The 115343-nt window shown below is 61.2% G+C and carries 95 protein-coding genes and 1 pseudogene (2 of these 96 running past the window's edge); 58 read left to right on the top strand and 38 right to left on the bottom strand.

The window, feature by feature from the left end:
• The 3 genes from QF092_RS17145 to QF092_RS17135 form a co-directional block, all read right to left on the bottom strand.
• On the bottom strand, positions 1 to 327 hold the 5' portion of the coding sequence (locus QF092_RS17145; protein WP_281465827.1) for a hypothetical protein. The gene continues 84 nt to the left of window position 1, outside the view; the window shows 327 of its 411 coding nt (coding positions 1–327); the start codon lies at positions 325 to 327; its stop codon lies off the left edge, out of view.
• A gap of 110 nt (positions 328 to 437) precedes the next feature.
• Positions 438 to 1664 (bottom strand): helix-turn-helix transcriptional regulator, encoded by a 1227-nt coding sequence (locus QF092_RS17140; RefSeq protein ID WP_281465824.1) that lies wholly within the window; start codon positions 1662 to 1664, stop codon positions 438 to 440.
• 182 nt (positions 1665 to 1846) lie between these two features.
• Positions 1847 to 3631: an autotransporter outer membrane beta-barrel domain-containing protein gene (locus QF092_RS17135; protein WP_281465822.1), complete on the bottom strand. Its 1785-nt coding sequence runs from the start codon at positions 3629 to 3631 to the stop codon at positions 1847 to 1849.
• Positions 3632 to 3933: 302 nt separating this feature from the next.
• Here QF092_RS17135 and QF092_RS17130 point away from each other — a divergent pair, with 302 nt between their 5' ends.
• Positions 3934 to 5082 carry an Acg family FMN-binding oxidoreductase gene (locus QF092_RS17130; protein WP_281465820.1) on the top strand — a complete coding sequence of 383 codons (1149 nt, stop codon included), beginning with the start codon at positions 3934 to 3936 and terminating at the stop codon, positions 5080 to 5082.
• Positions 5075 to 5524, top strand: a complete 450-nt coding sequence (locus QF092_RS17125; RefSeq protein WP_281465818.1) for a MarR family winged helix-turn-helix transcriptional regulator — start codon at positions 5075 to 5077, stop codon at positions 5522 to 5524. The genes QF092_RS17130 and QF092_RS17125 overlap by 8 nt, the downstream gene beginning before the upstream one ends.
• A 155-nt stretch (positions 5525 to 5679) precedes the next feature.
• Here the strand turns inward: QF092_RS17125 and QF092_RS17120 are convergent, their stop codons facing one another.
• On the bottom strand, positions 5680 to 5859 hold the full coding sequence (locus QF092_RS17120; protein WP_281465816.1) for a hypothetical protein: 180 nt from the start codon (positions 5857 to 5859) through the stop codon (positions 5680 to 5682).
• A 75-nt stretch (positions 5860 to 5934) separates the two neighbouring features.
• Positions 5935 to 12720: a peroxidase family protein gene (locus QF092_RS17115; protein ID WP_281465814.1), complete on the bottom strand. Its 6786-nt coding sequence runs from the start codon at positions 12718 to 12720 to the stop codon at positions 5935 to 5937.
• A 586-nt stretch (positions 12721 to 13306) separates the two neighbouring features.
• On the opposite strand from QF092_RS17115, the gene QF092_RS17110 reads away from it, so the two are divergent.
• Both QF092_RS17110 and QF092_RS17105 read left to right on the top strand, forming a co-directional pair.
• A complete protein-coding gene (locus tag QF092_RS17110) occupies positions 13307 to 13939 on the top strand; it encodes a response regulator transcription factor (protein ID WP_281465812.1) in 633 nt (210 codons plus the stop codon).
• A gap of 365 nt (positions 13940 to 14304) precedes the next feature.
• Positions 14305 to 15486 (top strand): hypothetical protein, encoded by a 1182-nt coding sequence (locus QF092_RS17105; RefSeq protein ID WP_281465810.1) that lies wholly within the window; start codon positions 14305 to 14307, stop codon positions 15484 to 15486.
• Positions 15487 to 15571: 85 nt separating this feature from the next.
• Here QF092_RS17105 and QF092_RS17100 read toward each other — a convergent pair whose 3' ends face one another.
• Complete coding sequence (locus tag QF092_RS17100; RefSeq protein ID WP_281465808.1) at positions 15572 to 16192, bottom strand: class I SAM-dependent DNA methyltransferase; 621 nt, start codon at positions 16190 to 16192, stop codon at positions 15572 to 15574.
• Positions 16193 to 16267: 75 nt separating this feature from the next.
• Between QF092_RS17100 and QF092_RS17095 the strand changes: the two genes are divergently transcribed.
• Together QF092_RS17095 and QF092_RS17090 are read left to right on the top strand one after the other, a co-directional pair.
• Complete coding sequence (locus tag QF092_RS17095) at positions 16268 to 17170, top strand: phosphotransferase (protein WP_281465806.1); 903 nt, start codon at positions 16268 to 16270, stop codon at positions 17168 to 17170.
• A 534-nt stretch (positions 17171 to 17704) separates the two neighbouring features.
• Positions 17705 to 18394 carry a VPLPA-CTERM sorting domain-containing protein gene (locus QF092_RS17090; protein ID WP_281465804.1) on the top strand — a complete coding sequence of 230 codons (690 nt, stop codon included), beginning with the start codon at positions 17705 to 17707 and terminating at the stop codon, positions 18392 to 18394.
• Here the strand turns inward: QF092_RS17090 and QF092_RS17085 are convergent, their stop codons facing one another.
• Together QF092_RS17085 and QF092_RS17080 are read right to left on the bottom strand one after the other, a co-directional pair.
• Positions 18395 to 19210 carry a CpsD/CapB family tyrosine-protein kinase gene (locus QF092_RS17085; protein ID WP_281465802.1) on the bottom strand — a complete coding sequence of 272 codons (816 nt, stop codon included), beginning with the start codon at positions 19208 to 19210 and terminating at the stop codon, positions 18395 to 18397.
• Positions 19211 to 19221: 11 nt separating this feature from the next.
• Complete coding sequence (locus QF092_RS17080; RefSeq protein WP_281465800.1) at positions 19222 to 20628, bottom strand: GumC family protein; 1407 nt, start codon at positions 20626 to 20628, stop codon at positions 19222 to 19224.
• 494 nt (positions 20629 to 21122) lie between these two features.
• Between QF092_RS17080 and QF092_RS17075 the strand changes: the two genes are divergently transcribed.
• The 3 genes from QF092_RS17075 (at position 21123) to QF092_RS17065 (ending at position 26492) form a co-directional block, all read left to right on the top strand.
• Positions 21123 to 21827, top strand: coding sequence for a sugar transferase (locus QF092_RS17075; protein WP_281465798.1), 705 nt, complete (start codon positions 21123 to 21125; stop codon positions 21825 to 21827).
• 52 nt (positions 21828 to 21879) lie between these two features.
• Entirely contained in the window at positions 21880 to 24495 is a 2616-nt protein-coding gene (locus QF092_RS17070) for a tetratricopeptide repeat protein (protein ID WP_281465797.1), read from the top strand.
• A 68-nt stretch (positions 24496 to 24563) separates the two neighbouring features.
• A complete protein-coding gene (locus QF092_RS17065; protein ID WP_281465795.1) occupies positions 24564 to 26492 on the top strand; it encodes a calcium-binding protein in 1929 nt (642 codons plus the stop codon).
• Here the strand turns inward: QF092_RS17065 and QF092_RS17060 are convergent.
• Complete coding sequence (locus QF092_RS17060; RefSeq protein WP_281465793.1) at positions 26489 to 27286, bottom strand: WecB/TagA/CpsF family glycosyltransferase; 798 nt, start codon at positions 27284 to 27286, stop codon at positions 26489 to 26491. The genes QF092_RS17065 and QF092_RS17060 overlap by 4 nt on opposite strands.
• A 119-nt stretch (positions 27287 to 27405) precedes the next feature.
• Between QF092_RS17060 and QF092_RS17055 the strand changes: the two genes are divergently transcribed.
• Positions 27406 to 28263, top strand: a complete 858-nt coding sequence (locus QF092_RS17055; protein WP_281465791.1) for a glycosyltransferase family 2 protein — start codon at positions 27406 to 27408, stop codon at positions 28261 to 28263.
• A 28-nt stretch (positions 28264 to 28291) separates the two neighbouring features.
• Positions 28292 to 29521 carry a glycosyltransferase family 4 protein gene (locus QF092_RS17050; protein ID WP_420026548.1) on the top strand — a complete coding sequence of 410 codons (1230 nt, stop codon included), beginning with the start codon at positions 28292 to 28294 and terminating at the stop codon, positions 29519 to 29521.
• On the opposite strand, the gene QF092_RS17045 is transcribed toward QF092_RS17050, so the two are convergent.
• Positions 29508 to 31091, bottom strand: a complete 1584-nt coding sequence (locus tag QF092_RS17045; RefSeq protein WP_281465787.1) for a hypothetical protein — start codon at positions 31089 to 31091, stop codon at positions 29508 to 29510. The two genes, QF092_RS17050 and QF092_RS17045, sit on opposite strands and share 14 nt — an antisense overlap.
• An 87-nt stretch (positions 31092 to 31178) precedes the next feature.
• On the opposite strand from QF092_RS17045, the gene QF092_RS17040 reads away from it, so the two are divergent.
• Genes QF092_RS17040 through QF092_RS17025 form a run of 4 tightly spaced genes read left to right on the top strand, consistent with a single transcriptional unit; the run spans position 31179 to position 35041 of the window.
• Positions 31179 to 32192, top strand: a complete 1014-nt coding sequence (locus QF092_RS17040; RefSeq protein WP_420026477.1) for a glycosyltransferase — start codon at positions 31179 to 31181, stop codon at positions 32190 to 32192.
• A complete protein-coding gene (locus QF092_RS17035) occupies positions 32185 to 32733 on the top strand; it encodes an LbetaH domain-containing protein (RefSeq protein WP_281465782.1) in 549 nt (182 codons plus the stop codon). Before QF092_RS17040 ends, QF092_RS17035 begins: the two co-directional genes overlap by 8 nt.
• Positions 32730 to 33707 (top strand): glycosyltransferase family 2 protein, encoded by a 978-nt coding sequence (locus tag QF092_RS17030; RefSeq protein WP_281465780.1) that lies wholly within the window; start codon positions 32730 to 32732, stop codon positions 33705 to 33707. Before QF092_RS17035 ends, QF092_RS17030 begins: the two co-directional genes overlap by 4 nt.
• Positions 33704 to 35041, top strand: a complete 1338-nt coding sequence (locus QF092_RS17025) for an oligosaccharide flippase family protein (protein WP_420026476.1) — start codon at positions 33704 to 33706, stop codon at positions 35039 to 35041. Before QF092_RS17030 ends, QF092_RS17025 begins: the two co-directional genes overlap by 4 nt.
• 44 nt (positions 35042 to 35085) lie before the next feature.
• Here the strand turns inward: QF092_RS17025 and QF092_RS17020 are convergent, their stop codons facing one another.
• From QF092_RS17020 to QF092_RS17010, 3 genes are all read right to left on the bottom strand, one after another.
• Complete coding sequence (locus tag QF092_RS17020) at positions 35086 to 35793, bottom strand: class I SAM-dependent methyltransferase (protein WP_281465776.1); 708 nt, start codon at positions 35791 to 35793, stop codon at positions 35086 to 35088.
• Between the two features lie 3 nt (positions 35794 to 35796).
• The gene (locus tag QF092_RS17015; protein WP_281465774.1) at positions 35797 to 36549 is read right to left on the bottom strand and encodes a hypothetical protein; all 753 of its coding nucleotides are present in this window, start codon (positions 36547 to 36549) and stop codon (positions 35797 to 35799) included.
• Between the two features lie 259 nt (positions 36550 to 36808).
• Entirely contained in the window at positions 36809 to 37396 is a 588-nt protein-coding gene (locus QF092_RS17010; protein ID WP_281465772.1) for a VPLPA-CTERM sorting domain-containing protein, read from the bottom strand.
• Between the two features lie 842 nt (positions 37397 to 38238).
• Between QF092_RS17010 and QF092_RS17005 the strand changes: the two genes are divergently transcribed.
• From QF092_RS17005 to QF092_RS16970, 8 genes are all read left to right on the top strand, one after another.
• Positions 38239 to 39309 carry a glycosyltransferase family 4 protein gene (locus QF092_RS17005; protein ID WP_281465769.1) on the top strand — a complete coding sequence of 357 codons (1071 nt, stop codon included), beginning with the start codon at positions 38239 to 38241 and terminating at the stop codon, positions 39307 to 39309.
• A complete protein-coding gene (locus QF092_RS17000; protein WP_281465767.1) occupies positions 39306 to 40427 on the top strand; it encodes a glycosyltransferase family 4 protein in 1122 nt (373 codons plus the stop codon). The genes QF092_RS17005 and QF092_RS17000 overlap by 4 nt, the downstream gene beginning before the upstream one ends.
• Before the next feature lie 40 nt (positions 40428 to 40467).
• Positions 40468 to 41370: a glycosyltransferase family protein gene (locus QF092_RS16995; RefSeq protein ID WP_281465765.1), complete on the top strand. Its 903-nt coding sequence runs from the start codon at positions 40468 to 40470 to the stop codon at positions 41368 to 41370.
• A 163-nt stretch (positions 41371 to 41533) separates the two neighbouring features.
• Positions 41534 to 41917, top strand: coding sequence for a serine O-acetyltransferase (locus tag QF092_RS16990; protein WP_281465763.1), 384 nt, complete (start codon positions 41534 to 41536; stop codon positions 41915 to 41917).
• 196 nt (positions 41918 to 42113) lie between these two features.
• Complete coding sequence (gene xrtD / locus QF092_RS16985) at positions 42114 to 43682, top strand: VPLPA-CTERM-specific exosortase XrtD (protein ID WP_281465762.1); 1569 nt, start codon at positions 42114 to 42116, stop codon at positions 43680 to 43682.
• A gap of 8 nt (positions 43683 to 43690) precedes the next feature.
• The gene (locus tag QF092_RS16980) at positions 43691 to 44953 is read left to right on the top strand and encodes a glycosyltransferase family 4 protein (RefSeq protein WP_281465760.1); all 1263 of its coding nucleotides are present in this window, start codon (positions 43691 to 43693) and stop codon (positions 44951 to 44953) included.
• A 97-nt stretch (positions 44954 to 45050) separates the two neighbouring features.
• The gene (locus QF092_RS16975) at positions 45051 to 45677 is read left to right on the top strand and encodes a hypothetical protein (protein WP_281465758.1); all 627 of its coding nucleotides are present in this window, start codon (positions 45051 to 45053) and stop codon (positions 45675 to 45677) included.
• A gap of 57 nt (positions 45678 to 45734) precedes the next feature.
• Positions 45735 to 46730 (top strand): sulfotransferase domain-containing protein, encoded by a 996-nt coding sequence (locus tag QF092_RS16970; RefSeq protein ID WP_281465756.1) that lies wholly within the window; start codon positions 45735 to 45737, stop codon positions 46728 to 46730.
• 99 nt (positions 46731 to 46829) lie between these two features.
• On the opposite strand, the gene QF092_RS16965 is transcribed toward QF092_RS16970, so the two are convergent.
• The gene (locus tag QF092_RS16965) at positions 46830 to 47627 is read right to left on the bottom strand and encodes a 2OG-Fe(II) oxygenase (RefSeq protein WP_281465754.1); all 798 of its coding nucleotides are present in this window, start codon (positions 47625 to 47627) and stop codon (positions 46830 to 46832) included.
• Between the two features lie 396 nt (positions 47628 to 48023).
• Positions 48024 to 48321, bottom strand: a pseudogene (locus QF092_RS16960) (transposase); the annotation flags it as partial.
• Between the two features lie 356 nt (positions 48322 to 48677).
• Between QF092_RS16960 and QF092_RS16955 the strand changes: the two are divergent.
• Positions 48678 to 48995, top strand: coding sequence for a hypothetical protein (locus QF092_RS16955; protein ID WP_281465752.1), 318 nt, complete (start codon positions 48678 to 48680; stop codon positions 48993 to 48995).
• A 118-nt stretch (positions 48996 to 49113) separates the two neighbouring features.
• On the opposite strand, the gene QF092_RS16950 is transcribed toward QF092_RS16955, so the two are convergent.
• The 3 genes from QF092_RS16950 to QF092_RS16940 all read right to left on the bottom strand — a co-directional run bounded on the left by QF092_RS16950 (position 49114) and on the right by QF092_RS16940 (position 51428).
• Positions 49114 to 49803: a hypothetical protein gene (locus QF092_RS16950; RefSeq protein ID WP_281465750.1), complete on the bottom strand. Its 690-nt coding sequence runs from the start codon at positions 49801 to 49803 to the stop codon at positions 49114 to 49116.
• 20 nt (positions 49804 to 49823) lie between these two features.
• Positions 49824 to 50945: an ERF family protein gene (locus QF092_RS16945; RefSeq protein ID WP_281465748.1), complete on the bottom strand. Its 1122-nt coding sequence runs from the start codon at positions 50943 to 50945 to the stop codon at positions 49824 to 49826.
• A 291-nt stretch (positions 50946 to 51236) separates the two neighbouring features.
• The gene (locus QF092_RS16940) at positions 51237 to 51428 is read right to left on the bottom strand and encodes a hypothetical protein (RefSeq protein ID WP_281465747.1); all 192 of its coding nucleotides are present in this window, start codon (positions 51426 to 51428) and stop codon (positions 51237 to 51239) included.
• 902 nt (positions 51429 to 52330) lie between these two features.
• Here QF092_RS16940 and QF092_RS16935 point away from each other — a divergent pair.
• The 3 genes from QF092_RS16935 to QF092_RS16925 are packed head-to-tail and all read left to right on the top strand — an operon-like array spanning position 52331 to position 53990.
• On the top strand, positions 52331 to 52918 hold the full coding sequence (locus QF092_RS16935; RefSeq protein ID WP_281465745.1) for a hypothetical protein: 588 nt from the start codon (positions 52331 to 52333) through the stop codon (positions 52916 to 52918).
• 35 nt (positions 52919 to 52953) lie between these two features.
• A complete protein-coding gene (locus tag QF092_RS16930; protein WP_281465743.1) occupies positions 52954 to 53355 on the top strand; it encodes a hypothetical protein in 402 nt (133 codons plus the stop codon).
• A 2-nt stretch (positions 53356 to 53357) separates the two neighbouring features.
• Complete coding sequence (locus QF092_RS16925; protein ID WP_281465741.1) at positions 53358 to 53990, top strand: hypothetical protein; 633 nt, start codon at positions 53358 to 53360, stop codon at positions 53988 to 53990.
• A 91-nt stretch (positions 53991 to 54081) separates the two neighbouring features.
• On the opposite strand, the gene QF092_RS16920 is transcribed toward QF092_RS16925, so the two are convergent.
• Both QF092_RS16920 and QF092_RS16915 read right to left on the bottom strand, forming a co-directional pair.
• On the bottom strand, positions 54082 to 54312 hold the full coding sequence (locus QF092_RS16920; RefSeq protein ID WP_281465739.1) for a glycosyltransferase: 231 nt from the start codon (positions 54310 to 54312) through the stop codon (positions 54082 to 54084).
• A gap of 285 nt (positions 54313 to 54597) precedes the next feature.
• A complete protein-coding gene (locus QF092_RS16915; RefSeq protein ID WP_281465737.1) occupies positions 54598 to 55500 on the bottom strand; it encodes an ExeA family protein in 903 nt (300 codons plus the stop codon).
• Between the two features lie 223 nt (positions 55501 to 55723).
• Here QF092_RS16915 and QF092_RS16910 point away from each other — a divergent pair, with 223 nt between their 5' ends.
• The 4 genes from QF092_RS16910 to QF092_RS16895 all read left to right on the top strand — a co-directional run bounded on the left by QF092_RS16910 (position 55724) and on the right by QF092_RS16895 (position 58936).
• On the top strand, positions 55724 to 56623 hold the full coding sequence (locus tag QF092_RS16910) for a LysR family transcriptional regulator (RefSeq protein ID WP_281465735.1): 900 nt from the start codon (positions 55724 to 55726) through the stop codon (positions 56621 to 56623).
• Positions 56624 to 56741: 118 nt separating this feature from the next.
• Complete coding sequence (locus QF092_RS16905; protein WP_281465733.1) at positions 56742 to 57158, top strand: DoxX family protein; 417 nt, start codon at positions 56742 to 56744, stop codon at positions 57156 to 57158.
• A 24-nt stretch (positions 57159 to 57182) separates the two neighbouring features.
• Positions 57183 to 57992, top strand: a complete 810-nt coding sequence (locus tag QF092_RS16900) for a VOC family protein (protein ID WP_281465731.1) — start codon at positions 57183 to 57185, stop codon at positions 57990 to 57992.
• Positions 57992 to 58936, top strand: coding sequence for a glutathione S-transferase family protein (locus QF092_RS16895; RefSeq protein WP_281465729.1), 945 nt, complete (start codon positions 57992 to 57994; stop codon positions 58934 to 58936). The genes QF092_RS16900 and QF092_RS16895 overlap by 1 nt, the downstream gene beginning before the upstream one ends.
• A gap of 6 nt (positions 58937 to 58942) precedes the next feature.
• Here QF092_RS16895 and QF092_RS16890 read toward each other — a convergent pair whose 3' ends face one another.
• Positions 58943 to 59707 (bottom strand): DeoR/GlpR family DNA-binding transcription regulator, encoded by a 765-nt coding sequence (locus QF092_RS16890; protein ID WP_281465727.1) that lies wholly within the window; start codon positions 59705 to 59707, stop codon positions 58943 to 58945.
• A 277-nt stretch (positions 59708 to 59984) separates the two neighbouring features.
• Between QF092_RS16890 and glpD the strand changes: the two genes are divergently transcribed.
• The 11 genes from glpD to QF092_RS16835 all read left to right on the top strand — a co-directional run bounded on the left by glpD (position 59985) and on the right by QF092_RS16835 (position 71620).
• Positions 59985 to 61580, top strand: a complete 1596-nt coding sequence (gene glpD / locus QF092_RS16885) for a glycerol-3-phosphate dehydrogenase (RefSeq protein ID WP_281465725.1) — start codon at positions 59985 to 59987, stop codon at positions 61578 to 61580.
• A 10-nt stretch (positions 61581 to 61590) separates the two neighbouring features.
• Positions 61591 to 62679, top strand: coding sequence for an ABC transporter ATP-binding protein (locus QF092_RS16880; RefSeq protein WP_281465723.1), 1089 nt, complete (start codon positions 61591 to 61593; stop codon positions 62677 to 62679).
• Between the two features lie 3 nt (positions 62680 to 62682).
• On the top strand, positions 62683 to 63765 hold the full coding sequence (locus tag QF092_RS16875) for an ABC transporter ATP-binding protein (RefSeq protein WP_281465721.1): 1083 nt from the start codon (positions 62683 to 62685) through the stop codon (positions 63763 to 63765).
• Positions 63765 to 64637, top strand: a complete 873-nt coding sequence (locus tag QF092_RS16870) for a carbohydrate ABC transporter permease (RefSeq protein ID WP_281465720.1) — start codon at positions 63765 to 63767, stop codon at positions 64635 to 64637. The genes QF092_RS16875 and QF092_RS16870 overlap by 1 nt, the downstream gene beginning before the upstream one ends.
• A gap of 1 nt (position 64638) precedes the next feature.
• Positions 64639 to 65442, top strand: coding sequence for a carbohydrate ABC transporter permease (locus QF092_RS16865; RefSeq protein ID WP_281465718.1), 804 nt, complete (start codon positions 64639 to 64641; stop codon positions 65440 to 65442).
• The gene (locus tag QF092_RS16860) at positions 65442 to 65843 is read left to right on the top strand and encodes a DUF2160 domain-containing protein (protein WP_281465716.1); all 402 of its coding nucleotides are present in this window, start codon (positions 65442 to 65444) and stop codon (positions 65841 to 65843) included. The genes QF092_RS16865 and QF092_RS16860 overlap by 1 nt, the downstream gene beginning before the upstream one ends.
• 91 nt (positions 65844 to 65934) lie before the next feature.
• Positions 65935 to 67662 (top strand): ABC transporter substrate-binding protein, encoded by a 1728-nt coding sequence (locus QF092_RS16855; RefSeq protein ID WP_281465714.1) that lies wholly within the window; start codon positions 65935 to 65937, stop codon positions 67660 to 67662.
• A gap of 117 nt (positions 67663 to 67779) precedes the next feature.
• Positions 67780 to 69264 carry a glycerol kinase GlpK gene (gene glpK / locus QF092_RS16850; protein WP_281465712.1) on the top strand — a complete coding sequence of 495 codons (1485 nt, stop codon included), beginning with the start codon at positions 67780 to 67782 and terminating at the stop codon, positions 69262 to 69264.
• A gap of 77 nt (positions 69265 to 69341) precedes the next feature.
• Positions 69342 to 70481, top strand: a complete 1140-nt coding sequence (locus QF092_RS16845; RefSeq protein WP_281465710.1) for an iron-containing alcohol dehydrogenase — start codon at positions 69342 to 69344, stop codon at positions 70479 to 70481.
• Between the two features lie 81 nt (positions 70482 to 70562).
• The gene (locus QF092_RS16840; RefSeq protein ID WP_281465708.1) at positions 70563 to 71114 is read left to right on the top strand and encodes a hypothetical protein; all 552 of its coding nucleotides are present in this window, start codon (positions 70563 to 70565) and stop codon (positions 71112 to 71114) included.
• The gene (locus QF092_RS16835; protein WP_281465706.1) at positions 71102 to 71620 is read left to right on the top strand and encodes a lipocalin family protein; all 519 of its coding nucleotides are present in this window, start codon (positions 71102 to 71104) and stop codon (positions 71618 to 71620) included. The genes QF092_RS16840 and QF092_RS16835 overlap by 13 nt, the downstream gene beginning before the upstream one ends.
• Before the next feature lie 214 nt (positions 71621 to 71834).
• Here QF092_RS16835 and QF092_RS16830 read toward each other — a convergent pair whose 3' ends face one another.
• Positions 71835 to 72692 carry a helix-turn-helix domain-containing protein gene (locus tag QF092_RS16830; RefSeq protein ID WP_281465704.1) on the bottom strand — a complete coding sequence of 286 codons (858 nt, stop codon included), beginning with the start codon at positions 72690 to 72692 and terminating at the stop codon, positions 71835 to 71837.
• Positions 72693 to 72802: 110 nt separating this feature from the next.
• On the opposite strand from QF092_RS16830, the gene QF092_RS16825 reads away from it, so the two are divergent.
• From QF092_RS16825 to QF092_RS16805, 5 genes are all read left to right on the top strand, one after another.
• Entirely contained in the window at positions 72803 to 73708 is a 906-nt protein-coding gene (locus QF092_RS16825; RefSeq protein ID WP_281465702.1) for a fatty acid desaturase, read from the top strand.
• 85 nt (positions 73709 to 73793) lie between these two features.
• On the top strand, positions 73794 to 74366 hold the full coding sequence (locus QF092_RS16820) for a YceI family protein (RefSeq protein WP_281465700.1): 573 nt from the start codon (positions 73794 to 73796) through the stop codon (positions 74364 to 74366).
• Positions 74366 to 74908: a cytochrome b gene (locus QF092_RS16815; protein WP_281465697.1), complete on the top strand. Its 543-nt coding sequence runs from the start codon at positions 74366 to 74368 to the stop codon at positions 74906 to 74908. Before QF092_RS16820 ends, QF092_RS16815 begins: the two co-directional genes overlap by 1 nt.
• Before the next feature lie 94 nt (positions 74909 to 75002).
• Positions 75003 to 76721: a methionine--tRNA ligase gene (metG, locus tag QF092_RS16810; protein WP_281465696.1), complete on the top strand. Its 1719-nt coding sequence runs from the start codon at positions 75003 to 75005 to the stop codon at positions 76719 to 76721.
• A gap of 161 nt (positions 76722 to 76882) precedes the next feature.
• Complete coding sequence (locus QF092_RS16805) at positions 76883 to 77875, top strand: aldo/keto reductase (protein WP_281465694.1); 993 nt, start codon at positions 76883 to 76885, stop codon at positions 77873 to 77875.
• A gap of 129 nt (positions 77876 to 78004) precedes the next feature.
• Here the strand turns inward: QF092_RS16805 and ilvD are convergent, their stop codons facing one another.
• Together ilvD and QF092_RS16795 are read right to left on the bottom strand one after the other, a co-directional pair.
• On the bottom strand, positions 78005 to 79846 hold the full coding sequence (gene ilvD / locus QF092_RS16800; RefSeq protein WP_281465691.1) for a dihydroxy-acid dehydratase: 1842 nt from the start codon (positions 79844 to 79846) through the stop codon (positions 78005 to 78007).
• 71 nt (positions 79847 to 79917) lie between these two features.
• Complete coding sequence (locus QF092_RS16795) at positions 79918 to 81054, bottom strand: fumarylacetoacetate hydrolase family protein (RefSeq protein ID WP_281465689.1); 1137 nt, start codon at positions 81052 to 81054, stop codon at positions 79918 to 79920.
• 123 nt (positions 81055 to 81177) lie between these two features.
• On the opposite strand from QF092_RS16795, the gene QF092_RS16790 reads away from it, so the two are divergent.
• Together QF092_RS16790 and QF092_RS16785 are read left to right on the top strand one after the other, a co-directional pair.
• The gene (locus QF092_RS16790; protein ID WP_281465687.1) at positions 81178 to 81780 is read left to right on the top strand and encodes a hypothetical protein; all 603 of its coding nucleotides are present in this window, start codon (positions 81178 to 81180) and stop codon (positions 81778 to 81780) included.
• A gap of 151 nt (positions 81781 to 81931) precedes the next feature.
• Positions 81932 to 82522 carry a hypothetical protein gene (locus QF092_RS16785; RefSeq protein ID WP_281465685.1) on the top strand — a complete coding sequence of 197 codons (591 nt, stop codon included), beginning with the start codon at positions 81932 to 81934 and terminating at the stop codon, positions 82520 to 82522.
• A 3-nt stretch (positions 82523 to 82525) separates the two neighbouring features.
• On the opposite strand, the gene QF092_RS16780 is transcribed toward QF092_RS16785, so the two are convergent.
• The 7 genes from QF092_RS16780 to QF092_RS16750 all read right to left on the bottom strand — a co-directional run bounded on the left by QF092_RS16780 (position 82526) and on the right by QF092_RS16750 (position 87057).
• Positions 82526 to 83215, bottom strand: a complete 690-nt coding sequence (locus QF092_RS16780) for a class II aldolase/adducin family protein (RefSeq protein WP_281465683.1) — start codon at positions 83213 to 83215, stop codon at positions 82526 to 82528.
• The gene (locus tag QF092_RS16775) at positions 83212 to 84618 is read right to left on the bottom strand and encodes an FGGY family carbohydrate kinase (RefSeq protein WP_281465681.1); all 1407 of its coding nucleotides are present in this window, start codon (positions 84616 to 84618) and stop codon (positions 83212 to 83214) included. The genes QF092_RS16780 and QF092_RS16775 overlap by 4 nt, the downstream gene beginning before the upstream one ends.
• A gap of 3 nt (positions 84619 to 84621) precedes the next feature.
• Positions 84622 to 85263, bottom strand: a complete 642-nt coding sequence (locus tag QF092_RS16770) for a nucleoside/nucleotide kinase family protein (protein WP_281465679.1) — start codon at positions 85261 to 85263, stop codon at positions 84622 to 84624.
• A gap of 8 nt (positions 85264 to 85271) precedes the next feature.
• The gene (locus QF092_RS16765) at positions 85272 to 86120 is read right to left on the bottom strand and encodes a sugar phosphate isomerase/epimerase family protein (RefSeq protein ID WP_281465677.1); all 849 of its coding nucleotides are present in this window, start codon (positions 86118 to 86120) and stop codon (positions 85272 to 85274) included.
• 134 nt (positions 86121 to 86254) lie between these two features.
• Entirely contained in the window at positions 86255 to 86566 is a 312-nt protein-coding gene (locus QF092_RS16760; protein WP_281465675.1) for a hypothetical protein, read from the bottom strand.
• Entirely contained in the window at positions 86563 to 86763 is a 201-nt protein-coding gene (locus tag QF092_RS16755) for a hypothetical protein (protein WP_281465673.1), read from the bottom strand. The genes QF092_RS16760 and QF092_RS16755 overlap by 4 nt, the downstream gene beginning before the upstream one ends.
• Before the next feature lie 75 nt (positions 86764 to 86838).
• The gene (locus QF092_RS16750; protein ID WP_281465672.1) at positions 86839 to 87057 is read right to left on the bottom strand and encodes a type 1 periplasmic-binding domain-containing protein; all 219 of its coding nucleotides are present in this window, start codon (positions 87055 to 87057) and stop codon (positions 86839 to 86841) included.
• A 219-nt stretch (positions 87058 to 87276) separates the two neighbouring features.
• Between QF092_RS16750 and QF092_RS16745 the strand changes: the two genes are divergently transcribed.
• Positions 87277 to 87621: a type 1 periplasmic-binding domain-containing protein gene (locus QF092_RS16745; RefSeq protein WP_281465670.1), complete on the top strand. Its 345-nt coding sequence runs from the start codon at positions 87277 to 87279 to the stop codon at positions 87619 to 87621.
• A gap of 248 nt (positions 87622 to 87869) precedes the next feature.
• Here QF092_RS16745 and QF092_RS16740 read toward each other — a convergent pair whose 3' ends face one another.
• Positions 87870 to 88337 (bottom strand): PepSY domain-containing protein, encoded by a 468-nt coding sequence (locus QF092_RS16740; protein WP_281465668.1) that lies wholly within the window; start codon positions 88335 to 88337, stop codon positions 87870 to 87872.
• A 131-nt stretch (positions 88338 to 88468) separates the two neighbouring features.
• On the opposite strand from QF092_RS16740, the gene QF092_RS16735 reads away from it, so the two are divergent.
• The 4 genes from QF092_RS16735 (at position 88469) to QF092_RS16720 (ending at position 91904) form a co-directional block, all read left to right on the top strand.
• The gene (locus tag QF092_RS16735) at positions 88469 to 88882 is read left to right on the top strand and encodes a PepSY domain-containing protein (RefSeq protein WP_281465666.1); all 414 of its coding nucleotides are present in this window, start codon (positions 88469 to 88471) and stop codon (positions 88880 to 88882) included.
• Positions 88882 to 89544, top strand: a complete 663-nt coding sequence (locus QF092_RS16730) for a response regulator transcription factor (RefSeq protein ID WP_281465664.1) — start codon at positions 88882 to 88884, stop codon at positions 89542 to 89544. Before QF092_RS16735 ends, QF092_RS16730 begins: the two co-directional genes overlap by 1 nt.
• Entirely contained in the window at positions 89541 to 90890 is a 1350-nt protein-coding gene (locus tag QF092_RS16725) for a sensor histidine kinase (RefSeq protein WP_281465662.1), read from the top strand. Before QF092_RS16730 ends, QF092_RS16725 begins: the two co-directional genes overlap by 4 nt.
• A gap of 105 nt (positions 90891 to 90995) precedes the next feature.
• Complete coding sequence (locus QF092_RS16720) at positions 90996 to 91904, top strand: cation diffusion facilitator family transporter (protein WP_281465660.1); 909 nt, start codon at positions 90996 to 90998, stop codon at positions 91902 to 91904.
• 74 nt (positions 91905 to 91978) lie between these two features.
• On the opposite strand, the gene QF092_RS16715 is transcribed toward QF092_RS16720, so the two are convergent.
• The 3 genes from QF092_RS16715 to QF092_RS16705 form a co-directional block, all read right to left on the bottom strand.
• Positions 91979 to 92158 carry a hypothetical protein gene (locus QF092_RS16715; RefSeq protein ID WP_281465659.1) on the bottom strand — a complete coding sequence of 60 codons (180 nt, stop codon included), beginning with the start codon at positions 92156 to 92158 and terminating at the stop codon, positions 91979 to 91981.
• A 77-nt stretch (positions 92159 to 92235) separates the two neighbouring features.
• Positions 92236 to 99294 carry a peroxidase family protein gene (locus tag QF092_RS16710; RefSeq protein ID WP_281465657.1) on the bottom strand — a complete coding sequence of 2353 codons (7059 nt, stop codon included), beginning with the start codon at positions 99292 to 99294 and terminating at the stop codon, positions 92236 to 92238.
• 465 nt (positions 99295 to 99759) lie between these two features.
• Positions 99760 to 101067, bottom strand: coding sequence for a capsule biosynthesis protein (locus QF092_RS16705; protein ID WP_281465655.1), 1308 nt, complete (start codon positions 101065 to 101067; stop codon positions 99760 to 99762).
• Positions 101068 to 101147: 80 nt separating this feature from the next.
• On the opposite strand from QF092_RS16705, the gene QF092_RS16700 reads away from it, so the two are divergent.
• A complete protein-coding gene (locus tag QF092_RS16700; protein ID WP_281465653.1) occupies positions 101148 to 101981 on the top strand; it encodes a class I SAM-dependent methyltransferase in 834 nt (277 codons plus the stop codon).
• 21 nt (positions 101982 to 102002) lie between these two features.
• Here the strand turns inward: QF092_RS16700 and QF092_RS16695 are convergent, their stop codons facing one another.
• The 3 genes from QF092_RS16695 to QF092_RS16685 form a co-directional block, all read right to left on the bottom strand.
• Positions 102003 to 103823 carry a glycosyltransferase gene (locus QF092_RS16695; RefSeq protein WP_281465652.1) on the bottom strand — a complete coding sequence of 607 codons (1821 nt, stop codon included), beginning with the start codon at positions 103821 to 103823 and terminating at the stop codon, positions 102003 to 102005.
• Positions 103824 to 103885: 62 nt separating this feature from the next.
• On the bottom strand, positions 103886 to 105226 hold the full coding sequence (locus QF092_RS16690; protein ID WP_281465650.1) for an aminotransferase class I/II-fold pyridoxal phosphate-dependent enzyme: 1341 nt from the start codon (positions 105224 to 105226) through the stop codon (positions 103886 to 103888).
• Entirely contained in the window at positions 105223 to 112533 is a 7311-nt protein-coding gene (locus tag QF092_RS16685) for a type I polyketide synthase (RefSeq protein ID WP_281465648.1), read from the bottom strand. The genes QF092_RS16690 and QF092_RS16685 overlap by 4 nt, the downstream gene beginning before the upstream one ends.
• Before the next feature lie 204 nt (positions 112534 to 112737).
• On the opposite strand from QF092_RS16685, the gene QF092_RS16680 reads away from it, so the two are divergent.
• The 3 genes in view from QF092_RS16680 to QF092_RS16670 are tightly spaced (each overlapping or abutting the next) and all read left to right on the top strand, a layout consistent with a single transcriptional unit that may run on beyond the window.
• Complete coding sequence (locus QF092_RS16680) at positions 112738 to 113568, top strand: ABC transporter permease (protein WP_281465646.1); 831 nt, start codon at positions 112738 to 112740, stop codon at positions 113566 to 113568.
• Positions 113565 to 114218 carry an ABC transporter ATP-binding protein gene (locus QF092_RS16675; protein WP_281465644.1) on the top strand — a complete coding sequence of 218 codons (654 nt, stop codon included), beginning with the start codon at positions 113565 to 113567 and terminating at the stop codon, positions 114216 to 114218. Before QF092_RS16680 ends, QF092_RS16675 begins: the two co-directional genes overlap by 4 nt.
• Positions 114211 to 115343, top strand: partial view of a KpsE/RkpR family capsule polysaccharide export protein gene (locus QF092_RS16670; RefSeq protein ID WP_281465641.1) — the 5' portion only. The gene runs 319 nt beyond the window's last position; only the first 1133 of its 1452 coding nucleotides appear in the window; the start codon lies at positions 114211 to 114213; the stop codon falls past the right edge of the window. Before QF092_RS16675 ends, QF092_RS16670 begins: the two co-directional genes overlap by 8 nt.

Raw genomic sequence — 115343 nt, 5'->3', positions numbered from 1 at the left:
ACTCCAACAGGCCTGACCATCTCCCCAGTTTTCACACCATTTGTCACCCTCGACATACCACTCTGCGTCATATTTACTTCCTTCATGCACGCCCTTAATTTTCCCCCGTTTTGAACCTTTGCCATAGGCTTGTGCCCAGCGGCTCCCGTCATTGGATCGCCCTTGGATTGTTTTTCCTGGGATAGTGCTAATCAGCTCGGCCTGGCTCATGAATTCCTGTGCGGTACTTGGCGCGGGAATGGAGAATTGGGCCGCAATTGCCACCACTACGATGGTGAGATGCGCCGGTTTTTTCCAAGCAGTTATCGAAAGCGTCGTTGCGAACATGCTGAGTGCTCCAAGATTTGAATAGCTCTTGGATCAATCGTTGCAGCGGTTTTAATTTCGCGCATCCCCCTGATTGGGGACGGGTATCCGCATCAGGTTCGATCGGCAGGTCAGATCTTACCCGCTGGGCGCGTAGCCATGGCGAGACGTACGATATCAATGCGGGATGCACAGGCAAGCTTTGCCAAGGCAGATTTCACCTGATCGGTCACGGTTTGGACTGAGGTGCCACGGTGCTCGGCGATCTCTTGTGTTGCTTTTCCGGTAACGATCAACTGACAAATATCCAATTCGGCTTGAGAAAGTATCCCCAGCGCGCCAACGCCCTCAACATTCACCCGGTCAGAGGCATCTGGGTCAATAACGAGCAGGAGTGTCAGGGGCTCATCGGTGATACCAATTTCCTCACTGCGTAGGGGTATAGCGCGCGCAATGAGAGGCAAGCGCTCGGAATGGCGACGTAGTCGACAGATCGTTGAACGTGCAGAAGCATCAATAGAATGAGTCGATCGAATGGCTGTCGCAAGGTGTTCCCGGTCCGCAGGCAACGTTGCCCGAACAAAATCGCCCACAACCGCAAGCCCATCGCGCTCGGCTGCCATGGATTTAAATTCAGCGTTTGAAACAACGATTTGCCCGGACGGGCGACATATCGCGGCCCCAAAATCAAACTTGTCGAAGGCAACCGCGAGAGCTTTGCCCAATCCGATCAGTCCATCCAACACGCGTCTTGCTTCGATCGCCTTTCCGAGAACCGGTAAGATCAACGATGCATCCTGCCTAAGCTGCGGATCAATATCAGCGAAAGGTATAGGCATGTGCATGGCGGCAACATCTGACCATGGCCCGACATCATTTAGTCGCATCACACTTCTTGAACGCGCCCCGGAAACAGCAAGCACCGCGTCTCGGAAAGGGTTTTCAGGCATGAATCGATCATGCTCAACGTCATAGGCTTGGTACTCACCAAAGAGGATGCCCGCCGGAAAGGCTGCAAATCTGGAATAACCCTGCCGTTCAACTTCAGGAATTCGCCCCTCCATATGAGCTTGAACTAGGTGCATACCATCCTCAATAGCCCGCGAGCCACGAAAGATCGGGGCGGTGAATCTATTGAAGTCAAACTCAAACACCATGAAAGCATTCGCGCCGAAGGCAGCGCAGAATGTTTCGCATAAATCATCCCAGAGATCTGGCCTGTGGATGACATCAACGGCAAGTCCGAGAGCTTTGACTCTTGCAGCATGTCTTGTGTTTATCATCCGAGCGACCACCCTGATGGGAACGATAAATTTACAATCATTAATGATAGTCCAATATTCAGCGAAGCCGTACAAGAAGCTTTACGGCCTTCAATCTTGCAAAGTTGCGCTTCGTGCTTGGATGCTGATTGCTAAATTTACAAAACGGGTTGGCGGTCGAGGGCCATTTATGCCTCAAAGCAGCGCGGACGGAAACTGATCTTTGTTGCCGAAGAGAGACGTATGTCGATAGAGGATGACTATGTTCAAGCGTTCTGTCATACAGCCAAGCGGCCTCCCACAACTTGCGGCTCAGCTTGGCATTCACATTCTCGTTTTGAGTGTCTGAAAGCAAATAGGCTGAATAGGGCTCCCAGAACAAGTACAAGCGTGGGCGGCAGCGGGACGGGCGCGATAGCTTCAGCTCTCACTTGTAGAAACTGCCCCGCGCTGTTGTCCGATCTTTCCAGAAAAAGACTACTCGCCCCCAAGCCTTTCACCACGATATTGGCGTTGGAGAGGAACGTATCCGATACGGACGCAGAACTTAGGAACTCCCAGGTCTGCCCAGCAATTGGTCGGTAACCGTCTAGGAAAGAGAGGACGATTTCGAAGGGCCCGCTCGCAGACACCGTTCCCAAGGTGATGATCCGATCAAAGATCGTATCGCTCAAGAACTCAAGTTCGAGAACTGATCCTGAACCCAGCTCAAGGTTACCGTCGATTGTAAGCCAACCCGGCGACAGGCCGGGGGAAACGAGCCCCGTTCTTTGAACGTAGACATTACCCACAATCATTCCGCCATCACCCATCAAAATTCCGCCGGAGTCGATGGTAAGCGAGGGTGTGGTAACTACAGCACCGTCGCTTACCGATAGAATTCCTCGTGTAGAGCCGTTGTCGCAGCATTTTCCGACAAGAATATCGGTGTCTGTTGAAAGACTTGAGCCAAGACCGCTGATCGTAACGACTCCCATACTGCTGTCGGAACCGTTAGGGCTTGGATCACCAATGTCCATGACAGCATTCGGTCCACTCAATAATACTGAGCTACCGCTAAGAATGGACAAAGAACCATTTGAACCCGGGTTCGACCCTACAGCAATCCTTGAGTAGACTTGTCCATCGACCACAACGCTCGAACCGCCCTCTATTGTCATCGATCCCGTACCGTCACTCCCGATTTCAAGAATTGCTTCGTTCGCGCCGGCCATGGTGAGTGAAGACCCATTGTTCAGACTGGCACCTGCGAGGCCACCATTTCCAACTTTAAGACTCACATCATCACCGGTAAGCGACACGGAGGCATCGTTCAAAGACAGAGTTCCCAGAGCGTTCGGCTTACCGAGATTCAACATGACGTTATTTCCCGACGCGGAAACACTCATTGTTGACTCGATCAAGTTGATTGAGCCGGTTGAAGGTCCGTCCTTCCCAACGTCAATGATTATGTCGTTTTGACCGTCAATTGGCACACCGCTACCGATAATGTTAATTGCGGAGCCATTAACTGCGTTTAGGCTGCCCATAGCTCCACCACCAACTGAACCAATTTCAAAGTACGCGGATGAACCGCTGAGAACATCGAGGGTCCCGGATTTCAGATTCAGTGTACCTGTGCCACTGGCCCCCAAAAAGACCTGTGTCCCAAGCGCCCCCGGTGCGATGCTCGCTTCCTGAATAAGCAGTCGAGCGCCACTTTCTATGTTGACGATGCCGGTGCCAGCGTCAAAGAAATCACCGCCGATCTCCGCTCTTGCGCCCGTCCCATTTCCTATCGCGCGAACTTCCGTTCCGGAACCAGTGATGAGCAGATCACCGGTTGATCCATCGCCGACATCGATCTTCGGCCCTCCCGTCGAGTCGAGATTAGCCCCTGGCAGCAGAGTGATAATCGTGCCGCCGTTGACCTCCGCAGACCCAGGCGCCCCTAGCCCGGCTCCTAGAATAGCACCTTCACTCCCAACGGGAATGATGCCCGCATCACCAAGGAAAACGGTAGCCGCGTTCACGCTCGCGCTGCCAACCACGATTGCAGAAAAAGACAGAACCAATAGCCGCATGACGACTCCCCCCAAATCGGAAGCGATGGTCCCAATGCAGCCGATCGTTCGTCATCCCCCCGTTGGGGGATGCGAGCGTCATTCCTTGGCGCACCCGCCTCGTCTGCATTTCATGATCGGACTTTCCAAATAGGGCAAAACCTTCTCACCGCGTTCTTTCCACTCTCGCAACTCAGCACTTTCCGCCATCAGACTGATCCTCAGCGCAGTTCTCAAGGCAGAGTCTCATCCGAGCAAACATATCTCTTGATTTGGTTCCTCAACGAACCAATATAGTTCTCCATCGAACAATAGAGCTGGCAATGACACTTACAAGACGCAAGATGATCCACCTGATGGGGGGCGGGGCCATCCTCGCCGCAGGCGCTGGCTTCGGCTTTGCCGCGACGCGCAACCCGCAAACGGCATACCTGCCTTGGGAAATGGCCGGTCGCTACGACGATCCGCGCATGCGGGCGCTATCTTGGGCGCTCTTGGCCCCGAACCCGCATAATCGCCAGCCTTGGCTCGCCGATCTGTCGGAACAAGGCGTGATCACCCTTTATGCCGATCTCGAACGGATGCTGCCGCATACAGACCCGCTCCACCGGCAGATCACCATCGGCTTGGGCTGCCTTCTGGAACTCCTCCGCATGGCCGCCGCCGACGACGGCCACCGCGCCGAGACAACCCTTTTCCCGCAAGGAAGCAGCCCCACCGCCCTCGACACCCGCCCCATCGCCCGGATCACCCTTACCGCCGACCCTTCCGTGGCGCGCGACCCGCTCTTTGCGCTCGTGCCCCAGCGGCGCTCGAACAAGGAACCCTTTGATCTCACCCGCCCCATCGCGCCCGAACTGCTCCCCGAAATCGCCAAAGCCGTCCAGAACGGCGCAGCCTTCGGCGGCACGGTTGACACGGCCGAGGTTCTTGACTTGCGCGCCCTGACGCACGAGGCGCTGCGGATCGAGGTGGAAACGCCCCACACCTTTCAAGAAAGCGTCGATCTCTTCCGCATCGGCCATCGCGAGGTGGACGCAAACCCCGATGGCATCGATTTCTCAGGTCCCCTCTTCGAAACGCTGCGCCTGACCGGGCAATTCAGCCGCGAAAGTGCCGCCGATCCGACCAGTTTCGCCTTCCAATCCGGGCTGGACGCCGTTTTCGCCAATACCGATACCGCGATGGGCCATGTCTGGCTGGTGACCAAGGACAACAGCCGCGACACCCAGATCGCAACAGGCGCAGATTGGCTGCGCGTCAATCTTGCGGCCACCGCGCGGGGCCTTGGCTTTCAACCCCTCAGCCAGGCCTTGCAGGAATACCCCGAAATGGCCGCCCTCTACGCCCAAGTGCATGAACGCCTTGCACCCGACGGGGGCACGGTTCAAATGCTGGCGCGCATCGGCTATGGTCCCACCGTAGGCACCAGCCCGCGCTGGCCCTTGGAAAGCAGGATCATCCATGCCTGAAAGCGTCATGTCCGAATATTTCCGTCTTTTCAACGAGATCGGGATCATCGGGCAGTTGTCGCGCAACCTGTTGGAGGCCCGGCTTCCGCCGGGCTTCGTCATGGCGCAGTTTTCCGTGCTGAACCATCTGGTGCGGGTGGGGGATGGCCGCACACCCCTCGCCATCGCGCAGGCCTTTCAGGTTCCCAAGAACTCCATGACCCACTCCCTGACCGTGCTGGAAGGTGCCGGGCTGATCGAAATGCGCAAAAACCCGCAGGATGGCCGGTCAAAGCTCGTCTATATCACCGCAGCAGGCCGGAAATTCCGCCAAGACGCCATTGATGCCTTTGCCCCGGATGTCGCCCGCATCGCCGCAGCCTTTCCGCCAGAACAAGTGGCACGGCTGCTTCCCGATCTGGAAATGCTCCGCAAATTCCTGGATGCCGACCGCGATCGGTGACGCTGCGCCCTGACAGAGCCCGACAAGCCTGCATCCTTCCTTGCGCTGGCGTTTTCCTCGCTAAATGAAAGGAAAAGCCAAGCACCAGACCTGAAAGGGTGATCCGGGCTTGGCTTTGCTGATTACTGGGTTTCGGGCCGACCCGCCCGTTCACGTCATTGAACGGTTTGACCCGTGCGCAACTCCAGCAGCGCCACGAATTTCTCGCGGAAGTCCGGGCGGCCTGAAAGGATCGTCATCACCTCATTGGCGCCCCAATCCGTCACATCCACTTGCCCCTTCTGGGCCCACTCTTCGATCAGGTTCTGCAGTTCAGTCAGTTCTCTGTCATACATTTTATTCCATCCCAAAACTGTGGGACACGTTGCAAAGAAACCCCCGGCCAGCCTCCCAGCCGGGGGTCATTGTCATCAGAAGTTGAAGGACGAGCTGTCGAGGTTATGCGCCCCGCGCAGCGTGATCGAGAAGTCGGCATCCGCGTCACCGTCGGTGAACCCGTCGATGATCGTGTCGACACCATCCACTGTCTCTACTTCGCGGATCACAAGGCTGCCGGCCGCCGTCGTGCCCTGCTCGGCCAGCGTGAAGGCCTGGTTGCCGTTCATGCCCACCATCGCATCGATCCCCGACAGGTCGATCTTGTCGCCCGGACGGAAGTCCGTGATCACGTCGCCATCCGCCGTGCCGGCCGAGACGAAGACGAAGACATCATCACCATCCCCGCCCGTCAGCACGTTGATCGACAAGGAGGCCTGGATCACGTCATTGCCCATCCCGCCGGTCGCGTTCTCGATCCCGACAAGGTGATCGGTCACACCGCCGATGCGCGCCGTCCCGATGGCCGTATAGGCCCCCAGATCGATCACCGCATCCTCGGTCAGGGCCGAGAGGTCGAGCGTATCGATCCCCGCGCCGCCAAACAGCATGTCCGCCCCGTCGCCCGACGCCGCGAGGAAGACATCATCCCCTTCGCCGCCCAGAAGAACGTCACGGCCCGCGCCGCCTTCGATCACGTCACCACCGCTGCCGCCGACCGCAACATCATTGCCGCCATTGCCAAGGATGATATCCGACCCGCCCTTGCCAAGGAGGGCATCGCCCTCTTCGCCACCGACAATCACGTCATCGCCCGCATCGCCGACCATGACACCAGCCGTTGCACCCGGCATCAGCACCACACCTTCGACAACCGGCATACCGCCGCCCGTCCCAGTGCCCGTGCCAGAACCCGATCCAGTGCCCGAACCAGACCCGGTGCCCGACCCCGAACCAGCGCCCGGATTGTCGTCATCGGCATCCTCGGCCTCGTCATGCGATGCATCACCCGAAGACGGAACCAGCGTCGGACGTTCAGTCCCCGAAGGCGTGAAGGTCACGGAATGGGTGCCATTCGACATCGTCACCGTACCATCGGCGTTTTCCTCTTCAGTATAGCTGGCGGGATCGACGCCTGCCGGCACCTCGATCACGTCCTGCGCCCGCAGGGTGCCGATGACAGTGTCATTACCCCCGCCGGAGCGGAACAGGATGCGGTGCGCGGATTGGATACCGCTGACATCCACTTCCTCATCACCGGCCGTCCCGTTGATCGTGATCGTGTTGAAGGACAGGTTCGTCGGGTTAAAGTCGCCCATGATGATGACATTGTCCCCGAAGGCACCGTCACCACCGGTATTCACGACGATCTCCTCGATCTCGCTCAGTCGGGCCACCACCGTCTCAGGCCCGTTGGTCAGCTGCCGAACCTGACGCGAGACGATGATCTCTTCGCCCGCCGCCGCCGTACGTCCGGGGGCAGAGGCGATCCATTCCGCCGCCGTGTAGATGCGGAACGTCTCGGATGCGCCGTTGCCGTTCACGACGAAGGTATCACCCAGCGCCGTTTCCGTGCCGCCGTCGATGCGATCGACGCCATTCCCCACATTCCAGATGATGGTGTCATCGCCGTCACCTGCGTTGATGATATCCGCACCGCCACCGCCGGTGATGACATCTGCGCCTGCATCGCCGTTCAGGACATCTGCCCCACCATTGCCGTTCAGGACATCATCGCCGGCACCGCCATTGATGGTATCTGCCCCGGCAAGGCCAGAGATCAGGTCAGCCCCAGCTGTGCCGTCAATCAGGTCGGCCCCAGCGGTGCCGGTGATCTGATCGCCAACCACATCCGTCGCGGCCGAATAGACCGTCTCGAGCGTGCCGATGCCATCGGTGAAGCTCACCTCAAGCCGCAAGAGCGTGCCAACCTGCGCCTGCGTGGGCAGGAAGGTGGCCGCCGTTGCCCCGGCGATGTTGGTCCAGGTGGTGCCGCCATCGGTCGAGGACTGCCACTGAAGCGCGAAGGCACCGAGCCCGTTTTCATCCGCAATCGATGTCAGATCGGCCGTCAGCGCCTGGCCTTCCGTCGGCGTCAGATCGCTGATCACAGGCGCACCTGTGGCTGCGACCGGCTCCGGCGGGTTCCCGCCTTCATCCGCGTTGGAGTAGACGGTTTCGATTGCGCCGTCTGCGTCTTTGAAGCGTGCGACGGCGCGGATGGCGAGGCCTTCTTCGGCGGCGGAGACGGTGTAGGTTGCACCTCTGACCGGCGTGAACTCGTCCGCGACGATGCGCAGAATATCGGTGAAGACACCGCTTCCTGGCGCCGTTTCGACCTGCCAAGTGTATTCGACGGCCTCTTCCGCCACGACACCACCCACGTTGTCGGCATCGGTGACCGCGGCCACGGAGGCCGCCAGAACCTGACCGGCCACCCCGACGGGCTGACCATTGGCCGCCGCCACGCCATTGGTCTGAACCGTGACACGGCCTTCGGCGATGGCGTTCTCATGCTGGGCGATCTTGATCGTGCCATCGGCAAAGAGGACGCGCTCGATGTTCTTCAGCCGGTCCACGCCATCCGTGCCACCCACCCGCGTGTCGGTGACCGAGATCCAGCCATCGCCATCGGTGTCGGTCGCAACCCCTGTCAGGGCGTTGTAGCCCTCGATCGTGTAATCGGCGAGGTTGCCCGAGTACTCGGCAATATCGACATCAGCGGCCACGACACCGTCCACGACGGCCCGACCGTCGATGATTTCCCGAACGATGCTCAGTTCGCGCGGCTTGATCTCGCCGGTGAAGAGCTTCTCCTGGATCTCGCCCATGCCGGACACGAAGTAGGGTGCGATAGGCTCGCCTTCGGGCGTCAGTCCTTCGGGGGATACCTTGATCTTGACGTTGATGAAGCGGTCGCCATCGATCAGATCATCGCCGCCCCGGCCTTCGATGATGTCGCCACCACCGCCGCCGAGAATGATGTTGCCCGCGCTGAAGCGGATCTCGCCATCCTCGTTCACACCCGACAGGAAGGCATCCAGACCCTCGATCAGGCCCACGTTCTGATCTAGCAGCGCTTGGTCGATCGCGAAGGCGGTATCGTCATCGCCGCGCAGGATGTCGGCCTGCTTCGACCCGGACAGCGCCTCGGTCTGCGAATAGCGGTCCAGCACGGTTGCAGGCGAAGCCGCCACCGCCGGCGGGGCAAAGAGCCGGTTCAGCATATCCGCATGCACACCATCGGGCGTGTTGGCATGGCTGGCCCAGTCAAAGCCCAGCTGGCCGAAGAACTTGTTCGTGCCGCTGCCGCTCACCATGATGTCGTCGCCGGTTTCGGCGTCGAAGTCATCATTGCCATTCCCGCCGATCAGAACGTCATGGCCCACGATCGGGCTGTCGACGCTGCGCTTGATCGGCAGACCCTGGACGAGGTCACCGTTGTCGCCCAAGAGAAGGTTGTTGGCACCACCGGCTTCCAGCCAGTCATTGCCTTCGCCCCCCATGATCATGCCGCCGCCGACGCTGCCGCGGCCAAAGTCATTGTCCTGACCCAGCAGCATCTCGTCAAAGTCCGGGCCGCCCCAGACAAAGTCGCTGCCCGTGTCGGTGATGATCAGGTTGAAGCCCTGACCGGCATTGACCACGTCATCGCCCGCGCCCGACCGGACCTCGTCATCGCCGAACTCGTCGGTGATGATGTCGTCACCGTCGCCGCCGAAGAAGAAGTCGTTGCCTTCGCCGCCTTCCAGGCGGTCATTGCCCGCGTCACCCCAGAAGGTGTCGTCGCCCTTGCCGCCGATCAGGATGTCATTGCCATCCGTGCCGCCCATGACCACATGCTCGGCCCCGGTGAAGCGGACATAGTCGCTGATGCCGTCGCCATCGGTGTCGCGGCGGATGACCTTGGGCTGGATCGCCTGCAGGATGGGATCGCCCCCCCCCGTCGGGTCAAGCCGCGCATTGTCGCCAAGACCAGCGTTGAACTGCTTGGAGATGTCAGCCTCGATGTAGAAGTCGGGGGTCGAGAAGACATCGCCCGGCAGGTGCGTGGCATCCGTGTTGCGGTGGATCATGTCAGAGAACTTGTTGTTCTCCAGCTGCGCCGTCAGGTTCAGGTTCGCCAGACGGTTCAGATAGTAGAACCGGTCCGCATCCTGCAGCGCTTCAAGCTGCACTTCGAAGACGAAGTTGAAGGTCGATCCCAGCATACCGCCGAAGATCATCTTCTTCTCGGCCAGACCGCCGACCCAGAAGTCGACAAGGTTCAGACCGCCCAGCGTGCTGCCTTCCACGCTCGCGGCATAAGCGCCCGTCGCATTCAGGAAGTCCAGACGGTCGTCGGGCTCACCGTCGCCGCCCAGAACCAGAAGCGTGGCCGCATCCCGCTTTGCTTCCACGGTCGGTGCGTTGACGATGGTCTCATGGGTGCCATAGGCCGCGATGAAGTTGATGATCGAGACCGGGTTCTTCAGGTTCAGCGCGAAGTCGAACCAGCTTTCATAGGGCTTGATCTGGCTGTCGCCCGACCCGGCGAAGAACTGCGCCCGCGCCTCGTTCAAGGAGGGCACGCCGGTTTCCCGGCCGCGCGCGATGTTGATCGCCGCAAGGTCGAGCGGCAGGCCCACAAGGTTGTTGCGCAGCGCCTCGGTCACGAACTCGTCGATCTCGTTGCCGCGCTGACGCGTCATGCCACGGGCCAAGGCGCCCGCCGCCGCTTCGGCATCGATCCCGCTCGTGGCAAACTCCACCGGGTTCAGGAAGGCCGAGATCAGGTCGATGTGATCGGCCTCATAGTTCGCGTCATAGCGATCCACGCCCTCGTTCAGCATCGAATGGCCAAAGCGATAGACGGTATGGGCAAACTCGCCCAGGATCGCCGGGTCCAGCACGCCGTCATAGTTCACGAAGACGTTCACGAAGGGCTGCACCTTGCGGGCGAACTCTTCGAAGACAAGGTGCTGATACTGCATCTCGGTCACGAACTTCGCCGACTGGAACAGACGCGCGCCATTCCAGGCCAGCGTCTCGATCGTCGCTGTCGCCAGATCGGCCGCCACATCAAACGGGGCCGCCAGCCATTCGTTCAGGAAGTCCGTCGCGGCAAGGATGTCGCCGCCGTCCGCAAGGATCGCCTTTGCGTTGTTCAGCAGGATGGTCTGCATCGACTCGACCTGGCGGTTGTGTTCGGAGTGGAACACATGGTGCACCGCGGTCAGGGCGATGTTCTCATTCGCGCGGCCATCGCCGGCGATGTAGTGACGGTCCAGCAGTTCATTGTCATAGGTGCCCGCCGGCTGAAGATCCGTCGCCACGCTGACGGTGCTATCGCCGTCCGGTGCCTTTTGGACCAGCCCGAGCGGGCCGGGACCATCCGGGTCGAAGAAGCCCGGGGTCGCGTTGTGGGCGATGTCGTCAAGGAAGGCCACGCCCGCCGAGACGGCGCCGATCGTGTTGACCGGGGCGGCAATGCTGCCCTCCATCAGCACCTGCTGATCCCCCACCACCTTCACGATCTGCGGAAAGCCGTTCGCACCGGGGATGAAGTTGCCATAGGGGTCGGTCGCCAGCAGTGGCACGGAATGAACGTTCAGGTCATTCAACTCGATGCCAAGGATGTTCAGCGCCTGCGCCTTCACATCGCCCCAAGTGGCCATACCACCACCCGATTCATGGTTGCCGTTCAGCAGATTGCCCGTCGGAACCGGCTTGCCATCGACCAGCACATATTCCCGCAGGAACACCTGATGCGACGGATGCGACGTATAGGTCTGGTTCTGATCGACGAAGGGGGTGACCTTGTTCACCGGCTCGCCATTCTCGGTCAGCGTGGACCGCGTCACCACCATGAAGTTGGTGTTCGACCCGGGGACATAAAGCGGATCATCGGGCTGCAGCGGGATATAGACCGTCCCGAAGCCGCCCTTCTCAACCAGATCAAGGCCGTGGTCGAAGAACTGGCCAAAGATCGTCATCCACGAGTTGAAGGGGGCCGAAAGCCCCTCATCCGGTGCCACGTTCGGCACGACAACCGTCAGCTTCGCCAGATCTTCCGAGGGGCTGGCCTCATAGGTCAGACCCGCATTGTCCAGCGCGGTCAGGACTGCCGTCTTATGACCGGCTGCGACGGCCGCATCCTCGGCCGCGAGCGCCTCAGCTTCGGCCGCGAGCGCCGCAGCTGCGGCGGCAAGGTCCACCTCTCCAGCCTCAAGATGCGCCTGCTCGGCCGCAAGGTGCGCCGCCTGGTCCGCAAGATGCGCCTTTTCGGCTGCAGCCGCCGCCTTATAGGCTTGGAACATGTCCTGAATGACGATGGCATCGCCATAGGGGTCCTCGCTGCCCGCAACCTGGAAGGCCGCAATCAGCACTGCAGGGTTGTTCATCGTCTGGTCATTGATCAGGTTCGAGATGATCCGCGGATCGGCATCCACCACATCGCCCGCCTGGATCGCCCGCGGCCCCAACGTCAGATCGCTCGGAAAGCGCTGCGCATAGTCATTGTTCGACAGATAGGTCGCCGGCAGGTCGCTCCCGTCCGGGCCAAGGCCGTTGTTCAGCGGGATATAGCCGGGCGGAATGCCGGGGAAGCCAAAATCAACCGGACCAGTGGGCCCCATGATCGGCGGGCCAAAGGCCATCCCGTCATCACCCTCTGCAACCCAAGTCGGCGTCGTCGCACGCGGAAACTCCTGACCCGCCGCCCCATAGGTGCTCTGATCGGCCGCAAGGTTGTTGTTGCTCCCATCAACACGCCGCAAACCCCACGGAAGCTCAGACGTCGGCAAATACGTCCCAAGGATCTCCTCACCCCGCGCATCCGCCTCAGCAATCTTGATCTGCTGAAGGATGAACTCAAGGTCGTTCATGTTGACCGTAACCATGGCTTACGCCTCCATTATGAATTGCGCCAAAGCCGGAAGCGCCCTGCGAACCGGAATGAGTTACATTCGCAAGAAGGGAACACGCCAACAAACGGCGGGGGTCCAATGATCTGGTGGGCAGCAGTCCAATGATTCATCAGACCAAGGTTAGAATCGCAAAAGGGGGCTGATCCGTCAGGAGAGGCCTCCTCGAAACCGACAAACCCCTTCCCGATGCGCAGGATCAGGCCGTCAAACGCCTTTATCCGTATTTCCTTTGCCCATTACTGGATGGGGCATTGATCGTGGGGCTGGCTGTCGCTCCAAAGACGCCTCCAGTTCTGAAGAGCGTCCAATATCCATTCATGGCAAGGGGTTGCTCAATTCCCGGACTGATCCTGAACGGCCACAGCATCCCATCCCCCTAACTTTGGTCTGATACCGGCTCAGACCGCCGACGCAACATTGCTTGGACCATCGCGGTTTGCAGGCTCTTCCCAAACTTGCGAATGTAAATCATTCTTGTCCGCATCGCGGGAAGATGGCTTTGTAACGCTAAGAGAAGGCTGCGCCGGTTTCCTATGCTGGCAAGGAATGAGAGATCGAGATGCCCAGATTCGTGCTCATCGATGACCACCCGATCGTCCTCTCCGGTCTGACTGCCATCTTTCGCACGCAGCCCCGATATGAAGTGGTGGCAACAGGTGCGACCGCCGAACAGGCGCTGCACCTCGTCTCCGCGACGCAATGCGATATCCTGGTCGCCGACCTTCATCTTTTGGGGGACCGGTTCGAAACCATCCCGCGCCTCCGCAAGCTGCGCCCGGATCTGAAGATCATGATCTTCACCGAAATCGCCTGCCCGTCCAACTGCCTTGAGGTGATGAAGGCGGGTGCCAATGCCTATATCCTGAAGGACACGTCAACCGACGACTTCCCCACCGTGATCGAGATGGTCTTGTCTGGGAATGACTACATCTCTCCCGAACTGTCGCCTGCCATAAGCCAGACGAAAGAGACACGGCAACAACGGCAGGAGCAGCTTGCCTCTATAGCGCTCAGCTTGCGCGAAACTCAGGTGGCGGACGCGCTGTTGAACGGGGCGTCCAACAAGGAAATCGCAGTCAAGCTGAACCTCTCCTACAAGACCGTCAAATTCTACATGAACCAGATCATGCGGAAGTTCGAAGTTCGAAACAGGGTCGAAGTCGTTCTCGAATTGCAGCGTTTGAAGAACTAGGCGTAACTGCGCCACCCCGAGCACTTACCCAACTTACTGTAAAGCCGAGGCATCCTTCCCCACTCCAGCAGATAAGGGAAATGTTGCTCGCAATTAGGGTTTCTCGTAGCCCCTTCGCCTATGTCGCAAAAGATCTTGGGCGCTTGCAATCCAGAGACAGCCCCTAAGTTTGCAACTATTCACCGCTTCTATCACAACTCAATGTTGCTTCGAGACGACAAGAAGACGCCCGCCATGGGGCTTGGCCTCGCCAAGGGGCTGGTATACGATCAGGATCTGTTTTCTGCATGATTGTAGGGCTTGGAGATCGCAAAAATCAGTTGCCCTGCTGTACCAAATTATGCGGCGACGAGGAGCTTTAGGGCATGAATGAGAAATTGATGATCATTAAAGAGTTTCGGACAAGAAAGAACGAAGACGGCACGCGAAGGGCTTCGTGCCTAATCCAGAATGATGGGCACGACACGGAAATCTGGTTCGAGGTGTCCGGCCTTCCCCAGAATAAGGAGATTGAATCCGCGGATGCATTTTTTGCACCGTGCCTTCTTCTTGCCCTTAAGTTCAATTCACAAGTTGTATTCGAAGTTCCCATCTCTAAGTGCATGGCATATCAGGCAGCTGATCTAGCTTATGTTTTTGGGACTCAGTTAGGATTGAATCGCAGATTAAAAGTTGAAGCTCCCCACCCGATAGCCGTTCATCGGCGAGCCAATGGTGCGATAACTGGTTTTTCGGCAGGCGTCGATAGCTGGTTCTCCCTGAAACAGAATTTCATCGAGTGCAATCTTCCCGGAAAGAAATTAACGCATTTGCTGGTGAACGATGTTGGGGCAAATTCAGGAAAAAAGAAAAAGCAACAGGTGCTCAGGCAAGCGCATGTGATCGCAAAAGAATTTAAATTGGGAATGATAAGTGTAAACAGCAACATGAGTGAGGTTCTGCAAATGGACTTTCAGAAAACTCACACTGCGCGTAATACCTCCGTCGCACATCTACTAACGTCAATTTCTGGCATGTTCTATTATTCTTCAACAGACACGTATGATGATTCTGGCGTATTTCCTACCTATGACATGGCATACGCAGATACGATAATCCTCCCACTACTTTCGACCGATGCCATTACACTTCGGTCCACCGGTTCGGCTTACAGCAGAGCCGAGAAGACGCGAGAAATTCTTGATATTCCGCAGATTGGAGAGCGTCTTGACGTATGTGTTCATCATGGGCACGCTGGAACAAAGATAAATTGCGGTGTATGTTGGAAGTGTTGCAGAACAGAGTTGACCCTTGAAGCATTTGGCGCCCTTGATAAATTCGAACCGGTGTTTGATTTGGAGGCCTACGGCAGACGACGCAGTCGTTACATTCAAGAAATCTCCGCGAGCCGCAAGCCAACGGAGCGCGAAGCGTTTGACCTTGCGCGTCAGGCAGGTCTTGCTGGTCCCGCCTTGTTTCATCAGGCACAGTGGACGGGAATAAGAGCTGTGCGTCGGTTGAAATCGGTCGTGAAGAGCGCGCTGCCTCGAGGGCAGCAGCGGAGATAGCGCCCGGTCGATGCCGCAGCTTCGCTATGCGCGAAGGCTTATGCAATCTCTCCGTCAATATTTCTGTTAGTGGCTGGCGTTCCCCCTACCCCCGCCGCAACACCACCGCCAAGGACGGCACCGTCCCCGCCTCTCCGGGCATCGACACATAAGGCTCGGTCCGTTCCACCACCGCGACGCCCGCCATCCCTTCCAGCGCAGCGCCAAAACCCGCCTCCCAAAGCGTCGTCTTCACAGTCAGCACAATCGGGCCCCCTGCCGCCGTGATCCGCACCAGTTCCGGCACCCCCTTGATCCCCACATGCCCCGTGGTGAAAACCCCGGTCGAGATCACGCCCGCAAAGGCCCCATCCGCGAAGGGCAAGGTCTGTCCCAGCGCAAGTTGATGCAGCCGCGCATAGACCCCCTTGGCACGCGCCACGGCCAGCATCCCCTCGGACAGGTCCAACCCTTCCACCGGGCCAAATCCCATGATCCCAAGCCAATCGCCCAGCAATCCCGTCCCGCAGCCCGCATCCAGCACCGGCCCCGCCCCCCGCGGCAGATGCCGCGCCAGAAGGGCCAAACCGATCGCCGGATGGCGATACCCGGCCTTCGCCATCTCAGTATCATAGGTCGCGGCCCATCCGTCATAAAGGGCCGCCACCTCCTCTGGTGCCTTGGCCTCATAGACTGCGCCCAGATGCCCGTCATGCTGCCCCGCCATGCCGCCAACTCTCCACTTTGCGCTGGGTCCAGATTGGGCCAGACTGCCCGCCAAGGCAACGCCAACGGGGGACACATGACCGACGACATCGCCGCCATCGCCGCCACCATCCCCGCCCTCGCGGGCTTCACCGGCACGCCCAACCGCCTGGGTGGGCTGACAAACCGCGTCTGGCATCTGGGCGACCACATCCTCCGCATCCCCGGCGAAGGCACTGCCGAATATATCGACCGCAACAATGAAGCCGTCGCCGCCCGCGCCGCCGCCCGCGCCGGGATCGCGCCCGATGTGATCCATGCCGATCCCGCGACCGGCCTGATGGTCACCCGTTTCATTGCAGATACCGTTACCATGACGCCCGACCTGTTCCGCAGCCGGGCTGGCAGCCCCGCCCGCGCGGCCCGCGCCTTCCGCCAGTTGCACGACAGCGGTGAGGTTTTCCCCGCCCGCTTCGACCTCTTCGCCATGATCGACGATTACCGCACCCTACTCGCCACCAAATCCGCCACCCTGCCCGAAGGCTATGACGACGCCTTGGCCGAGGCGCAGCAGGTCCGCGCCGCGCTTACCGCAAATCCCCTGCCCCTTGCCCCCTGCCATTGCGATCCCCTTTGCGAAAACTTCCTCGACACCGGCACCCGCATGTGGATCGTCGATTGGGAATATTCCGGGATGAATGATCCGACGTGGGATCTGGGTGATCTTTCCGTCGAGGCGGGCTTCGACGCAGCGCAGGATGCCGAGCTTCTGCAGGCTTATTTCGAAGGCCCACCCCATCCTGCCGATCATGGCCGCATGGTGATCTACAAGGCGATGTGCGATCTGCTCTGGACGCTCTGGGGCCTCATCCAGCACGCGAATGGCAATCCGGCGGATGATTTCATGGCCTATGCGACGGGACGCTTCGACCGCTGCCGGGCACTGATGCGTGACCCGGCTTTCGCAGGTCATCTCGCCGCGATCCGGGCCGGACGATAGGGCACAACGCAGGATTGTTGCAGTTTCGCCAAAGCCGGGCCAAAACGCGCCCAATCCAGCGTTCCAGGCAGAAAGATGTTCCCTATCCCTAAGGATGTGGCATTAATACTCATGATCGAGGCATGGGGTGCTTCGCGCATTCGGGTGGCACGGACTGATGCCTCTCCCGGCGACATGACTTTGGAACTCCCGGGCTCGTCGCATCATCGCGACGGACCGAGGGTCGGAACCCATCGCAATCTGGGGGCGCCTTGGCGTCCCCTTTCTTTTTGCGACAACAGAAAATTTTGTGAGACTGATTCGCAAGAGCGGGCCCACATCGCCCCAAAACCTTGTCGCGTAGGTCGGAACAATCAGACCGGAACAGCGCCTATTGTTTCCAAATGTGCAACAATATTTCAGTTTTTCCTATACTTAGGTCTGAAGCTGACCTGCCTACCGCCGAACGGCTTGGTGCGAATCCAATTGTGGCATAATCATGGCATTAACAGATGTTGATTCCGGCACCCCGCCGCTGCCACGATAGGTGTTCCCATGCTCCGCCTCGCCGCGCTTGGTCTTGCGTGTTCTATCGGCTTTGCCACGCCGACAATGGCCGTACCCGTGACCTTCGTTCTGAACAGGGACGCCCCTTCATCGATTGATTTCAACTGCGTTCCTTCTGCCTCTGATGGCAGTTGCGGCCTAAAAGCGCCAACCTTCTCGTTCCAGAACGGGGCAAACATCGTCGCTGATCCCGACAGCACATTCAAATTCCTGCGGTTCAAAGCGAAGCGGAATGTCGACAGCGATGACAGCAATGATGACGATGACTCGGAAGACGAGAATGAGGACGACGACATCCTCTCCGGCACCTTCACAACCACGGTGAAGCTTTTCATGCAGGCAGGCGGCTCGGACTTGATCAGCTTGATGTCAACCGGAACTGGCTCTTACACCACCCAAGACGGGGCCATCCGTAACTTCTCCCTCATCTGGTCGCCGATCGCCAATTTCACCGTCGATGGGGTGGGGGCGTTCTCAGCTGCATTCGAAAACATCGACCTCGCAGCCGCCACTGGTTTCCGCAGTGAGGACGATGACGAATGGGAAGATAAGTGGAAAAAGGGCATTAAGGTCAGCGCCACGATCACCCCGGTCCCCCTCCCCGCAGGTGCATGGCTCCTGCTCTCCGGGCTGGTAGTTCTCGGCGCGGCGCGCATGCGCCGCGGCGCGAAGGCCTGATCAATAGCCGTAGCCGTAGCCGTATTCCGGTCCGCTATAGCGGCACTTGTTCAGAACCACGCCCATCATGTTCGTCCGCGCCGCAATCTCGCGTTCGCAGCTGTCGATCTGTCCCACCGTGGACACCTCAGCCGCCACCACCAGCAGCGCGCAATCCACATGCACAAGGAAAGCCAGCGCATCATCCGTCACCAGAAGGGGCGGCAGATCGAAGATCATCATATCCGGCTGATATTCTTCCTCGATCGCGGCCAGGATCTCTGGCACCATCCCACCATGCAGCGTCTCTGCCGGGTTCCGCGCCGCCTCAAACGTGCTCGACAGCGCGAAATTCTCCCCATAGCGCAGGGCATTCGCGGCAAAGTGCTGCTCACCCGTCAACACCCGCGCGAAACTGTGCTTCTGTTTCAGGCGCAACATCTTGGCCCAAGACGGCCGCCGCAGGTCAGCCTCGCATAGGATTGTCCGGCGATCCTTCTGCCGCGACAAAGAAAACCCAAGGTTCAAGGAAACCGTGCTCTTCCCGCAGCCAGCAGTGGGCGAGGTAATTGCGACCCGCTTCCAGCCATTCGTCTTCATCTGATGCAGCACCTTGGTGCGCACCACGTCGAAGGCCGGGCCATCCCGCCCGCCGGTCATCGAAACCAGTCGCGCCGCCTCGAACACGCCGCGCTCCGGTTGATAAACCGGTAAGGCCGACCAAGAGTCCGTATCCGCACTGCCGCCCGCTGCAGGCAAGGCCCGCACCGCAGCATCGGCCCCCCCGCCCTGCCGCGCCTCCCTCGCCCGCGCAATCGCCGCCTGCAATCGTTCCATCCCCGCCCCCGTCACAAATTCATCCACAAAGGCAGACGCGCCTTGAGCTTATCCACCAGCAAATCCAACGGCATGACCTGCGTATGCACGAGCCACAGCGCAAGACCCACCACCCCCACGAAAGCCACGATTAGCAAAAAGACAATCGCGCGGTTCCGCCGCTTTTCTTGGATTGTCGTCACATAGGGCAGTACTGCGATCGGTGCGATACCCAATCCCGTCACCAGATCGGCAGGTCGGCGGATGGCACCCCATAGAAACTCCAGCACCGCCACCAAGCCAAGGCCAGCGGCAATACCGGCACCAACGCTTGCGACCACAAGCTTCGGACGGTTCGGCTTTTCTGGCTGGTCCGGGGCCACTGCCTGATCAATAACCGTGATCCGCTGCCCTTTTGATAGGGCCTCGATCGTCTCCCCCGTCTCGGCCTTCGCCCGGTTCACAACCGCTTGGTCGTACTGCGCCCGGGCACTGGCATAGTCCCGTTCCAACGCCTCCAAAAGAATGGCATTTCCGGGTGTCTTCGAAATGGTCGTGGTCAACTCGGCAGCTTGCGCCTGAAGTTTCGACAATTCGTCATCAACCAGCGAAAGCTGTGAATTCAGGTCCTCGCTGCGAATATCGCGCGTTGTCACCCGACCACTTCCCGCATCACCACCATCGGAGGATGCCGATGCCCCCCCGCGCAACCGCGTCAGTCGGTCGATCTGTTCAAACAAAACGGTGCGCTGACGCTCCAGATCCGCAAGCCGCACCTCTATCCGCGCCAGTTCCTGCCGCCGGAATTCTAGACTTTCCGGCAAAGCCGAAAGGTTTTGCTCCTTGAAGGCAAGGATGGCAGCAGAGCGATCAGCCAACACCTGCTCCAGCCGCTCCACCTCCTGCTGGAAAAATTCCAAGGTCTGACGCGCAACCACGGTCCGCATCGACACATCTTCCTGCAAAATCCGGGTCACAAGCTCGTTTGCAACAGCCGCTGCCATCTGCGCCGTCTCGGCGTCAAAGCTCACGCTCACCAGCGTCGCCTGCACCGCCCCGCGTTGCCCACCTTGCTGTGTGGTGTTGATCGCGATCCTGCCGCGCATGTCAGCGACAATCTGGCCCGCCGTTAGGGCTTCTTGCCCAGCTGCTTGCCGTCCATCATAGACACGAAGGCGATTGGCTATGTCGAGAAGGTTCTCACGTGCAAGCATCCGCTGCTGGATGATCTGCAACTGCTCGCTCGCCTGCGTCTGCACCGTGGATTGGGCCATTGCGTCAGGGATCTGTTCTGATTCAACCACAAGCAATGCCTTCGCCACAAAGACAGGCGGAAGAACCCGCGCGACAATCACGCCCGCGGCCGAGCACAAGAGGACGACAAGCAGAAACCAATGCGCGCGTCTAAGAAAACGCGAAAAGTAGAACCGGATATCCATTGTCTGGAATGCTCACCCTGCCATCGCCACCACCTGTCCGATGTGCCCCCAACAAGGCCTCCGTACAGTTGACCTCATAACTGCCCTGTCACACCGACGCTGGCAACACTTATGAACGTTTCCGTGGGCAGCTCGGCCAAACCCACGCGGCACTTGCCCTGCCGTGCATCTCAAAGGAGCAAATCAATCCAGAGTTGCGCGAAGCGAATCACCAATCACCTCAGATTGATGACGATTCCTGCAAACCAAGCCTGCATCCATCGCCGAAACGGAAACAATCCCCATCGCAATCTGCCTACACGAGCTGAATTTTCAGACTTTTGGCCCGGAAAAATCGGTCCGAAGCCCGATCGTGGTTAAAAGATGTTACTAACGCGGCATAAGTTAGTAATTGTTAAGACGCTGTCTGCCCATGCTTCCTGAGTCGTAAGAGACAGGGGTCCTAGTGCGGCGCCAGCGCGATTTGCAGATCAATGTTTATGGACCCGTATCCCATGACCGCCCCTTTCGATCCCTCGCGTGCAGGTTCGGCTCATCCGGTTGAGCTGTCGACGGATCGGGGGAACACCTATGGTCAGCTTCGAACACATCGCGGTCTCTACCGCAGCTTTGGCAAACGACTTCTCGACATCCTTTTCGTCATCGCTATCCTCCCGGCCGTCCTCCCCGTGATCCTCCTTCTTGCCGCACTGGTCGCTTTGGACGGTGGAAAGCCCTTCTACTCACAAGCGCGCGTTGGCAGGGGCGGCACGACGTACCGGATGTGGAAACTTCGCACGATGGTCCCAGATGCCGATGTAAAGTTGCAAGATTACCTGGCCGACAACGCCTCCGCCCGCGCAGAATGGAACCACACGCAGAAACTTCGCCGTGACCCGCGCGTCACGCGCATGGGACGGTTTCTGCGCAAGACCTCCCTCGATGAACTGCCGCAAATCTGGAACGTGATTGTTGGTGAAATGAGCATCGTGGGTCCCCGTCCCATGATGCCCGATCAGCGCCATCTCTATCTTGGCCGCGAATATTACGACCTCCGCCCCGGCATTACCGGCCTTTGGCAGGTGTCCTGCCGGAATGCATCAGGCTTCAGCGACCGCGCTCAATTCGACGCGACCTACCATCGCACTGTCAGCTTGGCCGTTGATGCCAAGCTCATCCTCGCCACAGTGTGGGTTGTCCTTCTCGGCACGGGTCACTGAGTACCAATGATTAATGCAAGACATTAATCACTGTTATTGGTAAGAGTTGAACATGTCGACTGACCGCCATCGCTCCAGTGAAATCGCCTTGTTGACCACACGCAGACTGCGGCATCGATCGACCCTGTCGGCGCTAGTGTTGGCTGCAACGCTCGGCCTCTCTGCCTGCCAAAGCTCTGAAGAAAAGGCCGAGGATCATTTCGCTTCGGCGAGGACCCTTGCCGAAGCTGGCGACGTCGATCGGGCCGTGGTCGAATTGCGCAACGTCTTTGAATTCGCTCCTGAACACCGCGACGCCCGGATTTTCTTCGCCGAACTCCTCTATGACAAAGGCGATCTCGCCGGCGCATATGGTCAGTACCAACTTCTCGTAGACCAACACCCCGATGCCTTCGACGGGTTCATCCAACTTGCCGAGATTGCGCTCAGCCAGAACGACTGGGATCGGTTCGAGGCCAACACGCGTGCAGCCGAACGGCTGCAACCCGACAGTCCGGTTGTCAAAGCCCTGACTCTGGCGCTCGACTACCGAAAAGCGACGGAAGACAAGAATGACGCTGGCCGCTCCCGAATAGCCGAGAAAGCGGTGGAACAGCGCAAGCAGCTTGCGGACAACCCCGCCTTGCGGCGCATCCTCATCGATCAGATCAGCCTTGGAGAAAACCCCCTCGACGCGCTGCCCTTGCTAGACGAAGCGCTTGCAGTGCAGCCGATCGATTACGGTTTGCAGGAACTCAAGCTGCGCCTGCTGATCGAAAAAGATGACAAGGATGCAGCGACTGCGCAGATGCGCAACATGATTGCGCTGTTTCCGACTGCGCAAAATCTGCCCCCAATGCTCCTGCAATGGTATCTGCAGCAAGAGGATGTGGATAGCGCCGAAGCGTTCCTCGCCGAACGCGCCAATGCCGCAGACGGCACGGTGGAAAACAACATCGCACTGATCGAATTCCAGCAAAGGTTCCGTGACGCGGATAAAGCTCGCGCCACCCTTGATGCCCTGATCATCGCCAATGAAGGAAAGCCCGATGCGGATCTCTATACGTCGCTGCGCGCCTCACTCCGCTTCGATCAAGGCGAGAGGGCTGAAGCCATCGCCGAACTGGAAGGCATTCTCGCAAGCGCTACTGCCTCTGATCAGACAAGACGCATCAAGACCCTGCTGGCACAGATGCTTAACGCAAATGGCGACAGTGCGCGCTCACGAATACTCATCGACGAGGTTCTTACAGAAGACCCCGGTCAGGTCGAGGCTTTGATAAATCGCGCGGCATGGCGCATCGCCGATGACCGCGCGGCAGATGCGATCATCGACCTTCGTGCCGCATTGGGCCAAAGCCCCAATGACCCGCGCCTCCTCGCGCTCGTCGCCGATGCCTATCTGCGCGATGGCAGCCGCGATCTGGCTGCCGACAGCCTGGCGCAGGCGGCACAGGCGTCGGGAAGCGCACCGGACTACGCTCTGCGCTACGCGGCCTTCCTTCGCGAAGATGGGCGCGACACCCTTGCGAAGACTGTCCTCTTCGACTCGTGGCGGAACAATCGCGCGCATCCCGGCCTTCTTGATGCGCTTGCTTCTCTTGCCGTGTCTTCCGAAGACTGGGCATTGGCTGCAGAACTCTCGGCGACCATGCGCAACCTCGAAAACGATGCCTATGCCGCAGCCGCCGACCAATTGGACAGTGCCATTCTCATCGGACAGAACCGATTGGATGAAGGCCTCTCGTTGCTTGAAGCAAGGGCCGCGAACAGTCCCGCAGATACGCGATGGATATCGCTCATCGTGCAGACGCAGATCCGGCGCGAAAAAACCGAAGATGCGCGTCGCTTCCTCGATGACGCACTTGCACGGCTTCCCGAAGATCGTGATCTGCAGCACCAATCCGCGGCGCTTGACGTCCTTCTAAGCCGCAATGTCGAGGCGATCACGCAGTATCGTAAACTGCTTGCCGAAGACCCGACGGATGACCTTGCTGTAAGGAGCCTCTACTCCCTGCTCCAACTCGCAGGGGAGCCGCAAGAGGCTGAGGCTGTCTTGGCAGCCGGTCTCGCCACCAACCCGGCATCGGCCGATCTGCGCTGGGTCAAGGCCTCAGCCTTGCAGCAGCAAGGCGACTATACCGGGGCCATTGCCATCTACGAAGACCTCTACGCCGAGAACAGCTTCAACGTTATCGTGGCCAACAATCTGGCAAGCCTCTTGACCACCATGCGGCAGGACCCTGAAACCGTCGCCCGCGCCTACAACATCGCAAGACGCCTGCGCGGCACATCCGTGCCCGCTTTCCAGGATACATTCGGCCGCATCGCCCATCTGCAAGGCGAAACGCTCGAAGCACTTCCCTATCTTGAGGCGGCGGCTTCTGGCCTGCCCCAAGACGGCTCGGTTCAGTTTCACCTTGGCGAAGTCTACGCCGCCCTTGGCAGGGTGGACGAGGCGCGCGAACGCCTTTCCGCCGCCATTGCCTTGGCTGGCAACGCCTCCCCCCCTTGGCGCAGCGCCGCGGAGGCAGCACTTGATACCCTAGACAGCCCCCAAGCAAACGGAACCCCGCTTGCCGAGCAGCCAACCGCAGGCGACAAAACGCCCGAGGACGATAGCCTGCCCGCACCAGCCGCGCAGCCCGCGGAAAACGCTCCAGCGGCAGCTCCCAGCGCAAACCCGTGACGCGCTGGGCTCTTCTCCTCTGTGTCGCTTGCCTTTTGGGCGGCGCAAAGATTGCCCCCGCACAGACCGTGCCCCCGCTTCTACCGCCTGAAGGTCTGACTGATCCAACCCTTGCCCTCGGGCTTTCGGGCCTCGCGGATTGGGGCAGCGCCCGTCCCTTCATCGACCAGATGCTGACCGCACGCCCGTGGTTCGGTGCCGCCGAAGGCGATTGGGAAACGATGAAACATGCGGACCTGGTGGCAGGCGGCTATGTTGATGAAGACGGCTGGGTCACGCGCCTGCCACCAGGCATAAAGGTGATCCGCACGATCTGGGCCTATGGCAAATCCACCGCCCGTGAACGCGCCGGAACCTACATCCTCACCTATGAAGGCGAAGGCCGCGTCCGCCTTGGTGGCGATGCGCGTAAAATCGACGGCCGCCCGGGCCGCATCGTTTTCTCGACAGAGGGTGGCACCTTTTGGCTTGATCTTTTCGACCTTGACCCGCGGGGCATTGGCCGACCAATCCGCAACATTTCCATTGTGCAGGACAAGCATCAGGCGCTTCACGAGGCCGGGGTCATCTTTCGCCCAGAATGGATCGACTCGATTAAGGACTCCCGCCTCATTCGTTTCATGGACTGGGCCGCCACCAACGGGTCCAGAGTGGTGCCGGGTGAGGTCCCCCTAATTGATGCCCGTGGTCTTTGGCGCATGAAGGGGCGCGGCGCGCCCGTTTCCCTGATGGTGGAACTGGCAAACCAGATCGGGGCCGACCCTTGGTTCTGCATGCCCCATATGGCCGACGATGCCTATGTCCGCGCCTTTGCCGAATACGTTTACACCAACCTGAACCCCGATATTGTCGCCCATGTGGAATATTCCAACGAAGTCTGGAACGAGGCTTTCTCGCAAGGTCGCTGGGTGCGGGAACAGGCCGCCGCCACATGGGGCGTTCCCTATGGTCACGAAGGCGGCCTTGCCTTCATAGCGCGCGAGGCGACACGCGACGCGCTGATCTGGGAAGATGTCTACGGCACCGACGCCACCCTGCGCCTGAACAATGTGCTTGCCACTCAAGCCTTGAATACTTGGGCGACTGGGCTGCTCTTAACGCCCAACGCTTGGATAGGGGCAGAATCAGAAACCTACCTGCCCGCCGGCGCCGTCTTCGACTCCCTTGCCGTGACCACCTATTTCGGAGCCAGAATCATGGCAAGTGAGTCTACGCGTTCCGAACTCGTCTCACGGGTCAAGGACGACCCAATCGCCGCCCGCAAATGGCTGATCGAACAGATTTCCAATCCTGCAAATCCCGACACGCCGGGCAGCAATCGTCGTAACTTAGAGGAACAGAAGGCCCTCGCAACCACCCACGGCCTCGCCCTTGTCGCCTATGAAGGCGGGCAACATGTGCACCACTCCTTTGCAGTGCCCGGCTTGACCGATGCCGATATTCAGGCCGTCACCAAGTTCATGATCGACTTCGTGCGCGGCCCGGAAATGGCCAAGATCACCGAAGAAAACTGGAACATCTGGAAGGAAATCGGCGACGGCCCCTATATGCATTTTGGCGACAGTGGTGCCGGCGGCCGATCGGGTAGCTTTTCGCTCGTGGATGCGCCGGGCATATCCAATCCGACCGCCGATCTCCTACACCAACTCAACCAAAGCACCCCGTCTTGGTGGGGTGATCCGGGTGGCACGCGCTACCAGCAAGGCCGACGCATCGATGGCAATGAACGCGACAACGCCCTTTCTGGAACCATCCGCGGCGATGTCATCTTGGCAGGTGCGGGCGACGATCTTCTAAATCCCGGACCGGGGCTCGACCACCTTCACGGCGGGGACGGCACGGACACCGTCATCCTGCCCGATCCGGCCAAGAGCATCACCTTTGAATTCGACGGCCCACGCACCATCGCCCGTGGCCCATCCGGCCGATGGCACCTCTTCTCGGTCGAACGGATTCGCTTTCCGGACGGCACCGAAATCGACACACCGACGCCCTAGACGCCCCTTCGTTCGGCCCACGCTGCCCGAACCAGTTTTGGCAACGTCCCGGCACAGGCCGCATAGCGCCCCGCCAGCCGTGCCGGATCACTCATCATCCGCCAGAACCACTCCATCGCGACCATCCTAACCCAGACGGGCGCGCGCTTCTGCGCCCCGGCCAGAAAATCAAGCCCCGCGCCGATTGAAAGGAACCCCAACTCCGGCAGTCGAACCCGACCCAACGCCGCCAATCGCTCCTGCTTGGGAGCTCCCAACGCCAACAGGACTAGCCGCACTCCACTTCCGGCCATCTGCGTAAGCACCGCCTCCGCGTCCGCGCCTTCGGGATCAAAACCCATTGGCGGCGCGATCTTCGCCACCACGCGAAGGCCCGGATGGGCCGCCTCAAGCCGCGCCGAAGCCAAGTCCAGCACCGTCGAAGTAGACCCGATAAACCCCACAGGCACGCCCAACCGCGCCGCAACCGCCATCACCGGTCCGATCAGATCGGACCCCGGCACCAGGTCAACCCGTCGCCCAGCAAGACGGCAAAGCCAGACGATCGGATTGCCATCCGCCACGACATGGGTTTGTTGTGCATAGGCTGTCCGAAAGGCCGGATCGCGCCCCAGCTTCACTATATGATCGAGGTTCAGCGTGGCCACCGCAAACCCGTTGTGGGCGCGCAGCCTTGCCTCCATCTCATCCAGCAAGGTCGCGCGCGATGCTGTAGTAATCCCAATCTCGCCCGGTGCCGGCATCCGAAAGACGACATGTCTTTGTCCGACCGTTCCGCCCGCCGCCACAGTCACCGCCCCAAATCCTTTCGCCACAGAACCTCGCGCCCGGAAAGCCCTGTTGCCACATGGCGGTTAACCTAGTTTAACATGACCACCAACGAAACCCCGTATCGGATGCCCGAGTTGCCTGCATGACCGATCCATTTTCCGATACGGAAGAACCCTTTACCATCATCATCCCTGCCAACAACGAAGCCGCGTGGATCACCGCTTGCCTAGATGCGCTGCTCGATCAGACACCGGATGCAGGAACCATGCTCGTGATCGTATCAGCCAACGCCTGCCGCGACGATACGGTCGCGCTGGCCCAGAGTCGCAGTGACGCCTTCACCGCCCGTGGCAGCCGCCTTGCCGTGATCGACAACGAAATCCCAGGCAAACCTGCCGCCCTCAATCGTGCCGATGCGCTCGCTCCGCAGGGTCCCCGCGCCTATCTGGATGCGGACGTCGCCTGTGCGCCAACCATGATTGCTGCCCTTCGCCACGCCCTCACCCCCGGCGAAGCGCGCTTTGCCACGGGTCGCCTGACAGTTGCGCCAGCCCGCAGCACCATCACACGTCGATACGGTCGTCTCTGGAAGTCGCTCCCTTTCAACGCCCCAGGCGCTGCACCCGGCGCAGGCCTCTTCGCGGTAAATGCTGCGGGCCGCGCGCGGTGGCATACCTTCCCCGACCTCATTTCAGATGACAGCTTCGTTCGTCTCCACTTCACCCCAGACGAAAGGATCGAAGTGGCCGAACCCTATCTCTGGCCCCTTCCCGAAGGCTTTGCCAACCTCGTTCGCGTCCGCCGCAGGCAGGATGCGGGCCTCGCGGAACTGCGCCAGAGAAAACCCGAACTCTTCCGCCCAGAGCAGGAAACCGCTGCGGCACCCGGCCTGATTTTCAAACTTCTCCTGCGTCAGCCACTAGATCTCGCCGTCTATATGGCCGTCCGGATCGCCGCCCACCTCCGCCCCGCGACCGGAGGTTTCACCCGTGGCCGTTGATCCCCGCCCCCCGCCGATAGAAGGCAAAATCACCGATCCGGGTCCGATCGCTTATCTGACGGGCGAATATCCCAAAGTCTCGCACACCTTCATCCAGCGAGAGGTGGCAGCCCTGCGCACGCTTGGTCTTCGGATCGAAACCTGTACCGTCCGACGCGCCAAAGCCTCCGAAATCGTTGGCCCAGAACAGCAAGCGGAAGCCGCAAGAACCTTCTGCATCCTTGACGCAGGGAAGAACCCGCTGCGCCTGATCGCAGACCACCTCAACCTGATCCGAACCACTCCGCGACGCTGGCTCGCCGCGCTCAAGCTGGCTTGGCGCTTGCGCCCGCCAGGACCCAAGGCGCTGCTCTGGCAGTTGTTCTACTTCCTCGAGGCAGGCATCCTTGCCCGCCACCTGCAAACCCGCGGGATCGTCCACCTGCACAACCACTTCGGGTCATCCTCTTGCAGCGTGGCCCTCCTCACTGCCACCATGACCGGCCTGCCCTTCTCATTCACCATGCACGGCCCGTCGGAGTTCTTCGAAACCTCCCATTGGCGCCTTGATGAAAAGGTAGCCCGCGCCGCCTTTACCGTGGCCATCAGCCATTTCTGCCGCAGCCAGCTGATGTACTTCTCCAATCGCTACCACTGGAACCGTATCCACATCGTCCATTGCGGTGTCGATCCCGAACGCTTTCCAGCGCGACCACCACGCCCAGACAGCCCTAACCATATCGCCTTTGTGGGGCGGCTTGATCCGGTCAAGGGCGCCCACCTGCTTCTCGACGCGTTGGCCGCGCTACGTGCGTCCCATCCCGACGTCACAGCAACTTTCATCGGCGATGGTCCACAGGCCGAACACACCCGCGCCTATGCACGCACCCTCGGCATCGATCAAATGGTGAATTTCCTCGGCGCTCAGCCAGAGACCGCTGTCGCATCTCTATTGCAACATTCCGATCTTCTGGTCCTTCCCAGCTTTGCCGAAGGCCTTCCCGTCGTCCTGATGGAGGCGATGGCCACTGGCCTCCCCGTCGTCGCCTCTCGCATCGCAGGCATACCGGAACTGGTCCGCGATGGCGAAAACGGCATCCTGATCCCAGCCGGTGACACGACCGCACTGATCCAAGCCATGGATCGGCTGCTCAGTGACCCCGCACTTCGATACCGCATGGGTCAAGCAGGACGTGAGAGCGTGCTGGCGGATTTTACGATAGAAGCCGAGGCTCGCCGCCTCGCCGGCTTGTTCACCACCTCCGTCACACCCTCCTGATGGGCTGCGTCTGGTCGGCCTCCCTCAAATCGCGCCGCACGTGAACCGCCTGCCGTCGTGAAACCGCCCGCGCCTCGTTTATACCTTGTGGAAGTACCGTCCCGGCCAAGGCCCCCGCCGCCAGCCAAGTGATGGGCTCAAGCGTTGCATTCGGGATCAAATCCAAAAGGTTGGCCGCAAGAACCGCCGCGACAAAGGCTTCCTCCGCGCCAAGACCGCGCCGAAAGGCCAATCGGATCATCGGAATACACAGCAAGCCAAACTGCGCCAGATACCCGATCCAACCGAACCCGTTCATCACGATGATCCACGCCCCATCCGTGACAGACGTCCGGTTTCCCCAATCGTCATAAATGAAGCCCCGACCCCAAGTGCCCCAGCCAAAAAGCGCCTTTTCGTTCGCTTTGGCCAAAAGCACGTCCTCGTTCTGAAGGCGGAACTCCAAAGATTGCGCCCGAGCAGGGCTTATATTTTTGGCAAAATTCTCAACCGCCTCGACAGGAACCAGCCCCATTCCCCGTGCCATCGGATACACCAGCACCACCACGGCCACGGTTGCCGCCACAAGCACGACTAGCCTTTGTCCGCCAAACAGAACAACAGCCCCCAAAACCATCGCAATCAAAAGCGCCCCCAACGACTTTGCAAGCACCAAGACAACCAGCAACCCAGCCGCCAAAAACAACCAGCGAAGCCGCAAGAATGGTTTCAAACCGGTCGGGGTCAATCGCCACAATGCCAACGAAGACAGAATCGCCAAGGTCAGGAATATCCCTACCCAAAGCCCGTGCGGCAGGAAGACAATCGGACGAAATCCACCATTCCGGAAATGCTGCGCAAATGAATGTGGAAAGAAACCATAAATCCATGTGTTCAATTGCGGGCTCAACCGAACTTCAATCAGAACCAGAGGCGCGTAAAGCAGGCCGCCCACGGCGAATGCCACCAACAAGGTACGACGCCCTGCCGGGCTGCCAAGGAATAGCCATCCGAGAACAAAGGGAATCAACGTTATTCCAAGGCTCAGCCCGATAGAGACCAAGTCATAGGCACGCATGCCGGGCAGGAAGAACGGCCCGGCTGGCACGGCTTCGGCATTGGTCAGCGTCGTGGCGAACACTCCCAGAAACGCGGCAAGAACGATGGCGATCAGCCATCCCTTTGACAAAAGACGGTCTTGCGGCTGCGTCTTTCTACTCCGTCCTGAGATCGCCTCGATAGGAGACTGGCCTACCTGGACGCCACTGCTTTCCCGTCGCAGTGCCACATTCTCATTGCGGCGAACGAAGTCAGTCCCACCGACAGACGCCGCGCCCGCAATAGCAGGGACCTTAGCCGTACCCCACCCTTTGCGCAAAAGCAGCACCGCGATCAGGGCCATCAAACTTGCCATCACGGACTTGTCGATCGCGGGAATCATGGGAAAGTCGATCACAGGCCGCACTGGCAAAAAAAGATAGGCGCCAAGAATGGTCCAAACCAAGGCCCGCTCTGGCGTCAAGACACGAAACAGCACGACCGTAACCAACGGCCAAGAAAACAGCACCAGATAGGCGGTAAGGTTCGGCATGCTGTGACGCGGTCGTCTTTCTTGTTGTGATCCCCCGCCCAAGGCGGTTAATTCTCATTACCTCAGGCAATAGACAGATTTGCAAGCATGAACGGCTTCAAGACCGCAGAGGACATGCTGTCGCCATCCCCCTCCCTCGCCGTCATCATCGTGAACTACGGCACGGCAGAACTTGCTCTCGCCGCCGCCGCCAGCGTGCTTGAGCAAGCCGTTCTGCCACCAGCCTTGCACCTGCATATCGTCGATAATGCCTCACCGGGCGATGACGCCCAAACGATCGAAAAAGAAATCACTGCTCGTGGCTGGCAGGACCGCGTCACGCTTTGGGCTGAAACCGTCAATCATGGCTTTGGGCGTGGCAACAACCTCGTACTTTGCGCCCTCTCAGACCAACCCACTTCCCCCGACTACGTTTTGCTGCTCAACCCGGACGCCATTTTGGAACAAAGTGCATTGGCCACCATGGCCGCGCTGCTTGACGCCCGCCCTGATGTGGTGGGCGTCGGGGCGGGCATCTCAACACCTGACGGGCGGCCTGTGACCGCCGCTTTCCGCTTCCCTTCGGTTCTTGGCGAATTCGAGTCAGCCGCAAGTTTCGGCCCCGTCAGCCGTATCCTGCACAAACACCGCATTCCCCTGTCACCAGACCACCCAGAAGGCCCGGTGGATTGGGTCTCCGGAGCAGCGGTGCTTTTCCGTTTCACCTCCCTGCAGCAAATCGGCTTTTTCGACCCGGGCTTCTTTCTCTATTTCGAAGAGGTGGATCTGATGCGCCGTCTTCGGGAAAGGGGCGACGTGATCTGGTATCTTCCGTCTGCCCGTGTGCGTCATGTCGAAGGCGCCGCAACTGGGGTAAAGCCCGGCACGAAGAGACGCAAACCAGCCTATTGGTTTCGATCTTGGTCACTGTACCACAGACGCGCCGGGACATTCCCGCGCGCCCTCGCCGCCGCCACCGCCCATGTTTCCGGCATCACCCTGAATCTCTTGCAGGCAAGTCTAAGGCGCGTCGAATCCGTCCATCCTCGCTATTACCTAAGAGATTTTGTGATCGGCGTTTTCCCAGCCCTGCTCTGGGCCAGGCAGGCGTTCAATGATTGAAGCCCCCCACCTTCCCCTAGGCCGCGAAAATCGTAGTCCAGAAGGCATCGGTTTTCTCGCCCTACTGCGCGAAGATTTCCAGACGCATGGACGCGCCCCTTTTTCTCAGGGCTTCTGGGAAGTCTTCTGGCACCACTTCGGAAATTGGCGGATGGGCATTCTCTCTCGCTCCTTGTGTATCCCGTTTTCCCTTGTCTGCGGCATCGGCGCTCAGCTCACTCAATGGCTTTGCTGGATCGATGTGCCCGACACAGTGCGCTTGGGGCGCCGCGTGCAAATTGAACATTTCGGGGGCATGATCCTGATTGCCAAAAGCAGCGGCACCGACGTGATCATCCGCCAGAACACGACCTTCAGCATACCCCGATTCGATCGCCCCCGCATCGGAAACGGTGTCGATATCGGTACGGGTGACGTCCTGATCGGTGCAATCAGCATCGCGGACGGGGCCGTCAGCGGGGCAAATGCCGTGGTAGCAGCAGATGTTCCTGCCGGGGCCATCATGGCAGGCCTGCCGGCGCGTAAATTTGGTCAAGAATGACGCATCTTCCCTCGCTCGCTGCAGTTGTCATCGGCCGCAACGAAGGCACGCGGCTTCTTGGATGCCTCGACAGCCTTGCCGCAGCCGGGATTTCACGCGTCGTCTATGTCGACAGCGGCTCAACCGATGGCTCGGCAGAGGCGGCAACAGCGCGCGGTGCTATAGTCGTTCGCCTTTCATCAGACCAACCTTTCACGGCGGCCCGCGCCCGGAATGCAGGGCTTGCCGCGCTAGAAGCCGAACCGCCCGAGTTCGTGCAACTGATCGACGGCGATTGCGCTCTGGATCAGGGCTGGATCAGCCTTGCGGTTGCCCATATGGCCACGATCCACGGACTTGCTATAGCCTGCGGACGAGTCCGGGAACGGTTCCCCGAAATATCTCCCTATAACCGCCTCTGCGATAGAGAATGGGACACGCCTATCGGCATCGCCACCGCTTGTGGGGGGAATGCCCTCGCGCGCTATGCGGCCCTCGCTTCCGTGGGCCATTTCAATCCAAATCTCATCGCGGGCGAGGAACCCGACCTGTGCCTACGCCTGCGCCGAAAGGGTTGGCAGATCGAAAGGCTGGATGCAGAGATGGTCCTCCACGATGCAGCCATAACCCGCTTTTCACAGTTCTGGCGTCGCGCGCGGCGTGCCGGTCATGCCTTTGCCGAAGGCCAGTGGCGCCACCGCAACGGAACAGAGGGCCATTACCTGCGCGAAACAAGGCGCGCGCTTTTTTGGGGGATGACGCTGCCCCTCGCTACTGCCTTGTGTTTTCTGATCCATCCCGTCCTTGGCGCAATCTTGGCAGCCGCATACCCGGCCCAAGTCCTGCGCCTGACCGCAAGGGAGGGGTTCACACGACCGGCAAGTGAAGCGGCCATCCTCCTCACCGTTTCGAAATTCGCCGAAGCACAGGGTGTCATCGGTTTTCACGTCGCACGGCTCATCCGTCGCCGTACCAAGTTGATCGAATATAAATGACGGCCGGTCCGTCCCTCACCGCACGCTCCCGTAGCACCGCTTATTGGACCGTGTTCCAAATCGGCGCATCAAGCGCGATGCGATTGGGCAGCAACCTGCTGCTCACGCGTCTTCTCGCACCGGAAGCTTTCGGCCTTATCGGCCTTGCAATGACGGTTGTCGTAGCACTCTCACTGCTCTCTGACATCGGTATCAACCGCAGCATCATCCGGGAACCGGATGGCGACACTCCAGCATTTCTACAAGCCGCATGGCGGGTAAAAGTGCTCCGGGGCCTCATCATCGCAATGGGCGTTTGCGTCGCCGCAATCCTGCTGTGGTTACTAGGCCCGCATTTCGCCGCTCCGGAAAGCGTCTATGCCGATCCCCTTCTTCCCGGGCTAATCGCGACCACGGCCTTCGTCGCCCTGTCTAGCGGACTGCTCAGCTGTAACTCCGATCTTGCCAACCGCAGGATGGACTACCGCCGCATCGTGACTGTGAAATTGTCAGGGCAGTTGATCTCCATACTCGCCACCCTTGGCGCAGCCTACCTCAACGGATCGGTCTGGGCTATCGCCATCGGAATCATCATCGGCGCGATTGCGGATGTCCTTCTCAGCTTTCTCTGCTATCCGGGTCCTCCAATGCGCTGGAACGCTGACCCGCAAATAGCAGCGCGTCTTTGGAAGTTCGGACGTTGGATCATGTTGTCCTCCGCTTTGTCTATCTTCCACACAAATGCCGAAAAGTTCATCCTTGCGGCACTCCTCACGCCAACGGAGTTCGGCCTCTACATCATTGCTGTGACTTGGCTAGGTTTCGGAATGATGCTCTTCAGTACATTACAGGGACGGATTGGCTACAACGCATTCAGTGAAATTTCCCTATCCCGGCGCCACGACCTACCGCGCGTATATCGCAAGTTGCAGTGGCTAGCTGATCTTTATCTCATCTCTGTCTTTGCCACCCTGCATTTCGGGGCATCGCCGCTCATCGACCTGCTCTACACTGACACCTATTCAGAAGCGGCCAGTTTCCTGTCACTCACCGCCTTTGGCGTGCTTTCCGCGCGATACAATCTCGCCACGGAATTGCTGATGAGCCTTGGCGACAGCCGCGCCCTTGGGATCGCCTCATCGATACGCAGCGTGGCGCTCGTCATCGCCTTGCCCCTCGGATATTGGACGGGGGGCGTGGTCGGCCTCATCCTCGCTTATGCGCTCTACCCGCTCGTGCAGGCGCCGTTTCTACTTTTCCGCCTGCACGGCCATCTGCCCAGATCGGTAAACCTGATGGATTTGGCATGGCCCGGACTTGTTCTCGTCCTCGCAGTGGAACTGGTAGGGTTCTAACGAAACGGAAGCCGACAGCCGCCACACACTCGAGACACTGAATGCTATGCGCCGGGAATATTCCGCCCAAAGACGCCGACAGGGGTAATATGGTCGCCACTCTTGCGAACAAGCAGAAGGTTCTGCATGGCCAGCCAAGGGTCCAACAGTCCAAAAGAAAGTCTTGATAACAGGCGATCCCGCCGGGCGGGTCCGTAGGCTACACTCCGCGCGACGAGTTCCAAACCAGATCCCGTCATCAACGCCTGCGCCGATCGACGTGAAAAGAACCGCAGATGCGTTCGGTCGAAAAGACCGCTCTCTCGATAATGCCAAGTTCCAAGAAAGGAACGCAGGACAGCGCGGTAATTCTGAACATTCGGAATGGACGCCAGAATGTATCCATCGTCAGGCAATGCATGATGAAGGCGCTCAACCACCTTCCAAGGATCAACGAGATGTTCGAGGACATCAAGGCACAGTACAAGATCGAACGGGCCATGTTCTCCCATGAACTGCTCAAGCGCGCCTTCCTGTTCAACGTCCAAGACCACTCCGACATCCACAGCCGAGACCCGCGAATTAATCGCTTCTTCCGAAACATCGACGACAGCCCCAAACTGCGCCCCGCATCGTTTCATGATGATCGAAGTGAACTGACCCGTGCCACCACCAATATCAAGCACGCGCCTGGCGGAAGGCGGAGCAAGCGAAACCGTCTCACTCTGGACGGAATTCTTCAGATACTGATACGCGTTGCGATGGTTCACCATCCTTTATATCCACCAGTTTGGCACCAACACATTGGCGATCTTGCGGACAAGGTATCGCGACAGATATGCTGGACCTGAATAGGATGAGCCGTCTATCCCGCGCGTCCCTTCAAGTCGTGGCGTCACCTTGAATCGCTTTTGGATGCGGACGCGTCCGAAGTCACCTCCGTCGATCCGCCGCCTTAGGATCATCTCGCCATATTCAACACCTTCGAACTGTTCAATACCCGCTCCAATATGTCGGTCATACGACCAACGCACGAACCCAAAGAAATAGAAATCAATGACGGGATGAGGAACATTCCGATGGTGAAGGTATAAATCCACACCCTTCGACCAACTCGCAACCAGTGCTGCCGCGTTTCGTATTATGTAACGCCCGGTTACCTTCCAGATGATCGCCTGCTGGTCAAGATTCAGAAACTTCGACTCGGCCATCGCGCGATCAATCAGCTTCATTTCCAGAAAGTAGCGAGAATTCTTTCCAGGAAATCCCTGAACACATGAAAGGAATTCTACCCTGTGGGCGACACCGCTCTCCCGCGCCACCTTTTCCAGCGCATCCAGCGGATAACCAGAGTTATCCATGTAGACGATCTTATCGAAAGTCCCGGTGGCCAGCAGCGACACATAGAAACGAAAGGCCGATAGGTACTGCCGGAACCGCTCCTCGGCATCTAGCACGACAAGCTGAAATGTGTCCTTCGACGGCGCTATAGTCGATGTGATCAGAAGAATATGACGGTGATTTGCCAATTCATCGACTTTCGATTGGACCGCTCACGAACCAAAGTGCTGAACCATGCCTTGGGGTTACGCGATTTCGCATACCCACCTGAAGCGGTCCATCCAGTGGCACGCGCATCGACGATCATCAAACACGCCATAACCTGTAGCGTTGCCAACATCGCGCATCACCGAAGGCAGCACGAAGCTGAATGCAAATGAACCGACTTCAAAAAAAACGGGGCCGTGCTGGCCCCATTCTTCATTTCCCTCTGATCCCTATGACCGATCAGGAAAGTTTCCGACGGCGCAGGGCCGCCAGTGCGGCAAGGCCACCGATCAGCATGAGCCCGCCAGCTGGAAGCGGCACAGCCGACAGCGAAACGTTGTCCAGCAGCGCACCCTGATTGTCCCCGCCCGAGTTCTCGAAGAACAGGCTGGTCTGCCCAGTAACCGAAGCAGTGAAATTGTAGACGACCGAGCTGAAGCCCGCCAACGACCCCGCCGCAAGCGCAAGGCTATTCGTCCAGCCACCAAAGCCGAAGCTCAGGGTCTCTGCGCCCGTGCCGTTCTTGCCATAGTCGAATGCCAAGCTGTAGGCCTCGCCGGCGACGACATTGAATACAGCAAGCGTCGTTATGCGCCCCGCATTTCTCGTCGATCCATCCATGTCAAGGTAGATACCAGGACCTGCGATTTCGAAGAATCCGGTACCGATCACGTCGATAGTGCCATCCGAAACGGCCCAGTTGTCCAGACCCTGGTTCAGCCCGTAGCCCTCGCCGTCAAAGTTATCCTGAAAGATCACGGTCGCAGCAGAGGCCGCGGAACCCATGCCCACCGCCAGCACACCGGCTGCCAAAAGCTTCTTCAACATCTCAAACCCCCATGAGCAGATGGACGACCGCCCACCACAAGCCAAAGTCTTCGCCGTCCATAGCGGTCCAAGCACCGCCCTCTCCAGTTAAAGTCCATTAACTACGTACTTTAGGCAAGGAATTTCTGCCCATTTGGCTGGTTATCAGACCAAAGCCCAAAGGCTCAGCACCCTAAGGTTGCCGAAACCGCACATACTTCACGCAAAGGATAGAACTCTGCGCAGCTCCGCACTCCCGACCCGCAAAAAACAACGCGATTTACGTAATTTTTACGCACTCATCGCCCCGCGGCGAATCAGTTCTTCGGATACGGACTCGGTCCAGGATCAAGGGCAGGCCCTGCGTTCCCCCGGTCAGATCGCAATGAATCGCAACCCGACCTTCCCCAACTCAGCCTGCCTTCACACCAGCCCTCATCGATCCGCTCACCAGACGCCTCTCGCCTACTTTGGGCATCCCTTGCCTGCCCAGCCATGCCCATACCTGTGACACAGCCCTGGCCCAGGCGACCGCCCGCCCCTTTCGCAAAGCCGCTCCCGGCGAGGCTATGTAAAGACCGGACGAAGTCGCACATGGCTGCCCAGACCTCCCACCCCGACCGAACGCTTTCAAACAGTCGACGACCTTGACCACCCAACCGACATTAATCGATATTACCGCCACGCGCCGTGCAGTTGGCTTGCCGAAACTGACCTTAGTCCCCAGCGACCATGAAAGAACGTTCAGTCTTGCTGCCCCTCCACACGGCCCGTCCGACCCGACTGGATACCAACATCAAGCCGGGCGTCCGCTCGTTCTTCCTCGCATTCGGCAGAAAGAGCGCGCAGGAAGATGCATTCCCATGCTAAGGCTCGGCTTTCTGTCAAACCACAATCCCTTCGACAAGAATGCCTTCAGCAGCACGGCGCATTTCATGTGGCGGGCGCTGTCCGAAAACCCATCCTGTAGCCTTCAGGTCCTAGGCAAGCACCGCCGCCCCCGCCCCATCATCGACCGTTTCTGGCGAAAGGCGGCGAATGCTGCTCTGCTTGATCCTTCCGTCCTCGATAGGTTCGACGCAATCGTGTCGCTCGTCTCGACGAACCTTGTCGTGAAGTACGGCCCGCTAACGCATGTGCCGATCATTCACTGCACCGATGCAACACCCGGCTTTCTTAAAGAGTTCTACGGCTACGACATACCGGATACGGCCATCGAAAACGAACGCCGTGCCTATGATTGCGCCAAGATCATCCTGTTTTCGTCCGATTTCATGCGCAAAAGGGCGCTGGCAGAGTTTGGCGAACTTTATGCACCGAAAATGATGTCCCTGCCCTGGGGGGCAAATCTCGAAACTTTTCCGACAGTGCCACCGACGAAGCCGCCTCCAAACCCGCTTCGCCTTCTGTTCATCGGCAAGGATTGGGCACGCAAAGGCGGCGACATCGCAGTCGCCACAACAGACGAACTCAACCGTCGCGGCATAGCCACAGAGCTCCACCTCGTCGGCACGAATGCCGGTTCCATTGGGCGCGGCACGACTGTGGTCGATCACGGCTACCTGAACAAGAACCTGCGCAAAGACCGCCTTATTCTGGAGCATCTTCTGAACCGTTCCCACTTCCTTCTCCTGCCGACCCGCGCCGACTGCACCCCGATGGTTCTGGCCGAAGCAAACAGTTACGGCATTCCTGTGCTGACCACCAATGTCGGCGGCATCCCGTCGATTGTCCAAGAAGGACGGAATGGAGAAATGGTCTCACCAGATGCAAACGCCGCCGACTATGCGGATCGATTGATTGCACTGTCCTCCGACCAAACGGAGTATGAAGCCCTGAGCCGAAGCAGTTTCGAACATTTCAGGCAGCACCTCACCTGGTCAGCATGGAGTGACGCGATCATCGGCATGTTGGAAAAGAGGTATACTCAATGATGGGCGCAAACCTCCGCGCTCATCTTGGCATGCTGCGACGCCGCACCGATATCCTCGTCCGGCGCCCACGTCTCGGTGTTCACGTCTGGATCCATGAAAACCCATATTCCGAAATGCTTTACAGGCAGTTCTCTAATAGAGACAAACCCTATCCAATGTCCGATATTCGGGAACTTGACGCTTTCACCCGTCTGCCCGCACAGGGTCGTTTGTTGTGGATCCATTCCGAAGCAAGTTTCAGCTGGGGTCGCACCTCCACCAAAGAGTTGGAGGCGAGCTATCGCAGCTATATGCAGAGTCTCGATCGCTGGTCGGCCAAGGGTGGCAAGTTGGTTTGGACCGTTCATGACGACGGACTTCACCTGAGTGATCCGGACCTTCGCCGTATCCAAGATATTCGCAAAATGTTGCGACAAATGGCAGATTTTGTCCATGTCCATTCCGAGGCGGCTAAGAACGTGGTTATCAAAGAGTTTGGAGTAGATGCTCAGCGCATTATTGTCGTCAAGCACCCGAGCTACGCACCGCTGTATCAGGATGTTCAGATAGACCCGTCAGGGGCCGAGAAGACAACCCGCCGCAGACTCCTTTGTTTCGGGCATATAAAAGCTTACAAAGATTATCAGGGACTAGCCGAATCGCTAGACACACTTGGTACTAACAGCTTTGATATGCTGACCATCGCAGGTAAACCGAGTCCTGATGTTATCCTGCCGATTGATATCTATAAAAAGAACCTTCGTCTCGAATTGCATCTTGGCTTCATACCAGATGAGGCAGTCCCGAAACTTTTCGCAAACACAGATTTCCTTGTCCTACCTTACAGGCAAAGCCTGACATCGGGGGCGGTTGCGCTTGCCATGGGCTTCGGGGTCCCCGTCATTGCGCCAAACCTAGGTGGAATGTACGATTCTGTTCCTAAAGAATGCTTACCACTTATCTATGACGCCCAAAAGCATGATGGTTTGACAGCCGCTCTGCGTGTCGCAAGGGACATGACGCCCCAAACCTACCACTCACTTGTCGAAAGCTGTCGTTTTTTCGGCGCGCAGATCCACCCAGATCTTATCTCGGCAACATTGCACAACCTCCTGTCTCAGCGTGGGATTCTCGTCTAGAAGTGAAGCCCCATCTTTACCGCGAACAAAAGGGATAAGAATGCCGTTTAGGTTAGTTTCATTTAAAGCCCCCAACCGGAATGTTGGTGACGACTTTAGCGAATGGCTGTTCTCTCGTGCGCTTGGGGATCGGCTGCAACATGATGGGAACATTCTGCTCTTCGGCGTCGGCTCAATACTTTCTCAGGATATCTTTTCCCAAGTTCACGATGCGTCAATAACAGGCTGCGCTGTCTTTGGCAGTGGCGCTCGCAGACCCTATTCTTTGCCCAACATGAATTCATCAGAGTGGAAAGTGTATTGTGTTCGTGGTCACTTGACGGCATATGCCGCGGGCCTCGCCACTGATGCTGCCGTTGCAGATCCAGCCATTCTTGCTCCGCGACTTCACCCAGCCACGGCCATCCAATCTGACCCGGTCGGAATCGTTCCTTATTTCACGGCATCTGAGGCTGCGTGGCAAAAAGTTGCTAATAAACTTGGCTGGCGGGTGATTTCGCCGAAGTTACCTGTCGAGCGTTTCATAGCGGAACTTACACTATGTTCACGGGTCTGGTGTGAAAGTATGCATGGGGCAATCTTTGCGGACGCTTATGGAATTCCGTGGCGCCCAATTTCTGCTACAAGCCTCTCCAATGAAGGGCGGACACATGCTTTCAAGTGGACGGATTTTTGCTCTGCTCTCGGCGTATCTTTTGATCCCTGGAAGGGCCTTCCATTACCAGATCAAGTGCAAGGCACAAAAGGACGATTTAAGGAACGGGTCAAGATTGAGATCGTGGCCCATTTAATCTCGAAGGCTGACCAGGATGATCGCCATACCTTGTCTGACCGGCGTGTGCTCCTGCAACGGCAGGAAGAGCTTCTAGCACGGCTAGACAAAATGTGTCTAGAATTGACAGGTAAGCCTTCCGAACTGGCTTTGTCGGGCAACACCCCCTGATAACAGACACAAAATGGACCCCGCAAATTTCTCTCATGCCGTCTCAGCGACAAAGCCTGACTGGAACAGAGAGCGCATTCACCGCTTCTGGGACCCGGGCCGCAAACTCTTGCGCGCGGTTCGAAGATATCAGGCGGCGAAAAAGCGCGGGACGCCACTCGCCTTGCTTTTATCGAAATTCTGGGTCGCAAACCACTGGTTCTGGTCCCTCGTCACCCAGTCCGAAATTCATCTCAACTGCCATATCGAAGGTGGCCTTGTGCTGCCCCACCCCACCGGGATCATTATACATCCCGCGTCCCGGATCGGCCCGAACTGCCTCATTTTCCATCAGGTGACCTTGGCAGGTCCGGTGGAACTTGGCGGCCATTGCGACATCGGTGCAGGCGCAAAGATCATTGGCGCCGTAAAGTTGGGGCACCACGTCCAGGTGGGGGCAAACGCGGTGGTGACCCGGGATGTGCCGGATCACGGGGTCGTCGCCGGCATCCCCGCCAGACAGATCACCAAATCACATCCCGACAGCCAAAGCGGGACGGCGACATAGATAAGACCGCACTTAGCGAATGCGGTCGCGCGGCCCAAGGAAACAACTCAGGCAACTCTTCGTCCAGTGCCCTAAGCCCCGCCACCATCGTCCATCGTCACAAGACCGTATTTGCCAGGTGCAGCCGCATTCGTTAACACTTGCTACCGAATTGACCCTTGGGCCGGCGAACAGGCATATGAACGATAGGCCATCCGTGACAACCTATACTGCGATTGACGGCCCAAGACCTGCTGGCATCTTCTGGCTTGCATTCGCAACGCTGGGGGCGGGCGTTTTCTTCTGGCATGGGATCGAGACGCTCCTCATCGCGTGGCAGCAGCCCGAGTATAGCCACGGGCCACTGATCCCCGTTCTCTCGGCCATCCTCTTCCTGCGCCAGCTGAAGGACGAGCCCATCATCACCGGCCCTGTCAACCGGGTGCCCGGCCTTCTTCTGATGGTCCTGTCCTTGATCCTCGCCCTTTTCGGAAAGATGGCCGATATCGGCGATGTCACCGCCTATGCGCTCATCCTCTGGATCGGCGCCGTCCTTCTCATCTCGTTCGGCTGGGAACAGGGGCGCCGCTTCTGGCCTCCTATTGTCCACCTGGCCTTCATGCTGCCTTTGCCGGGTGTGCTCTATTACAAGGTTTCAACCGACCTGCAGTTTATCTCGTCCGAACTCGGCGTCTGGTTCCTCAGGCTTATGAACGTGCCTGTCTTCCTCGACGGCAACGTGATCGACCTCGGCGTCCTCAAACTCCACGTGGCCGAGGCCTGCTCAGGCCTGCGCTACCTTTTTCCTATCCTCAGCTTTTCCTACATCTTTGCCGTGCTGTTTCAGGGTCCGATGACGCATAAGGCGATTTTGCTGCTCTCGGCCGCGCCGATCTCTGTTCTGATGAATTCGGTGCGTATCGCCTTGGCAGGGCTGATCGTCCAGGAATTCGGAGAGGGCCATCTGGAAGGCTTCTCGCACTTCTTCGAAGGCTGGGTGATCTTCATCCTCTGCGTCCTTCTGCTCTTCGCGCTGGCCCGCATCCTTCTTCTTTTCCGTCCGGGCAGGCCCAGCCTGATCGACGCGATGGATCTGGAATTTTCAGGGCTGGTCGAACAATCCCGGCGGCTGTTTCTGATCGAACCGTCCCGCGCTTTGGCCGCTGCTGCAGTGGTCACGGCTCTGGCCTCCATCGCATGGCAGATCTCGCCCGGAGGGCGCACCGTGGTGCCGGATCGCACCGCCTTTGCCGCTTTCCCGGCGCGGGTGGGTGACTGGGCGGTCGGGCGGAACCGCCCGATGGACCCTCAGGTCGCGGCGATCCTTGATGCCGATGATTACCGCTCCGCCGTCATGACGCGCGACGGCGCAGAGGTCGATCTTTTCGTCGCGTGGTTTTCGGACCAAACGAAAAGCGGCGCGCACAGCCCGGAAATATGCCTACCCAGCGCGGGGTGGGAATTCGAATACATCCGTCGTCAAGACATCGGGCCCAAGATCGGGCTGACTCAACCATTCATGGCCAACATGATGGTCATCCAATTCGGCACCCAGCGCATGATGGGCATCTATTGGTTCGAACAGAATGGCCGTCGCATCGCTTGGGATTCAGGCTCGAAATTCACCTTGCTCTGGGACGGCACGGTCCATGGCCGCCGGGATGGCGGTATCGTCCGTCTTCTCACACCTATCGGGCCGGACGACACGGATGCCGAGGCCGAGGCTCGGCTTCTTGACGTGGTGCGCGGGCTGGAACCAGTGATTTCCGACTTCATTCCGGATTAGGGCCAGACGTGCCGACAAACCCGCGAGTCCTTGTTGTTGCCGATCATGCATCCCTGCGCTTCGGTGGTGAGGCCGCCTTGCCTCTGCATTTCTTCATGGGGCTGCGCCGGAAGGGCGTCGAATGCTGGATGATCGTGCACGCCCGCACCCGGCCTGAGTTACAGGAAAGACTGGGCCCGGACATTTCTCGCGTGGTCTTTGTCGAAGACGACTGGTTTCACAAGTTGATGTGGCGGTCGGGTAGGTTCCTTCCGGCAAAACTCGCCTATCACAGCGCCGGATTTCTCAGCCGCCTGCACACGCAACTGACAGCACGACGAAAGGCAAAAGACCTGATCAAACGGGTCGGGATCGACATCGTCCACCAACCCATTCCCGTCTCGCCCAAAGAGCCATCCCTGATGGCAGGGTTAGGCGTCCCCGTCGTCATCGGCCCCATGAACGGGCATATGACCTATCCGCCTGGCCTTGGGGATGGGAGCGGTCGTCGATCCGTTTTTCGGGGCATTCTCGACGGTTTTCGCATGCTTTCTGACCTTCTGCACCACCTGATGCCCGGAAAAAAACATGCAGCGCTCCTTCTTGTCGCCAATGAAAGAACACGGCGCGGCCTTCCCCCGATAGCACGCGGTGAAATCCGCGAACTTGTGGAGAACGGGATAGACCCTGATCTTTGGTTGCCCCCTCACGAAACCCACCTCCGACAGGCCGACAGCCTGAATGTCGTCTTCATGGGCCGCCTTGTTGACTGGAAGCGTGTCGATCTCGCGATCAAGGCGCTTGCTGCCTTGCCACATCTGCCAGAAGTCCGACTCACAATAATCGGCGACGGACCCGAGCGGGCGAAGCTCGAGCTGCTCGCCAAGACAACGGGCACGGTCAACCGCATCACCTTCGCCGGTTGGCGCGAACAATCGGAAGCGGCAAGAATGTTGGCCAAGGCAGATTGCCTCATCCTGCCAAGCGTCTTCGAATGCGGCGGGGCGGTCATATTGGAAGCCATGGCAATCGGCCATCCGGTCATCGCCACCGCATGGGGTGGACCGCTTGACTACATCACGCCCGAAACAGGCCTACTTGTGGAACCCACATCCGAACACGCCCTCATCGCAGGCTTTGCCGCCGCAATGGAACGCCTCGCCCGCGATCCAGCCCTCGCCCAGCAGTTGGGCGAAGCCGGACGACAGCGCGTTCTTGACCATTTCACATGGCCATCCAAGATCGATGCGATCCTGCTTCACTACCGGAATGTGCTGCGCTGGGGTGGGTAGTCAGAGTGTTGGCAAGAATGAGAACGAATCAACGGTGGTCTAACACCTGGCAAAGCTTACGCTCTGCTATAATGAGCGGACCCGCGGCTTCGAAGATGTGTTCGAACTTGGACTTGCAGCGTCTATGGTAGCAGGAATAACCCTGTCGTCAGGCCGTCCGGCTTGTGGCCTTTCCGGCATCGCCTTAATCTGGGCCGGCGCGGCGCGCACATTAATTCATACTCAAATTGACTATCTAGCGTATCCCGCTTTCCGCAAGGTTCGCCTTACGCAACTCACCGAACTGCTACTGATTTATCGCTTCACACAAATGCCAGTTAATGAATGTGGTTTGACAGCCTGCCTCGGCTTGCACCTCTTGGGTGGATGGCAGCCCGGGCGAACATCCACCGAAGCCAAAGCAAACATCGTCCAATGCCACTTGTTGGCCGTTTTCCCCCTTATTCCCTTGCGGTTTCAACCCTCGAAACACATGCCAACAAACCAAGAAGCCGACCGCCAGCTCGGGCGAATATCGATAAGCCGCAGCCTCATACTTTCTATCATCCTGAATGTGGGATGGCTCCTAGACACCACTAAAGTCATAGTTGTCGTCAGTACGCGGCATTGGATTGCACAGACTCCCCTAGTGCTGAGAAAGCAAATGCGTCACCTGCCGATTAAGTTCATCAAGAACGAAATCTGTACAACCTCGGCCATTATGCTTTGCTCCGCATCTTTGTAAAATCTCGCGCGGCCGTAAAATACCAATCGATTGAACCTAGGACCAAGTAGGCCCATCATGGCAAAACCAGATCACAAAGTTCAGGACCAATACACAGTCAGCGGCACCGGTCTGACCGGTCGTGAAGTTATCGTGTTCTCGTCAGGTCGTTCTGGCTCAAACAGAATTCTTGATATAGCTGATCTCGCAAGTGAAACGCATTGTAGGAATGAGCCTAATGAGTACTGCCAAAGTTTTAGTCCGATGCGGAACCTAGTATCAACTGCAAGTCAAGGAAATGCCGAGGCGCTAATTCAGAGCATGTCAGCCGCCATACAATGTTATGGCATTCGCGATCGGTTTAAGACTAACCCAAAGCGTTTTCTCAAGCCCTTCATCGGAGTCGTTTACAGACACACATGCGCACATCGTTCATTGCGGGAAATAGTGTTAAACATAAAGACACCCGAATGGAATATTCCATTAGAAGTGTTCCGAAAGGACTGGAACGAAACTGTTGTTCCTGTCTTTAAGATAAGTGCCTCTCTAGCAACCGCAGAGCAAGTGGCGGCAACACCTCCAGAAGTAAAGATCATACACAATCTCCGAAAACCAAGCGCGATGCTCCAAAGCTGGTGGAACCGCTACTGCCTCGAATTTAGAGGTGGAAACTTGGATTTTCTTGAAGCCGAGATCAACTCCCACCTAGAAAAATGGGGGAAGGCCAGATATGCCTCCTTTGAAAATAAAGGCTTGACACAGCTTGAGAGAGTTATTCGCGCCAATCTTTTTGCATGGCGTCTCGCAAATGAGGCAGTATACAATGCCCGTAAGCACAGCTCCTCATACATCATAACTGACTATGATGAAGTGACGCGCGATCAGAAATCAAAAGCGGAAGAAATTCTCTCCTTTATTGGTGTCAAAAGGGAGATAAGCGGACCAACAAGACCAACGGTAGTTAACGAGCTCTTTCAGTCAACCCACCAACAAGCTCTTCCAAATGACCTTCTTTCAAGCGCGATCAAGGACGTGCTAACCGGGTCCACACTCGACCAGTTGATCAACGACTGATTACCCATCCCGCCTCGGCGGTAGCATCGGCAAACGCGCCATACCTGCCTCGTTCGACAAGGAAGCCAACTCTATTCAAGCGACGAGTTAATCTTGGATCTATCGTCGCAATCTGCGAAAGACATTCATTGATTTACGATAAATGATTGGGGGAACTATTTCGCGGATAACCCGCAATATCGCCTCTGAACTGTATGCATCCGCTGTCCCAGGGCGACGTTTAAAGACAGTCGACTGCGCTACACGACCAGTTTCCCAGGTTGCAGTGTAGTAATAGAGTGCGATGGATAAGCGTGGTTCTCCGTCGGGATGATTCACGGGTTCTGGATTTCCATGCATGGAATTCTGACCGGTCGAGAAACAACACATCCTGTTCATAACTGGCACAAAACTTGCTACCTTCTCGGACATATCGTCTGTCCAAACCTCAAAGCTTCCACCATATTCTTCCTTCCACTCTGGATTCAGGTAGATCAGCACATTCAATCTGCGTTCAAGGTTCATAAGACTGTGATGAGTAAAGTCAGCGTGAATTGCTAACATGCCGGTTGTTTCGGTTCTATGAATCCCACCACCCATATAGTATGGATCAGGAATGAGGCCCCTTATGCCAGACATTTCCTCAAGAAACTGAAGAAACGCACGACTGTTCAGCGCGTTGAAAACGGCACGTGTGTAAAGCGGCATACGGTCAGGGTTGAACGACGTTTTGAGCCGCTCGTTCGCACTCATGTTCTGCGGATCAGCTTGTCCCATGGCCAAGGCTTCTTCGCGTACCTTTTCGATAAGCTTAATGGGAAGAAAATTATCGAAACAGCCATGATCGAAAGGTCTCTTTCCTTGATACTCAAGGGCCAGACGTTTGCCGACTTCCTTTGCAACGGCATGTTCGATCATGAGGGTGTCCGGGTCTATCGGATAGATCGGAGACTGCATTGATGACTCACTTTGTAGAGTAATGTTATTACGACGATGTATACATAGGGGGCCGTCAACAACTATTAGATGCATTATTTGCTTTTATCATTCGCTGCCTGTCCTTCATGAGCAGACAATACCCAATTGGTCCGCCGTACGATGGTAAGGTCGCCTGAATTTGTGCGCTGGACAAGCGTTTTCAGCCCCGAAGGACGTATGCGGTCGCGTAAAGAGTTGAAACAGGGAGGATCGGGCCAGAATACGGCAGGCTCCTCGCCCAAGAGTGTTTTCGAGCGCCTCGGACAGACCCGTGCTGCCGCTCTAGTTCAGATTGGGTTTGGTTCGCACTCACGGGCATCGCGGCTGCGCTGGCGGTCAGCGTTTGGCAACTAGGAAGGCGCGCGCAATCGGGGCGGTGACCACGGCCTTTACCGGCGGCAAGGTGATAGCCGGGGCGTGACGCACGACCTGCTCCAGATGTTGATCAGCATCAGTTGTAGGCGAGTGCGCGGCCAGTCGGCCATCGCCTCAAGTAGATCAGTGCTCCGCAGGAAAGTGGCACGGATGAAACCTAGGCATGCAGTTGATGCCGTACCTCATTGTCGCGGAACTTTCGGAATAACAGTCGCTTCCATCGCGCGGCGTATTTGCCTTCCTTTATTCGTTGCTCGGCGGCGTCGAGATTCTTGAATGCGTGGGGGATGTCACCAAAGTCGAGTGCGTCGGGTATCGCAGGGGCGGGGATTGCGTGAGTGGGCTACCGGACGTTCCGGGCGCTCAAGCCGCGGCTGCGTTCAATACGGGATCTCCCAGATCGGAAACGGGCGGTGCTGGAACCCCAGCCTCGCCTGACGCCGATAACTCCCGTTTCTCCCTCATCGCCTGAGCCGCAAGCTCCTCCCCTGCCTGATTGTCGAGCAGATTGAGTTGCGATCTCCGATGCGCCACCTAATCCGCGACACTCGACGCGGTGGTGACGAAGTACCTACGGCCTTTTAATCGATCTTCCTCGACCTGCACATGCCCGGCATGATGGGTTTCAGCTCGGTGAAGACCATCAAGCAAAAGGTGCCGGGCAACCACATCCCCGTCTTCATCGGCGATGATCGATCCTTGGTGAACGATCTTATCGGCGCCGGTGTCGGTGGCGTCGTCTTCAAGACCAGCGGTCTCGCCGTCAACAAGGCGGCCTTGGCCAAGGTCCTGTTCGGCCGTCGCGTCATCCCAAACCGAGACCGCCTTCGCCCCCGCCCATCAGCCACGCCTCAGCCAACGGCGGGCCGTACGAAAATCGACTTACGGAAAGTCCGGCGCAGGCTTCTCCTTCAAGGGCGACTCGAAGATTAACGCCTTGATTTCACGCCAAGGCCGCAGATGGCCAGCTAGGTAAAGCCTCTATTGACAGCCTTATCGCCAACCTCTGCCCTCGTGATCCGCAGTCCAAGGGGCGAGCCAAGGACCCTCCCTAATACGCCTCTCTTTCATCCCAGACCTTTACACCATCGATGTCTTTGTTGCGGAAACTCCGCGCCACGTAGCTGTCGATGAACTCGGTCATGGCATCGCGATCGTGCCGGGCGATCCAGTGGAGCGCCGATCGGCGACCTTCGGCGTCGATATAGGCCCATTTCCGGACAGTTCGGATGCCTTTGGGGCGGGTCTTCTCGATGTGGCGGGCAGCCCGCATTGCCTCTTCCGCCTCGCGGCGCGCGGCATCGGCGGTGCGCATGGCATAGATGTCGGCAGGATCAGCATCCCGCGCCAGCGCCTTTGCTGCCTGAATGCTCTTCTCGGCCTCGGCACGGATACGCCGCGCTTCCGCTTCGCGTAGATCGGCGAGCTTTACCTTGAAGTCATTGGCGATTCGAGCGAGGCCCTTCTTCAGCCGCTCAAGATCGTCCGCCGCAGCTTTCCACTGTGCCAGTTCGGCCTTCCAGGCGTCATGGAGCGGCTTCGTCGCGGCATCCCGCGCTTGCAGCAGGGCTTTCTCAGCCGCTTTGACATTGGCAAGCAGCAGATCAACGGCCTCAAGCTGATCCTCGGTCTCGACCGGAATGCCATCAAGCCAGTTCGCCGCCTCGTCGAGATAGGCGTTGAAGGGTGCCAGAATGGCCGCGCTGCGGGCCGGCTCTTCCGGCGGATTGTTATGACCCATGGGTGGGGGTGAGAGGTCTTTCATTCGGCTGCCTCATGATAGGGGATGTCACCAAAGTCGAACGCGTCGGGGATCGATGGGGCGGGGATTGCGGGAGTGAGCGTCTTAAGCGTTCCGGGCGCTCCAGACGTGGCTGCGTTTAATGCGGGATCTCCCAGATCAGGGACGGGAGGCGCCGCAACCCCTCCTTCGCCAGACGCCGCGACCTCCCGCTTCTCTCGCGCCGCCTCGGCCACAAGCTCTTCCTCCGCCAGACTGTCGAGGAGATCGAGCTGCGACCTCCGATGCGCCGCCTCATCCGCGACATGCGCCCAGTCGCCCGCAAAGTGCTGCTCCAGCTTCTCCAGCGCGGCCACACTCGGCGCAGTGGCAACGATCCGGCTCAGAGCCTGCAGGCGTGCCGCCCGCAAGATCGGATGCGCAATCATCTCATCTGCCAGACCGGCAAGGATGCTCAGAAGCTTTCTGCCAGTGGCGGCCTCCGCGACCCGCTGCGCACAGGTCCGCAATGCCATGATCTCCATGGCATGGTCATCCGCCTCGACCCTGTCAGACCGCGGCGCTTGGATCTCGGCCCGGGCGGGTGCAGGCGCGGGCGCAGGTGCAGGCGCGGACGCTCGACCGGCGGGCTTCGTTCCAAAGTCTGGATCATCCGCCTCCCCCGTCGCGATTTGGAACTGCGCCCTGAGGAACTGCTTCAAGACATAGCTCTGCGCCGCGCCAAAAGCCTGTGGCCCAGAGCGGGCGATATCCACGTGACGGCGAAACGGCCCAAGCGTCTCGCCCGAGATATGGGCCAGCGTGATGTCATAAGTGATCCGCAGCCAAGACTCCGAACCCTGCCACGCGCCTGAACCACCATCTGCAACCGCCACCTCATCCATCAAGATCACGAGGCCCGCTTCGACGCAGATCGGATTGATATGTTCAAGGAAGCAGTCGATCGAGGTGAAGGCATAAGCCTCCTCAAGGTTCCGGTCTGCCTTGGTCAGCCGCCGGATCTTGGATTTAGCCAGAACAACCGCCCCAAGAACCTGCGCCTTGGGAAACAGCGTTTGATTTGACGCCAGCTGATTTGGCGGCGCCTGATTTAACGGTGACCTATTTGGAAGCGACTGTTCGATGGCGGCCCGACTGGCCATCAAACCATCCTGCGCCGCAATAGCGGCACCCAAATTCTCTGATCCACGTGCAAGCATCTTTTGCCCTTCCAGTCGATAAGATGGGATTGAGCATGCCTCGCCACCCGCCTTGCCGGGCCATCGGCAAAGCCTTTGAAAGCAGATCGAGCGATTCTCTATCCAGACCGTAATTCTTGATGATTAATAATACCCCGCGATCCTCCATTAGACCAATGAAAATAAAGGAAAATCCAGATATTCTGTGGATAATCCCCTGCTCACGAGGACGTATGCGTCAGTGCGAAACAAGTTCTAACAAAATCGCCCTAAATCTTTCTCCGACACAGCCAATTCGAGGGCAAAACTCGGGGTGAAGGTGGGGCCTTTATCATTAGCATCGGAATTGGCGTTGGCGTTAGCATCGCCCTTTTTCATTTTTGACAGTACAACAAGACGATGCCCGTAATTCGGCTGTTCGTAGCAATGCCAAATCTCAAGATTCATTCACGGGACAATTCCCCGCATTCGGCGATGAGATCGACGCAGATCGATCATCAAGCGATGTGCTGCTGGAATTCGTTTCGTGATGGGAACACCTCGGACACGATGGATCTTCGCCCTGTCCCGCTTATTCGCAGGCGACGCCGGTTCGTCGCTCCGCCAAGTACGGCGAGGAGACCGCGTGGTCAAAAAACCGCAACTCCCGATCCTGCCATCGCGTCCCAATCAAGAGAGCAAGCGGACTATCCGATCCACTGCGCTGAGAACCCTTCCCTCGCCAAAGACCTCGGATCATCAGGGATGAGTCGTTCAGAACCGATCGACTGGCAAGGGTCCGTCGCCGCTCCGGTCTTTCGTACTAAGTTCAAGGACGGACCTCGGCCAGAGGCGGGCCCACGCGGTTCCCGACTGAACCGGGCGCCCCATGCTTCCCTTCGGCGTTGGCCGTCAACCAGCGCGCAGTTGGCGCGGTTGCTCGGTTCGGCTGAGACCTCGGACATCCTTTTCCAACGTTCGTATCGGAAGATAGTTCCAACGACGACAAGGGCACGCTTCTGACAGGACGACACAAGCCCTTCACATCCTCCGCCCACTCCATTGCCGAAGGCGATGCGGGCCGCGGTTGGTGACGCCGAGGTTCCCATCCTCCCTGCCCCACGCGTCCGCGCGGGTTTCTGAAGCGAAGCTAGGCCGCATCGCCAGCCGAGGTCCTGCACGCTCAGCGCCAACCTGCGCAGGATGTCCTCCACCAGCCGACCGGTCCAAACCGAGCCGACTGCTGATTTCGCAGCGACAGCAGAAATGCGGGCCACCCAGGAGGTACGGATCGTCTAAAGCTCTACATATTGTGTATTTATACGAATCATGACACATTAAGCACAACATATTGCGCTCTGAGGCCCGCCTTGCCCAAGATCACCCCCCGCTCCACCACTCTCACCGTCTCTAGCCCGACCGTTGACCGCCGCGCCCTCGCGCCTTTGCCGGCGAGCCGCATCGAGGCTTCTGTGCAGGAGTTGGCCGAGGCCCTGCGCCGGGAGCTCACCTCCCGTTCGGCGATCGAGCAAAGCGCGATCGAGGACTATATCGAGGTCGAATGCCAGCGGCGTCGCCTGCGCTTGATGCGCGACCAGATCGAACGCAGCACTGCCTTGGGTCAGATCTGGCGGCTTCTCTCCAACGCCCTGATGCAAGAGCGGACGCGCGCAGGGCTGGATACGGCCGGTGTCGACCTCGAGGCCCAGTTGATCGTCCAGCGCTGGATTGAGGGTGATCCCGCAGCGCAGCAAGTGCTCCTCACCCATCGCATCGACATCGACGAGGCGATCTCGAAGGGCATGGCCGACCATCTGTCGCAGCTTACCGAGTTCGAACGGGAACGCGATCACCTCGCCCGGCGCGCGCGTCTTCTTCTCGAAGATATCGAACGCGCCGCGTTCTTCCGGCAGCGCCGCAAGCGCGGCGAGATCCAAGAGGCCGAGATCCTGTCCTGAAGACCGAGAGGATGACGAAGGCCAAAGAGGCACAGATGGCAAAGCCCCGCGCAACCGCACAGAATGCCGTGACCCATGGCATCTTCCGGCAAGACCGGCCCACCGCGCCGTCCTCGCCCTTCGCCGTTCTGGCGATGCAAAGCTTTCCCGGTCGCCTTGGCGAAGACATGGCGGATGACCTGATGCGGGCCGAGCGTCAGACCGCGCGTTGCCGCGCCACACTTCTGGAAGAGACCCGCGCGCTTGAGACCCTCCTCGCCGCAGCACTTCTCCAAACGGATACGGCCCTCGATACGACCATCCAAGCAGCTCTCAGTCAGCTCACCCGACTGCTGCGCTACCAGAACCAGAGCCTGACCACGCTTCGCAAGGCCCGGATCGCAATCCTGAACACCGCCGAAGGGTTTGGCGCTCTCACCGACCAAGGAAGGGGATAATCATGGCAAGACGGTACCGAGCATCTTCCACCGCCTTCCAAAGGGGCCGGAATCCTTCCGAGAAGAACCCCGCCGATCCCCTGCGACGCGAGAAACATGAAACCTTCGCCAAGGCCTTCGCGCTGATCCCGAATGCCAGGGCCGCCGCCATTGAGGCCGGATATCCGCGTCCCCGCGCCATCCGCGCCGCCGGGCGGCTCCTGTCGGTCAAGGCGATGTGGGCCCGCATCCAGTATCTCCAGACCCGAGATGCCGAGGTCCTCACCACCCAGCGACTTGTTCAGGAGTTGCACCTCAAACCCAAGGCCGCCCTCGCTAAGGCCATCGCCCAGAACCCGTTCACCGGCGAGACCCGCGTCGATCTCGGCCGTCTCACGCCCAGCGAAGTCGCCTGTCTCGACTTCAGCACCCATTCCAGCGATGGCGTCACCCGCTCGGGCGCGGGCCTCAAAGTGAACTCAAGCCAAGGCAAAGCCCTCGCCTCGGTCGGGCGGATCATTACTAATCCAACCTATGCGCCAGAGCGGAGGGGGAAGAACAGCTTCGCAGACGCCTTGGTGGAAATAGCGCGGCGGAATGAAAGCGCTGCCCCCATCCGCACCAAGATGGCAGGGGTGGACGATGATGACTTTTAAATCACCAAGGGTTGCTCATCATAATAACAATCGCTCTAAGGTTGTTTTTTTCGAAAACAAGCCACGACGGCCCCAAAAGGCTCAACCACTCTCAGGCCCGAGCCCGAAACACCCGCTCATGGGCCGCAAGAAGCGCGGGCACCGAATGTTCCCAGCTCAACCGTTCCAGCACCCGCGCCCGGCCCAAGCGCCCCATCTCTGCCCCCCGCGCCGGGCCGGCGATCAGTTCCACCACCCGTTCGGCGAAATCCACAGGGTCATTGGCCCGCGCGTAAAGCGACGCCTCCCCCGCCGAGGCGCCTTGCCCCGCCACCTTCGCCAAGACGTCACAGTCGGCGTTATGCCTTGTCTTGGCGTTATGGCCCCAACGCAGCGCAGCGCAGTTCGAGTGACCCAGGCCAGGGCTCGGCTGCCCTTCGCCCGGCCCAGACCTGACGCTCGGCGTAACCTGTCTCGCCTTTGGCTTCATCCAAAGTTGGACCGGAACAGGGTCAATCTGCCTCATCCGTCTCTTGCGATCGATCCGTTCTGCGCGCTGGACCCATCCTGCGCTCAGCGCAGATCAGGCTCGGTGGTTGGGGTCCTCCACGGACAGCCGGCACAATGTCTAAGCCTCCCGCCCCGCCCGAAACACCGGCACGCGGGCCGTCTCGTCCTCGCTCGACAGGGCCGCCGGTTCGATCCCGGCAAAGAACACGCCATCCCGCAGCACCTGTTGCACCGTCACCCGGTCCACCTCGGGGCTGCCTTTGGAAAAGGCATAGACCATCGCGAAATCGCAAAGCTGGTTCGTCAGCCGCGGCACGCCGCGGGCCTGATCATGGATCATGGCCACCGCATCCGGCGTGAAGAGGGGCACCTTCCCCCCCACGCAGGCCAGCCGATGCGCGATATAGGCCGCCGTCGTGGCCGCATCCATCGGCGGAATGTGAAAGGCCGCCGTCACCCGTTGCGCAATCGCCCTGAGCCCCGGCTTCAGGATGCGCTCGCGCAGTTCCGGCAACCCGACCAGCACCACCTGCAACAGCTCATCCGTCCCGGTGTTGATGTTGGTGAACATCCGGATCTCTTCCAAGGACTCCACCGTCAGGTTCTGCGCCTCGTCAAAGACCAGAACGACCCGCCGCCCGGCGGCATATTCCGCCACCAGATGCTCTTCAAACCGGGCATAAAGGTCGACATAGGTATCCCCCGCCTCCGCCGGTTGGCCCAGCGCCAGAAGGACCCAGCGCAACAGCTCATCCCGCCCGCCCTGCGCGTTCGACACAAGGCCATAGGTCACATCCTCGGCCCCCGACCGCAGCAGATGCTGGATCAGCACCGTCTTGCCCGACCCCACCTCGCCCGTGATCAGGGTGATCGGCGCGCGCGTGATGATCCCGTATTCCAACAGGGAATAGGCCCGCTTATGCGCCGAAGACCAGTAGATCAGCGCAGGGTCCGGCGCGATGGCAAAGGGTCGCGCCGTTAGGCCATAGAAATCGGTGTAGATGTCCAGAATATTGCCCATCACCACCGCCGGTCCTTCAGAGAATCCACTAAACTGTCTTTCCCATTCCTTAGCCGCAACCGCGCCCAGAGGTTAACACTTTTCAACAACCCACCCGCATTTCCGCCCAAAGCGCCGCCCGCCAAAGCCCAGATCTTCGCCACCGCGCCCCTTCCCGGCATGGCTGGCCGAACGCCGCCTGATCCGCTAGGCCTTTGAACATCACCTGTCACGGCCCATCCCCATGCCCCGCCTCGAACCCGACCGCCTCTTCGTCGCCATCATGGAAACCGGCAGCCTTGCCGGGGCGGCGCGCAAGCTTGGGCTTTCCTCCGGGCAGGCCTCGAAACTGCTGGCAAAGCTTGAATCCGATCTCGGCGTGCGGCTTCTGAACCGCTCCACCCGCGCGCTTGCCCCGACCGAGGTGGGGCAGGCCTATTACGACCGCATCCGCGCCATCCTTGACGATCTCGATACGCTGGATGCGCAGGTGCAGGACCGCGCCGCCGCCCCGCGTGGCCGCCTGCGCCTCACGGCCCCCCTCACCTTCGGCACCCTGCGGCTTGTGCCCGCATTGAACGATTTCGCGCAGGCCTTCCCCGAAATTGACCTCGACGTCTCCTTCTCCGACCGCATGGTGAACCTCGTCGACGAAGGCTTCGATGCCGCCATCCGCGCGGGCCGCGTGGCCGACAGCTCCCTCATCGCAAGGAAACTCTGCGACATGCAGACCCTCCTTGTCGCCTCTCCCGCCTATCTGGCCGCCCATGGCACGCCCACCCACCCGACCGATCTTGCCAACCATCAGGCCATCATCGACACGAACTTCCGCGACCCGCTGATCTGGCGCTTCCGCGCCGGGGGCCAGCCCCTCTCCATCCCCCTCACCCCCCGCCTGCGCTATTCCAATGCCGAGGCCTGCCTTCAGGCCGCCGAGGCGGGCCTTGGCATCGCCCATGTCCCCGATTTCGTCGCAGGCCCCAGCCTCGCCGCAGGGCGCATCCAGATGCTCCTTCCCGACTTCGCCGAAGCGGCAGGCGGCATCTATGTCCTTTACCCGCCCGGCCGTCACCTTGCGGCCAAACTTCGCGCGCTGGTCGATTTCCTCGCCACCCGCTTCCAACGCCCGGATTGGACGACCTGATCCCTTCCTATTTGGAAGGAATAATCTTCCCAATATACGGATTATCATCTGTTCAGAATGGATGCATCTTCCCCCCACCGCCGCCCCATGCGGCAGATCAGACAAGGGAACCGCTTCCATGACCGCTCTTTCTGCCCCCGCCAGCACCGCCAGCAATGCCGACCTCGCCGCCACGCTTTTGCGCGTGACCTCTGGCCTTTGGTTTCTCCTCCATGCCGGGCTGAAGATCTTTGTCTTCACCCCCGCAGGCACTGCCGGCTTCTTCGAACAGATCGGCCTGCCCGGCCTGCTCGCCTATATCGTCATCGCCGCAGAACTGCTCGGCGGCATCGCCCTGATCGCCGGATACAAGACCCGCCTCGTGGCCCTTGGCCTTTCCGTCATCCTCCTCGGCTCCATCTACACCCCGCATTTCGCCGCCGGTTTCTTCTTCTCCAACGCAGGTGGTGGCTGGGAATTCCCTGCCTTCTGGGCGCTCACCCTCTGGGCTCTGGCACTTCTGGGCGATGGGGCCTACGCTTTGGGCAAGCGCTGAGAACGACCGCAAGGGAGACAGGCCATGACCACCGCCACCGCCCCGATGGAGATCGGCACCGTCACGCTGATCGTGAACGATCTGCCCAAGATGGCCGATTTCTACGCCCGCGCCCTTGGCCTTGTGACCCTGCGCGGCAACCGGACGAAGGCGGTGATGGGCGCGGGCAACCGCGCCCTCCTCCGGCTCATCGCCGATCCCGCCGCACCTCAGCATGACCGCCGCGAGGCGGGCCTCTTCCACACCGCCATCCTGATGCCCGACCGCGCCACGCTTGGCGCATGGGTCCGCTACGCCTCGGCCGCGAATATCCCCGTGCTTGGCGCCTCCGATCATCGGGTAAGCGAGGCGATCTACCTCACCGATCCCGAACGCAATGGCGTGGAGATCTACGCCGACCGTCCGCGCACGGCATGGACGAAACCCGACGGCACGATCCACATGACCACCGATCCCTTGGATGTGCCTGACCTCGCCGCCGCCGCAACCGGGCCTTGGAAAGGCGCCCCCGAAGGCACCACCATCGGCCATGTCCACCTGCAGGTAGGCGATGTGCAAAAGGCCGAAGCCTTCTACGAAGGCACCCTCGGCTTTCCCGTCACCGCCCATTATCCAGGTGCGGCCTTCTACGGCGCGGGCGGCTATCACCACCACATCGCCACCAATGTCTGGAACAGTCGCGGCGCAGGCCCCCGCAGCCCGGCCACAGGACTTGCCGCCGTCGAAATCCTTGCCGATGACGCCTCCCTTGCCGCCCTCACCGCCCGCACGGGTGGCACGACGGCGCTTTCCGATCCATGGGGCACCCGCATCACCGTGAAAGGAAAGGCCTGATGCTTGTGGGCGGCAGATGGGTCGCCAAATGGGACCCCGTTCAGGCCAAGGATGCCAAGGGCGGCTTCGTGCGACAGACCTCCACCTTCCGCAACTGGATCACCCCCGATGGCAGCCCCGGCCCCACCGGAACGGGCGGCTTTCGGGCCGAGGCCGGGCGATACCACCTTTACGTCGCCCTCATATGCCCATGGGCCAGCCGCACCCTCATGGCCCGCAAGATCAAGGGTCTGGAAGAGGTCATCACCCTCTCCATCGTCGAACCCGAACTGACCGATGAAGGCTGGCGCTTCGCCCCCGGCGCCGATCCGGTCAACGGTGCCACCTATATGCACGACCTTTACCGCAAGGCCGACCCACAGGTGAATGGCCGCGCCACCGTCCCCGTCCTCTGGGACAAGGCCACCGCCACCATCGTCAACAACGAAAGCGCCGATATCCTGCGCATCTTCAACACGGGCTTCGGCCCCTTGGCAAAAGGCCCCGATCTTTACCCTGCCGCTCTCGCCGCCGAAATCGACACGCTGAACGACGCGATCTATCCCACCCTGAACAACGGGGTCTATCGTGCAGGTTTCGCCACGACCCAACTTGCCTATGAAGAGGCGTTTCACGACGTCTTCGCCACCCTCGACGCGCTAGAGGCACGGCTTTTCGATGGCCGCCAATGGCTCTTGGGCGACACCTTCACCGAAACCGACATCCGCGCCTTCGTCACACTCGTCCGCTTTGATACGGCCTATCACGGCCTCTTCAAATGCAACCTGCGCCGTCTGGCCGATTACCCCCGCCTCTCCGCCTATACCGCCCGCGTCCACCACCTGCCCGGCATCGCCGAAACGGTGAACATCGACCACATCAAGCGCGGCTACTATTCGATCAAGGCGCTCAACCCGAACGGCATCCTGCCCCTCGGTCCTCGGCTGGACTGGCTGATCGCCTGACGGCCCTCACACCGAGGCAACAACCACTTCCGTCCCCCATTCCGCGCATTTCCGCGCCAGTTCCTGCGGCAGCGCGCGGTCGGTAAACAGCACCGTGATCTCGGACAGCGATGCCAGCCTTGCCGGCGCCGAACGGTCCAGCTTGGAATGATCGCAGACCAGAAACACCTTTCGCGCCTGCCGGATGATCGCCTTCGACACCCGCACCTCCGCCAGATCGAAATCGAGCAAATCCCCATCCCGGTCCAAGGCCGATGCCCCGATCACTGCATAATCCACCTTGAACTGCTCAAAGAACTGCGTCGTCAGCTCCCCCACCAACCCACCATCCGACCGCCGCAGCGCCCCCCCCGCCACCATGATCTCGCAGCCCGGATTGGCAGCCAGCGTATTGGCGACGTTCATATTGTTCGTCACCACCGTGATATTGCGATGGCCCAGCAACTCCTGCGCCACGGCCTCCGTCGTCGTTCCAAGGTTCATGATCAGGCTGCAATTTTCCGGGATCGCCGCTGCGCAGGCCCGCGCGATGGCGGCCTTGGCCCCTTCATTCATCCGCCGCCGCTGCTCATAGCCAAGGTTCGCCACCCCAGTCTTCGGCACCGCACCGCCATGCACCCGGTCCAGATGGCCCATATCGGCCAATTCCGAAAGATCGCGCCGGATGGTCTGCAAGGTTACGTCGAACCGCTGCGCCAGATCCTCCACCACCACCCGCCCCTCGGCGCGTGCAATTTCGATGATCTCGCTTTGCCGAAAGCTCAGCGCCATCGCGCATTCCTTTTTCTTCGCCGTTGATCGCGCAGTTTCGATAAGGTTCGCCCTTCGATCAACCCGGAAAAGTTTCTGCACGCGCATGCGGAAACTCCGCCGCAGCGCAGCGCGAAAATGCGCGATTGTCTCACAAACCCTTGAAATTCCGAAAGTTACCCAACGTAACTTGCGCGCCAATGTTCGCTTTTCGTAAAAACGCGCAAAAGCGAAAAAAGTGGATTGACCTATGAGTAGGATTCGTACCAACCTGCCCCCCGCTAGGGAGGAGACTGGCGTGAACACGAAGAACAGGCCCGAAGTGGCCGACCTCTTCATCATTGGCGGCGGCATCAACGGCTGCGGCATCGCCCGTGACGCCACGGGGCGCGGGCTGTCGGTTGTCCTTGCCGAACAGGGCGACCTCGCGCAGGCCACCTCCTCTGCCTCGACCAAACTCTTCCATGGCGGCCTTCGCTATCTGGAATATTTCGAATTCCGGCTGGTGCGCGAGGCACTGGAGGAACGCGAAACCCTCCTCGTCGCCATGCCCCACATCTCATGGCCCATGCGCTTCGTGCTGCCCTATCATCCCGACATGCGGTTCGAAGGCGACACGCCCACGGGCCGCCTTCTGGCCCGCCTGATGCCATGGATGAAAGGCCGCCGCCCCGCATGGCTGATCCGGCTTGGCCTTTTCCTTTACGACACATTGGGGGGCCGCAAGATCCTGCCCGCCACCCGCACGCTCGATCTCGCCCGCGATCCGGCGGGCAAGGCGCTGCAACCCCGCTTCCGCCACGCCTATGAATATTCCGACTGCTGGGTCGAGGATTCCAAACTCGTCTCCCTCAACGCCCGCGACGCCGCCCAGCGCGGCGCGACCATCCTGACGCGCACCCGCGTCACCTCGGCCACCCGCGCCGATGGTCTATGGGAGATTGCGACCGACGGACCCGAAGGCCCGCAGACCTTCCGCGCCCGCGCCTTGGTGAATGCGGGCGGCCCCTGGGTCGAAGACGTCATCCGCAACGTCGCCCGCATCAATTCCTCCGAAGGCGTCCGCCTCGTGCGCGGCAGCCATATCGTCACCCGGAAACTCTACGACCACGACCGCTGCTATTTCTTCCAAGGCACCGACGGACGCATCATCTTTGCCATCCCCTATGAGCAGGACTTCACCCTGATCGGCACCACCGACAAGGATCACAAGGGCGCCCCCAAAGACGCCGCCTGCACCGACGAGGAACGGGATTACCTGCTGAACTTCGCCAGCCAGTATTTCGCCAAACCCGTCACCGCCGCCGATGTGGTCTGGACCTATTCCGGCGTCCGCCCCCTCTATAATGACGGCGCGAAATCCGCGACCGCCGCCACCCGCGACTATGTGCTTTCGCTGGATGGCAATGGCGCGCCGCTTCTGAACGTCTTCGGCGGCAAGATCACCACCTACCGCCGCCTTGCCGAATCCGCGCTGGAAAAGCTGCAACCCTTCTTCCCGCAGGCCAAGGGGCCATGGACAGCCCGCGTCGCCCTGCCCGGCGGCACCTTCGCCCATGACGGTGTCCCTGCCCTCACCGCCGCGCTGAAGGCACGCTTCCCCTTCCTCACCGATTACTGGGCCGCCCGCCTGATCCGCGCCTATGGGGCCGAGGCCGAAACCCTGCTCGGCACCGCCACCACGCCTGCTGACCTTGGCCGCGACTTCGGCGCAACCCTGACCGAGGCCGAGGTGCGCTGGCTGATGACCCACGAATTCGCCCGCGCCGCCGCCGATGTCGTCTGGCGCCGCACCAAACTTGGCCTGCGCATGACCAAAGAACAGATCGCCGCACTTGACGCCTTTATGGCGGACAACGGCACCCACGGGGCCTTGCACCCCGCGGCAGAATGAAGGGAACGAGATGGCGCTGGAACTACAAGCCGTCAGCCGTGTCGTGAAAGGGCAGATGCACATCGCCCCCACGACGCTGACGCTGGAAAAGGGGACGATGAACGTCCTCCTTGGACCCACGCTTTCGGGCAAGACCTCGCTGATGCGCCTGATGGCGGGGCTGGATGTCCCCACCTCTGGCCGCCTGATGTGGCACGGGCAGGATGTGACGGGCGTCCGCGTTCAGGACCGCAAGGTCGCCATGGTCTATCAGCAATTCATCAACTACCCCGGCCTGACCGTTTACGAAAACATCGCCTCGCCCCTGCGCCTGATGGGCAAGGACAAGGCCGCCATCGACCGCGCCGTCCGCGAAACGGCCGAGATGTTGAAACTCACCCCCATGCTTGACCGCAAACCGCTGGAACTGTCCGGCGGCCAGCAGCAGCGCTGCGCCCTTGCGCGCGCGCTCGTCAAAGGCGCGGGCCTTGTCCTTCTGGATGAACCGCTTGCCAACCTTGACTACAAGCTGCGCGAAGAACTCCGCGCCGAAATCCCCCGCATATTTGAGGAATCCGGCGCGATCTTCGTCTACGCCACCACCGAACCCGAAGAGGCGCTGCTTCTGGGCGGCAACACTGCCACCCTCTGGGAAGGCCGCGTCACCCAATTCGGCCCCACCCCGCAGGTCTACCGCCAACCCGCCGATGCCACCACCGCCCGCGTCTTCAGCGACCCGCCGATGAATTTCGTCCCCGCCGTCAAGGAAGGCAACCGCGTGAACTTCGGCGGCACCGCCAATGCCCCCGCCGATGGCACTTTCGCGGGTCTGCCCGATGGCCGCTACACCGCAGGCTTCCGCGCCAATCACCTCCACCTGAACACCCATTCGGGTCATGCCGTGGAATTCCGCTGCACCCTCGGCGTGTCGGAAATCACCGGGTCCGAAACCTTCCTCCATCTCACCCATGGCGGCGAACGCTGGGTCGGCCTTGTCCATGGCGTGCATGACCTGCAACCGGGCAGCGAGGTCAGCCTCTGGCTCGACCCGGTCCATGTCTATCTCTTTGACGCCGAAGGCCGCCTTGCGGCCCCTGCGGCCTATGCGGCGGCGGCCTGACCCATGGCACAAATCACCCTCAAGAACCTTGCCCACAGCTACCACGCCAACCCGCGCGGCGAAGAGGACTTCGCGCTCAAGGAAATGGATCACGTCTGGCAGGATGGCGGGGCCTATGCCCTTCTCGGCTCATCCGGTTGCGGCAAGACCACCCTTCTCAACATCATCTCGGGCCTCCTGCGCCCTTCCCAAGGCCGCGTCCTTTTCGGCAATACCGATGTGACCGATGCCGAAACGGCGGAAAGGAACATCGCGCAGGTCTTCCAGTTCCCCGTCGTCTACGACACGATGACCGTGCGCGACAACCTTGCCTTCCCGCTGCGTAACCGGGGCATGGATGCCGCCTATATCCAATCCCGCGTGGCCCAGATCGCCACCATGATCGGGATGGACCACATCCTCGACCGCAAGGCGCGCGGCCTGACCGCCGACGCCAAGCAGAAGATCAGTCTCGGGCGCGGCATGGTGCGCGAGGATGTGAACGCCATCCTCTTCGACGAACCCCTCACCGTGATTGACCCGCATATGAAATGGGAACTCAGGACGCAGCTGAAACAGCTGCACCGCGAGTTTGGCCATACCATGATCTACGTCACCCATGACCAGACCGAGGCGCTGACCTTCGCCGACAAGGTCGTGGTCATGTATGACGGGCGCGTGGTCCAGATGGGCACCCCGGAAGAGCTTTTCGAAACTCCCGCCCATACCTTCGTGGGCTATTTCATCGGCTCGCCGGGGATGAACCTCTTCCCCGCTGAAATCCGGGGCAGCACCGCGCATCTGCAAGGCGCCGCTGTCCCGCTGGGTGCGGCCTACGGGCCAATCACGGGCCGCACCCAGATCGGCATCCGCCCCGAATATGCCGTCCTGACCGAAGGCGACGGCCTGCCCATCACCATCCGCCGGGTGGAAGACGTGGGCCGCCACCGAATCGTGCGCGGCGAAGTCGCGGGTCAGCCGATGAATGTCATCGCCCCCGAAGGCATGCCCGTGGGCGCTTCAATGACCCATGTCCGCTTCACGCCCGACCGCATCAATGTCTATGCCGACGACTGGCGCGTCGCACCTCAAGGGGGGGCCGTCTGATGGATAAGACCCAGAACAACAAGGCATGGTTCCTCGTCCTGCCGGTGCTGGTCATCGTCGCCTTCTCGGCGGTCCTGCCGCTTATGACGGTGGTGAACTACTCCCTCAACGACACTTTCGGGAATAACGAATTCTTCTGGGCTGGGCTTGAGTGGTTCGAGGAAATGGTCACCTCCGACCGCCTCCACGAAGCGCTTGGTCGCCAGATCCTCTTTTCCGCGATCATCCTTGCGATCGAGGTGCCCTTGGGCATCTACATCGCGCTCAACATGCCGAAAAAGGGCTTCTGGGCCTCGGTCTGCCTCGTCCTGATGGCGCTGCCCCTGCTCATCCCCTTCAACGTCGTCGGCACGATCTGGCAGATTTTCGGGCGGGTGGATATCGGCCTTCTGGGCCATTACCTCGCGGAACTGGGCATCGATTACAACTACACCAACGACCCGCTCGACGCTTGGATCACCGTCATCGCCATGGATGTCTGGCACTGGACCTCGCTCGTGGCGCTCCTCTGCTATGCGGGCCTACAATCCATCCCCAACGCTTACTATCAGGCCGCGCGCGTGGATCAGGCCTCCCGCTGGGCCGTCTTCCGCTATATCGAACTGCCCAAGATGGCGGGCGTCCTGCTGATCGCGGTCCTTCTGCGCTTCATGGACAGCTTCATGATCTACACCGAACCCTTCGTCGTCACCGGCGGCGGTCCGGGCAACTCCACCACCTTCCTGTCCATCGACCTTGTGAAAATGGCCATCGGGCAATTCGACCTCGGCCCCGCCGCGGCCTTCTCGATCATGTATTTCCTCGTGATCCTGCTGGTCTCATGGGTCTTCTACACCGTCATGACCAATCTCGACAAAGAGGAGGGCAAGTAACATGCGCCTGCGCGGCTCCCCCCTTGTGATGACGCTTTATCTGCTGTTTCTCCTGATCCCGATCTATTGGCTCGTGAACATGAGCTTCAAGACCAATACCGAGATCACCTCCGCCTTCACCCTCTTCCCGCATGACTTCACCTTGCGGAACTACGCGGTGATCCTGACCGATCCCTCATGGTATATGGGCTATGTGAATTCCATCATCTACGTGGTGATGAACACGGTCATCTCCATCACCGTGGCCCTGCCCGCAGCCTATGCCTTCTCGCGCTACAACTTCATGGGCGACAAGCACCTCTTCTTCTGGCTGCTCACGAACCGCATGGCCCCCCCGGCCGTCTTTGCGCTGCCCTTCTTTCAGCTTTATTCCTCGGTCGGCCTCTTTGACACGCATATCGCCGTGGCCTTGGCGCATTGCCTTTTCAACGTCCCCCTCGCGGTCTGGATCTTGGAAGGGTTCATGCGCGGCGTGCCGAAAGAAATCGACGAAACCGCCTATATCGATGGCTACTCCTTCGGGCATTTCTTCGTGAAAATCTTCATGCCCCTCATCGCCTCCGGCATCGGCGTCGCAGCCTTTTTCTGCTTCATGTTCTCATGGGTGGAACTGCTGCTTTCCCGCACCCTGACATCGGTGAACGCCAAGCCCATCGCCGCCACCATGACCCGCACCGTTTCAGCCTCGGGCATGGATTGGGGCGTGCTGGCCGCCGCAGGCGTCCTGACCATCATCCCCGGTGCGCTGGTGATCTACTTCGTCCGCAACTACATCGCCAAGGGCTTCGCCCTGGGGAGGGTGTGATGACCTCGTCCCGCTGGACCCTGATCTATCTCGCCACGGGCGGCAGTCTTGCAGCCATCCTTCTGGCCCTCATCGCCGCAACCCCCCGCCGCGACGGCGCGCTGGATTGGTATGCCCCGATGATCCCCGGCGGCTGGATGGCTTGGACGCTGCCCGTCGCCCTCTTCTTCTTCGTGATCGGCAGCCTTCTGATCCTGTTCACGCTGCTTGCCATCCGTTTCCCTGAAACGCCCCGTCGCGGCATCCTGCGCATCGAAACCACGCGCGGCGACCGGCTTTTCATCACGCTCTTGGGCTCGGCCTTCCTCTGCTTGGGCTGGCTCTTCTTCTTCGGCGCTCCCCTCTGGGGCGCGCTGATCCTTTGCCTGATCTACGCCGCGGCAGTCTTCCGCTGGGTGTGATCCAAGGCATGAAAGCGCCGGGGGGGCCGGATGCGACCCTTCCCCCCCGGCAGAACGAAGACGGCACGTCTCACATTCTGGGAGGAACATAATGAGACTCAGACAAACGACAACCGCGATGGCGCTTGCGCTCATGGCGATGGGCTCGGCCCCGGCCTGGGCCGATATGGAGGCGGCGAAAGCCTTCCTCGATGCCGAGATCGGCGATCTCTCGACCCTCTCTCGCGCCGATCAAGAGGCCGAGATGCAGTGGTTCGTCGACGCCGCTGCCCCCTTCGCCGGAATGGAAATCAAGGTGGTGTCGGAAACCATCACCACCCACGAATACGAAGCCAAGGTTCTCGCCCCGGCCTTCGAGGCGATCACCGGCATCAAGGTCACCCATGACCTGATCGGCGAAGGCGATGTGGTCGAAAAGCTGCAAACGCAGATGCAGTCGGGCGAAAACATCTATGACGCCTATATCAACGACTCGGACCTGATCGGCACCCACTGGCGCTATCAGCAGGCCCGCAACCTGACCGACTGGATGGCAGGCGAAGGCGCGGCTGTCACCAACCCGAACCTCGATGTCGCCGACTTTATCGGCACGAAGTTCACCACTGGCCCGGATGGCAAACTCTATCAGCTGCCCGACCAGCAATTCGCGAACCTCTACTGGTTCCGCTACGACTGGTTCAACGATCAAAAGACCAAGGACGACTTCAAGGCCGCCTATGGCTATGACCTCGGCGTTCCGCTGAACTGGTCGGCTTACGAAGACATCGCGGAATTCTTCACCGGTCGCGACATGTCCTATGCAGGCGGCCCGGCTTCCGGCGTCTATGGCAACATGGACTACGGCAAAAAGGACCCCTCGCTCGGCTGGCGCTACACCGATGCGTGGATGTCCATGGCCGGCATGGGCGACGTGGGTGAACCCAACGGCCTTCCGGTCGATGAATGGGGCATCCGCGTGAACGAAAACTCGCAGCCCGTCGGCTCCTGCGTTGCCCGTGGCGGTGCCACGAACGACGCCGCCGCCGTCTATGCCGTGACCAAGGCGATCGAGTGGCTGCAAAAGTACTCGCCGCCCGAAGCGCAGGGCATGACCTTCGGCGAAGCGGGTCCGGTTCCGGCTCAGGGCAACATCGCCCAGCAGATGTTCTGGTACACCGCCTTCACCGCCGACATGGTCAAGCCCGGCCCCGTGATGAACGAGGATGGCACGCCCAAGTGGCGCATGGCCCCCTCGCCGCACGGCACCTATTGGCAGGACGGCATGAAGGTCGGCTATCAGGACGCCGGGTCCTGGACGCTGATGAAGTCCACCCCGCTGGAACGCGCACAGGCCGCTTGGCTTTACGCGCAGTTCGTTACGTCGAAAACCGTGGACGTGAAGAAGTCCCATGTGGGCCTGACCTTCATCCGCGAGTCGACGATCCAGCACCAGTCCTTCACCGACCGCGCGCCGCAACTCGGCGGTCTGGTGGAATTCTACCGCTCGCCCGCCCGCGTCCAGTGGTCGCCCACCGGCACCAACGTTCCGGACTATCCGAAACTGGCGCAGCTGTGGTGGCAGAACATCGGCGACGCCATGTCGGGGGCCAAAACCCCGCAAGAGGCGCTCGATGCCCTCTGCGAAGAGCAGGAGAAAGTGCTGGAACGGCTTGAGCGCGCAGGCGTTCAGGGCGACATCGGTCCGAAGATGAACGAACCGCAGGATCCGCAGTACTGGATCGACCAGCCCGGTTCGCCGGTCGGCAAGCTGGAGAACGAAAAGCCCGCAGGCGAAACGATCTCCTATGACGAGCTGATCAAGTCCTGGCAGCAGGGCTAAGGCCAAAGGGGCGGGCGCGTCACAGCGCCCGCCTTTCCCTCTTTCTCGCCAAGCCACGCCTTCCCAAAGGGGCGTGGCTTTGCCAGCAAGTAGAAACGACCACGCATAGGGCCACCCATGACCCATATCCTCGCCATCGATCAGGGCACCACCTCCTCGCGCGCGATCCTCTTCGACGCCAGCCTCAAGGTCCGTGCCGTCGCGCAGGAAGAATTCCCCCAGCACTACCCCGCCTCTGGCTGGGTGGAACATGATCCTTCCGACCTCTGGTCCACCGTCGCAGGCACCGCCCGCGCCGCCATCGAAAAGGCCGGGATCGGCGCCGACAGCATCGCCGCCATCGGCATCACCAACCAACGCGAAACCACCCTGATCTGGGATCGCGCCACGGGCGAACCCATCCACCGCGCCATCGTCTGGCAGGACCGCCGCACCGCCGATATCTGCGGCGCGCTGAAATCGGCAGGCCACGAACCGATGATCACCGCCCGCACGGGCCTTCTCCTCGACCCCTATTTTTCAGGCACCAAGATCAAATGGTTGCTTGACCACGTCCCCGGCGCCCGCGCCCGCGCCGCACGCGGCGAACTCGCCTTCGGCACCGTCGACACCTTCCTCATCTGGAAACTGACCGGCGGCAAGGTCCACGCGACCGACGCCACCAACGCCGCCCGCACGCTCATCTACAACATCGCCACGGGCGAATGGGACGCCGATATCTGCGCCCTGCTCGACATCCCCATGTCCCTCCTTCCAGAGGTCAAGGACTGCGCCGCCGATTACGGCACCACCCGCCCCGATCTCTTCGGCCGCGAAATCCCGATCCTCGGCGTCGCCGGCGACCAGCAGGCCGCCACCGTGGGTCAGGCCTGCTTCGCCCCCGGCATGATGAAATCCACCTATGGCACGGGCTGCTTTGCGCTCTTGAATACCGGGACCGACATGGTCCCTTCGAAGAACCGCCTCCTTACCACCATCGCCTACCGCCTTGATGGCCAGACGACCTACGCCCTCGAAGGCTCCATCTTCATCGCGGGCGCGGTGGTCCAATGGCTGCGCGACGGGCTGAAAATCATCCGTGAGGCGAAGGAAACCCAGCCCCTTGCCGATGCCGCCGACCCGTCGCAGGACGTGGTCCTCGTCCCCGCCTTCACCGGACTCGGCGCGCCCTATTGGCGGCCCGATTGCCGGGGCGCGGTCTATGGCCTCACCCGCAATTCCGGCCCTGCCGAACTGGCCAAGGCCGCGCTGGAAAGCGTCGGCTACCAGACCCGCGACCTGCTCGAAGCAATGCGCTCCGACTGGGGCGCCGCCGCCGACGGCATCCTGCGCGTCGATGGCGGCATGACGGCCAGCGATTGGGCGATGCAATTCCTCTCCGACATCCTCGGTGCCCCCGTCGACCGCCCGGTTGTCACCGAAACCACCGCCCTCGGCGCGGCCTATCTGGCGGGCCTCAAGGCTGGCCTCTGCCCACCCCCGGCGGAATTCCAAACCTCATGGGCCCTCGAACGCCGCTTCACCCCGGCGATGGACGACCGCACCCGCAACGCCAAATACGCCCGCTGGGGCCGCGCCGTCGCGGCAACGATGACGGTCTGACCGCCGCCCTTCCCCCTCCCCCGCCACGGGGGAGGGTCGGGGAGGGGGTGCCCTCCCGCCACAACCCGGAACCCGCCATGCCCCCCTTCGCCATCGCCACCCCGCAACGCATCCTCTTTGGCCGGGGTGAGGCCGCGAAAGCCCCCGCCGCCATCGCCGCCTTCGGCCCCCGCGGCCTGATCATCCACGGCGCAAATGCCGCCCGCGCGGCATGGCTGATCGACGCGCTCCATGCCGCAGGCATCGAAACCCTGTCCCTCCCCTGCGCTTCTGAACCCACGCTCCCCATGCTGGAACAGGCCCTCGCACAGGCCCGCCCCTTCCAACCCCAATGGGTCACATCCCTCGGCGGCGGCGCCGCGCTCGATCTGGGCAAGGCGCTGGCAGCCCTCCTCCCCGCCCCCACCGGCCCGATGGACCATCTCGAGGTCGTGGGCAAAGGCCTCCCCCTCGCCGCCGCCCCCCTTCCCTTCATCGCGCTCCCCACCACCGCAGGCACGGGGGCCGAAGCGACAAAGAACGCCGTCATCGGCCTGCCCGATCATGGGCGCAAGGTCAGCCTCCGCGACGACCGCATGCTCGCCCGCCTCGCCATCGTGGACCCCGCGCTGACCGACAACACCCCCCGCGCCACCACCCTCGCCTCCGGTCTTGACGCGATCACGCAGGTGATCGAACCCTATGTCTCCTCCAAGGCCACCCCCTTCACCGACGCCATCACCACCCCCGCCATCCCCCAAGGCCTGATCGCCCTCAAACGCCTGATGGAAACCGAAGACCCACAGGCCCGCGATGCCCTCGCCTATACCTCCCTCACTGGCGGCCTCGCGCTCGCCAATGCAGGCCTCGGCGCGGTGCATGGCCTTGCTGGCGTCATCGGCGGCCTCACCCCCGCCCCCCATGGCGCGATCTGCGGCGTGCTTCTGGCCCCGATCCTCCGCCTCAACCGCCAGCTTGCCACGGGCGAAACCGCCCGCCGCCTCGACACGGTCTTTCACCACATCGCCACCACCCTCGGCGGCACCCCGCAAGACGCCCCCGACACGCTGGCCGCTTGGGCCAGCGCCGCAGGCCTGCCCGGCCTTGCAACCCTCGGCCTGCCCGCCGCCCTCCATGCCGAAACGGCACGCGCCGCGCTCACCTCCTCGTCCATGAAGGGCAACCCCGTCGCATTGACCGAGGCGGACCTCCTCGCCGCCCTGACCGCTGCCGCCTGACCCCGTTCACGAACGCGCCAGCCCCTTGCAACCCGGCCCCGCTTCTGCCCATCTGGGCATAGCCCCGGGAAAGACCTGTGAATGCCCCGCCTCCTTGCGCCCCTGCTTGCCCTGACGCTGCTCACCGCCTGCCAGCTGTCCCTGCCGGGCCGCGACCGCGCGCCAGAGGCCGCCACCCCCGTCACAAACGGTGCGATCACCACCACCACGCTCGACGCGCCGACACCGGTGCCCGGATCGCCCCCTGAAGCCACGGCGACCGACGCCACAGCCACAGCCACAGCCTCTGCGACGGACCCAAGGCCAATGCCCCGCCCCATCGCAGCGGCAACCGCCGAAACCCCACCAGCAGCCCCCGTAGCGGAAACCGCCCCCGAAATCCCCGCCGCCCTGAAATCGCCCAGCCAGATCGCCTGCGAAAAGGACAGGGGCACATGGGCCCGCGCGGGCGCAGGCGGCGGCATGGCCTGCGTCTACCAGACCCGCGACGGCGGCAAAGGCTGCGACAGCAAGGATGACTGCCAAGGGGAATGCCTTGCCCGATCCCGCACCTGTTCACCGATCCAGCCGCTTTTCGGCTGTAACGCGGTCCTCCTCGACACGGGGGCCGAGGTAACGCTGTGCCTCGACTGATCCCCGCCCTCCTCCTTACCCTCCTCGCCGCCTGCACCCAGACGACGCGCCTCGATGGTTTCCGCAACCAAGGCCCGATCTATTCCAACGCCGTCCTCGACCTGCGCCTGTTGCAAGGCACATGGACCCAAGCCGCCGCCTTCTCCACCAGCCGCGCCACATGCCACCCCGGCGGGGCCGAGATTGCGACCACGCCTACAGGCCTTGCGATCCGCGCCCGCCTCTGCCTGAACGGGTCCGACATCGCCTATTCCGGCCCCCTCGCCATCACCGGACCTGGTCGCCTGCGCCCCATGGGTCAGGCCGCAGCACCGCTCAACCGTGACTGGTGGCTGCTCTGGGCCGATACCGACCTACGTACCCTCGTCCTCGGCACGCCGGATGGCAGCTTCGGCTTCATCCTCAACCGAGGCGGGCCCCTGTCGCCCGACCGCCTCGCCGCTGCCCGCGATATCCTTGACTGGAATGGATACGACATTTCGCGCCTCGCCACCTTCACGCGCTGATCTTCGCAGGGAAACCTTGCCAAGGCGTGAACCGACCGCCCGCCGCGTGCCCACAATTTGCGGCACAAAACCCGGCACAAAACAGGGCACAGCCGTTGCCAGCCCAACCGTGCCCGCCGCCATCACCTTTCGTTGACGAAAAGTCATCGAACCGCCCGCTGCGTGCCCACAGTTTGCTGCACAGAATGCGGCACAAAACAGGGCACAACCGATATCAGCCGATCTCCTGCCGCAATTCCCGCAGATGACCCGTCACATCCCTTGCACTAAAGGCCGCCTCTTTCACCAGCCAATCGAAATGCTGGCTGATCTGCTGCACCCGGGCGCTGTCGCGGAACGCCAGATAATGCCGCCCCAAATAGACCACGGCCAGAAGGGGGCCGAACACCGTCACAGGGGCCGAAAACACCCGCCGCGCGTCGAAGAGATAAAGCCGCAGCGACGGATAAAGCTGTTCTGTCAATAGGATAAGCCTATCCAACTGCTCGGCCCGCGCGGCCTCTGGCAGCCCCGCATAATAGCCCACACCCCCCGCAAAGGCCGCGATTTCATGCAAGGGCAGCGCAATCTCGTAATCCGACCGGGCATTGCGCATCCAGGTCAGCCGGTCCTCAAACGCCCCCAGCGCCTGCTCGGCTGTCCGGCCCAGTTGCGGGCGATATTCCCATTCCACCACCGCCCGCGTCTTCAACATATCGGGCAAAGTTGCCGGCACATGCCGTATCTTGTATCCCGCCGCCTCCTGATGCCAGCCAAAGATCGTCTCATCAATCAGCGCGCGCGGCGCTTCCGTCACGGTAAGACTTGTCGCCAAAAGATCGGCAATCGGCTCTGGCCGCCCCGTCAATCCCAACAGCCAATCGGCCGAGATTCCCAATGCCTGCGCACAATCCGCCGCCAATTGCGCATTCGGCAGCCGCGTCCCGGCCGCCAAAAGCTGCGACAAAGTCGACCGATCCACCCCCACCGCCCGCGCCAAGGCCGCGCGCGTCATGGCTTTATCGGCCATCGCTTCAGTCAGGCGCGCGCGAAACAGCCCCGCGCGGTCGCGCTTGTCCATTTTCCCAACCATCGGTGATTTTCCTCACCAAATGTGATCTTTCGTTGCCCATCCTCCAGATTATCCGCCCCTTGGGCAAGTGCTATTCCTGCCCCACCTTCTCGTCACCATGGGGTTCGCGATTGCACGACGACAGCCCGGCCATCGAATGGCCTACCCTTCTCCTCCTCGTCGCCACCTATGGCCTATGGGCAATAGGAACAACGCAAGCCTCTGAAATAAACGTCTTTCTTGGCATCCTCCTGACCGGCCTCGCCATCGCGCAATTCTCCTCGCTCCAGCACGAAATCCTGCACGGCCACCCTTTCCAGTCGCGCGCCCTGAACGAGGCGCTCGCCTTCCCCGCACTCACCCTGACCGTGCCTTATGGCCGTTTCCGTGACACCCACCTGGCCCACCACCACGACCCGATCCTGACCGATCCCTATGACGACCCGGAATCGAATTTCTTCGACCCGGTGGTCTGGGTGCGCCAGCCGGCATGGGTCAAGGCTTTGTTTCGCTTGAACAATACCCTTCTTGGCCGGGTCACCATCGGCCCCATCCTTGGCGCTGTCCTCTGGCTGACGTCCGAGGCGAAGGGGGTCATCCGCAACGATCCCGGCCTGCGCCGCGATTGGGCCCTGCATGCGGCTGGCCTCATTCCCGTGATCCTCTGGCTTTGGGCGGCAGCCATGCCGTGGTGGGCCTATCTTCTCGCCGCATGGATCGGGCATGGCCTGCTGAAGATCCGCACCTTCCTTGAACACCGCGCCCACGAAGCCGCGCGCGCCCGCACCGTGGTGATTGAAGATCGCGGCCCGCTTTCCCTTTTGTTTTTGAACAATAATTTCCACGTCGTGCATCACATGCACCCCGCCGTTCCGTGGTATCGCCTGCCCGCGCTCTATGCTGCGAACCGCGACCACTACCTGCGCCGGAATGACGGTTACCTCTACCGCAGCTATGCCGAGATTTTCCGCGCCCACCTGTTCCGCGCCAAGGACCCTGTGCCCCATCCCCTGATGCCGGGGCCGGACAAGCCTTAAGCGAAATCCCCCATCTCCCCCGCGCAAAGCCCCGATACGCAAGGATGTTTTCCTGCTATGATGGCCCCATAGCAGGAGGCATCCCATGCGCCCGTCCATCCTCGCCACCCTCGCCACCCTCGCCCTGACGACCCTCCCCGCCACCGCCCGCCCGGTGCCTTATATCCTTGAGGCCGACAAATCCTCCGTGGGCTTCGAAACCGATTTCGGCCCCGACCTCATTACCGGCGACATGCCCGTCAAAACCGCCGATCTGATCCTCGATTTCGACCGGGTGGAAAACTCCCAAATCGCCGTCGCCCTTGATGTGACCGGGGCCAAAGCCTCTTTCCCCTTTGCGGCACAGGCGCTCAAGGGGCCGAAAGTCCTTGATTCCAAAAGTTTTCCTGAAATGTCCTTCCAATCCACCGCGATCCGTCCGGACGGTGATGGCGCAGCGGTGGATGGCCTTCTCACCATCCGGGGCGTCACCCGCCTGGTCACGCTTGACGCCATGATCTGGCGGCAAAAGGGAACCGAGGCGGGCGATCTCAGCCAGCTTACCGTCCGCCTCACCGGGGCGGTCCAACGCTCTGATTACGGTGCAACTGGCTGGTCAGACATGGTGGGGGATGAGGTCCGCCTCACCATCCTCGCCCGTATCGCCCGGGCCGACTGATGCTGAAGAACAGCGCCGATCGCTTCGGCCTGATCTCCCGCCTGCTTCACTGGGGCATCGCGGGGCTGGTTGTGGTGATGCTGTCCTTGGGCCTCAGGCTTTCCGACATGGAACCGGGCCTGGCCAACCTCTGGCTCTATGGCCTGCACAAGTCTTTGGGAATCCTCACTCTTTCCCTGATGCTCGCCCGCATCCTCTGGCATCTCTACACCCCCCCGCCGCGTCCGATGGGGGGCGGCCGGCAGGCCATCATGGCCCGCACCGCCCATCTTGCCATCTACGCCCTTCTCCTTGCCATCCCCCTCTCTGGCTGGATCGGCAGCGCCGCCACCGGCCTTGATGTGGTGATCTTCGACCGCTGGACCCTGCCCGCCATCGCCCCCATCTCCCCGCTCTGGGAAGAAACCGCCTTCACCCTGCATGACGCGCTGACCAAGGTCCTGATCGCCCTCCTCTTTCTCCACATGGGGGCCGCGCTGAAACGCGAAATGGATGGCGACGGCACACTCCGCCGCATGGTCCTGGGCCGCGCCCGCGACTGATCCGCCGCCAAATCGCGCCACAGCCCGCCAAGCCTCTGGCCCTTGCCGCCCCTGCGCGGTAAACAGCGCGCGCATCGGGACGAAAGGCGCATCCATGGCACGGATTCTGATCACCTCCGCCATCCCCTATATCAACGGGATCAAGCACTTAGGCAATCTCGTCGGCTCTCAGCTGCCTGCGGACCTCTTCGCCCGCTACATGCGCGCCCGGGGTCATGAGGTGATGTTCATCTGCGCCACCGACGAACACGGCACCCCCGCCGAATTGGCCGCCGCCAAGGCGGGCAAGCCGGTTGCCGACTATTGCGCTGAAATGCACAAGGTGCAGGCCGACCTCGCGAAAGGGTTCCGTCTGTCCTTCGATCACTTCGGCCGCTCTTCCAGCCAGCGCAACCACCGCCTGACCCAGCATTTCGCAGGCCGCCTTGCCGAAAATGGCCTGATCGCGGAAGTCTCTGAAAAGCAGGTCTTTTCCATCGATGACAAGCGCTTCCTCCCCGACCGCTACATCACCGGCACCTGCCCCAACTGCGGCTACGATGCCGCGCGCGGCGATCAATGCGAAAACTGCACCAAGCAGCTTGATCCGACCGATCTGATCAACCCCCGCTCCTCTATCTCCGGCTCCACGAACCTTGAGGTGCGGGAAACCAAACACCTCTATCTCCGCCAGCGCGCGCTGCGAGAAAAGCTCGAGGCGTGGATCGACTCGAAAACCGACTGGCCGATCCTCACCACCTCCATCGCCAAGAAATGGCTCAACGATGGCGATGGTTTGCAAGACCGCGGCATCACCCGCGACCTGCATTGGGGCATCCCGGTCAAGAAGGGCGATCAGGATTGGCCGGGGATGGAAGGCAAGGTCTTCTATGTCTGGTTCGACGCCCCCATCGAATATATCGCAGGCACCGCCGAATGGGCCGATGCCAACGGTCTCGACGATGCGGCATGGGAACGCTGGTGGCGCACCGACAAGGGTGCCTCTGACGTCACCTATTACCAATTCATGGGCAAGGACAACGTCCCCTTCCACACCCTGTCCTTCCCCGCCACAATCCTTGGGTCGGGCGAACCGTGGAAGCTTGTGGATTACCTCAAGTCCTTCAATTACCTCAATTATGACGGCGGCCAATTCTCCACCAGCCAAGGCCGCGGCGTGTTCATGGATCAGGCGCTGTCGATCCTTCCCGCCGATTACTGGCGCTGGTGGCTCCTTTCCCACGCGCCCGAAAATTCCGACAGCGAGTTTACGTGGGAGAATTTCCAGGCTTCTGTGAACAAGGACCTCGCCGATGTTCTGGGCAATTTCGTCTCCCGCGTGACGAAATTCGCCAAATCCAAACTCGGCGAAACCATCCCCGCAGGCGGCGATTTCACCCCCGCCGAAACTGCCCTCATTGCTGATCTGGGCGCGCGCATCCGCGATTACGAAACCCTCATGGCGCAGATGGAGGTCCGCAAGGCCGCCGCCGAACTGCGCGCCATCTGGGTGATCGGCAACGAATACCTACAAGCCGCCGCGCCCTGGTCGGCCGTCAAGACCGATCCCGCACGGGCCGAGGCGATCGTCCGCCTTTCTCTCAACCTCATCCGCATCTACGCGATCCTGTCTCAGCCCTTCATCCCCGATGCCGCGGCCACCATGATGCAGGCAATGGGGTCGGATGATTGGACCTGGCCCGAAGACGTCCCCGCCGCGATCCGCGCCCTTCCTGCAGGCCATGCCTTCAGCGTGCCCGAAAACCTCTTCCGCAAGATCACGGATGAGGAACGCACGGATTGGCAACAGAAATTCTCCGGCGTCAGAAGCTGACATCCGGCTTCATCTTGGCCCAAATACTCTCAGGGGGGGACGCCCCCTTGCGGGGCGACGGGGGCGGAACGCCCCCCGGCGGAGCCGACGCGGCAGCGGAGGCGACATAAAAGGAATGCGGGCCGGAACGGACCGCGCAATTCTGATAGAAGGAGCGTGACATGACCCTGTCCACCACCCAATTCGGCAAGACCGGCCAGACCGTCACCCGCATTGGCTTTGGCGCTTGGGCCATCGGCGGCAGCTGGGGCGACGTGTCCGAGGCCGAGGCCAAGGCCACGCTGGAAGCCGCGCTCGACGCAGGCATGACATTCGTCGACACCGCCGATGTCTATGGCGATGGCCGCTCGGAACGCATCATCCGCGACGTGTTGAAATCGCGCAGCGGCGCGAAACCCTTCGTCGCCAGCAAGGCAGGCCGCCGCCTCTCGCCCCATGTTGCCGCAGGCTACACGATTGAAAATATTGAAGCCTTCATCGATCGCAGTTTGACAAACCTTGGGGTCGACTGCCTCGACCTTGTGCAACTCCACTGCCCCCCGACGGAAGTTTATTATCGCCCGGAACTCTTTGACGGGCTGGAAGGGCTGAAGGCCAAGGGCAAGATCGCCCAATGGGGCGTCTCGGTCGAAAAGGTCGAAGAGGCGCTGAAGGCCATCGAGTATCCCGGCTGCGCCTCGGTTCAGATCATCTACAACCTCTTCCGCCAGCGCCCCGCCTCGCTCTTCTTCCGCGAGGCGATGGCCCGCAACATCGCCACCATCATCCGGGTCCCCCTCGCCTCAGGCATGCTGACGGGCAAGATGACTGCCGCCAGCACCTTCGCCGCCGACGATCACCGTAACTTCAATCGCCATGGCGAGGCTTTCGATGTAGGCGAAACCTTCGCTGGTGTCCCCTACGAAGTGGCGCTTGAGGCGGTTGAGGAACTCCGCCTGCTCGTGCCGCAAGGGGCCAGCATGGCCCAATTCGCCCTGCGCTGGATCCTGATGGAAGAAGCCGCCACCGTGGTGATTCCCGGCGCGCGCACGCCCGCGCAAAGCATCGCCAATGCGGGGGCCGATGCGCTCGCCCCCCTTCCCGCCGCGACGATGGAGGCCTGCCGCGAGATCTATGCGCGGCTGATCGCCCCTCACGTCCATCAGCGCTGGTGACCACCGTCGCAGCGGGGGCCTAGGCCCCTCCTGGGAACTCACGCTCCTCACCCACCGAGGATATTGGACGACAGAAAATGACAAGGGCGCCCGTGCAGGACGCCCTCTTTCTTCTTTTGCAACAACGCTTTACGCGCCTTCTGGCAGCACCCGCACGGCCCCTTTATCAGCCGATGCCGCAAACAGGGCATAGGCCTTCAGCGCCGTCGTCACCTTGCGCGGACGTGGCTTGGCGGGTTTCCAGCCCAGCGCATCCTGCGCTGCCCGCCGCTCGGCCAATTCGGCATCGGAAATCCGCAGGTTGATGGTCCTGCTCGGGATATCGATGTCGATCATATCGCCATCCCGCACCAACCCGATTGCCCCGCCCGACGCAGCCTCTGGCGAGGCATGGCCGATCGACAGACCCGAGGTCCCGCCCGAAAAACGGCCATCCGTCAGCAGGGCGCAGACCTTACCCAGTCCCTTCGATTTCAGATAGCTCGTGGGATACAACATCTCTTGCATCCCCGGCCCGCCCTTTGGCCCTTCATAGCGGATGACGACCACATCGCCCGCCTTCACCTCATTGTTCAGGATGCCGGCCACAGCGTCATTCTGCGACTCATAAACCTTGGCGGGGCCCGAGAAGACAAAAATCGACTCGTCCACACCCGCCGTCTTCACGATGCAGCCATCCAGCGCGATATTGCCCTTCAGTACCGCCAGACCGCCTTCCTTGGTAAAGGCATGCTCGGCCGAGCGGATCACGCCCTTTTCCCGGTCAAGGTCCAGTTCGGCATAGCGTTTGTCTTGGCTAAAGGCCGTAGCCGACCGCACATTGCCCGGCGCCGCCTTGAAGAAATGCCGCACGCTTTCATGGTTCGTACGGCTGATATCCCAGTGATCCAGCGCTGCGCCCATGGTGGGGGAATGCACCGTCACGCAATCGCGGTGCAAAAGGCCTGCGTTGTCCAACTGTCCAAGGATTGCCATGATCCCACCCGCACGGTGGACGTCTTCCATATGCACGTCTTGCTTGGCCGGGGCGACCTTGCACAGGCAGGGCACCTTGCGCGACAGGGCGTCGATGTCATCCTGATCGAAATCGATGCCCCCCTCATGCGCCGCCGCAAGGATATGCAGGATGGTATTGGTTGAACCGCCCATCGCGATGTCCAACGCCATGGCATTCTCGAAAGCCTTCTTGTTGGCGATGTTGCGCGGCAGGACGCTATGGTCATTCTGCTCGTAGTGGCGTTTGGTGATATCCACGATCAGATGGCCCGCCTCCACGAACAGCCGCCGCCGATCCGCATGGGTGGCAAGGGTCGAACCATTCCCCGGCAGCGATAGGCCCAGCGCCTCGGTGAGGCAGTTCATCGAATTGGCGGTGAACATCCCCGAGCAAGACCCACAGGTGGGGCAGGCCTCTTTCTCGATCGCTTCCACCTCGGCGTCCGTATAGCTTTCATCCGCCGCCACGACCATCGCATCGACAAGGTCAAGCGCAAGCTCACGCCCCTTCACGATGGCCTTCCCCGCCTCCATCGGACCGCCGGAAACGAAGACGGCAGGGATGTTCAAGCGCATCGCCGCCATCAGCATGCCGGGGGTGATCTTGTCGCAGTTCGAAATGCAGACCATTGCATCGGCGCAATGGGCGTTGACCATGTATTCGACGCTATCGGCAATGATCTCGCGCGAGGGCAGGGAATAGAGCATCCCGTCATGGCCCATGGCGATGCCGTCATCGACGGCGATGGTGTTGAATTCCTTCGCCACACCGCCCGCCGCCTCGACCTCGCGCGCCACCAACTGGCCAAGGTCCTTGAGGTGAACATGCCCCGGCACGAACTGGGTAAAGCTGTTCACGATGGCGATGATCGGCTTGCCGAAATCGCCATCCTTCATGCCGGTCGCGCGCCACAGGCCCCTTGCGCCTGCCATGTTGCGGCCATGGGTGGTCGTGCGGGAACGATAGGCGGGCATGTTCGTCTCCTCCGTCAAACTTGCCCTTGCGGCATGGCATTCACCGCCGCAGGGGTCAAGTCATTGCCCCGCTACAGAAGCCCCCGCCCTGCCAGATTCCGCATCAAGGCCCCTGCGCCAAAGGTCCATTCCGGCAGTTCGGTGGAAAGATGCACGGTATTGCGCAGGCTTCCCAAGGCCTCGGCAGAGATCGTCACCACATCCCCGGCATGATGGGTGAACCCCTGCCCAATCGCGTCACGGTCCTGCACCGGGGCGAACATCGTCCCGCAGAACAGGACGAAACCATCCGGATATTGATGATGCGCCCCGCGCGTCTGCGCGACCAAGTCGGCGGGGTCGCGGCTGATCTCGGCCATCGAGGATCGCCCGTCCAGCACGAAACCATCCTCGCCCGTCACCCGCAGGTCCAACTCCATCCGCCGCACGTTGTTCAGGTCAAACCCGTCATCGAACAGCCGGATGAACGGCCCGATGGCCGCCGAGGCATTGTTGTCCTTGGCCTTGCCAAGCAGCAGCGCCGACCGCCCCTCAACATCGCGCAGGTTGACGTCATTGCCCAATGTCGCCCCGACGATGCGTCCAGTGGAATCCACCGCCAGAACCACCTCTGGTTCAGGGTTGTTCCAGCGGCTGATCGGGTGCAACCCAACGCCCGCGCCCCAACCCACCGCCGCCATCGGCGGTGCCTTGGTAAAGACCTCGGCATCGGGGCCGATCCCCACCTCAAGATATTGCGACCAAAGCCCCTCGGCTTGCAAAAGCGCCTTCACCTCTGCCGCCTTTTCCGACCCTGGCACCAGATTGCGCAGGCTGTCGCCGATCACCCCCGCCACGCGGGCCCGCATCTCTTCGGCTCGTGCGGGATCACCGCCCGCGCGTTCTTCGATCACCCGTTCCACCATGGATCGGGCAAAGGTCACGCCACAGGCCTTGATTGCCTGCAGGTCCACAGGGGCAAGCAAGCGTGTGCCCCCGCGCGGCTGCAACGAAGCGGCGGCAATCTCGGCCAGACTGCCGATATCCTCGCCCTCGATGGCGGCAACGGTTGCGGGCACGTCTTCGGCCTCTAACAGATCGCGCATCGTCGGCGCGGCCCGCGTTGTGATATCGACCACCCGATCCCCACGCAGCGTGACAACCGCAGGCCCCAGACCCCGGCGCCAGACACGCCCGACAAAGACCCCGGTCTCTGGCAGGTTCAGCATTCTTTTCCCCCGTTTCCTCCTCTTAGCCGCGCCACTTTTGCGCGGGGCGGTGCTCAAGGGCAAGCGTCCTTCGGGGTGGAAACTCTGCCCAAACAGCGGCGATCACGGCATGGGTAGGACCAGGTGCTGCGTATCGTGGGACAAAGGCACCTCATTGCCATCAATGCTGCCCACTTCAAACTGACGGAAAAGCATGGCCACCTCTGGGCAGTCATCGGCCAATGCCTCCAACAAACGGAGGAAATCGCCGCGACGCCGGAAACGATCACGCTCATCTTCTTGCATGGGCGGGCTGTGGCAAAGGTCTTGGGCCAAGTCCCCGACCCTGAATTGCGCCTGCGCCGGCCCACCCAAGACGCCGTAGATCAGGGTGCAAAGGATGAGCGCCGCACGAAAACGGATAAGGAAGGGTCTTTGGCATCGGGACACGATGAGTCCTCCGGGCGCGGCGTGCGTCGCGGGCACCCTGACAGCCACCTGCCCGGACGGCCTGATCCAGATCAAGTCGGGAGGGGAATCCGCCAGCTAAGGCCGTTTTCCCGCGAAAATAGCCAAACACCTGCCCGAAATTTGGGCGGCCCGATCAATGACACAATTATACGTTGCAAAGGTACGTATTACATCTTTTGGTATGGGTTATTACAAACCAAAGCAGGTTCAACTCAGTCAATAGGGGTGTCTATTAAAGGCAAAAGTCTGGATTGCGCTCATACTGACAAGCCTTAAGTGTGAATGATACGTGGCGCGCATCAGATGGAAAGCCATGCTCAAGATCGCCTTTTTTCTAGCTTCGGCCCTGCTGGCCCATTCGGCCTTGGCAGCGGACACTCTCCCGCCGCCCGGTGGCAAGGCGATTCCTGTACCACAAGCCACGATCATGGCGCGCACCCACCCGAATGTCGGATCCTGCGTGGCATATCAGGATGCTTATCTGGCGGCGGGCTGGCCGCGCGGTGCGACCATCGACACGATCAAGCAGATCGACAGCCTTGTCCGCAAGCGTATGGTCCTTCGCAATGACGTCGGCACCGATGTCTGGACCCCGCTGACCGAGGCGCTGATCGCGGGGAAACGCGCCGTGGGCGATTGCGATGACATGAGCATCTCGAATGCCCAACTCGCTGTCTGCGCCGGAATGCCGGCGGACAGGTTGGGCCTTTTGATCACGGCAAGCCCCAACAGCGCGTCGGGCGAATTGCACATGCTCGCTTTCTACAAGGACCCGACGGATCAGACATGGGTCTTCGGGGATACCTTTGGTCGCCCCCGCGCCCTGTCACGCGTGTCGCAGCGCCTGATCTTCATGGCCTATTTGAATGACATAACCCGCTGGTATGGTCTCTTGGGACGCGACGCGCCGTCGCTTGGCACGTCGGACATCCCGGCCACCTCGGCCATCCCTCCCCTGATCAACGGCGAACCTGCCTTTGCAAGCTGCAACTTTGATTGGGAACAACCCGGACAGTGATCCCTATCGGGCGCGAGGACGGGCAACGTCGTTGGACCCCTCCTCCTCTGGGCCAAGGCCATAGCTCATACGTTTCATCTGAGAGATCACACGCCCCATCTCTTCATCCGACAGGACTGGGGGTTCACCCAAGGCCAAGGCCTGCACATACATTCGTGCCAGCGTCTCCACCTCCACCGCCATCCACAGCGCTCCTTCAAGGCTCGTGCCAAGGCTGATTTGCCCATGCTGGCCAAGCAGACAGGCCATCCGATCCTCCAGCGCCTCAATCGCTGCATCCGACAGAGCCTGCGTGCCAAAGGTCGCATAGCGCGCGCAACGCAGCGTGGTGCCGCCCATCACCCCAACCATGTAATGAAAGGCCGGGATCGTGCGGTGGTGACAGGCGACCGAGGTCGCATAGTGCGAATGGCAATGCAGCACCACATTCACATCCGCCCGCGCCTTCAGGATATCGCGGTGGAACCGCCATTCCGATGACGGTCGCCGCCCTTCATAGGTGCCATCCCAAAACATCATGACCAGGTCTTCGGGCTGCATCACGTCATAGGGCAGCGAAGAGGGCGTGATCAGGAATCCCTCGCCATGCCGCACCGAAAGATTGCCCGCCGTGCCCTGATTGATCCCGGTTTCATTCATCTTCCGGCAGGTGGCCACCATCCGGCTGCGCAGGGTCATCTCGTCATCGGTCATTTAGTCCCATCCTCGGCAAGGGCGCGCCAACGCGCCGCGTAATCGGTCAGACCGTCCAGCCCCGGCAAGGGAAGCGGATCGGCAAGATCAGGCGCAGGCATCGCGCGGTCGGGCTGGAACAGCGCCGCAGCCCCGGCCGCGATTCCGTAACCCTCGGCATTCACCCGTGTGACCCGCCCCGGCCGTAACGCGGCAACCAACGCCGCAAAGGCCGGATCGCGCAGAAATGACCCGTCCAGCACCCATTCGCGCGTGGCATCCAGCCGATTGCCGCATTCCACCGTCAACAGCGCAACATAAAGCACGGCCAGTGCATGCCGCTCTGCCGCAGAGGCAGGCGGCGGCCCCACGATCCGTCCCAGTCCCGCCGTGCCCGGAAATTGCCCATCGTTCGTTCCGAATGACGGAAGCGCCATGGTCCCCCGCGCGATCAAACGCACCAAGACTGCGCGGTCCACCCGCGCATCCTCCGGCTGATCGCCCGCCACGGCGGAATATTCCCGCCCGCCCATAGTCAGCGCCCCGCCCACTGGCGCGCCCGCCACATCGGCGTTCAGTGTCATTCCCCGCGCCTCGTCAAGCCGCGAAAGCGCTACCCCATCGGCAAGGGCCACGATCCAGGTCCCGGTCGAAATCACGCAAATCCCCGCCATTCCGGCTGCGCGATAGCGGTGGAAATTGGCCGAACTGTCATGCACGCCCGCATGCACGCGCAACTGCGGCACACCCTTGGCCTCCAATGCAGCGCGCACCGGGCCCAGATCATCAGACGCCTTCGCGAAAGGCGGCATCAGCCGCCCCCATCCCCGCCCTGCCACGATGGGTGACCAATCGCCCCGCGCCACATTCCACAGATGCGATTGCGCGCCAAGGATCGTGGCCTCGCTGACGGCCATGCCCGTCAAGCGCCATGCCCAATATTGCGGAATGCCCAGACACCACCGCGCGCGCGCAAAATCTGCAGGCCGGTCGCGCTCGGCCCAGAACATCTGCCGCGCTGTGTGGGTCGCGGCCATCATCACGGCCGATCCCCGGTCAAAGAAATCCCCCGCCAAAGGGGCATAGGCCTTTGCCAAGCCGTCGGGGAGGGGCTGTTCGTAATCCACCATCGGCAGCACAACCCCGTCGCCGCCCGCATCGGGATCATCCCCGACCAAGACGCCCCCGGAACCGTGGCCCGAGGCCACGAAATGCGCCAACGGATGCCGCCGACCCAGATCAGCCAAACCCGCCAGCACCCATTCATTCAGTGACCGCAGGTCGTGATGCCGCCATGGCGGCCCCGGCAGAACCCTGTTTGGCGTGGTCAGCGTTTCCACAACATGGCCCGCGGCATCGCAGGCCGAAAGCTTCACGTTGGACTTGCCCACGTCCAGAACCGCGATGCTCCCCGGACGCCCCATGGATCAACCATTCGGCAGGCGGTAATCCTCGCCCCGGCTTTCCGCCATGACAAAGCGGCCATTGGGCAGATCGTTCCCGTCCAGCTTCCACGCGATCTCGTCCGGCGTCAGGGCGTAATGCTGCCAGCGCGCGCTCAGCCTTTCCCGCAGCACGGATTCCGGCACATCGACCAGCACAGCGACATCGAACATCGGCCGCAGTCGCGACCAAGGCTCTTGCCCCAAAAGCAGATAGTTCCCCTCGGCGATGATCACCGGAACCTCGGCAGGGATCATCCGCGCACCCGCACGCGCAATCTCGATATCCCGATCAAAGACCGGAACCGCGACAAAATCCTCATCCCGCGCCCTAAGCCGTTTGAGCGTATGATAAAAGCCGCCAACGTCAAAGGTGTCGGGTGCACCCTTCCTTGGCCGCAGGCCCGCAGGAACCAGATGCAAGTCATCGTAATGATAGCCATCCATCGGCAGCACCGCCGCCATCCCCGGCTGCCCAGCATTCATCGCATCGCATAGCCGTTCGGCCACGGTGGATTTCCCCGATCCAGGCGCCCCGGCAAGGGCCGCGATCACGCGCCCCCCGCCTTGCGCCTTTTCCGTCAGCAGGGCGGCAAGCCCTGCGATATCGATGGATGGTGCCGTCACGTCGCCCCTCAGATCAGCCGATACTGCTTGGCCTTATTGCGCAGGAAGGGCAGCCCCTTGTCCATCACCTCTTGAAAATTTTCTGCCACGGGCCGCCAGACGGCCAACCCATAGCCCACTTCCGGCGGCATGTTGATGAAGCTTTCCATCGCCAGCCCGCCCTTGAAGCCGATGGCCGCCAGCGTGGCATAAACCTCGTCCCAATCGCAGGTCCCTTCCCCGGGCGTGCCCCGGTCGCTTTCCGACAGGTGGATATACCGCAGATGTTCGCGTGCATCGAGGATGCCGTTCCCCGCACCCTTTTCCTCGATATTCATGTGATAGGTATCAAGGTGGATAAAGATGTTGTCCGCCCCCACCTTCTCGATCATCCACTTGGCCTGCCAGCCCGTGTTGATCAGGTGGTTCTCGTAGCGGTTCACAGGTTCGATCCCAAAGGCAATGCCGCGCATCTTGGCGTGTTTCGCAGCCGCCGCCAATGCGCGGGCGATGTTGTCATATTCCTCCATCGTCGGCGGCAGGCCCGTGCGTTGTCCGATCCCACCATAGGTCACACCCGAAAGCGCCTCTGCCCCCATCTCGGCCGCCTTGTCGATGCTGTCGCACAGGTGCGCGATGGCTCCGTCCGGATTCACACTCGCCCAGTTCTTTTCGGGCAGGCCCAGCGAACAGACCGCCCGCATCCCATGCTTTTCCAACAGCGCCCGCGTGTGCGCGGCATCCACGACAGACGTGTTCAACAGCGCGATTTCGATGAAATCCATCTTATAGGCAGCGGCAGCGGGAATGGTCTTCTCCGCCCCGTCCCTATCCCAATGCATGGTCCACATGCTGGTGTGAACGCCGAACCCTTCCATTCAACTTCTCCCTCGTTGTCGTTCTTTCCATTACCCCGCACCCCAGCGCAGGATCATCATCGCCAGTGAAACAAGGATGGGATGCGCGCCCACATAAGCGATCACCGCACACAACGCCGCTCCGTCAGCCAAAGCTAGCACGGTGCCAATAGGAAGGGGCCGATTCCCGTCTCCATCGCGCCAAACTGCATCAGGACGAAGGCCAAGATCAGCCCCGCCATATTGACCGGGTGGATGATCGCCAGATTGAACCCGCCCGAGATAATCGAGATCAGCATCGCCAAGGTCAGAATTCCCAACTCCGGCACCTTAAACGCGATGGACCCCAGATTCGCCCCTGTCACAGAATTCGGCGCCGTCACCCCGAACACGGCAATGACCAGAAGCAAGACCCCCAAAAGCCCCGGCATCTGTGGTCCAAAGGCTTGCTTGATCCGGTCAATCATTCCCGATCCCTCCGCTTGGGCGCCAGTTTCGAGGCAAGGTCGACGTTCGAGGTGGATATGGCCGCAACGATGATGATCCCCAGCACAATCTTAAAGGCATTGGGCGCGCCCCTCGGCAGGTTCAGCCCTTCATGCCGCCAAAGGCCTTCGACACATGTAAAAAGGATGACGGGGGGTGCGTCGGTCGCGTCAGGCATTCCATGATGTCCCGCGGGCATCGGATATTCGGGGCTGCGGGACGGCGGCCCCGGACTCCAGCCATCACCAATCGATCAGAGGAGACCGTCCACCGTGTCGGCGTTGATCGCGATCAGGTTGTTCGTGATGATGTCCGTGTTGGCGGCATCCGCTGAAACCAAGCCAAGTCCGGAAATATCGTTGCCTTCGGTAACCCCGGCCCCATAGACCAGCATCTTGCCCATGCTAACGCAGGCTCGGCCAGCCTCTGCCGGGTTCCACATGAACCCGCCCGAAATCGAACCGGACTTCACCAGATCAAATGGGCTTGTCCCGCGCGAAGGCCGCAGCCGACAAAGTCGCAGCAAAGGCAACACCCGCCATCAAGGTGGAGAAGCTACGTGTTGTCATGGTCTTCCTCCCAAAGGGAGTCCGGCGCGCTGCATTTTGCACCATGGATTGCGCATGAAAGCGTCACCCATCCAGCCTCGTAACGAGGGCATCTTTCGACCCCTCTCGCGACAGGTTGTGACATGAAGACCCAAACGCTGCTGGCGGCGGCCAAACCGCGCCGCGATCCGGCACGCGACCGCATCTCTTTCGGCGGTGGTGTGTCCACCGACTACGCCACCAGTCGACGCATCGAAGGTTTTCGCGATGTCCTGACCGAGGCAGGCCTTCCACCGGCGCCGGAACAGATCATCGCCTGCGGCGACCCATCCGGCCGCGCCATGCAGGAAATCGCGGCCCTTTGCGACCGGTTGGGTGATCTGCCTGCGGGCCTTTTGGTCAACTCGCTGACCACGTTCGAGGAGGTCCTTGGGCTTTTTGTCCACCTGCCACCGGGCAGTTTCGACCGTTCTGCCATTGGCCACTAAGACGACGATCCTTTCGCCGCCTATCTGCAATTGCCCGTTCCTATGGCGCGCCAAGACTTCCACCGCCTGATCGACGCAGCCTCTCGCCTGATCGACGAACCCGCCTTTGGCATCACGGTGCTTGAGGTGGAACCTGTGCTAATCATGCCCGGCACCATCTAGACGGGTCCCGTCGGTGAACATGGCTGAAACAGGAAAGGGGCCGGACCTGTGTCCGACCCCCTGCCCGAAACCTGCTCGGGTCTTGCTCAATCTTCCCGGTGCCGACGCAGAATGGCATCGTTGGCGGTGTCGACATACATCTCCCACCGCTGCCCATTGGCATCGATCACATCGATCTCGACCACAGAACCGCCTTCGCGGCTGATATCAAGAATCTTGTAGCCCCGCGCTTCCCAGTTGCTGGCGATCTCTGCCAAGGGAAGCATCGAACCCGATGCGCGCTGCATGCCGTCATCGGCGCCATGCCCCCCGTGGCGACGGCCATGGTCATCGCCCGGGCCGTCGTCAGACCCATGCCCCCCATTGCGACCACCACGGTCATCGCCGGGGCCGTCATCGCTGCCACGCCCGCCACGGTCGTCGCTGCCACGATCGTCGCTGCCGCCATAAGCGGTGCTCGTCACCGACATCAACGAAAGCGCTCCGACAACCGCTGCGACGAATGCTACGCCCATCGAGATATGGCCTGCACGGCGAAGTTCATTGGTGTTCATCTCTAGGTTCTCCTCAACTCGACCTGTTGCCCATTGTTCCGGGATGACATGAGCTTTGGCATGAGTCGCCTGACAGCGTCCTGACCCGGATTGTCAGCCAATTGTCAGCTTCACCTTGCTATCAGAGGTGCATGATCCGACCGGCCATCCTTCTTTTGATCGCATTGCTGCACGCAGCCACGCCCGTCTTCGCCAAGGATGGCGATAGCGGTGGTGGCGGTGGCGGTGGTGACGACAAAGGCGGCCACGGCAGCGACGATAATGGCGGCGATAGTGGCGACGATCGGGGCAATGGCGGGGACAGCAATGATGACGATGGCCGCGGCCTGCGTGCCGGTGTATCGTCGGGCGTGATCCTGCCGCTTGCGGCGATCCTTGCACAAATCGAACCGGAATTCGGGGCCCGCATGATCGACGCCAACATCAAGAAACGCCGTGGCCGCGTCATCTATGAAATCGAGATGATCACCCGGAAAGGGCGCGTGCTAGATCTTGACGTCGATGCAAAGACAGGCCGCATCTTGGACATCGAGGTCGATGACTGATGCGCGCGCTTGTCGTCGAGGATGACGCCCGCATCGCGGAACTCGTCGCGACGGCGCTTTCCGCCGCTGGCTTTCGCACCGAAACCGTCTCAGATGGAGACACGGCTTGGTTTCAGGGTGGCACCGAAGACTACGACCTTGTGATCCTCGACCTTGGCCTTCCTCGGCTTGACGGGCTGACCCTGCTTAAACGCTGGCGGGGCGAGGGGCGGTCCTTCCCAATCCTCATCCTTTCGGCACGCGGCACATGGTCCGAAAGGGTCGAAGGCATCGAAGCCGGGGCTGACGATTACCTTCCCAAACCTTTCATGGTCGAAGAACTGACAGCCCGCGCCCGCGCCTTGGTGCGCCGCGCCGCAGGGCAGGTGCAGACAGTTCATCGAATTGGCAGCCTGTCGATTGACACGAACCGCATGACCGTGACCCGCGATGGCCTGCCTGTCTCCCTTACGCCGCTGGAATTCCGTCTGCTCTCTTACCTGCTTTTGAACCGGGACAGGACGGTCGCGCCGCCCGAACTTCTTGACCACATCTACGGCACCGATGACGGGCGCGAGGCGAACGCGATCGAAGCCGTCGTTACCCGCCTGCGCCGCAAACTTGGCGCAGGCGCGATCGAAACACGGCGTGGCTTCGGTTATCGGCTTGGGACGGATCCATGAGACGCGCCTCCCTCCGCCTGCGCCTTGCGCTGGCCGGGGCGCTTGTTCTGGTCCTTACCCTTGTGGCGGCACAGCTTGGTCTTTCCACACTTTTTAACCGCCATGTCGAACGCGCCATCTCGGCTGATCTGTCGGATCTGTCCGATTACCTGATTGCGTCGATCGAGTCCGACCCGGACGGGAAACTTGTCCTTGCCTCGCCGCCACCAGACCCAGCCTATTCCCGCCCCTATTCCGGCCGCTATTGGGCCGTTAACGCCGAAGAGGATGCTTGGACCTCACGCTCGCTATGGGATTTCACCCTGCCCCTTCCCTCGGCCCCGCCACCCGGTGAAGACGCCCTCATCACCCTGCCCGGACCACAGGATACCCTGCTTCTGGCACTCGATCGCAGCGTGATCCGTCCCACGGGGGAAGGCGACCGGAACCTTCGCGTCACCGTCGCCATCGACCGCGCACGAATCGACACCGCCCGCGCCGAATTCGAAGCCGAGATGCTACCCTGGCTCGCATCCCTTGGCTTTCTTCTCCTTGCAGCGGGTGCCGTGCAAATCGTAGTCGGCCTTGCACCGCTTGCCACTCTGGGCCGGCGTCTTGGCGATCTGGCCGCCGGGCGCGAAGATCGCATCGGAGACGACGTTCCAATCGAAATCGCACCGCTGGCCCGCCAGATCGATGCGCTTCTCGACGCCCGCGCTTCAGAAATCGAACGCTCCCGCCGCAGGGCAGCCGATCTGGCGCATGGGCTGAAAACCCCGCTTCAGGCACTGCTGGGCGAGGCGGGCCATTTGCGCGATCTTGGCCGCACGGATGAAGCACATGGCGTGGAAACCGTGGTCCATTCGATCCGCCGTCAAGTGGACCGCGAACTCGCCCGCGCCACCATCGCCAGCAGCGCCCAATCCGCCCGCGCCGATATCGCCCGCGCCACGGATGGCGTTGTCTCGGTTCTACGCCGCACCCCAGCAGGGGCGGCGCTCGTCTGGCAAATCGACATCCCTCCCGATCTCATCGCCCGCATCGACAGTGCCGATCTGACCGAAGCCATGGGCGCCTTGATCGAAAATGCCGTCACCCATGCGCGCCAGCGCATCACGATCACAGCGGCGCATGAGGCAGGCCTTGTCCACCTCACCATTCGCGATGACGGGCCGGGCATGCCCGAAGACCAGATCGCCCGCCTTCGCCAACGTGGTCAAAGGCTGGATACCAGCGGGGAAGGCACGGGGCTCGGCTTGTCCATTGCGGATGAGATCGTGGCAAATGCGGGCGGGACATTGACAATCACTGACACCGGCCAAGGCCTCTCGGTGCGGCTTTCCCTGAAGGCCATGCGAAAGGCCTAGAAGGACCTATAGGGACGGCACCGCATTCTTTCCTTCAATTCGACACCGAATCACAGTTAATGATTGTAACTTTCATTCTGGCCGGTTCTGCCGGATTGTATTGCCATGTCCCGCCTGCACAAGATCGCCGCTGCCAGCATCTGCATCGCAGTTCTCGTTCTCGCGCTGAAACTTGGCGCGTGGTGGGTCACGGGGTCCATTGCCCTCTTTTCCGAAAGCACTGAAAGCCTCGTCAACCTAGCCTCCGCCTTGGCGGCTTTCATCGCCGTTTGGCTCGCTGCGCGTCCCGCCGATACCCGCCATCCCTTCGGCTTTCACAAGGCCGAACTCCTCAGCGCGCTTTTCGGCGGCACGCTGATCACCCTCGCCGCCGTCATCATCCTTCGGGAATCAGTGACAGGTCTGTTCGATCCACAGCCTGTCAGCGCCATGGTGACAGGCCTTCTGCTTTCCGCGCTGGGCAGCGTGATCAATGGCGTCTGGTGCTATGTTCTGATCAACGAAGGCCGCAAGCTTCGCTCGCCTGCCTTGCAGGCCGATGGCCGCCATCTTCTCTCTGATGTCCTCTTCTCTGCCGCCGTCATCGTCGGCCTTGTGGCCAGTTCCCTGACAGGCTGGCTCATCCTCGATCCGCTAATCGCCGGACTGGTGGCGCTGAACGTCCTTCGCACGGGCCTTTCCGTTGTCTTTTCGGCCCTGCGCGGTCTTCTGGACGAAAGCCTGCCAGAGGTGGAATTGCAGAAAATCCGCGCCGTCATCCTTGCCGAAGGAGGTGATGGGATCAGGATGCGCGATCTGCGCACCCGCCACGCCGGGGCCGCGACCTTCATCGAATTCCGCCTGATCCTGCCGGGGGGCATGACAGTGGCCAGCGCTCACAAACTGACCCAACGCATCACCCATGCACTGGAACAGGCAGCGCCCAGCAGTCAGGTCATCATCCATATCGAGGCAGACCGGGGTGGGGCGGCCCCCTTCTCGGTGATCGATGGGGGCCGCAAGGACCACGCCTGACCAAAGCCGCGCCGGAATGGCAAAGGGCCGGAGGTAGCTTTCGCATCCTCCGGCCCGTTCCTTGTGGCGTCAGATTATTGCACGGTCTTGCCCAGTCGCACCTCCAGCAAGGCCACGAATTTCTCGCGGAATTCCGGGCGACCCGAAAGGATCGTCATCACTTCGTTTGCGCCCCAATCCTTCACATCGACACGGCCACATTTGGCCCATTCTCCGATAAGGCTCTGCAGTTCAGTCAGTTCACGGTCATACATTCCATTCCATCCCCGATAAGCGGGACATGTCCCTGCGAGGAACCCCCGGCCAGCTTCCCAGCCGGGGGTCAGTGTCATCAGAAGTTGAAGGACGAGCTGTCGAGGGTATGTGCCCCGCGCAGCGTGATCGAGAAGTCGGCATCCGCGTCACCGTCGGTGAACCCGTCGATGATCGTGTCCACCCCGTTCTCGGTCGCAACCTCCCGGATCACCAGGCTGCCCGCCGCCGTCGTGCCCTGATCGGCCAGCGTGAAGGCCTGATTGCCATTCATGCCCACCATCGCGTCGATGCCCGACAGGTCGATCTTGTCGCCCGGACGGAAGTCCGTGATCACGTCGCCATCCGCCGTGCCAGCCGAGACGAAGACGAAGACATCATCACCATCCCCGCCCGTCAGCACGTTGATCGACAAGGACGCCTTGATCACGTCATTGCCCATCCCGCCGGTGGCGTTCTCGATCCCCACAAGGTGATCGGTCACACCGCCGATGCGCGCCGTCCCGATCGCCGTATAGGCCCCCAGATCGATCACCGCATCCTCGGTCAGGGCCGAGAGGTCAAGCGTATCGCTGCCTTCACCACCAAAGAGCATGTCCGCCCCATCCCCAGACGCCGCGAGGAAGACGTCATCCCCTTCGCCGCCCAGAAGAACGTCACGACCCGCGCCGCCTTCGATCACGTCACCACCGCTGCCGCCGACCGCAACATCATTGCCGCCATTGCCAAGGATGATATCCGATCCGCCCTTGCCAAGGAGGGCATCGCCCTCTTCGCCACCGACGATCACGTCATCGCCCGCATCGCCGACCATGACACCCGCCGCAGACCCCGGCATCAGCACCACACCGTCAACAACCGGCACACCGCCGCCCGTCCCAGTGCCCGTGCCAGTACCCGACCCCGTGCCGCTGCCCGGAGCGTCGTCATCGGCATCCTCGGCCTCGTCATCGGCGACATCGTCATTGCCGCCCGATGAGTTGTCCTCGGTCCCGGCACCTTCCGTCTCGGTGCCTTCCGAACCTTCGCCTTCCGCGCCAATGTCCTCGGACCCGGTGCCAGACGACCCCTCCCCTTCGCCCTCGCCGGGCTGATGGGTGCCCTTCGGTGCCAGCGTCGGCAGGCTTTCCATCGTGCCTGTAAAGGTCACCGAATGGGTGCCGTCCGACATGGTGATGGTGCCATCGCCGTTGTCCGTCTCGGTGTAGGTGGCCGGATCGGAACCTTCCGCGATCTCGATCACATCCTGTGCCCGCAGCGTGCCGACGACAAAGTCATTCCCACCATTGGACCGGAAGAGGATGCGGTGCGCCGATTCAAGCCCCGAGATATCCACCGTTTCGCTGGCCTCCGACCCATCGATCGTGATGGTGTTGAAGTTCAGGCTGGTCGGGTTGAAGTTCCCGATCACGCGGATGGTATCGCCTTCCGACGTACCGTTGCGCAGACCATTCCCCAAGGCCAGAGTGTTGATCGCGATTTCCTCGATATTGTCGAGTTGGGCGACCACCGTTTCAACACCTTCGACTTCGCGGGTGATCACGATCTCCGTCGTGGCCAGCAGGGTGACACCGCTCGCTGCCAGTGTATCCGCCAGATTGGCCCGATTGTTGATATTCGCAACCGGCCCGGTCCCAGCTCCGTTGAGCGCCACGGCATAGATGCGGAAGGTCTCCACATCTTGATTGCCATGTACGACGAAGGTGTCGAGATTGCCACCCTGACCGTTCACCACATCAACCCCGTGGTCTGCAAACCAATGGATCGTGTCGTCACCGGTTCCGGCGTTGATCGTGTCATTGCCCAGACCGCCCGAGATCGTATCGGCACCGTCCAGAGCGCGGATGAGGTCGTCACCGCCACCACCGAAGATGATCTCGCTGAAGGCGCTGCCCGTGATCGTGGTCCCTGCATCCGTGCCGTTGATCACGCTCAGCGTTGGCGCACCGGCATCCAGTCCGAACTGCACGCGTTCGATGTTCGACAGACGGTCCGAACCTTCGTTCGACAGCGCCCGGCCCGAGGTCGGGTCCACCGGACCCACCGCATTCGCCACCGTATGGGTCACGGTCACGCTGTCATCGGCATTGACCGTGACATCGTAATTGCCGCGCTCATCCCAGTAGACCGCCGTATCGATGCCGGTGTTTTCTGCATCACCATCGATGATCTCGCGCACCACGTTGAGATCGGCCGCTTTCACTTCGCGGGCAAAGAGTGCCGCTTCCAGCGTCTTGCCACCAAACAAGGCTTCTCCCGCAACCGCGTTGATCGTTTGGCCCAGATAGGTGACGACACCGTCGACCAGCGAGATGACCTGCTTGGTCAAGCCATCCGTCGTGGCAAAGGCATTGTTGGCATCGTCCACCAGTTCAATCCGGACGTTCAACCACTTGTCGCCGTCGATGATGTCGTCGCCCGCCATCCCCTTGATGGTGTCGTTGCCACCACCGCCAAGGATGATGTCATCGCCGTTCACCGTGCTCATCCGCGCCACTTTGACTTCGCCCGTGTTCGGCTGGGTCAGGGTGAAGGTTTGCAGGTGGTCGACCAATTCCCGCAGACCATCAATCATGTCCACATTCTCTTCCAACAGCGCGTTGGAATAGGATGCGATGGGCGAGGTGGGCGAAACCTGCGCGGCGTTGAAGGCATCGTCATAGGCTCCGACGACGACTTCGCGACCAGTCAGCTTGTCATTCCCGTTCCAGCCCGACAGACCTTCGACCAGATCGAAACGGTCCCGCAGGATGTTGTTCTGCTGGTTGACAAAGATGCTGATGTTCATGTCGGCATCGGCATCATAGTTGTTGCCCTTGTAGGACACCCAGTCGAACCCGGCCATACCGTTGTTGCGGTTGATGCCGATCCCCTGGATCATGATGTCATCACCGGATTCCGCGTCAAAGTCGGTATCGTTCTCACCAGCGATCATCACGTCATGGCCGATGATGCGGCTGTTGAAGAACAGTTCCGAATTGTCGCCGGTCAGGGTGTTCATATTTCCCTGGCCTTCCATCCAGTCATTGCCTTCGTTGCCGTAGACAATGCCACCACCGCCAGTGGGCGACCGAATGAAGTCATCGCCCTGCCCGCCGAAAATGTCCTTCGCCTCGTCTCCGCCGGCCAGAACGTCGCGTCCGTCGCCGCCGAAGATCAGGTCAAGACCCATCCCGCCGTTGATCAGGTCATCACCGCCCTCGCCCTTCAGGACGTCTGCTGCACCAATATCGGTGCCCATATCGGTGATCAGGTCAGACCCTTCGCCGCCATGGATGTGATCGACGCCGAAGCCGCCTTCGATATTGTCGTCGCCGTCATAGCCCCAAAGACCGTCATCCCCGGCACCGCCGATGATCGTGTCATCCCCGGCCGTGCCGCCGATCACGACATGCTCGCCACCCAGATATTTCAGGTAGTTGTCGCCGCGCTGGACAAGGTTGCCAGTGCCGTTCATCGACGACAGCACATCCATCTCGCGGGTCGGGTCGGCATTGCCGAGGTCTGCGTTGAACTGCTTGGTCTGATCGACCTCCAGCACCCAGGCCGCCGTCTGGAAGGCCGCGCCGTTGATCGACAGACCCAGATGCTCACCATCCGTGTTGCGTTGGATCAGATCGGCAAAGCTGTCGCTTTCCAGCTGTGTCAGCAGGTTCATGCCTTGCGCCCGGCTCAGATAATAGAACCGGTCGCCGTTCTGCAGTGCCTCCATCTGCGCTTCGAAGACGAAGGTGAAGGTCGACCCCAGCATGCCGCCGAACGTCATCTTCGCCTCGGCCAGACCGCCGATCCAGAAGTCCACATTGTTCAGACCGGTCGCCTCGGCAGGTCCGTTCAGGAAGGCCAGACGATCGGCAGGCGCACCCTCGCCACCAAGCACCAGCTTCATCGCCGCATCGCGCTTGGCTTCGAAGGTGGTGGCAGAGGTGATCGTCTCATGCGTGCCATAGGCCGCGATGAAGTTCACCACCGAAAGCGGCGTCTTAATATTGGCGGCAAAGTCGGTCCAGCTTTCATAGGGCTTCAGGTAGGTGTTCCCCGTTTGCGCAAAGAACTGCGCACGCGCCTCGTTCAGCGACGGGATACCCGTTTCGCGGGCCCGGGCGATGTTCAGCGCGGCAAGGTCAAGCGGCAAGCCGACAAGGTTGTTGCGCAGTGCATCGGTCAGGAATTCGTCGATTTCGTTGCCATGCTGGCGGGTCATCCCGCGCAGGATCGCCCCGGCCGCTGCATGGGCATCAATCCCTTGCGCATCGAACATCACCGGGTTGAGGAAGGCATCGAACAGCGTTTCCTTGGTCAGCCCCAACTCGTTGTTCTGATAGCCGAACATGTCGACCGTCTCGTTCAGCATCGAATGGCCGAAACGATAGACGACCTGCGCGAATTCCTGGCTGATCCCCACCGGGATTTCGACCGAGTTTGAGAAGACGAAGGGGTCGATCTGCGGCGCGACGGAACGGACGAATTCCTCGAACACAAGGTGCTGATACACCATCTCGGTCGAGAAACGCGCCGTCTGGAACAGACGCTCACCATCCCAGACCAGCGCCGCCTTTTCGGCCTCGGTCAGGGTGGTGGGATTGGTGCCCTGCGGCAGGCCGACAAGCAGGTATTCATTCAGAAGCGCAAGGTCCGTCGACGCAAGCAAAGTGGCCTTAACCGCATCGACCTGGCGGTTATGTTCGCCATGGAAAACGGTGTGAACCGCCGTCAGCGCGATGTTTTCATTGCCACGCCCGTCGCCCACGATGAAGTGACGGTCCAGCAATTCGTTGTCGTAGGTGGTCGCTTGGCCAAACCCATTGATGGGCTGCGCATTCGCCGTATCCCCGTCCGCATCAGGCAGCTTCTGGATCGCACCGGTCTGCGGGTTGCGGTCATGGTCCACAAAGCCCGGCGTCGCGTCATGTGCGATGTCGTTCAGGAAGGCACGCCCCGCGCTCAGTGCATTCAAGGTGGTGGTCAGCGCAGGCCCGCCGTCTGTTGTCGGCAGTTGCCCTTCTACGGCGCCACTGGTCGTCACAAGCTGCGGGAAGCCATTAGCGCCCCGCACGAACTCGCCATAAAGGTCAGTCAGAACCGCAGGCACCGAATGCACGTTCAGGTCCGACAGCTCGATCCCCAGCATGTTGCGGGCCTGATCCTTGATGTCAGCCCAGGTGGGCGGACCACCCGTCGCGCTTTCCAGCATGTGACCGGTTGCCACGGGCTTGCCATCCACCATCACATATTCGCGCAGAAAAACCTGATGCGACGGGTTCGAGGTATAGACTTGGTTCAGGTCGATCCACGGCGTGGTTTCGTTCGCGTTCTCGCGGATGTCATCCGCCGTGCCAAGCAAGCCATCCGGCCCCGCTTGGTTCGTTGCCCGTGTCAGCACCATGAAATTCGTCGGGCTGCCCGGAACGTATAGCGGATCGTCGGGCTGCAGCATCATGTAGACAGAACCCGTCCCGCCCTTCTGCGTCAGGTCAAGGCCATGGTCGAAGAACTGGCCAAAGATGGTGAAGAAGCTGTTGAAGGGCGCCGTATCGCCAAGGTCAGCCGCCACGTTGCCCAACAGGACGTTGTCGCCATCCATCTGGACGCCATGCTCGGTCAGCAGTGCCTGCACAGCGGCATTTGCTGCCGCTGCATTATCAAACGGCATCAGTGCAGCTTCAGCAGCCGCTACATCTGCCTGTTCATCGATCACGGCCTGCTCTGCGCTCGCCAGCGCGCCCTGCGCCGTTGCAAGGTCAGTCGTGGCCGTGCCCAGCGCCGCTTCAGCATTTGCAAGGTCCTGCGCGGTTTGACCGGCATCCGTCGTCACAGCGGCGTTTGCGGCCACAAGATCGGCTTCCGCCATGCTCAGGGCCGTCTCCGCCAACACAACCGCAGCATCGGCATCGGCCTTCTGTTGGGTCTCCGTAAAAAGGGTGGCTGCCGCTGCAGTTTGCGCCGCCGTCGCCTCTGAGAGTGCGGTCTGTGCCGAAGTAAGCACCGCCTGCTTGGCAGCAAGATCTGCATCAGCCGCCGCATCAGCCGCAGCCGCATCGTTGTAGGCCTGCTGCGCCACCGTGAATTGCTGTGACTCCACCGTGACGATTAGCCCGGTGATAACGTCATCAATGAAGCCCGGGGCCGCTTCAGCCGCCGCAAAGGCCGCCAGCGCGGCATCAAGTTCCGCCTGCGCCGTCGCAAGATCGGCGGCTGCCGCGTCCAGATCGGCTTGGGTTGCCGCTGCTGTCGACACCGCTGCGTCAACTTCGGCCTGCGCCGCGTCCACTGCGGCCTGCTTCGTCGGCACATCAAGTGCGGCGGCATCAACAGCCGCTTGCGCCGCAGCCAGTTCATTTGCCGCTGCAATCTGGGCTGCTTGCGCATTCGCCAAGTCGGTTTGGGCCGCAGCCACAGCCTCGGTCGCGGCGGTCACATCACCCATCAGTGCATCATAGGCAGCCTGCGCACCCGCCTCGGCCAGAACCGCCGCATCATAGGTGTTCTGCGCAGTTACGAGATTGGTCGCCGCCAGATCCCGTGCCACCATAGCGTCCGCGAGTTGCCCTTGCTCTGTCGCCAGCGCCGCCTCCAGTGCGGGACGATCAAGGAGCGCCGTCCCGGCCTGCTGCGCTTGCGCCGCCTCATAAGCTGCGTGGATCTGCTTCGAGATGTTCAGGTTATCGACGCCCGTGATGCCCACGATTTGCAACGCAGCCGAGATCGCCGCGATATTGCCCAGCGTCTGGTCAGCGATCAGGTTCGAAATCGTGCGCGGCTGGCTGTCATAGACGGAACCAGAGGTCTGCGCATAGGACGTCTGAACCGAAGGGATCGTGATCGTCATCATCTGGCCGGGATTGTTCGGGTCCGCCACGGTCATCGTCCGTTCGGGCGACATCTCCGCCACATTGAACTCCGGCGTCAGCAGGCGCTGCATCAGCTCGTCTGCCGCACCATTCCCCGTATATCCGACTGTATAATTGTTCAACACGCCCGACACGGTGCGAAGGCCCGTCGGGATCAGCGGATTGGTGATCAGCGCCTCAAGCGAGGCACGCGCATCTGCCCCCCCCGCGATGGCCGCGCTATGGGCCTCGGCGATTTTGATCTGCTCAAGAATATGGGCGAGGTCGTTCAGGTTAAGCGTGACCATGGCAATATGTCCCTGTGTTGAACCATGACGGATGGGCAGGGCGAACCTGTCCCTTCGGATGGTCCCATGATCACGTTTTGGACATATTCGAACAAAGGCCGACGGTCCGACAGCCTTCTGAAATAGGTAGAAGCCCCCATCAGACCAAAGTCCGATGATGGCCAGACCTATCGCCCCTCACCGGGCCTAACCCATGGTGAAAGGTGATGTACGAACCGCAATGCGGCCCTGTTATCCTTGGTTAATTACCAAATATGCGACTGACTTTCAATAACTTTGAGATACACTCGCATTCGCATTCTCATTTTCGGCCGATGCTTGTCAGACCTTGCAACCCGGCGCACAACCCCATGATTCTAATCAGCGAATGAGAATTGTTCGCGCCCCATTTCCGCCACAATTCAATCCTGCCCGACTTGCTCAACGCAGCCCTTCCAAGATCACCTGCTCTTCGACCTGCGCAGCCTACGTTCCCTTGCTGTCCAGTTGATTCGCGTGCCACGGATCGGTCAAAAGACCCATCGCCTTCGCCTGCACCAACCTTGGAGGAACTGGCAGTTGGGCCCCGAAAGGCTGCGCCAAGCCGCACTCCAAACGTTGAACCATGGCGGCAATGGCTGCCCGCCGCCCCTCTGCTGCCAGAAAATCCCCCCGCACGTGGATCGCAGCAGCCATCAAACGCACGAGGGCCACCACACCCTCCGCATCAGGAGGTTCGGGCGCGGACCAGAACGCATCCATCCCCCCCTGATGCGTTAGTCCCGGCATGTCATAGACGGCAATCCCCCGGCACAGCACTGGGCGACCCGCCCGCAAGGCATGCAACCCCACAGTGCTGTTGACCACCACGCAGCCGGCCACCACCCCAAGTAGGCGCGCCAGGTCGCCGCCATCCAGAAACACAACCCGGTCTGCAATGCCTTCCCGCCGCGCCATTTGCCGCACGACGCCCGGCCAAGTGATGCAACCATTGTCCATCGGATGGCGCTTCACGACCAGCACGCCATCGGCAGGGCCATGCTGCGCGTAGGATGACAGAACCTCGGCCACGAAATCCCGCAGGTCGCGCCACCGCGAATTTGCCCGAATCTGGTAATCCCCCGCCATCTGCAGCGCCAACAGATGCACGGGCCGCTGCTCATGCGCCAATGCCGCCACCGCCTGCCTGGCGGGGCCCGCCCCCCGCAGCGCCTGCACATGGCGCGGAAGGTAGGACAGGTATTCCAAGACGGGATGCACCGCCCGATCCGCCCGAAACCCGCCAAAGAAAGGCGCAAAGGCCCAGTTGCCCAGATGGCAGGCCATTTCGGCCACGGCCTCTTGCACAAAGCCATGCCCATAGCGCCGCGTCATGTCCGGCTCCGGCAAGCCTGCTGCCAATCGCTTCACCAGCGCCAGATCGGCGGGGAAATGCGAAAACGCGCCCTGCCCCCCCTCCTCCAGCACAATCCAATCCGGCCGCAGATACCCGTTTTCATAGGATACACAGCGCACACCCAACCGCCGCGCCGCCCGCTGCGCGGCCACGTGATGGGGCTGTCGGTCGGCGTAATAGACCAGATGGGTAATTGCCTCAGCACGCATACGCGCCTCAACCCATCCCTCCCAGGCCTCAAAGGCACCACGCCAAAGTACAGCGCCCCGCCCACGGCCATAAAGCCAATCGCCAAAGCTCAACAGCACCCGCGTCACATGATGTCCACGCGCTGCCAGCGCCTCGCCCAACTCACGCGCAAAGGGCGACGGCGGCCCCTGCAACAGCATCACCCGCATGCCACTGCTCCTTGCATCCGTCCCGGCTCTATGTTTTGCCAAAGAGCGTAAAGGTTGCTTATCCGTGCTGGTGCCCCCTCATGCCCGATCTTGTCCGCCTTCGTCATGCCACACGCCCGGCGCTCGGTCGGCTTGCCTTCCACCTTTTTGACCTTGCCGCCTATGAGGTGCTGTACCGCTTCTCGCCAGTTGCGCGGAAACGCTTCTTCAACGGCGGATACCTGCCCCTTGCGCCCGACCTCCGCGCCCTTCCCGAACTGGCCGGAGAAGAGGCGAGCGCGATGATGTATCATCTTCTTCTGGACGACCTGATTGCCCATCTGAAACCCGACCCGCAGGTCATTCTCGATGTCGGCTGCGGCCAAGGTGGCGGCCTTTTCTACGCCCATGCCCTTTTCCCGAAGGCCCGCCTGATCGGCACGGATCGCAACGGCACCGTCACCCGCAAGGCGGCGCGCTTCCTTGGACAGATACCCGGCAGCCGGGTCGTGAAGGGGCAAGGCCCCCGTATCAACCTGCCCGATGGCTGCGCTGACCTCGTCCTCTCCGTCGGCGCACCCACCTATTTCGGCCTGTCCACCTATCTGGCCGAAGCCACCCGTTGCGCCCGAAACGGCGCGATCATCGCCTTCTCGGCTGGATACCGCCAAGGCGACCATGCCGCGATTGAAGCAGAACTCCGCGTCGCGGCACAATCCAGCGGCTTGATCTTCCACAGCTACCACAACATCACGCCACACACCTTTGCTGCGCTGCAGGCGGATATCCCACGCCGCGCCGCCGAACTGGCCCGCGTGCCATGGCCGTTTCGTGCCTATGGCTGGAAATGGGCAGATATGCCCGGCAGCACCGAATATGAAGAATACCGCACCGGTCGACGCGCCGATTTCGCCTGCATCCTGCAACGCCCCTGACCTCCGGTCCGACCCAGAAACCTAAAGGCTTCGGGTGGCGAATTCCCGCAACCAATGGTCCCGGCTCAACAAACGGGGCAGCGCGCGGCCCCAACTGCGCCGCGCCGCCCTCCGCCACAGCGCATATTGCAACCCCAGCCACAGGGTCTGCGCCAGATAGCCGATAAACCGCAGCCGATGCGGCCGCAGGACGAGGCAGGTTTTCCCCTCGGGATCAAGCGCCAGAAGGTAGGGCAACCCGGCAATCCGCATCGGGTCAGGCGCGCCCTTCTGCAATAGCCTGATACCGTGCTGCGCTGGCCGAAACAGGACAAGCAGCACCAAAAGCACCACCTGCCATGGCGAAGGATCGGGGTCCTTCACTGAAAAAGGCTGTAAAAGGCGCATCCCTGTCTGCGGTGCCTCGCAGCGTTCCGGGGCCTTTACCGACTCGACAGTCTTGGTCACCTGCCGATGCAGCCACGCCGCGTCCGTCGACAGCGCCATATCCGGACCGTTCAGAAAATCGCGCAAGGCCATGAGGCATGCTTCCACCGAACGATAGCGATGCACCAACAGATGATGCAGCACATAGCCCATTACATGCATCGCACCCGGAAGATCACCAAGCTGTGGATGCGCCGCCGCTGTGATCAGGCTGTTGCGCAGATCATAGTAATGCACGATGCCCGCATGCTTATAGCGGACCGAGGCATGCCAAACCCCAACCCCCGGCAATGGCACCACCGGCACCCCGGCCTCACGCAGTCGCAACCCATATTCGATATCATCCCCCCGAATGAAACAGGGGATGGGCAAGCCACAGCGCCGCAGGGCCGACATGGGGATCAGGCAGAACCACCAGCCGTTATAGTCGGCCTTAGGCACCCGTGACCAAAGCTGCATCGACGCTGGGTCCGACAGATCGGTGCCCACTCCCTCGACCATAGGCAACCAGTTCCGGCCGAGCTGCCCCCAAGCCTCTTGCAACCGATGCGGGCGTTCCAGTTCCAGCGCCTGCCCACCCACCGCCACTTCACCAGCCATTTGCGCAAAGGCCATGGCGCGCAGAATGACCCGTGGATCAAGCCGGATGTCATCATCCATCAACAACAGATGCGTCGGCCCCTCTTCACCCTCCTGCGCCTCCAGCATCGCGCGGGCAAACCCGCCGCTGCCGCCCAGGTTGGCCTGCTGCACCTTGCGGAACAGAGGCTGCTTTAAAAGTTTCCGCAGTTCTGGCCGTTGGAATGGCCGACCGTGATTGATCAGAAGCACCCGCTGCAAAAGCGGCGTCTCTTCGGCCAATTCAGCCAACGCCGTCAAGGTCCCCTCCAGCAGGACCTCGCGGTTCATCGTGCAAATACCGACAACCAGACGCGGCACGGGCCCAATGACAGGCTCTGTCACGAAGGCCATTTCCTCGATCAATGCACCATCCACCGTCGCCACCGACAGGCTAAGCCGCAGAACCTCCGGCGCGCCGATGTCGCCGACTTCGGCCCAGACCCAATGCAGGCTTTCCTGACCGTCACCCACTTCCATCCAGTCGTCGACGACACGTACTCCGCCGCCCGCCATATGTGCCAGAACCTGCACCGCAACCGCACCCTGCACCCGGCACAACACACCAACGCGGGCCAAGCGCCCATGGGCGCGCCAGAAATTCAGGTAGAACGCATTGAAATAACTGTCCGTCTCCAATCGACCACGCGGCGGAAGTCGATACAGCCCATCCTCGCCCACTTCGGCACGACTGCCCTCCGCCAGGTAAAGGCTGTCCGGAATGCCCGCGAATGGCGTAAGCAAACCTTGCAGGCGCGTGGCAGTCATGACCTCAAGACGACGGTCGAACGGACTCATGGCAGCCTTCCTTCACACATGGATGCCAGCGCCGCCCCCCAGCGGCCTTGCACCCGAACTCGTTACAAACCCAAGACCGCAGGGGGGATAGCCGACCCAAACCCCTCCCGCCGCAAACTGTCCATCTCGTCCGCCGTGGCGGTCACCGCCGCGACAATCTGCTCTGCCTCATGCTGCGCACTTAGGAAAAAGCGCAACCGCGCGCTCTGCATGGGAACCGCCGGAAACATCACCGGCATCACGTTGATCCCCCGCGAAAGCAACCGCTCTGACAGTTTTGCAGCCAGCAGACTGTCGCCCACCATGACCGGCACGATGCCATAAGGCCCTGCCGATCCGGTCTCCAAACCCGCCGCCCGCGCCGCTGCCAGAAAGGCCGCCGCATTGGCCTGCAACCGCGACACCCGCTCGGGCTCTTCCGTTAACAGGCCCAGCGCGCACTCTGCTGCCGCTGCAAGTGCGGGCGCCAACGCCACCGAATAGACAAAGCCCGCTGCATGGTCGCGCAGCACTTCGATCAGAACCGAACTGCCCGCGATATAGCCCCCCGTCGCCGCCAAGGTCTTCGACAGCGTACCCATCCAGATGTCCACCTCACCCGGTGCCACCCCAGCCGCCTCAAAGCTACCGCGCCCCCTCGCCCCCACGCAGCCCATCGCATGGGCATCATCTACCATCAACCAGCAGCCAAACCGCCGCTTCAAGGCGATCAGCCCGGCCAATGGCGGCACATCGCCATCCATCGAGAATAGGCCTTCCGTCACGATCAGGGCATTGCGGTAAAGCCCGCGGTTTTCGGTCAAAAGCGCCTCAAGCGCCGCCAGATCGTTATGCGGAAAGGATCGCCGCGCCGCCCCCGACAACTTCACCCCGACAAGGATGGAATTGTGGCATAGCGCATCGTGCAGGATCAGATCACCTTCGCCGATCACCTGCGCGATGGTCGAAACATTGGTGGAATGCCCACTGACAAAGGTCAGCGCGGCCTCTGCCTCATAATGCCGCGCCAGAGCCTGCTCCAGAGCATCATGCACCGGGCGGCATCCAGCAACCAACCGGCTTCCCGACGGCGACACGCCATAAAGGTCGATCGCCGCCTTCGCCGCCTCGGCAACCCGCGGATCGGCATTCAAGCCGCAATAGTCATATGAGGCAAAGTTCACCACAGCTCGCCCGTCGATGCAGGTCACTGCACCCGCGCGCCCCTCATGCCGTCGAAAGAAGGGCGTCGCCACACCGACCAAAGCCCCCACCTGCTTCATCCGCTGGCTGTCGCGCCAATCGGGCAGACTGTCGAACCCACGCGCCCCTTCGGCCACGGCAACAGGACGCGAGCCGCGCCGCTGCGCCGCCGCCCGCGCCGCCGCCACCAGATCGGCCTTACTTGGCGTGCCATCGATCATTCTGCAGCCTCCGCTCGGCCACCGCGCAACGCTCCGACCGACCCCAGATGCTGCTCTGCCAAATGAACCTCGCCTACAGCCTCTTCGCCTCCGCTGCCTGCGCCATGCAGATGCCGCACGATCCGCAGCGCGATTTCGCGCAGGCTCAGCGCATCGGAAATCAGGGTCACCGGGATATCATCCCCCAGCGTCTGCTGCACCGTCAGCCCCAGTTCCACGCCCATCAGCGAATCCACGCCCAGATCAGAGACAGGTTTGGTCGCCGCGACCGATTTTTCCGGCACCTGAAGGATATGCGCCACCCGCCCCACCAGCCACGCTTCCAGCCGTTCCGCCGCCCGCGCCTCTGTCAGGCCCGTCAGGACCGACCGCAGATCATCCTCACCAACCTCCGCTTCAGATCTCCGCCCAAGCGCCTTCAACAGGCCAAAAGCAGGTTCCCCCAGCGTCCGCAATGTGACGGAAACCGCGTTCCACCCCATCGGCGACACATGCACCACAGGCCCCACCACTTCGCCCAGCGACAAAAGCCGCTCAAGCGCCCGCGTCGCCTGCACACCAGTGAACTCTGCCCCCCCCGACATCCGCCGCACCAAGGCCGCCGTCTCACGGTCCCGCGACAGATAGCCCACGTCGGAAATCGCGCCCCAGCCAACCGCCAGCCCCGGCAGACCCTCTGCCCGCCGCGACCGTGCGATCCCTTCCAGATAGCCATTCGCCGCCACATAGGCCGATTGCCCATGATTGCCGATCAACGTCGCCATCGACGAGAACAGCACGAAATACTCCAGCGCCATCCCCCGCGTCAGCCGATCCAGATGTGCCGCCCCCGCCACTTTCGCAGGCAGCACCCGGTCCAGAACCTCCGCCGTGATCGACGCAAGTGGCATATCCTCCAGCACCATCGCCGAATGGATCACCCCGGCAAGCGGCACCAGATCGGCCAGCACCTTCTCCAGTGCCACGCCATCCGCCACATCACAGGCGATGGGGCGTACCTCCACCCCCTGCCGTCGCCAGCGGGCAATCGCCTCGACCGCAGGCCCTTCGACCGCACCGCGCCGCCCCATCAGGGCCAAACGCCGCGCACCAGAGGCCACCAGCCACTCGGCCATATCAAGGCCAAGCCCGCCCAGACCGCCCACGATCAAATGCCAGCCCGATGCTGACGGGGCAAAGCGGCCCAAGGCACCTTCCTCATCCCGCACCGTTGCCGGATCGGGCGGCACAACCACGACCTTGCCAATATGCCCAGACTTTTGCATCAGCCGGAACGCCGACACCGCCTCATCGGCGGCAAAGGCGCGATAGGGCAAGGGGCGCAATGCCCCCGCCTCAAAGGCCGCCATCACCTCAGCAAAGACCCGCGCCGCCAAGGCGGGCCGCGCAGCCATCACCTGATCCACGTCGATCCCGTGATAGACGATGTTTTCCTTCAAAGGCCGCAGGCCCACGGCCGTATTTGCGTAGAAATCCTGCTTCCCCAGCTCAAGGAACCGACCAAAAGGCGCAAGGCAACCAAGGCTGCGCTCCATCGCCATACCCGCCAAAGCGTTCAGCACCGCATCGACACCGCGCCCACCGGTGATCCCCCGTACCGCCTCGGCGAAGTCAAGCGTGCGGCTATCCCGCACATGCTCCACGCCTTCGGCGGCAAGGAAAGACCGCTTCACCTCCGACCCCGCTGTCGCGATCACCCGCAACCCGCGATGTCTCGCGATCTGCAAGGCAGCAAGTCCAACGCCACCCGCTGCCCCATGCACCAAGATCCAGTCGCCAGCCTCCAACCCGGCCAAGGTGACCATCGCATACCACGCGGTGAAAAACGCCACCGGCAATGTCGCCGCCGCTTCGGGCGCAATGCCGTCGGGCAGCCGCGCCGCCAGCCGCGCCTCCACCGTCACATGCGATGCAAAAGAGGACGGCCCAAAGGTCAGCACCGCATCACCAGGTGCAAGCCCCGTCACCCCCGGCCCGCAGCGCAGCACACGTCCCGCGCATTCCAGCCCAACCGTCGATCCAGCAAAGCCGCGCTCCAGCGCTTCTTCCGGCAAAAGGCCCATAGACCACATCACGTCACGGTAATTCAGACCCGTGGCCGCGACCGCAATCTCCACTTCACCCGGCCCCGGTGCCTGACGCGTCTCGCGCTGCCAGCGCAGATCGTCAATTCCACCCGCCACCGCAGGCCGCAGCACGGCACGCTCCGCTACACTGTCCTGCGCAGCCGCCCCGGCATCCACCACACCTTGCATCACGCGCAGCGCCGAAACGCCGTCCCGCCCGATAACAATTTCCGTCTCACTCGTTCCCGACGCGATCAGTCGTGCCAGCTGCAACCCCACATCCGCGGCAGGCAGCTCTGGATCACAATCGCAGCGCAGCATAGGTACTGTCGCATGTTCATTCGCCGCCGACCGGATTAAGGCCCAAACCGCTGCTTGGCCCGGATCACTGACCCCCAGCCCACTCCCCGCCGGGACCACGAACAGCAGCGGTGACACAGTGGCCTCAGTCACCAGTTCCCGCAGCCGTAGCACACGCCCGGCCAGCTGCGCCGCAGGATCGGCCACCGCCTTGACCTGAGGAAAGACCGCGACAGTCCAGCCCCCCACCGCCATCACCGTATCGACGTCCTGCGCCAAGCCATGGGCAACCGCCGCCGCCAAAGCCGGGTCGCTCTCACCTCCCGGCATAGGCAGCTTCGTCTCGCCCCCTCCCACGCGCGCCGCCGAAACCAGTTGCGCCGCACCAAACGCGTCAGGCATCGCGTGCAGCTTAGCCACAAGCCCGGCTGTCTCGACGGCCGCCAACCAATCCGCCCCAGTCTGCAAAGGCGAAAGCGGCCCGTCCGGAGTCACGCCTTCCGCAAACCATCCCTCATCCAGACCCCAAACCAGATCGGCAAAATCCGACGGTTCTGCCTCAAGGGCAATGATCCGCCCGCCCGGCAAAAGCCCCTCGGCAAGCCGCACCAGCGGAACCCCAGTCGTTGACAGCGCCCCTTCCGACAGGATCAGGTCATGCCCCCCCGCCGCTCGCAAAGCCTGCGCTGTCGCCTCCAGTCGCGCCACGCGATCTGGCCGTGCGACAGGCCCATCCTCTGACCCGGGCAGGACAATCTCGGAAAAGGTGGCAAGCCCGGGGGCAATTGCGTCGGTCAGGCGCGGCAAAAGCTGCGCCGTGTCCTGCACCACCTCGGCAATCCGCAAGGCGACCCCCGGTCGTACCCTTGCAACGGCCCCAATAACCGCATCGGCCAAAGCAGCTCGCCGCCGTTGCCGAAAGACCGATCCCATCCGCAGCGCATCAAGGGCCGCCCGTCCGAACACGTCCTCGGCCCCGGGCAAGTCAGGGGGGGAAAGCCCGACAAGCCCGGTCACCCGTCGCGCCAAGTGGGTCAGGATCGCCACCTCTGGCACCAGATCGGGACGCTCTTGCGTGATCATCGCAATCAAAGGCGCGGCCATCGCCGCAGCCCCGGCCTCGGTCAACTGCCATCCGCCCTCAACGGCGCGCACCATCCCGGCCCGCAAGGCGATGCCCGCCATGCCTTCGGCCCAGACCGATGGCAAGGGTGCCCGGACAACACCATCCCGCGCCAAGGCCCGCATGCCTTCTGCCGCAAGCGCCTGCGCTGCTGCCTCGATGAGAAAATACTCTTCATCCGGCAGGGCAGGTGCAGCCTCCAATGCGGCAACGACACGCTCTGCCACTTCTTCAGCCGCCTCTGACCGCGGCAAGGGCAGCGCGATCTGCCGGAACCCATGCACAGGAAGCGCCACGTCTCGTTGCAACCGCACCGCCTGAAACCGTGCCGCTTCGATCCGCGCGATCAACTGCCCGTCGCCGTCGAACAAAAGGAAATCGGCCAAAAGCGACCGCGCCCCCTTCAGCCGCAGCATCACCCGCGCCGACGCGACCACTGCCCCGGGCCGCGCAATGACAAGCCGACCGATCCGCACCGGAACAAAGCCCAGACCGGCACGCTCAAACTCTGTCTCCTCCAGCGCCGGGATCAGGGCATGGAACGCCGCATCAGCCCCCGGCACATCCAGAAGAAGGCGCGTCCTCGGCCCGTCCATCGGCTCATGCTCCCGCAGGAACACCTCCACCACACCGGGCGCAGGCCTCCGCTCACGCTCGACCAAAGCGAAGGCTGGCCCGTAATGCAGGCCCAAACGCCGCGCCGTTACATAAAGCCGCGCGCCTGTCCTGTCTCCAGTCCTTGGGCGAGGGTCAGGCGGAGCCACCTCATCCTCAATCCGCAAGGCGCGTTCGAACCGACCCTGCGCCTGCACGCGATAAGGCCCCGTCTCGCCCCTTGCGCGGAACCCGATTGTGATCCGCCCCTGATCGGTCAAGGCGCGCACCTGCACCTCGGTCATGCTCTGGCGCGTCAGAACGACGGGGGCCAGAAAATCTACATCCTGCAAGGCAACCCCACCGGGGCCCAGCGTCTCAGCCCCCGCCGCCAGCATCAATTCTGCCAGCCAAGTTCCCGGAAGGATCACGCGCCCACCCGGCTGGTGGTCGGCCAAGGCAGGCACCATCACCGCATCGATGTTCGAATACCAAAGCCGCGCATCCACCCCTTCTTCGCGGCCCAGATAGGGATGCTGCCGCAGCCCATCGCCAAAGCGGTTCAGGATGCCGGGGGTCTGATCAATCCGAACTTGCTCAGGCTCCCAAGGATAGGTCGGCAGATCGTCCCGATGCGACGTGGCGCGCGGCAAGACCGTATGACCCTGCAACGCAACCCCGGCCACCACCGCCCGCGCCACGACCCGCGCCACAGGGTTGATCCCCGCCGCCGCCGCCTCATCCTCACCCCGGTCAAGCCCCGGCAGCACCGCGCAGCCCGCACCCTCCAGACATCCCGTCATATAGGTCTGCAAGACGGGCGACGGCCCCACTTCCAGAAAAGCCTGGATTCCGCGCGCCCGCAGCGCCGCCATGGCCGGCAGAAAGGCCACCGGCTGTCGCACATTCGCAGCCCAATGATCCGCATCCAAGGCCTCCCCCGCCATCTCTTGCCCTGTGACGGACGAGATGAAGGGAATACGCACGGCCCGTGGTCGCAGGTCTCGCAAGGCGTCTCGCAACGCTTCGGCCACCGGATCGAAAGCCTTGCTATGATAGGGATAGTCGATCGCCAGCTTCACCGCAGGCCAGCGTAGCACCCGCCGCACATGGCGCAGAAAGGCGTCTAGCACCTCCCCCTCTCCCACCACCGAAACGCTACGCGGGCTGTTCTCGGCGGCCAGTTCCACCCCGCCGCCGAACGCCGCAATCGCCACGCGCATATCCTCGGCCGTGGCCTGTACCGCCAGCATCCCGCCTGCCCCGCGCAAAGGTTGTGACGCAAGGCTGCGCAGATGCGTGACCATCACCGCCTGGCCCAGCGACAGCGCGCCCGCAGCATAGGCCGCGGCCACCTCGCCGCCTGAATGGCCCATCACCGCGGCCGGTCGCAGGCCGCGCGCCTGATAGGCGCGGAATTGCGCGATTTGATCCGCGAACAAAAGAGGCTGCGCGACGACTGCATCGCCCATTTGCGTTTCCAGATCGCCCGCCGCCAGCCGTTCGATGATCGACCAACCCGCCACACCCCGAAAGGCCCGGTCAATCTGCCCCATGGCCTTCGCATAGGCGGCATCGTGTGCCATGGCATCAAGGCCCATGCCGGCATATTGCGACCCGTTGCCCGAAAAGACGAAGGCCACCTCTGCCTCCACTAGATCGGACCGACCAGTGACAAGCCGCAGGTCAGCCTTGCTTTGCGCCCCCCGCGCCAAGGCCAAAGCGGCCTCCTCAGGCGCGTCACAGATTAGCGCCGCGCGATGCGCCAGCCGCCCGCGATAGGTCGCCGCCTGCCCACACAACTCCTGCAGGCCACCTCCCGCAGCCTCCCCCGCGACCAGCGGTTGCCACGCCGCCATCATCCGCACCAATGCCGCTTCGCTTGCCGCGGATAGGAATAGAATCGGCGCGTCGCCTTCTGCGCCGCCGCGGGTTTCGGATACAGGCGACACCTCCGCCCGTTCCACAATCGCATGCGCATTGGCCCCGCCGAAACCGAAGGAACTCACCCCCGCCAGCAAAGGCCCCTCTCCCAAGGGCAGCGCCTCTTGCGCCACCTTCAGGTTCAATCCTTCAAAATCGATCCCGGGATTAAGCGTTTTCGCATGCAAACTGGATGGCAGCACCCGTCGCTCCAGCGCGATTAGCGCCTTCAGCATACCCGCCACGCCCGATGCAGGCTCCAGATGCCCGATATTCGACTTCACTGATCCAATAGGCAGCGCCGCCGTCCGCGCCTGACCCAGCACCCGGCCCAGCGCACCCGCCTCCACCGGATCCCCCGCCAGTGTCCCGGTCCCATGCGCCTCCACAAAGGCCAGCGCATCCGGGTCCACCCCAGCCCGATCATAAACCTTGCGCAGAAGGGCCGCCTGTCCCTCCATTGACGGCAAGGCGACGTTCAATGTGCGCCCGTCGGTGTTCACCTCCACCGCGCGCAGGATTCCATGCGACCGCCGCGCGCCCAATTCGCGCGCCGTCCGACGTTCAAGGACAAAGGCCACCGCCCCCTCTGCCCGCACATAACCATCCGCCATGGCCGAAAAGGGCTGGCACCGCCCTTTTGGCGACAGCATCCGCGCCGCCGAAAAGCCGATGTAATGGATCGGGTCCAGCAGGGCGTTCACCCCGGCCACCACCGCCACATCAATCTCTCCGCGGAGCAGCGCCTCTTCTGCCAACCGCATCGCCACGATCGACGATGAACAGGCAGTATCCACCGTCATCGACGGCCCCCGCAGGTCCAACACATGGGACACTCGGTTCGACACCAGCGCCAAGGTATTGCCCGTCATCAAATGCGCGTCGGTCAGCGCGGCGTCCTGCGCAAGCCGCGCCGCATGCGCCATGGCGGAACAGCCCGCATAGACCCCGATATGCTGCCCTGCCAGACTGTCGGGCGGCAGGCCCGAATCTTCCAGCGCCTCCCAAACGACCTGCAACAGCAAACGTTGCTGAGGGTCCATCTGCCCCGCCTCGCGCGGCGATATGCCAAACGGGGCCGCGTCAAATGCCCACAGATCTTCCACGACTCCCGCCGCAAAAGTATAGGCCTTCCCCTTCGTCCCCGGCACAGGATGCAGGAAAAACTGCCGAGACCAGCGATCTTCGGGGATTTCCGTCACGGTATCGCGTGCCGAAAAAAGCACGTCGGCCAAGTCCTTGACCGAGTTTGCACCCGGCAGGCGGCAGGCCCAACCCGTGACGTGAATCTTTTTTGCCACTCAGCACACTCGTTAATAAATGTAAACAAAACAGCGCCTTGCGCACTGTCACATTCTTATGCCTAATCTTAAGGATAGCATCGGTCAACAATCGGCGCGGTTAAAGGGTTCGGGTTTGCAAGTAAATTCGCCGAAACTGCCTCATGCTTGGGCAGCGACCGAAGGCATGGCCACAAGGTGGCATCGTGCCTTCCGTGCTTTGGCATGGCCCATGATCGCCAGCCGCGCGGACATGTCATGATTGCCGATCTGCGCATTGAACTGGCCGAATGCCGGACGGGTGGACACACCTTCCTGCGGTCTGTCTTCGCGCTTGTCCTGCGCGAGGCGCGCGTGCGCCACGGAAGATCCCGCCTCGGCTATGCCTGGGCCGTGGCGGAACCCTTCGCTGTCACCGCCGCGATGCTTTACTTTTTCTCCGTAACCGGACTGCGCGGCAACGGGCTGGATTTCGCCCCCTTCTACGCCTCTGGCGTGCTGGCCTTCGTCTATTTTCGCCACGCCTCCGGCTTCATCGGCATGGCGCTGGAATCGAATACCCCTCTTTTCAGCTATCCCCGCGTGCGCGAACTCGACGCAGCCGTGGCCCGCTTGGTCCTTGACACGATCACATCGATCATGATCGCGACCTTTGTTTTCATCTTCCTTTACTTCGCCTTCGGCAGCCCGCCGCCGCATGATATGGGGCGCATGTTCATTGCCTATTTCGGCCTTGGCCTTTTGGCCTTCGGCGTCGGCCTGAATATTGCCGCCATTCAGCGCCGTTTCAACATGACGGGCCATGTCTACAACATGCTCATGGCACCGGCATTCATCCTATCAGGCGTGATCTTCAGCCTGCAAAACCTGCCCTATGAATTGCGTGGCTTCATTGTTTGGAACCCCATCATCCACGGGGTGGAAAGCTTTCGAGCAGGCTACCTGCCCGGCTATCCCACCTATCACATCGACATCCCCTATCTTTATTTCGTGGGCCTGATCCTCACCGCTCTGGGCATGTTCCAGATGATTCTCAGCAAGCGGGGGATGATGTGATCGAATTTCAAAACGTTACCAAGACCTATCCCCTGCGCGGCGGCGCGCGACGCCTTGTGCTGAACAACGTGTCGCAAGTCCTGCCTTATCGGAATATCGCCGTTCTGGGCCGCAACGGGGCCGGAAAGTCGACCTTCATGCGCCTGATCTCTGGCCTTGTTGACCCTGATCATGGCCGCATCACCCGCTCTGTCTCTGTCTCATGGCCCATTGGGCTGCGCGCTTCCTTTCATGGCATGCTCACGGGCATAGAAAACATCCGCTTCGTCGCCCGCGTCTACGGGGCCGATGAACATGCCGTCATCGATTATGTTGCGGAATTCGCCGAACTTGGCCCCTTTCTGCATGAACCGATGCGCACCTATTCCTCTGGGATGGCGGCGCGCATCGGCTTTGGCCTGAGCATGGCGCTTCATTTCGACCTCTATCTTGTCGATGAGGTCCTCGCCGTCGGCGATGCCAGCTTCAAGGCAAAGGCACAGCGCGCCTTCGACGACCTGATGGGTCGTTCCCGCATCATCCTCGTCTCGCATTCAATGAAAGCGCTCCGCGAATTCTGCGATTGCGGCCTGCTCGTCGCCAACGGCACGACCCGGTTCTACGACGACATAGAAGAGGCCATCGACGCCTATGTCGCAATCAATGCATGACCCCAAGATCACCCCGCTGCAAAAGCCGGCTGTCCTCGAACAGGCCCAAACGGAGCCGCCCGCGCAGACCGGCCCGAATAACCGCGAGGCCGAACCCGCGCTCTTTGACGACGACGACGATGAAGCCTTCGGTCGCCGTCCGCGCCGCCCGCGCCCAGATGACCCCAACCCCAACCGCATGAACCCCAAAAAGAACCGCCTCGCCCGGCGCTTCGAAGGGGATCAGCCCCCAGCGCGCATCGTTCCCGGCCCCGATCGCGACACGACCTTTGCCGCAGGCCCCATCGCCGTACAGACGGCGACCCAACGCCGTCTGTTCAGCCGGATCACCATCCTGACCTTCATCCTCGGCGTGATCCTGCCCATCTTGGCCAGCGCCGCCTATTACAGCTTCGTCGCCGTCGACCGCTATGCCGTGGAGATCAAGTTCGCCATCCGCTCGCCCAGCGGCGCCTCATCGGGCGATCTGCTTGGCCTCGTCTCGGGCAGCACCGGATCGGGCAGCACGGTCGCCGATTCCTGGATGATCGTGGAATATCTAGAAAGCCGCGAATTCCTCGACGCGCTGACCGAGAAGGTTGATCTCCGCACCATTTATTCCGCCCCCCACGGCGACTTCCTGACGCGCCTGCCAGAAGATGCCACGACCGAAGACATGGTCGACTATCTGCCCTCTGTCGTCTCGGCCAGTTTCGAATCCGCCACCCAGATCATCACCGTCGAAACACAGGCCTTCACCCCCGGCGATGCCACCCGCATGGCCGAGGTTGTTCTTGAGGCCAGCTCCACCCTCATCAACGCCGTCTCGGAAAAGGCGCGGCAAGACACCGTCCGTCTGGCCGAGCTTGAGTTGCTGCGCGCCGAAGAAGCCCTCCGCGACCAACGCGCCGCAATCGCCGCCTTCCGCGAAACCGAACAAAAGATCGATCCCACCGCCAGCGTCGCCACACAAGAAGGCGTCCTCGCCCAGCTGCAAAACCGGCTTGCCAGCACGCGCACCGAACTCAGCAGCCTGCGCGAATTCCTCTCCCCCGAAGCGCCCAGCGTCCGCGTCCTGCAAAGCCAGATCGACTCGCTCGAACGCCAGATCGCCTCGGAACGTGCCCGGCTGGGAATGGGTGAGGA

The organism is Fuscovulum ytuae (assembly GCF_029953595.1).
GTDB lineage: Bacteria > Pseudomonadota > Alphaproteobacteria > Rhodobacterales > Rhodobacteraceae > Paragemmobacter > Paragemmobacter ytuae.
This window is presented reverse-complemented; position numbering and strand designations above follow the sequence as displayed.

What these genes read in the sequence shown, in the direction of transcription:
- QF092_RS16930 (WP_281465743.1), top strand. Translation starts at nt 52,954, where the DNA reads ATGGCAAAGCCCCGCGCAACCGCACAGAATGCCGTGACCCATGGCATC.
- QF092_RS16710 (WP_281465657.1), bottom strand. Translation starts at nt 99,294, where the DNA reads ATGGTCACGCTTAACCTGAACGACCTCGCCCATATTCTTGAGCAGATC.
- QF092_RS17105 (WP_281465810.1), top strand. Translation starts at nt 14,305, where the DNA reads ATGAATGAGAAATTGATGATCATTAAAGAGTTTCGGACAAGAAAGAAC.
- QF092_RS16855 (WP_281465714.1), top strand. Translation starts at nt 65,935, where the DNA reads ATGAGACTCAGACAAACGACAACCGCGATGGCGCTTGCGCTCATGGCG.
- QF092_RS17025 (WP_420026476.1), top strand. Translation starts at nt 33,704, where the DNA reads ATGACGGCCGGTCCGTCCCTCACCGCACGCTCCCGTAGCACCGCTTAT.
- glpK (WP_281465712.1), top strand. Translation starts at nt 67,780, where the DNA reads ATGACCCATATCCTCGCCATCGATCAGGGCACCACCTCCTCGCGCGCG.
- QF092_RS17030 (WP_281465780.1), top strand. Translation starts at nt 32,730, where the DNA reads ATGACGCATCTTCCCTCGCTCGCTGCAGTTGTCATCGGCCGCAACGAA.
- QF092_RS16870 (WP_281465720.1), top strand. Translation starts at nt 63,765, where the DNA reads ATGGATAAGACCCAGAACAACAAGGCATGGTTCCTCGTCCTGCCGGTG.
- QF092_RS16910 (WP_281465735.1), top strand. Translation starts at nt 55,724, where the DNA reads ATGCCCCGCCTCGAACCCGACCGCCTCTTCGTCGCCATCATGGAAACC.
- QF092_RS17010 (WP_281465772.1), bottom strand. Translation starts at nt 37,396, where the DNA reads ATGTTGAAGAAGCTTTTGGCAGCCGGTGTGCTGGCGGTGGGCATGGGT.
- QF092_RS17100 (WP_281465808.1), bottom strand. Translation starts at nt 16,192, where the DNA reads ATGGCGGGGCAGCATGACGGGCATCTGGGCGCAGTCTATGAGGCCAAG.
- QF092_RS17040 (WP_420026477.1), top strand. Translation starts at nt 31,179, where the DNA reads ATGAACGGCTTCAAGACCGCAGAGGACATGCTGTCGCCATCCCCCTCC.
- QF092_RS17020 (WP_281465776.1), bottom strand. Translation starts at nt 35,793, where the DNA reads ATGGTGAACCATCGCAACGCGTATCAGTATCTGAAGAATTCCGTCCAG.
- QF092_RS16970 (WP_281465756.1), top strand. Translation starts at nt 45,735, where the DNA reads ATGGCAAAACCAGATCACAAAGTTCAGGACCAATACACAGTCAGCGGC.
- QF092_RS17090 (WP_281465804.1), top strand. Translation starts at nt 17,705, where the DNA reads ATGCTCCGCCTCGCCGCGCTTGGTCTTGCGTGTTCTATCGGCTTTGCC.
- QF092_RS17115 (WP_281465814.1), bottom strand. Translation starts at nt 12,720, where the DNA reads ATGGTTACGGTCAACATGAACGACCTTGAGTTCATCCTTCAGCAGATC.
- QF092_RS16940 (WP_281465747.1), bottom strand. Translation starts at nt 51,428, where the DNA reads ATGAATCTTGAGATTTGGCATTGCTACGAACAGCCGAATTACGGGCAT.
- QF092_RS16745 (WP_281465670.1), top strand. Translation starts at nt 87,277, where the DNA reads ATGAAGACCCAAACGCTGCTGGCGGCGGCCAAACCGCGCCGCGATCCG.
- QF092_RS16740 (WP_281465668.1), bottom strand. Translation starts at nt 88,337, where the DNA reads ATGAACACCAATGAACTTCGCCGTGCAGGCCATATCTCGATGGGCGTA.
- QF092_RS16915 (WP_281465737.1), bottom strand. Translation starts at nt 55,500, where the DNA reads ATGGGCAATATTCTGGACATCTACACCGATTTCTATGGCCTAACGGCG.
- QF092_RS16730 (WP_281465664.1), top strand. Translation starts at nt 88,882, where the DNA reads ATGCGCGCGCTTGTCGTCGAGGATGACGCCCGCATCGCGGAACTCGTC.
- metG (WP_281465696.1), top strand. Translation starts at nt 75,003, where the DNA reads ATGGCACGGATTCTGATCACCTCCGCCATCCCCTATATCAACGGGATC.
- QF092_RS16965 (WP_281465754.1), bottom strand. Translation starts at nt 47,627, where the DNA reads ATGATCGAACATGCCGTTGCAAAGGAAGTCGGCAAACGTCTGGCCCTT.
- QF092_RS16865 (WP_281465718.1), top strand. Translation starts at nt 64,639, where the DNA reads ATGCGCCTGCGCGGCTCCCCCCTTGTGATGACGCTTTATCTGCTGTTT.
- QF092_RS16880 (WP_281465723.1), top strand. Translation starts at nt 61,591, where the DNA reads ATGGCGCTGGAACTACAAGCCGTCAGCCGTGTCGTGAAAGGGCAGATG.
- QF092_RS16815 (WP_281465697.1), top strand. Translation starts at nt 74,366, where the DNA reads ATGCTGAAGAACAGCGCCGATCGCTTCGGCCTGATCTCCCGCCTGCTT.
- QF092_RS17000 (WP_281465767.1), top strand. Translation starts at nt 39,306, where the DNA reads ATGATGGGCGCAAACCTCCGCGCTCATCTTGGCATGCTGCGACGCCGC.
- QF092_RS16845 (WP_281465710.1), top strand. Translation starts at nt 69,342, where the DNA reads ATGCCCCCCTTCGCCATCGCCACCCCGCAACGCATCCTCTTTGGCCGG.
- QF092_RS17130 (WP_281465820.1), top strand. Translation starts at nt 3,934, where the DNA reads ATGACACTTACAAGACGCAAGATGATCCACCTGATGGGGGGCGGGGCC.
- QF092_RS16805 (WP_281465694.1), top strand. Translation starts at nt 76,883, where the DNA reads ATGACCCTGTCCACCACCCAATTCGGCAAGACCGGCCAGACCGTCACC.
- QF092_RS17035 (WP_281465782.1), top strand. Translation starts at nt 32,185, where the DNA reads ATGATTGAAGCCCCCCACCTTCCCCTAGGCCGCGAAAATCGTAGTCCA.
- QF092_RS17120 (WP_281465816.1), bottom strand. Translation starts at nt 5,859, where the DNA reads ATGTATGACAGAGAACTGACTGAACTGCAGAACCTGATCGAAGAGTGG.
- QF092_RS16905 (WP_281465733.1), top strand. Translation starts at nt 56,742, where the DNA reads ATGACCGCTCTTTCTGCCCCCGCCAGCACCGCCAGCAATGCCGACCTC.
- QF092_RS16955 (WP_281465752.1), top strand. Translation starts at nt 48,678, where the DNA reads ATGATGGGTTTCAGCTCGGTGAAGACCATCAAGCAAAAGGTGCCGGGC.
- QF092_RS17055 (WP_281465791.1), top strand. Translation starts at nt 27,406, where the DNA reads ATGACCGATCCATTTTCCGATACGGAAGAACCCTTTACCATCATCATC.
- QF092_RS16945 (WP_281465748.1), bottom strand. Translation starts at nt 50,945, where the DNA reads ATGGCCAGTCGGGCCGCCATCGAACAGTCGCTTCCAAATAGGTCACCG.
- QF092_RS17075 (WP_281465798.1), top strand. Translation starts at nt 21,123, where the DNA reads ATGACCGCCCCTTTCGATCCCTCGCGTGCAGGTTCGGCTCATCCGGTT.
- QF092_RS16995 (WP_281465765.1), top strand. Translation starts at nt 40,468, where the DNA reads ATGCCGTTTAGGTTAGTTTCATTTAAAGCCCCCAACCGGAATGTTGGT.
- QF092_RS17080 (WP_281465800.1), bottom strand. Translation starts at nt 20,628, where the DNA reads ATGGATATCCGGTTCTACTTTTCGCGTTTTCTTAGACGCGCGCATTGG.
- QF092_RS16820 (WP_281465700.1), top strand. Translation starts at nt 73,794, where the DNA reads ATGCGCCCGTCCATCCTCGCCACCCTCGCCACCCTCGCCCTGACGACC.
- QF092_RS16715 (WP_281465659.1), bottom strand. Translation starts at nt 92,158, where the DNA reads ATGTATGACCGTGAACTGACTGAACTGCAGAGCCTTATCGGAGAATGG.
- QF092_RS16875 (WP_281465721.1), top strand. Translation starts at nt 62,683, where the DNA reads ATGGCACAAATCACCCTCAAGAACCTTGCCCACAGCTACCACGCCAAC.
- QF092_RS16900 (WP_281465731.1), top strand. Translation starts at nt 57,183, where the DNA reads ATGACCACCGCCACCGCCCCGATGGAGATCGGCACCGTCACGCTGATC.
- QF092_RS16680 (WP_281465646.1), top strand. Translation starts at nt 112,738, where the DNA reads ATGGCCCATGATCGCCAGCCGCGCGGACATGTCATGATTGCCGATCTG.
- QF092_RS16925 (WP_281465741.1), top strand. Translation starts at nt 53,358, where the DNA reads ATGGCAAGACGGTACCGAGCATCTTCCACCGCCTTCCAAAGGGGCCGG.
- QF092_RS17110 (WP_281465812.1), top strand. Translation starts at nt 13,307, where the DNA reads ATGCCCAGATTCGTGCTCATCGATGACCACCCGATCGTCCTCTCCGGT.
- QF092_RS17135 (WP_281465822.1), bottom strand. Translation starts at nt 3,631, where the DNA reads ATGCGGCTATTGGTTCTGTCTTTTTCTGCAATCGTGGTTGGCAGCGCG.
- QF092_RS17070 (WP_281465797.1), top strand. Translation starts at nt 21,880, where the DNA reads ATGTCGACTGACCGCCATCGCTCCAGTGAAATCGCCTTGTTGACCACA.
- QF092_RS16890 (WP_281465727.1), bottom strand. Translation starts at nt 59,707, where the DNA reads ATGGCGCTGAGCTTTCGGCAAAGCGAGATCATCGAAATTGCACGCGCC.
- QF092_RS16785 (WP_281465685.1), top strand. Translation starts at nt 81,932, where the DNA reads ATGGCGCGCACCCACCCGAATGTCGGATCCTGCGTGGCATATCAGGAT.
- QF092_RS16775 (WP_281465681.1), bottom strand. Translation starts at nt 84,618, where the DNA reads ATGGGGCGTCCGGGGAGCATCGCGGTTCTGGACGTGGGCAAGTCCAAC.
- QF092_RS16760 (WP_281465675.1), bottom strand. Translation starts at nt 86,566, where the DNA reads ATGATTGACCGGATCAAGCAAGCCTTTGGACCACAGATGCCGGGGCTT.
- QF092_RS16720 (WP_281465660.1), top strand. Translation starts at nt 90,996, where the DNA reads ATGTCCCGCCTGCACAAGATCGCCGCTGCCAGCATCTGCATCGCAGTT.
- QF092_RS16695 (WP_281465652.1), bottom strand. Translation starts at nt 103,823, where the DNA reads ATGAGTCCGTTCGACCGTCGTCTTGAGGTCATGACTGCCACGCGCCTG.
- QF092_RS16755 (WP_281465673.1), bottom strand. Translation starts at nt 86,763, where the DNA reads ATGCCTGACGCGACCGACGCACCCCCCGTCATCCTTTTTACATGTGTC.
- QF092_RS16950 (WP_281465750.1), bottom strand. Translation starts at nt 49,803, where the DNA reads ATGGGTCATAACAATCCGCCGGAAGAGCCGGCCCGCAGCGCGGCCATT.
- QF092_RS17095 (WP_281465806.1), top strand. Translation starts at nt 16,268, where the DNA reads ATGACCGACGACATCGCCGCCATCGCCGCCACCATCCCCGCCCTCGCG.
- QF092_RS16795 (WP_281465689.1), bottom strand. Translation starts at nt 81,054, where the DNA reads ATGCTGAACCTGCCAGAGACCGGGGTCTTTGTCGGGCGTGTCTGGCGC.
- QF092_RS17045 (WP_281465787.1), bottom strand. Translation starts at nt 31,091, where the DNA reads ATGCCGAACCTTACCGCCTATCTGGTGCTGTTTTCTTGGCCGTTGGTT.
- QF092_RS16705 (WP_281465655.1), bottom strand. Translation starts at nt 101,067, where the DNA reads ATGCGGGTGATGCTGTTGCAGGGGCCGCCGTCGCCCTTTGCGCGTGAG.
- QF092_RS17005 (WP_281465769.1), top strand. Translation starts at nt 38,239, where the DNA reads ATGCTAAGGCTCGGCTTTCTGTCAAACCACAATCCCTTCGACAAGAAT.
- QF092_RS16765 (WP_281465677.1), bottom strand. Translation starts at nt 86,120, where the DNA reads ATGGAAGGGTTCGGCGTTCACACCAGCATGTGGACCATGCATTGGGAT.
- QF092_RS16700 (WP_281465653.1), top strand. Translation starts at nt 101,148, where the DNA reads ATGCCCGATCTTGTCCGCCTTCGTCATGCCACACGCCCGGCGCTCGGT.
- QF092_RS16725 (WP_281465662.1), top strand. Translation starts at nt 89,541, where the DNA reads ATGAGACGCGCCTCCCTCCGCCTGCGCCTTGCGCTGGCCGGGGCGCTT.
- QF092_RS16690 (WP_281465650.1), bottom strand. Translation starts at nt 105,226, where the DNA reads ATGATCGATGGCACGCCAAGTAAGGCCGATCTGGTGGCGGCGGCGCGG.
- QF092_RS16830 (WP_281465704.1), bottom strand. Translation starts at nt 72,692, where the DNA reads ATGGTTGGGAAAATGGACAAGCGCGACCGCGCGGGGCTGTTTCGCGCG.
- QF092_RS16860 (WP_281465716.1), top strand. Translation starts at nt 65,442, where the DNA reads ATGACCTCGTCCCGCTGGACCCTGATCTATCTCGCCACGGGCGGCAGT.
- QF092_RS17125 (WP_281465818.1), top strand. Translation starts at nt 5,075, where the DNA reads ATGCCTGAAAGCGTCATGTCCGAATATTTCCGTCTTTTCAACGAGATC.
- QF092_RS17085 (WP_281465802.1), bottom strand. Translation starts at nt 19,210, where the DNA reads ATGGAACGATTGCAGGCGGCGATTGCGCGGGCGAGGGAGGCGCGGCAG.
- ilvD (WP_281465691.1), bottom strand. Translation starts at nt 79,846, where the DNA reads ATGCCCGCCTATCGTTCCCGCACGACCACCCATGGCCGCAACATGGCA.
- QF092_RS16780 (WP_281465683.1), bottom strand. Translation starts at nt 83,215, where the DNA reads ATGACCGATGACGAGATGACCCTGCGCAGCCGGATGGTGGCCACCTGC.
- QF092_RS16735 (WP_281465666.1), top strand. Translation starts at nt 88,469, where the DNA reads ATGATCCGACCGGCCATCCTTCTTTTGATCGCATTGCTGCACGCAGCC.
- QF092_RS16840 (WP_281465708.1), top strand. Translation starts at nt 70,563, where the DNA reads ATGCCCCGCCTCCTTGCGCCCCTGCTTGCCCTGACGCTGCTCACCGCC.
- QF092_RS16895 (WP_281465729.1), top strand. Translation starts at nt 57,992, where the DNA reads ATGCTTGTGGGCGGCAGATGGGTCGCCAAATGGGACCCCGTTCAGGCC.